This window comes from Sediminibacterium salmoneum NBRC 103935 (genome assembly GCF_000511175.1).
Lineage (GTDB): Bacteria > Bacteroidota > Bacteroidia > Chitinophagales > Chitinophagaceae > Sediminibacterium > Sediminibacterium salmoneum.
In genome coordinates this window covers 2,582,959-2,674,427 of sequence record NZ_KI866530.1, presented here as the reverse complement: position 1 = coordinate 2,674,427, position 91,469 = coordinate 2,582,959, and the positions used below count along the sequence as shown (strand labels likewise).

At 40.0% G+C, this 91,469-nt stretch carries 93 protein-coding genes and 2 pseudogenes; 49 read left to right on the top strand and 46 right to left on the bottom strand.

Features of this window, described 5'->3' with window-relative positions; genetic code table 11:
* Positions 1 to 1,315 (bottom strand): annotated as a pseudogene (locus P767_RS17010) (carboxypeptidase-like regulatory domain-containing protein); the annotation flags it as partial.
* A 308-nt stretch (positions 1,316 to 1,623) separates the two neighbouring features.
* Here P767_RS17010 and P767_RS0112460 point away from each other — a divergent pair.
* Complete coding sequence (locus tag P767_RS0112460) at positions 1,624 to 2,259, top strand: response regulator transcription factor (protein WP_081720433.1); 636 nt, start codon at positions 1,624 to 1,626, stop codon at positions 2,257 to 2,259.
* A 1-nt stretch (position 2,260) separates the two neighbouring features.
* Here the strand turns inward: P767_RS0112460 and P767_RS0112455 are convergent, their stop codons facing one another.
* Complete coding sequence (locus P767_RS0112455) at positions 2,261 to 3,007, bottom strand: LOG family protein (protein ID WP_037351813.1); 747 nt, start codon at positions 3,005 to 3,007, stop codon at positions 2,261 to 2,263.
* A 74-nt stretch (positions 3,008 to 3,081) separates the two neighbouring features.
* Between P767_RS0112455 and P767_RS0112450 the strand changes: the two genes are divergently transcribed.
* The 5 genes and pseudogenes from P767_RS0112450 to P767_RS18015 all read left to right on the top strand — a co-directional run bounded on the left by P767_RS0112450 (position 3,082) and on the right by P767_RS18015 (position 6,287).
* Entirely contained in the window at positions 3,082 to 4,422 is a 1,341-nt protein-coding gene (locus P767_RS0112450) for a hypothetical protein (RefSeq protein WP_026764781.1), read from the top strand.
* 6 nt (positions 4,423 to 4,428) lie between these two features.
* Entirely contained in the window at positions 4,429 to 5,196 is a 768-nt protein-coding gene (locus tag P767_RS0112445; RefSeq protein WP_026764780.1) for an exodeoxyribonuclease III, read from the top strand.
* A gap of 2 nt (positions 5,197 to 5,198) precedes the next feature.
* A complete protein-coding gene (locus tag P767_RS0112440; protein WP_026764779.1) occupies positions 5,199 to 5,504 on the top strand; it encodes a DUF4286 family protein in 306 nt (101 codons plus the stop codon).
* Positions 5,505 to 5,756: 252 nt separating this feature from the next.
* A pseudogene (locus tag P767_RS0112430) lies at positions 5,757 to 6,071 on the top strand (HU family DNA-binding protein); the annotation flags it as partial.
* A gap of 18 nt (positions 6,072 to 6,089) precedes the next feature.
* A complete protein-coding gene (locus tag P767_RS18015) occupies positions 6,090 to 6,287 on the top strand; it encodes a 30S ribosomal protein THX (RefSeq protein ID WP_316929616.1) in 198 nt (65 codons plus the stop codon).
* A 54-nt stretch (positions 6,288 to 6,341) separates the two neighbouring features.
* On the opposite strand, the gene P767_RS0112420 is transcribed toward P767_RS18015, so the two are convergent.
* On the bottom strand, positions 6,342 to 7,634 hold the full coding sequence (locus P767_RS0112420) for an aminotransferase class V-fold PLP-dependent enzyme (RefSeq protein ID WP_026764778.1): 1,293 nt from the start codon (positions 7,632 to 7,634) through the stop codon (positions 6,342 to 6,344).
* A 75-nt stretch (positions 7,635 to 7,709) separates the two neighbouring features.
* Here P767_RS0112420 and P767_RS0112415 point away from each other — a divergent pair, with 75 nt between their 5' ends.
* Entirely contained in the window at positions 7,710 to 7,955 is a 246-nt protein-coding gene (locus P767_RS0112415) for a hypothetical protein (RefSeq protein WP_051417417.1), read from the top strand.
* On the opposite strand, the gene P767_RS0112410 is transcribed toward P767_RS0112415, so the two are convergent.
* Genes P767_RS0112410 through P767_RS17750 form a run of 3 tightly spaced genes read right to left on the bottom strand, consistent with a single transcriptional unit; the run spans position 7,956 to position 10,969 of the window.
* Entirely contained in the window at positions 7,956 to 9,236 is a 1,281-nt protein-coding gene (locus P767_RS0112410) for a TlpA family protein disulfide reductase (RefSeq protein WP_026764776.1), read from the bottom strand.
* Between the two features lie 51 nt (positions 9,237 to 9,287).
* The gene (locus P767_RS0112405) at positions 9,288 to 10,028 is read right to left on the bottom strand and encodes an FkbM family methyltransferase (RefSeq protein WP_026764775.1); all 741 of its coding nucleotides are present in this window, start codon (positions 10,026 to 10,028) and stop codon (positions 9,288 to 9,290) included.
* Between the two features lie 29 nt (positions 10,029 to 10,057).
* Positions 10,058 to 10,969 (bottom strand): glycosyltransferase, encoded by a 912-nt coding sequence (locus tag P767_RS17750; protein ID WP_051417343.1) that lies wholly within the window; start codon positions 10,967 to 10,969, stop codon positions 10,058 to 10,060.
* Positions 10,970 to 11,033: 64 nt separating this feature from the next.
* On the opposite strand from P767_RS17750, the gene P767_RS17000 reads away from it, so the two are divergent.
* Positions 11,034 to 11,972 (top strand): glycosyltransferase family 2 protein, encoded by a 939-nt coding sequence (locus P767_RS17000; RefSeq protein ID WP_051417342.1) that lies wholly within the window; start codon positions 11,034 to 11,036, stop codon positions 11,970 to 11,972.
* Here P767_RS17000 and P767_RS0112390 read toward each other — a convergent pair.
* The gene (locus P767_RS0112390) at positions 11,969 to 13,033 is read right to left on the bottom strand and encodes a glycosyltransferase family 4 protein (protein ID WP_026764774.1); all 1,065 of its coding nucleotides are present in this window, start codon (positions 13,031 to 13,033) and stop codon (positions 11,969 to 11,971) included. The two genes, P767_RS17000 and P767_RS0112390, sit on opposite strands and share 4 nt — an antisense overlap.
* Before the next feature lie 6 nt (positions 13,034 to 13,039).
* The gene (gene meaB, locus P767_RS0112385; protein ID WP_026764773.1) at positions 13,040 to 13,951 is read right to left on the bottom strand and encodes a methylmalonyl Co-A mutase-associated GTPase MeaB; all 912 of its coding nucleotides are present in this window, start codon (positions 13,949 to 13,951) and stop codon (positions 13,040 to 13,042) included.
* 34 nt (positions 13,952 to 13,985) lie between these two features.
* Between meaB and P767_RS0112380 the strand changes: the two genes are divergently transcribed.
* Entirely contained in the window at positions 13,986 to 15,146 is a 1,161-nt protein-coding gene (locus P767_RS0112380) for an O-antigen ligase family protein (protein ID WP_026764772.1), read from the top strand.
* Positions 15,147 to 15,195: 49 nt separating this feature from the next.
* Here P767_RS0112380 and P767_RS0112375 read toward each other — a convergent pair whose 3' ends face one another.
* From P767_RS0112375 to P767_RS0112360, 4 genes are all read right to left on the bottom strand, one after another.
* Complete coding sequence (locus P767_RS0112375) at positions 15,196 to 15,753, bottom strand: hypothetical protein (RefSeq protein WP_026764771.1); 558 nt, start codon at positions 15,751 to 15,753, stop codon at positions 15,196 to 15,198.
* Between the two features lie 26 nt (positions 15,754 to 15,779).
* The gene (locus tag P767_RS0112370; RefSeq protein WP_026764770.1) at positions 15,780 to 17,450 is read right to left on the bottom strand and encodes a SusD/RagB family nutrient-binding outer membrane lipoprotein; all 1,671 of its coding nucleotides are present in this window, start codon (positions 17,448 to 17,450) and stop codon (positions 15,780 to 15,782) included.
* A gap of 19 nt (positions 17,451 to 17,469) precedes the next feature.
* Positions 17,470 to 20,703, bottom strand: a complete 3,234-nt coding sequence (locus tag P767_RS0112365; protein WP_026764769.1) for a SusC/RagA family TonB-linked outer membrane protein — start codon at positions 20,701 to 20,703, stop codon at positions 17,470 to 17,472.
* A gap of 164 nt (positions 20,704 to 20,867) precedes the next feature.
* Positions 20,868 to 21,740: a glycosyltransferase family protein gene (locus tag P767_RS0112360; protein WP_026764768.1), complete on the bottom strand. Its 873-nt coding sequence runs from the start codon at positions 21,738 to 21,740 to the stop codon at positions 20,868 to 20,870.
* Positions 21,741 to 21,797: 57 nt separating this feature from the next.
* On the opposite strand from P767_RS0112360, the gene P767_RS0112355 reads away from it, so the two are divergent.
* The 11 genes from P767_RS0112355 (at position 21,798) to P767_RS0112300 (ending at position 33,246) form a co-directional block, all read left to right on the top strand.
* Positions 21,798 to 22,415, top strand: coding sequence for an LON peptidase substrate-binding domain-containing protein (locus P767_RS0112355; RefSeq protein WP_026764767.1), 618 nt, complete (start codon positions 21,798 to 21,800; stop codon positions 22,413 to 22,415).
* Positions 22,416 to 22,439: 24 nt separating this feature from the next.
* On the top strand, positions 22,440 to 23,168 hold the full coding sequence (locus P767_RS0112350; protein ID WP_051417341.1) for a type III pantothenate kinase: 729 nt from the start codon (positions 22,440 to 22,442) through the stop codon (positions 23,166 to 23,168).
* Entirely contained in the window at positions 23,149 to 24,516 is a 1,368-nt protein-coding gene (locus P767_RS0112345; protein WP_157611524.1) for a hypothetical protein, read from the top strand. The genes P767_RS0112350 and P767_RS0112345 overlap by 20 nt, the downstream gene beginning before the upstream one ends.
* Positions 24,509 to 25,096, top strand: coding sequence for an LPS export ABC transporter periplasmic protein LptC (lptC, locus tag P767_RS0112340; RefSeq protein WP_026764764.1), 588 nt, complete (start codon positions 24,509 to 24,511; stop codon positions 25,094 to 25,096). Before P767_RS0112345 ends, lptC begins: the two co-directional genes overlap by 8 nt.
* Before the next feature lie 10 nt (positions 25,097 to 25,106).
* Entirely contained in the window at positions 25,107 to 26,096 is a 990-nt protein-coding gene (locus tag P767_RS0112335; RefSeq protein WP_026764763.1) for a potassium channel beta subunit family protein, read from the top strand.
* A gap of 64 nt (positions 26,097 to 26,160) precedes the next feature.
* Positions 26,161 to 27,507: an RNA polymerase sigma factor gene (locus P767_RS19245; protein ID WP_051417340.1), complete on the top strand. Its 1,347-nt coding sequence runs from the start codon at positions 26,161 to 26,163 to the stop codon at positions 27,505 to 27,507.
* Positions 27,508 to 27,530: 23 nt separating this feature from the next.
* Positions 27,531 to 28,985, top strand: a complete 1,455-nt coding sequence (locus P767_RS0112320; RefSeq protein ID WP_026764761.1) for a DUF4097 family beta strand repeat-containing protein — start codon at positions 27,531 to 27,533, stop codon at positions 28,983 to 28,985.
* A gap of 107 nt (positions 28,986 to 29,092) precedes the next feature.
* Entirely contained in the window at positions 29,093 to 30,352 is a 1,260-nt protein-coding gene (locus tag P767_RS0112315) for a hemolysin family protein (RefSeq protein ID WP_026764760.1), read from the top strand.
* Position 30,353: 1 nt separating this feature from the next.
* Positions 30,354 to 31,208: a twin-arginine translocase subunit TatC gene (tatC, locus tag P767_RS0112310; protein ID WP_026764759.1), complete on the top strand. Its 855-nt coding sequence runs from the start codon at positions 30,354 to 30,356 to the stop codon at positions 31,206 to 31,208.
* Between the two features lie 23 nt (positions 31,209 to 31,231).
* Entirely contained in the window at positions 31,232 to 31,687 is a 456-nt protein-coding gene (gene rpiB, locus P767_RS0112305; RefSeq protein ID WP_026764758.1) for a ribose 5-phosphate isomerase B, read from the top strand.
* 11 nt (positions 31,688 to 31,698) lie between these two features.
* A complete protein-coding gene (locus tag P767_RS0112300) occupies positions 31,699 to 33,246 on the top strand; it encodes a M28 family peptidase (protein WP_026764757.1) in 1,548 nt (515 codons plus the stop codon).
* Between the two features lie 114 nt (positions 33,247 to 33,360).
* Here the strand turns inward: P767_RS0112300 and P767_RS0112295 are convergent, their stop codons facing one another.
* The 3 genes from P767_RS0112295 to P767_RS0112285 form a co-directional block, all read right to left on the bottom strand.
* Positions 33,361 to 34,785, bottom strand: a complete 1,425-nt coding sequence (locus tag P767_RS0112295; protein WP_026764756.1) for a SusD/RagB family nutrient-binding outer membrane lipoprotein — start codon at positions 34,783 to 34,785, stop codon at positions 33,361 to 33,363.
* Positions 34,786 to 34,818: 33 nt separating this feature from the next.
* Positions 34,819 to 38,031: a SusC/RagA family TonB-linked outer membrane protein gene (locus P767_RS0112290; RefSeq protein ID WP_026764755.1), complete on the bottom strand. Its 3,213-nt coding sequence runs from the start codon at positions 38,029 to 38,031 to the stop codon at positions 34,819 to 34,821.
* 260 nt (positions 38,032 to 38,291) lie between these two features.
* A complete protein-coding gene (locus P767_RS0112285) occupies positions 38,292 to 39,266 on the bottom strand; it encodes a deoxyhypusine synthase family protein (RefSeq protein ID WP_026764754.1) in 975 nt (324 codons plus the stop codon).
* A gap of 102 nt (positions 39,267 to 39,368) precedes the next feature.
* Here P767_RS0112285 and P767_RS0112280 point away from each other — a divergent pair, with 102 nt between their 5' ends.
* From P767_RS0112280 to P767_RS0112220, 13 genes are all read left to right on the top strand, one after another.
* Positions 39,369 to 40,130 (top strand): class I SAM-dependent methyltransferase, encoded by a 762-nt coding sequence (locus P767_RS0112280; protein WP_026764753.1) that lies wholly within the window; start codon positions 39,369 to 39,371, stop codon positions 40,128 to 40,130.
* A complete protein-coding gene (locus P767_RS16990; protein ID WP_051417339.1) occupies positions 40,131 to 41,336 on the top strand; it encodes a glycosyltransferase family 87 protein in 1,206 nt (401 codons plus the stop codon).
* Positions 41,333 to 42,265, top strand: a complete 933-nt coding sequence (locus P767_RS0112270) for a glycosyltransferase family 2 protein (RefSeq protein WP_026764752.1) — start codon at positions 41,333 to 41,335, stop codon at positions 42,263 to 42,265. Before P767_RS16990 ends, P767_RS0112270 begins: the two co-directional genes overlap by 4 nt.
* Positions 42,258 to 43,028, top strand: coding sequence for a polysaccharide deacetylase family protein (locus tag P767_RS0112265; protein WP_026764751.1), 771 nt, complete (start codon positions 42,258 to 42,260; stop codon positions 43,026 to 43,028). Before P767_RS0112270 ends, P767_RS0112265 begins: the two co-directional genes overlap by 8 nt.
* A gap of 110 nt (positions 43,029 to 43,138) precedes the next feature.
* Positions 43,139 to 43,399, top strand: a complete 261-nt coding sequence (locus P767_RS0112260; protein WP_026764750.1) for an autorepressor SdpR family transcription factor — start codon at positions 43,139 to 43,141, stop codon at positions 43,397 to 43,399.
* 5 nt (positions 43,400 to 43,404) lie between these two features.
* Positions 43,405 to 44,067, top strand: a complete 663-nt coding sequence (locus tag P767_RS0112255; protein ID WP_026764749.1) for an SdpI family protein — start codon at positions 43,405 to 43,407, stop codon at positions 44,065 to 44,067.
* On the top strand, positions 44,057 to 45,487 hold the full coding sequence (locus P767_RS0112250; protein ID WP_026764748.1) for an alpha/beta hydrolase family protein: 1,431 nt from the start codon (positions 44,057 to 44,059) through the stop codon (positions 45,485 to 45,487). Before P767_RS0112255 ends, P767_RS0112250 begins: the two co-directional genes overlap by 11 nt.
* The gene (locus P767_RS0112245) at positions 45,484 to 46,077 is read left to right on the top strand and encodes an acyl carrier protein phosphodiesterase (protein WP_026764747.1); all 594 of its coding nucleotides are present in this window, start codon (positions 45,484 to 45,486) and stop codon (positions 46,075 to 46,077) included. The genes P767_RS0112250 and P767_RS0112245 overlap by 4 nt, the downstream gene beginning before the upstream one ends.
* A 29-nt stretch (positions 46,078 to 46,106) precedes the next feature.
* Complete coding sequence (locus P767_RS0112240) at positions 46,107 to 46,679, top strand: DUF2911 domain-containing protein (protein ID WP_051417338.1); 573 nt, start codon at positions 46,107 to 46,109, stop codon at positions 46,677 to 46,679.
* Between the two features lie 4 nt (positions 46,680 to 46,683).
* Positions 46,684 to 47,823, top strand: a complete 1,140-nt coding sequence (locus tag P767_RS0112235; protein ID WP_026764745.1) for a cystathionine gamma-synthase — start codon at positions 46,684 to 46,686, stop codon at positions 47,821 to 47,823.
* A complete protein-coding gene (locus tag P767_RS0112230; protein ID WP_026764744.1) occupies positions 47,824 to 48,879 on the top strand; it encodes a serine hydrolase domain-containing protein in 1,056 nt (351 codons plus the stop codon).
* 4 nt (positions 48,880 to 48,883) lie between these two features.
* Complete coding sequence (locus P767_RS0112225; protein WP_026764743.1) at positions 48,884 to 49,657, top strand: TIGR02757 family protein; 774 nt, start codon at positions 48,884 to 48,886, stop codon at positions 49,655 to 49,657.
* An 8-nt stretch (positions 49,658 to 49,665) separates the two neighbouring features.
* Positions 49,666 to 49,950 (top strand): hypothetical protein, encoded by a 285-nt coding sequence (locus P767_RS0112220; protein ID WP_026764742.1) that lies wholly within the window; start codon positions 49,666 to 49,668, stop codon positions 49,948 to 49,950.
* Between the two features lie 39 nt (positions 49,951 to 49,989).
* Here P767_RS0112220 and P767_RS0112215 read toward each other — a convergent pair whose 3' ends face one another.
* Positions 49,990 to 52,560, bottom strand: a complete 2,571-nt coding sequence (locus tag P767_RS0112215) for a glycoside hydrolase family 9 protein (protein ID WP_026764741.1) — start codon at positions 52,558 to 52,560, stop codon at positions 49,990 to 49,992.
* Positions 52,561 to 52,634: 74 nt separating this feature from the next.
* Between P767_RS0112215 and P767_RS0112210 the strand changes: the two genes are divergently transcribed.
* Positions 52,635 to 53,642 (top strand): fumarylacetoacetate hydrolase family protein, encoded by a 1,008-nt coding sequence (locus tag P767_RS0112210; RefSeq protein WP_026764740.1) that lies wholly within the window; start codon positions 52,635 to 52,637, stop codon positions 53,640 to 53,642.
* Between the two features lie 9 nt (positions 53,643 to 53,651).
* Positions 53,652 to 54,542, top strand: coding sequence for a flavin reductase family protein (locus tag P767_RS0112205; protein ID WP_026764739.1), 891 nt, complete (start codon positions 53,652 to 53,654; stop codon positions 54,540 to 54,542).
* 3 nt (positions 54,543 to 54,545) lie between these two features.
* Here P767_RS0112205 and P767_RS0112200 read toward each other — a convergent pair whose 3' ends face one another.
* Entirely contained in the window at positions 54,546 to 55,244 is a 699-nt protein-coding gene (locus P767_RS0112200) for an SDR family oxidoreductase (RefSeq protein ID WP_026764738.1), read from the bottom strand.
* A gap of 25 nt (positions 55,245 to 55,269) precedes the next feature.
* Between P767_RS0112200 and P767_RS0112195 the strand changes: the two genes are divergently transcribed.
* The gene (locus P767_RS0112195) at positions 55,270 to 55,965 is read left to right on the top strand and encodes a YjjG family noncanonical pyrimidine nucleotidase (RefSeq protein WP_026764737.1); all 696 of its coding nucleotides are present in this window, start codon (positions 55,270 to 55,272) and stop codon (positions 55,963 to 55,965) included.
* Positions 55,966 to 56,062: 97 nt separating this feature from the next.
* Here the strand turns inward: P767_RS0112195 and P767_RS0112190 are convergent, their stop codons facing one another.
* The 5 genes from P767_RS0112190 to P767_RS17740 form a co-directional block, all read right to left on the bottom strand.
* Positions 56,063 to 56,269, bottom strand: coding sequence for a hypothetical protein (locus P767_RS0112190; protein ID WP_026764736.1), 207 nt, complete (start codon positions 56,267 to 56,269; stop codon positions 56,063 to 56,065).
* 85 nt (positions 56,270 to 56,354) lie between these two features.
* The gene (locus tag P767_RS0112185) at positions 56,355 to 57,011 is read right to left on the bottom strand and encodes a phosphatidylserine decarboxylase family protein (protein ID WP_026764735.1); all 657 of its coding nucleotides are present in this window, start codon (positions 57,009 to 57,011) and stop codon (positions 56,355 to 56,357) included.
* A 47-nt stretch (positions 57,012 to 57,058) separates the two neighbouring features.
* On the bottom strand, positions 57,059 to 57,919 hold the full coding sequence (locus P767_RS0112180; RefSeq protein WP_026764734.1) for a phosphatidate cytidylyltransferase: 861 nt from the start codon (positions 57,917 to 57,919) through the stop codon (positions 57,059 to 57,061).
* Between the two features lie 27 nt (positions 57,920 to 57,946).
* Complete coding sequence (locus P767_RS0112175) at positions 57,947 to 58,153, bottom strand: putative signal transducing protein (protein WP_037351802.1); 207 nt, start codon at positions 58,151 to 58,153, stop codon at positions 57,947 to 57,949.
* On the bottom strand, positions 58,137 to 59,066 hold the full coding sequence (locus tag P767_RS17740) for a CPBP family intramembrane glutamic endopeptidase (RefSeq protein WP_157611518.1): 930 nt from the start codon (positions 59,064 to 59,066) through the stop codon (positions 58,137 to 58,139). Before P767_RS17740 ends, P767_RS0112175 begins: the two co-directional genes overlap by 17 nt.
* 81 nt (positions 59,067 to 59,147) lie before the next feature.
* Here P767_RS17740 and dusB point away from each other — a divergent pair, with 81 nt between their 5' ends.
* On the top strand, positions 59,148 to 60,188 hold the full coding sequence (dusB, locus tag P767_RS0112165) for a tRNA dihydrouridine synthase DusB (protein ID WP_026764731.1): 1,041 nt from the start codon (positions 59,148 to 59,150) through the stop codon (positions 60,186 to 60,188).
* Here dusB and P767_RS16980 read toward each other — a convergent pair.
* Entirely contained in the window at positions 60,153 to 60,824 is a 672-nt protein-coding gene (locus P767_RS16980; RefSeq protein WP_245586887.1) for a glutathione peroxidase, read from the bottom strand. The two genes, dusB and P767_RS16980, sit on opposite strands and share 36 nt — an antisense overlap.
* Positions 60,825 to 60,855: 31 nt before the next feature.
* Positions 60,856 to 62,232 (bottom strand): aldehyde dehydrogenase, encoded by a 1,377-nt coding sequence (locus P767_RS0112155; RefSeq protein ID WP_026764730.1) that lies wholly within the window; start codon positions 62,230 to 62,232, stop codon positions 60,856 to 60,858.
* 124 nt (positions 62,233 to 62,356) lie between these two features.
* Between P767_RS0112155 and P767_RS0112150 the strand changes: the two genes are divergently transcribed.
* Positions 62,357 to 63,814: a Gfo/Idh/MocA family protein gene (locus tag P767_RS0112150; protein ID WP_026764729.1), complete on the top strand. Its 1,458-nt coding sequence runs from the start codon at positions 62,357 to 62,359 to the stop codon at positions 63,812 to 63,814.
* An 87-nt stretch (positions 63,815 to 63,901) separates the two neighbouring features.
* Here P767_RS0112150 and P767_RS0112145 read toward each other — a convergent pair whose 3' ends face one another.
* From P767_RS0112145 to P767_RS0112130, 4 genes are all read right to left on the bottom strand, one after another.
* Positions 63,902 to 64,771 (bottom strand): TIM barrel protein, encoded by an 870-nt coding sequence (locus tag P767_RS0112145; RefSeq protein WP_037351798.1) that lies wholly within the window; start codon positions 64,769 to 64,771, stop codon positions 63,902 to 63,904.
* Between the two features lie 82 nt (positions 64,772 to 64,853).
* Entirely contained in the window at positions 64,854 to 65,399 is a 546-nt protein-coding gene (locus P767_RS0112140) for a gluconate 2-dehydrogenase subunit 3 family protein (protein ID WP_316929607.1), read from the bottom strand.
* Positions 65,400 to 65,420: 21 nt separating this feature from the next.
* Positions 65,421 to 67,100, bottom strand: coding sequence for a GMC oxidoreductase (locus P767_RS0112135; protein ID WP_026764726.1), 1,680 nt, complete (start codon positions 67,098 to 67,100; stop codon positions 65,421 to 65,423).
* Positions 67,101 to 67,138: 38 nt separating this feature from the next.
* On the bottom strand, positions 67,139 to 67,903 hold the full coding sequence (locus P767_RS0112130; RefSeq protein ID WP_245586886.1) for a hydroxypyruvate isomerase family protein: 765 nt from the start codon (positions 67,901 to 67,903) through the stop codon (positions 67,139 to 67,141).
* A 306-nt stretch (positions 67,904 to 68,209) separates the two neighbouring features.
* Between P767_RS0112130 and P767_RS0112125 the strand changes: the two genes are divergently transcribed.
* The 7 genes from P767_RS0112125 to P767_RS0112095 all read left to right on the top strand — a co-directional run bounded on the left by P767_RS0112125 (position 68,210) and on the right by P767_RS0112095 (position 73,761).
* Positions 68,210 to 69,376, top strand: a complete 1,167-nt coding sequence (locus tag P767_RS0112125; RefSeq protein WP_026764724.1) for a Gfo/Idh/MocA family protein — start codon at positions 68,210 to 68,212, stop codon at positions 69,374 to 69,376.
* 3 nt (positions 69,377 to 69,379) lie between these two features.
* Positions 69,380 to 70,435 carry a sugar phosphate isomerase/epimerase family protein gene (locus tag P767_RS0112120; protein ID WP_026764723.1) on the top strand — a complete coding sequence of 352 codons (1,056 nt, stop codon included), beginning with the start codon at positions 69,380 to 69,382 and terminating at the stop codon, positions 70,433 to 70,435.
* Between the two features lie 50 nt (positions 70,436 to 70,485).
* Positions 70,486 to 70,875, top strand: a complete 390-nt coding sequence (locus P767_RS0112115; protein WP_026764722.1) for a c-type cytochrome — start codon at positions 70,486 to 70,488, stop codon at positions 70,873 to 70,875.
* A 5-nt stretch (positions 70,876 to 70,880) separates the two neighbouring features.
* Positions 70,881 to 71,639 carry a 3-keto-disaccharide hydrolase gene (locus P767_RS16975; protein WP_084799938.1) on the top strand — a complete coding sequence of 253 codons (759 nt, stop codon included), beginning with the start codon at positions 70,881 to 70,883 and terminating at the stop codon, positions 71,637 to 71,639.
* Entirely contained in the window at positions 71,639 to 72,085 is a 447-nt protein-coding gene (locus P767_RS0112105) for a nucleoside deaminase (RefSeq protein ID WP_026764721.1), read from the top strand. Before P767_RS16975 ends, P767_RS0112105 begins: the two co-directional genes overlap by 1 nt.
* Before the next feature lie 406 nt (positions 72,086 to 72,491).
* Positions 72,492 to 73,097: a superoxide dismutase gene (locus tag P767_RS0112100; RefSeq protein ID WP_026764720.1), complete on the top strand. Its 606-nt coding sequence runs from the start codon at positions 72,492 to 72,494 to the stop codon at positions 73,095 to 73,097.
* Positions 73,098 to 73,164: 67 nt separating this feature from the next.
* Positions 73,165 to 73,761: a hypothetical protein gene (locus P767_RS0112095; RefSeq protein ID WP_026764719.1), complete on the top strand. Its 597-nt coding sequence runs from the start codon at positions 73,165 to 73,167 to the stop codon at positions 73,759 to 73,761.
* Between the two features lie 2 nt (positions 73,762 to 73,763).
* Here the strand turns inward: P767_RS0112095 and yidD are convergent, their stop codons facing one another.
* The 18 genes from yidD to P767_RS0112015 form a co-directional block, all read right to left on the bottom strand.
* Positions 73,764 to 74,045 (bottom strand): membrane protein insertion efficiency factor YidD, encoded by a 282-nt coding sequence (gene yidD / locus P767_RS0112090; protein WP_084799936.1) that lies wholly within the window; start codon positions 74,043 to 74,045, stop codon positions 73,764 to 73,766.
* Entirely contained in the window at positions 74,038 to 74,442 is a 405-nt protein-coding gene (locus P767_RS0112085; protein WP_026764717.1) for a ribonuclease P protein component, read from the bottom strand. The genes yidD and P767_RS0112085 overlap by 8 nt, the downstream gene beginning before the upstream one ends.
* Before the next feature lie 102 nt (positions 74,443 to 74,544).
* On the bottom strand, positions 74,545 to 74,700 hold the full coding sequence (gene rpmH / locus P767_RS18000; RefSeq protein ID WP_071840084.1) for a 50S ribosomal protein L34: 156 nt from the start codon (positions 74,698 to 74,700) through the stop codon (positions 74,545 to 74,547).
* A 99-nt stretch (positions 74,701 to 74,799) separates the two neighbouring features.
* The gene (gene murI / locus P767_RS0112080) at positions 74,800 to 75,630 is read right to left on the bottom strand and encodes a glutamate racemase (protein ID WP_026764716.1); all 831 of its coding nucleotides are present in this window, start codon (positions 75,628 to 75,630) and stop codon (positions 74,800 to 74,802) included.
* Between the two features lie 79 nt (positions 75,631 to 75,709).
* Positions 75,710 to 76,324: an OmpH/Skp family outer membrane protein gene (locus P767_RS0112075; protein ID WP_026764715.1), complete on the bottom strand. Its 615-nt coding sequence runs from the start codon at positions 76,322 to 76,324 to the stop codon at positions 75,710 to 75,712.
* Between the two features lie 32 nt (positions 76,325 to 76,356).
* Positions 76,357 to 76,875 (bottom strand): OmpH/Skp family outer membrane protein, encoded by a 519-nt coding sequence (locus P767_RS0112070; protein ID WP_026764714.1) that lies wholly within the window; start codon positions 76,873 to 76,875, stop codon positions 76,357 to 76,359.
* 16 nt (positions 76,876 to 76,891) lie between these two features.
* On the bottom strand, positions 76,892 to 79,627 hold the full coding sequence (locus P767_RS0112065; RefSeq protein ID WP_026764713.1) for a BamA/OMP85 family outer membrane protein: 2,736 nt from the start codon (positions 79,625 to 79,627) through the stop codon (positions 76,892 to 76,894).
* Positions 79,628 to 79,740: 113 nt separating this feature from the next.
* Positions 79,741 to 79,986: an undecaprenyl diphosphate synthase family protein gene (locus P767_RS19010; protein WP_262506404.1), complete on the bottom strand. Its 246-nt coding sequence runs from the start codon at positions 79,984 to 79,986 to the stop codon at positions 79,741 to 79,743.
* 11 nt (positions 79,987 to 79,997) lie between these two features.
* Positions 79,998 to 80,510, bottom strand: a complete 513-nt coding sequence (gene uppS, locus P767_RS19005) for a polyprenyl diphosphate synthase (protein WP_262506403.1) — start codon at positions 80,508 to 80,510, stop codon at positions 79,998 to 80,000.
* A 76-nt stretch (positions 80,511 to 80,586) separates the two neighbouring features.
* Entirely contained in the window at positions 80,587 to 81,435 is an 849-nt protein-coding gene (gene porG, locus P767_RS0112055; RefSeq protein WP_245586885.1) for a type IX secretion system protein PorG, read from the bottom strand.
* 59 nt (positions 81,436 to 81,494) lie between these two features.
* On the bottom strand, positions 81,495 to 82,373 hold the full coding sequence (locus P767_RS0112050) for an NAD kinase (protein WP_026764711.1): 879 nt from the start codon (positions 82,371 to 82,373) through the stop codon (positions 81,495 to 81,497).
* Positions 82,374 to 82,390: 17 nt separating this feature from the next.
* A complete protein-coding gene (locus P767_RS0112045; protein ID WP_026764710.1) occupies positions 82,391 to 83,050 on the bottom strand; it encodes a CBS domain-containing protein in 660 nt (219 codons plus the stop codon).
* 41 nt (positions 83,051 to 83,091) lie between these two features.
* On the bottom strand, positions 83,092 to 83,853 hold the full coding sequence (locus tag P767_RS0112040) for an alpha/beta fold hydrolase (RefSeq protein ID WP_026764709.1): 762 nt from the start codon (positions 83,851 to 83,853) through the stop codon (positions 83,092 to 83,094).
* Between the two features lie 60 nt (positions 83,854 to 83,913).
* A complete protein-coding gene (locus tag P767_RS0112035; protein ID WP_026764708.1) occupies positions 83,914 to 84,450 on the bottom strand; it encodes a CvpA family protein in 537 nt (178 codons plus the stop codon).
* A 5-nt stretch (positions 84,451 to 84,455) separates the two neighbouring features.
* Positions 84,456 to 84,908 (bottom strand): GatB/YqeY domain-containing protein, encoded by a 453-nt coding sequence (locus P767_RS0112030; protein ID WP_026764707.1) that lies wholly within the window; start codon positions 84,906 to 84,908, stop codon positions 84,456 to 84,458.
* 2 nt (positions 84,909 to 84,910) lie between these two features.
* Positions 84,911 to 85,255 (bottom strand): gliding motility protein GldC, encoded by a 345-nt coding sequence (gene gldC / locus P767_RS0112025; protein WP_026764706.1) that lies wholly within the window; start codon positions 85,253 to 85,255, stop codon positions 84,911 to 84,913.
* A gap of 29 nt (positions 85,256 to 85,284) precedes the next feature.
* The gene (locus P767_RS0112020) at positions 85,285 to 86,418 is read right to left on the bottom strand and encodes a glycosyltransferase family 4 protein (RefSeq protein ID WP_026764705.1); all 1,134 of its coding nucleotides are present in this window, start codon (positions 86,416 to 86,418) and stop codon (positions 85,285 to 85,287) included.
* Between the two features lie 2 nt (positions 86,419 to 86,420).
* Entirely contained in the window at positions 86,421 to 87,044 is a 624-nt protein-coding gene (locus tag P767_RS0112015; protein ID WP_026764704.1) for a DUF502 domain-containing protein, read from the bottom strand.
* 169 nt (positions 87,045 to 87,213) lie between these two features.
* On the opposite strand from P767_RS0112015, the gene P767_RS0112010 reads away from it, so the two are divergent.
* The 4 genes from P767_RS0112010 to P767_RS18910 form a co-directional block, all read left to right on the top strand.
* The gene (locus tag P767_RS0112010; protein ID WP_026764703.1) at positions 87,214 to 87,819 is read left to right on the top strand and encodes a TetR/AcrR family transcriptional regulator; all 606 of its coding nucleotides are present in this window, start codon (positions 87,214 to 87,216) and stop codon (positions 87,817 to 87,819) included.
* A gap of 1 nt (position 87,820) precedes the next feature.
* Positions 87,821 to 89,221, top strand: a complete 1,401-nt coding sequence (locus P767_RS0112005; RefSeq protein ID WP_026764702.1) for a TolC family protein — start codon at positions 87,821 to 87,823, stop codon at positions 89,219 to 89,221.
* 19 nt (positions 89,222 to 89,240) lie between these two features.
* Positions 89,241 to 90,446, top strand: a complete 1,206-nt coding sequence (locus P767_RS0112000) for an efflux RND transporter periplasmic adaptor subunit (protein WP_026764701.1) — start codon at positions 89,241 to 89,243, stop codon at positions 90,444 to 90,446.
* Between the two features lie 12 nt (positions 90,447 to 90,458).
* Positions 90,459 to 91,469, top strand: a 1,011-nt coding sequence (locus tag P767_RS18910; RefSeq protein ID WP_037352755.1) for an efflux RND transporter permease subunit, incomplete at its 3' end; no start/stop codon positions are given.

Genomic DNA, 91,469 nt, shown 5'->3' with positions numbered 1-91,469 from the left:
AACCATTTGAGGTAATAATAGTATCCGATATGAACTTTGAATTAAGGGTTTGATTGAAAGTTGATGAATTTTGATCAGTCCATTGATTCCCCATATATATTGATAAAGAATGATTACCAGATTTACTTTTCATTCTTGCTCCTATATTAATATTATTATTGGTTTTGACAAGTGCTAACTGATTTTTAATTCTATACTCATTTATAGTGTCATTACTGTAAAAAAGTGTTTTAGTTTTTTCATTCGTATAACCATCTTCGTGTGATACAAAATATTGTGCATAAAATGATGTAATCTTTGTAGGTGCATGATTAAAATTAATACCCCCACCAATTGACTCTGTTTCGGCAGTTACTCCACCACCAAAAGAAATATTATTAAAAGTGTAGGAGTTTCTATCCCCATTAACACTCATTTTGTATTGACTTCTATTAAAAGCTCCTAATGCTCGCATCTCTGAACTATTAAATACACCTCTATTAAGATTGTTTTTATAGCCTATTAATGTAAGTTGAACTGTATCGCGCAAAAAATTGACTGCACCAGCAAGTTCATATCGATTATCCGTTCCGCCCGAAGAAGACACTTTGCCAAAAGTACTTTTCTTGACATTTTGCTTTAGTTTCAGATTAATAATCTTATTGTAATCAGTATTTTTTTGGGTAGCATCTAATTGCTCTTTATCGTCATAAACTTGAACATTGGCCACAATTGCACTTGGTAAAATTTGTGTGGCTGCTTTATAATTGTCATTAAAGAAACTTTTTCCATCTACATATATTCTTGAAACTGGTCTGCCGTTATAGGTAATATTGCCGTCCCGATCTACCTGCATTCCTGGCAGTTTTTTAAAAAGGTCTTCTACCAATGCGTTAGGTAATGTTTTAAAGGCAGTTGCATTAAATTCAATAGTATCCTTTTTTACAATAATGGGTGGTCGCTCTGATTTTACAATTACTTCATCTAATGATTTTGATGTAGGCTTTAACAAAATGGTACCAATAGGGTAATTAGTAGAAGCAGTTAATCGCACTTCTCTTCGGTCTACCTCATACCCTTCAAAAGTGGTAACAATTTTTAAGGTTTGATTGATTGGTATATTCCTAATTTCAAAACCGCCCTTATCATCACATAACTTAAAGGAAACAATACTTGAATCCGATAACTTAAAAACGGAAACAGTCGCCAAACTCAATCCCTTTTTTGTAACACTGTCTTTTACAAAACCATTTAGTACGCCAATATTTGGTTGTTGAGCATATGTTTGACCAAAAATTAAAATAACTAAACAAACAGAAAAAGCTTTGATACCCATAAGTAATTGAAAATCTTTGTATTAAATCGAAAAAAGGCACTATAGCTTTTCTTTGATATTTTAAATATCTTACAAAATAATTATATATTCAAAAATAACCGGGGGGTATTTTTACCCCTCGACAAGAACCAAAAGCTATTTTCAAATAGCAAAAAACAACTAGAATGTATATCATACCCCCCCCCATATAAAGTAAATTTAACATACTATTTTTTATTTATATTTCACTTTACTCTATCTTCATACCCCCAATTGTTTCACTATATGCTGACGTAACAAAACATGACATGAAGAAACAAAAAAGATAAATGAATAAAATAATGATGTGTGATGACCATGTTATGGTCATGGATACAATTGGGGATTTATTGAGAAAAGAGAATTTTGAAGTTATTGCTACTACATTATCAGGTGAAGCTTGTATCAAAGCCATTGATAGTGGACTAATTCCAGATGTATTAATTCTGGACATCAACATGCCAGAAATGCCGGGCTATAAAGTGGCACAACATTTTAAGAAACATTATCCAAATGTTAAGATATTGGTCTTTTCAATGATAACAGATGAAAATGCTGTTAAAGCAATGATTCGCATTGGAGTGAATGGTTTTGCCTTTAAAAACCTAACTGCTAGCGAACTTGCCGAAATTATTCGCAAAATTATAAGCGGTCAAGAATACTATCCACCTGAATTTATTTTTAGCACTGAAGAAATAGCATCCATCAAGCAACAAAAATTTCCCTGGGCTGAACAATTAACGAAAAAGGAAATTCAAGCTGCACAGTTACTCGCTAATGATTTATCAAGAAAACAAGTGGCATCTGATATGGGCATTTCCGCCTCTTCCATTAATAAAAAATTGGAGCGCATCTTTAAAAAAACCAACCAGAATACTACTATTGGTATTATTCGCTTTTTAAGAAAAGTGGGTATAATTAAATAACCTATCGTTTCTCAAAAAACCACCACAAACGCTTGCGGGGTTTTACTTTGTAATTCTTGCGAACATAGGTACTGATATGGTGACCTGCTTCGTGAACATCATCGGTTAGTAAAACCAGTTTCAAATCTTCTTTTGAAATAGTGCCTTGCTCTGCCATATAGGCACAATAGTCCATCAAGGGCTGGTAATACTCCTTTCCAAATAGAACCATGGGGAAATCATTGATGGTTTTAGTTTGAATCAGGGTAAGGGCTTCAAAGTATTCATCCATGGTGCCAAAGCCACCAGGCATGCATACAAATGCATAGGAGTATTTTACCAACATTACTTTACGTACAAAAAAGTATTTCAAAGTGATAGACTTGTGTACATAGGGATTTTCATGTTGTTCAAACGGAAGTTTGATATTAATCCCAACCGACTGCCCACCGTTTTCAAATGCTCCTCTGTTGGCAGCTTCCATAATGCCCGGACCTCCCCCGGTTATGGTGGTAAATCCCAGTTCGGCAATATGTTTCCCAATATCCTGAGCAGCTTTATAATAAGGATGATCTTCTTTGAAACGGGCACTTCCAAAAACAGTTACACAAGGACCCAGAAAATGTAGGAATCGAAAAGACTTGATAAACTCTGAAAATACGTCCCAGGCAAAGCGCAATTCATTGATCCTGGGTTTGGGTCCATCTAAATAAACGGGTTGTTCCGCCGGAATAATTCTCTTCAAGGCCTCACGCTTACTCTCCTTCATTTTTATTACATTTAAATTCCATTCAAATTAATACTTTCTGTTAAGTCTAGCCCGATATTTGTAACAACCTGATTATGATTAAATCTATTTTTAGCATTTTGCTAACCTCTTGCTCCCTCTTATCGCTTCAGGCACAAACCATGGCAAAGCCAGGCAACTTTCATTGCATTTCTATTGAAGGCCCCATGATGCAATATTGGAAAAACCCTGTTGTATTGCAGCAATTTAAAGAAGCACTGAATCAGCAATTAGGAACACATAAGAACTTGAGTCTGGCTAATCTGGATTTCGAATTTACCCAATTAAACAATTTCAGGGATTTCAATAGTCAACAAAACACCACAGTTACTGCCCCTGTGGTAAATTTTAAAATGGCGGAATATTCTGCCAAAGTGTTCTGGAACCAAATCAACAACAATCAACCCCTTGACTCAAATCTGTTTTCTATTCAATCTGTGGTGATGATGGAACTGAGCATACAACAGCCCGCTCCTGCACCCACTTACACCAAAAGTTTAGAAGTATATATCAAAAGAGCCAAAGCCAATGGCATTGGTGTTCCTTTTGGAAACCTGCATTTCAGTGCCAAAGGGTTCGCGGAGTTAATGAAGAAATCAGTTGAAATTCTGTTGGACAGCAGCATTGAAACAGAGCAGATTGAAATCAAAGCTTCCCCGCCTTTCATGGGAGATAATTTCATTATCGGCGCCATTGCCAATGCTCCAAAAATCAATATAGAAAGCAAAAATTTGTTTAGCAAATACCAGTTAAAAGGACAATCTGAACTGTTACGCTGGGATGAACAGCGTTTTCTGGAAATTATTCTTAAAGGAAAAAACAGAACCCAGTTATCAGCGGATATGGCCAAGGCGGTTGAGAATTCAGTTAGAGAACATGGCAATGAAATTCATGTATTCTTGTTACAGGATGCCAGAAATATTATACTGAATAAAAATTATCAGTTAATTATTCCTGCCCGTGTATCATCCAATAATGCCATTGCTTCATCAGGAATGCCCCAGGTTGAACCGCTGGAGGGCTACAACAATTATTTGTTGAATGAAAAAGATACCATAGCCAAATTCAGTATCCTGATTGATAAAAAAGATTTTACCAAAAAGCTTTATCCGCATATTGCCACCAATGGTATTGACAGTAGTTCTGCAGTAGTAATTAGCGACAAGGAAACAGAAATGACTTATACCAGTAAGTATTCCATCACAGGAACTTTCCGTAACCAGCCCTTTGGAATTGAAATAGGACAGTATTTCAGAGAAGTCTATTTAAATAATGAGCGAATCTTAATTATCAGCGGAACACAAGAACCAGAAAAAATGGTCGTGCTGAATCCGAGTATTCCCAGCGATTTACTGAATGAGCTAATTTTGCTGGGCTTTAATCGTTTCTTTCAATAATACCATATGCGCATTATTTCATACAATGTGAATGGCATCAGAGCTGCCATCAAAAAAGGATTTTTAGAATGGATTCAGACCAATCCTGCCGATATTCTCTGTTTACAGGAAACCAAGGCTAATCAGGAAGATATTGATACTGAAGCATTTGAAAAAGCAGGCTATCATAGCTACTGCTTTTCTGCCCAGAAAAAAGGATACAGTGGCGTGATGATTATGAGCAGGAAAAAACCAGATGCAGTGCATTATGGGAGCAATATGGAGCAGAGTGATTTTGAGGGCAGAGTCATTCGTGCAGACTATGGAGACATTACTGTAATCAATGCCTATTATCCCTCTGGCACCAGTGGCGATGAAAGACAGGACTATAAATATGTATGGTTGAATGAGTTTCAGGAATTTCTGAACACATTAAAAAAGGAAAGACCCAAACTAATAGTGGTTGGCGATTACAATATTGCGCACGAAGCCATTGATATTCACGATCCAAAAGGAAACAAAAAGTCTTCCGGATTCTTGCCTGAAGAAAGAGAATGGATGACGCAATTTTTAGCCAGTGGCTGGATCGACAGTTTCAGGCATTTGCATCCGGAAACAACAGGAGCCTACAGTTGGTGGAGTCAGCGTTTCCCTTCCGTTCGTTTAAACAACAAAGGCTGGAGAATCGATTATATCTGCGTAACCAAAGCACTGGAGAAACAAATTAAAAGTGCTGCGATTTATCCGGACGTAAAGCACAGTGATCATTGTCCTATTTATGCTGAAATAAAATAACCATGTATATATATAATGTAACCACCAAAGTTGCCCACGAAATTCATACCGACTGGTTTCACTGGATGAAACAGGAACATATTCCTGCTGTGATGCAAACCGGATGTTTTACCAACTTTCAGTTTGTGCGTTTATTGGAAACAGATGAAGAAGACGGAATCACCTACGCAGTGCAGTATCAGGCAGCAGCCAAGGCGGATTACAACCGCTACATTGAATTGCATGCTCCTGCGCTGCGCAACGAGTCTATACAGAAATGGGGCAATCAAATGATTGCTTTTAGAACATTAATGCAGGTTGTGAATTGAGTGTGGATAGTTTTTGAAAACAAATTTGGAATTTGAAAATCTTCCTTATATTCCCTTGAAAGCCTTGCAGGGATTGAATTACAGAAGAAAAATCCTGAAATCCTTTACTGGCAAGGGTTTCATAGAATAGAGGTGTTGTTTTTACACGATAATCAAGAAACAGAATTTCGCTCCAAGCCTTTATTTATAAGGGTTTTGAGCCGAAAAAATTAAAAAAGAAAAAAGAATAAAAATTTTGTTGGTAATGAAAAGCCAATAAATTTGTCCCGTTATCAAAAATTATTAAAAATCACATCTATGAACAAAGCTGAATTAATTGCGCACCTAGCTGATGATGCAGGTATTACCAAAACACAAGCAAACGCTGCATTGGATTCTTTTATTGATGCAGTTACAAAAACCTTAAAGAAAGGTGATAAAGTAACCCTAGTAGGTTTCGGTACTTTCTCTGTATCTAAGCGTGCTGCACGTACTGGTCGTAACCCTCAAACTGGTGAGACTATCAAGATTAAGGCTAAGAAAGTTGCTCGCTTTAAAGCTGGTAAAGAATTAAGCGGTAAGTTATAATTCTGACCCAAAAAAAGAATTGAACCCCGCTTTCGCGGGGTTTTTCTATTTTTACACTTTATTAAACAACTTATTCAAATTATTACCATGGGTAGAGGTGACAAAAAAACAGCAAAAGGAAAACGTTTCCAAGGGTCTTTCGGTAAGTCCAGACCAGCTAATCCTGCAACAGCTAAGAAAGCAGCCGCTAAAAAAGCAGCTACAAAAGCTTCTTAATCAAATTCAATAGCAAGTGGATCACTTCCTTTATTGAGGTTGCTGATCCACTTATTATTTTACCCCCGCCGCTATTTGCTGGATGGCTTTGACCAAAGTATCCAAATCGGATAAGCGGGTATACACATGGGGCGTAATTCTAACACAACTGATATTTTCCCAGACGATTCCTACCGTATGTATTTTATACTGATTGTACAATTGCTGATCCAATTGTGCAGGGGTCAATCCTTTTACACTTACCCCGCAAATAGCGCAAGAATAAGCTGATTGTAATGAAGTATGCAGCTGCACGCCCGGAATATCTTTCACCCTGCTGGCCCAGTAATTTTTTAAATAGCGAATGCGTTCTTCTTTTCTTTTTGCTCCGATGGCATTGTGAAAAGCCAATGCCTCTCCTATTCCCTGTTCAATGGGAAAGCTTCTGGTACCAAGGGTTTCAAACTTTCTGATATCAGGGCTTTGTGGCTTATCGTTACAAACCAATGGCCACACTTTAGAAATTTTTTCTTTTTTAATCCAAAGCATTCCGGAACCAATGGGTGCACTTAAAAACTTGTGCAAACTGGTTCCAAAATAATCGCACTCCAAGTCGGGAATTGCGAAGTCTAATAAGCCAAAAGAGTGTGCTCCATCTACAATCACTTCCAATCCACGCTGATGCGCCATCTGACAAATCTTTTTAACCGGCAATATCTGTCCAACCCAGTTAACAATATGGGTTACATGCAATATTTTGGTTTTAGGCGTAATGGCTTTTTCAAAAGCTTTCACAATGGCATCATCGTCTTCAATGGGAAAATCAAAACTGATTTGCTTGTACACAATACCATCTCTTAAAGCCCTTTGACGCCAGGCCTGTATCATATTGGGATAATCCTGCTTGGTACCAATAACTTCATCACCCCTTTGTAAGTCCAGACCAAAAATGACACTGTTCAGCGCTTCCGTTGCATTGCGGTTTACCGCAATCTCATCCGGTGAACAACCGGCCAGCAATGCTAGATTTCTTCTTAATGGCTCTCTTCCCTGGTCTAAAATCCGCCACATGAAATAAGAAGGGCCCTGGTTAGAAAGTTGATTGTAGCGCTCTACTGCCTGCTGCACCACTATCGGAGAAGGACTCACGCCCCCATTATTCAGGTTGATAAAATTGGCAGGGACTGAATAGGCCTGTTGAATGATCTGCCAGTAATCTTCATCTGAGGCCGCTACAAAGGGATCTGCAGAGGTTTGGGCATTGGCAGCCGAAAATTGGGCCGCCTGCAATTGATTAAAAATGCCATATCCGGCAAAAACTCCTGCTAATGCACCTGCTTTTTTAATGAAATTCCTTCTGGGCTCCATGATTCAATTTTAACGCTTAAGTTAAACAATATCATGGTAAAACGGTTATATCTTTGTGCTTTAAATCTAATGGGTATGAAGAAGAAAGGGCTTTACTTGTTTTTGGTGATATTCTTGGTATTGGCTGCACAGTCATTGAATGCCCAATGTTCTATCTGTACCAAAACCGCTTCTCAATTAGGAGAAGGTCCTGCCAAAGCCCTGAACTCTGCCATTGTTTACCTGGCATTTGCTCCTATCGCTATTATTGGTTTCATTGGTTTCCGCTGGTGGAAAAAAGAGCAGACTATTATTGCAGCCGAAGAAGGTCGCAATTCATAATCATTCCAGCGTTTTAATCAGTAACGCTTCCAATTCGTTGGCTTTGGGATCAATGGCTACAATTTTTCCCTGCTGGTCTACTACCACCATCATTCCAACTCCATTGTTGATACCGTATTTATTCCAGACATTTAATTTATCATCTATATCAAACAGGTTTTGCCATACATAATTTTCAATGGCAATACGATTTTTTACCGCAGCTAAACTTTGAAACTCTCTTGCAATACCTACAATTACAAATCCTTTATTTTTAAATCTTTCATAAAGAGGTTTTACCAATCGCATTTTAGCAATACAAGGGCCGCACCAGGAACCCCAAAAATCAATCAATGTTATTTTACCAGTTATTGCTTTTGACAATTGCATAGTGTCTCCATTCAATGTAAAAGCTTTTACATCTAGAAATGGATTTCCAACAGCAACTTTCTGAAGCCCATTTAGTTGCTGTTCAATTGACTTTGTATAAACATGTACTGGAAATTGTTTTTTATAAACTGGAAATAATTCTCTGATATACTGGGCAACAATCCGATTGTCTTTTGCAATTCTCATTACATCAGTCCAAAGTGAATAGTAGCTAGAAAGAGAAATATGCTGAGTTAAGTATTGGTATTTCCAATGATACTCTTCCCGCATTAATGAATCAAAAGGGTTCACATATAGCTGCTTTGCTAAATCGGTATAGCGTGCCCCTGTTTTTTCCATTTCATCGCTTTTTTGATACAGCGGAACTCTTCCATCCTGGTCATCAGGCTTTAGCTGACGTAAGTCTTTAAAAATTTGCTGATAGGCCGCTGTTTCAAACGCATTTATACGAATTAGTGAATCTCTAGTTTGATATAAATTATTTTTTGCTGCTTGGAACTTACGTTGATTGTCCGACCTGAATGTTACATAACTTTTATTCAATATTCCGCCTTCAACCCGATTGTTAAGCCAATCTTTCTGCGGGTATAATTCGAATGAAACCCTTCCCAAATAAGGGAAAAAGTGAATGGGGCTCCAACTTCCCTTTTCTAATTCATCCTGAAAAATCAATTCGAAAGCCTCAGTTTCAGTAAAGGGAAGCTGATAAGTAAATGCACCGTTTTTAACAGGGATTTTAATTGGATTTTCTAAAAATGCACGTAAATCCTGTGTAGATTTTCGAATGTAGATAGTATCGCTTGTTCTGTTTTTTACTACTCCTTGTAGAATACAAACAGAATGGTTCTTTTGTGCAATCACAACCTGACCATATAGGAAAATGGTACACAGCAGAATACAATAATTACGCATTTCTGATTGAATTTATTATGGAGTTTTATTACTTCAATAAATTTACAAAAGCTAAACCAAATCCTGGTTGATAAACACCAGGTTCTCATCAGAAAAAGAAAAAGAGAAATTGTATTTACTGATAGCAGCAAAAACAGATTTGGAACAGCCTTTCTTCATTTGATCGTGCAACTCCAGATAAATGACTTTCGTCTTTGGCAACCAATATTCATAATTGGCTTCAAACACTTCTTTCTCCGAACCTTCAATATCAATTTTCAGTAAATCAATGGTATCCCAGTTTTCGCCTCGCATAATGGTTTCCACCGATTCTGCCGGAATGGCTTCGGGGTTGTCCGGACTGGTTTCGGTAAGCATAAAAGAACTACTTGGACCATCGGGATTTGTAATCAACAAGTAAACATCTTTGTTCCACAAGCCCATGCAATTGGCTTTGATATTCGGATGACCCGCAATGTTTTTCAGCAAGGCCTGAAAATTATCCCTGCTGGGTTCTACCGCAACAATTTTACTATTGGGGTATCGGTGCGAAAAGTATACAGCAGCCAATCCAATATTGGCTCCGGCATCAATGATTCTTTCGGGTGTAAATGGCAAATCCACATTGTACTGATCATCTAAAAAAACCTGTTTAAACGTGTACTTATCCGTTGTCTTGCTTCTTAAATGAAAAGTAGTATTGTATCGGGAAGAAGTAAAAGAGCCGTATTTCTTAAACAACAAGTGTACATAAAACTTTAGTCCGTCAACAGGGCCAAATGCTTTGATCAATGGTTTAAACCTGGATGCCATACATGATGCAATTGAAAACCGAAAATAACCTAATCCCACCTAAAACAAAACAAAAAGCTCACTTTAAAGGCCGAGATAACAGGGATTCTCCTGACTTTGTAAAAAAATAGTTTACGGTGATGGCGCAACAAGAAACAAAACAAGCGCAGATTCCATTTATGATCCAAAGAGTGTTGCCATAGTTGATGAAACTGCTGAAAAAACGCCCTGTTAGCCTCGCTTAAAGATGGAATTTGTGCAAATGCTTCCAAATGATGGCTCAGCATTTCCCTGTAGCGCCTGCGATGTTCCCGCTCCGACAAAGCCGTTTGTATGGTAATATTCTGATCGTGCATTCGCTGATAGACACCTATAAATGGCAGGAACTGAATACCACCCGATAGCGTTGCATTGATGGCCAACCACCAGTCGTAGTATACTTTTTCAGGGAATGGCAACACAGATTTTACAAAACTTGTTTTGGCAATACTGGCATGCCCGCTTACGGTATTGAACATGGCAAATAGTTCGGGGTCTTTGCCTTCGATTCTTCTGTTCTTTTTATTGGGCTGAGGATTGTTGGGTAGCGTAGTAGAAAACCTTACAGAATCACAATAGATAAGTGCGGTGTCTGGCTGAAGCGTGTTCATCATTTTACTGATTTTCTCCGGCTCCCAGATATCATCCTGGTCTGCAATGGCAATGTATTCGCCACTCGCCATGCGAATGCCTTTTTCAAAATTGGCATTGTAGCCTATGTTTTTCTCATTGCAATGGAGCTGGATTCTTGTATCCAACGCGCTTAAGTCTTGCAACAATGCATACGTGTTATCACTAGAAGCGTCGTCCAGAATAATGATCTCATGCAACGGGTAAGTTTGTGCCAGAATAGACTGCACCTGTGCTGCTACATAAGCAGCTCCCTGATAAGTACACATCACTACCGACACCGATGCCTGCATATTTGTTGGCTTTAACGCTAAGTTGTAAATATAATATTTAATTTAGTCGCCACAGATTCTTCACATGCATACGAAACAAGACTCGTTTCCGCTTATTTCAATTGTAGTAGCCACGTATAATGGAGCAAAATTTCTTGCAACCCAGTTAGACTCTGTATTGGCACAGGATTACCCGAATCTGGAAATTATTATCAGTGATGATAACAGCAAGGATGAAACCTTCGCCATACTGGAGAAATATCAACAACAATTTCCTGCCATTCGGATTATCCGAAGCGAACAAAATCAGGGCTATATTAAAAACTTTGAGCAGGGCTGTAAACAGGCAAAAGGAATATTCGTTGCACTTTGTGATCAGGACGATCGCTGGCATCCGGAGAAAATCAGCAAACTCTATGCAGCCATCGAAGACAAAGCATTGGTGTATGCCGACTCTGTGCTTTGCAATGAAAATATGGAACCCATCGGTGTCAACATTTCGGACCGCGTTACCTGCAAAGACTTCAGCAGCCCATTGGAACAAGCGATTTTCTGCAGAATCTATGGTCATGCCATGCTGATCAGAAATGATTTTCTTCAACAGATTTTTCCTTTCCCTTCCATCATTCCACACGATTGGTGGATTTCGTATACGGCTACATTGCATGGTGGAATCCGATACATCCCTGAAGCTTTGGCCTGGTATCGTCAGCACAGCAACAATGTGTTTGGTGCGGTTGGTGGAAAGAGAAATAAAACACAAAAATCCCAGGTAGTGCAACAAGAAAAAAGATTTGCCATTGAACGCATGCAATTGTTTTATGCGCAATGCCCGGAGAATAGAACAAAAGAAAAACAGGTACTAAAATCCTTACTGGAGACCTATCAGGGTTCTGGCATTTTCAATGGCATTCGCAGAATGATTATCTTCTTCCAGTACAACGATCTATTGCTGGCATCCAAGAAAAGATCCAAAATCAGAAAATGGCTTTTCTGTTGTAAGATTTTGGTAAAATTTGTTTAAAGCAAACTTTTGTACAAGTTCCAATACGCTGCCGCGGCTGCTTCCCAGCTGAATAGGGCTGCACGTTTTTTTACTTCTTCACTTCGATGATGCGTAGCAAAATCAGCCATGCCTGCCGCAAAATCTGCCTGCATTTGTGCCGGACTAAAGTCTTTGAAAATATAAGCAGCATCTCCACCTATTTCTGGTAGCGAAGTAGCGTCTGAAATAAAAACAGGTTTGCCAAAATGCATGGCTTCCACCAGCGGCAGTCCAAATCCCTCCGACAAAGAAGGAAATACAAAAGCTTCGCAATGGGCATAATACCATTGCTTGTCATTATCAGAAACGGGTCCGGTAAAAATCAATCTATCGGCCACCCCCAGCGCTTCTGCACTTTGTTGAATTTTTCTCAAGTAATCGGGTTGCTGGGTAATGCCTGCAATTACCAATTGATAAGAATTGTTCAACAGCAATGCAGGCAAAACATGAAAATTCTTTTTAAGCGCAATGGTACCAATCGAGAAAATAAAAGGCGCAGTGGGTTGATACGCTGGTTTAGCGATGCGTTCCGTGTTTGATATAGTGCAGCCGTTGTAAATGATTTGATATGGTTTATCCTTTATATCAATATGCGCCTGCACATCTTTGGCAGTGTATTCCGAAATAAAAACCAATGCAGCACTGGCATCTACTTTTCTTTGCAGCTCCTTTAACCAGGCATTTCGCTTTGCCTGAGATTTTCGTTCATCATGATAATAATTTAAATCATGAATGGTGAAGACAATTGGTTTTTTACAATGAAAAGGGAAATAGGCGCTGTCCTGACTGGTGGTATGCCATACATCAATAGATGCGTCATTTGGCTGCCATAGTTTGTGCCAGAAACGTATGGGCTTTATAGTTGTCCCTTCTGGAAATTCATTTGAACAGGAAGCAGGCAAGAGAAACTGCATTGCTGCCTGATGGCTTGAAGCACTCGCCAGTAAAGCATCTCCCAGTTGTTTACAGAAATAGTACAAACCCGTATGCGGATATTTCATCCGCTCTGCATCAAATAAAATAGTAGTGGGTTTATTCATGCCGCATCAGGCATTGCCTGTATTTGAAAAATCATGAACAAATGCAAACAGATTAAACTGCTCTGTTTGGGCCTTCTCCTGCAGTTGCTGATAAATCTTCTTTTTATCGTAGGGCTTCATGCGGTTCTTCGCAATCAACTGATAAACCCTTTCAGTAAGCAACCATATTTTTCTTTCTGTTAGCGAAATATGTTGCTGGTGCTGCGCAATGGCTAGTACCAATGCTTCAATTCCCTCTTTTTGTGAAGCCACTGTTTTAATGACTTCAATGGTTTTATCCTGTTGATAAGCAGGTGCCATCATCAATCGAAGATTCCGCGCAAATGCATCGGCATCCGGGCGATCACTTTTATTCACCACAAACACATCCGCAATTTCCATGAGTCCTGCTTTCATGGTTTGTACTTCATCACCTGCTTCGGGTACCACCACCACAACCGTTGTATCTGCCAGTCCTGCAATTTCAATTTCGCTTTGTCCAACCCCTACGGTTTCAATAATAATTTCATCGAATCCGCCGGCTTGCAGTATGGCAGTAATTTCTATGATATAAGGATGTAATCCGCCCAGAGAGCCGCGGGTAGCAAGGGATCGGATATATACACCGGGATGGTTGTACCAGTCGCTCATGCGGATTCTATCACCCAATAGTGCCCCCATATTAAAAGGAGAGGAAGGATCCACACATAGAACCGCTACTTTTTTACCCTGCGTTGTCCAGTAGCCAATCAAAGCATCGGTCAGGGTGCTCTTACCTGCACCAGGAGGTCCGGTAATGCCTGTTACAGGGGTATGACCATTAGGCAAGCTTTGTAAAAAAGCTTCGTGTCCGTCCACTTCATTTTCTACCAATGAAATGGCACGGGCGATTGCCTGAAAATTACCTGCCTTTATCCTTTCTAATAATTGATGCCACATATATGTTTACTGAGTGTAAATTTATGCTATTGCCATGCAAGATATCAGAAAAAATATCCCTCTTCTGTTGATGATCATCAGCCTCTCAGGACTTTATTTTAGTCGTGCCATCTTATCTATTGCTACAGGTCTGTGGTTGGTGTATGGCATTATTGAGTGGATCAGGCAAAAAGAAAATTTATACAAACAGCCTTTGGCAATCTGGGCAATTGCATTCCCCTTGCTATGCCTATTAGGTTCCTGGCAAAACAACTGGTCGCATCCACAGAACCAACAAATCTTACTGACTGCCCTGGCTTATCCTGCCTGGGCCTTGGGTTTACTGGCCATCAAAAATCCCAATCAATGGAAGCGGTTACAATTCTCATGGGTTATTGCAGCCATTATTGGTTTATGCTACCCGCTCATTGCATTTGTTGGCGATATTCAGGGAAATATTCAGGCTTTGGGATCCGGAAAAGCCCTGCCAGTTTTCATGGATACAGACCATGTTCGCTTTGGCATATTACTGGTGAGTGCAGTTGCGGTGAATTGGGTTTTACTAAAAGATAATCCCACTAACACGTGGCTGAAAATATCCTTACTCTTTTTAATAGCAGGCATCTTGTTTACAGCTATCCGTACTGCCTGGGCCTTGTTGTTCATCTTTTTTCTGGGATGGGTGTTTTTTGAAACAAAGAAGAAATTGGTCGCGATATATTTCTGCATAGCAATTGGTGCAATTACCTATCAGATTCCGACGGTGAAAAATAAAATTCATTATACACTCTACGATTTTCAGCAATACAACCAGAAAGGGTATGACCCAAACTATTCTGACGGCGTTAGAAGAGCAATCAATCAGGTTAGCTGGAAAGCAATACAGGAAAAGGGTTTCAGCAATATGGGCTGGGGCAGTATTCCGGAACGTTTACAGGAAGAATTCAAAGCAACTACACAAGGAAGTGAAACCAATTTTGGATGGCCCTTTAATCAATGGCTATTTTGGTGGATGGGTACGGGTTTTGGAGGCATGCTTTTATTCAGTCTCTGGTTCTGCTATCCAATACTATTTGCCCTGCGGAATAAAAATACCACCATTGCTATCTGGACCTTGGCCATTGCAGCTTCCTGTTTGGTAGAATGTACCATCAATTATCAATATGGGGTGTTGCTACATATTTTCCCGTTATTGATATGCTTACATAAAAAATAGCGACTCCAAATTATGAAGCCGCTATTTAATCGGTAAATTAAAGTTTTACTTACTTAAAGAAGTAACGAACATATTCTCCAAATCCGATTGTACTCATACCGGATATACCAGATCCGGCACCAAATACACCTGAAGGAAATGCTTCGTATTTCTTGGTTCCAACATAAATGTCTACACCAAAGTCATACGCCTGATTGGTTGCAACAGGCGCTCCAAATAAAGTTTCAAGTTCAGCTGCAGTTACAGAAAATGTAGCTGGTAATGAAGTTATATTGGTTTTAAATACTTTAACATTTGTATTGTTTGCTACACCATTAATTGCAGTCATTGAATTCTTTCTTACTGAAATATCAATTTTCGTTGGAAGCGGCGTTCCAGGAAAAAAGGCAGAAGCAATAAACTTACCTTGGAATGTAGGAACAGATGCCAAAGGAATCTGAGCTGTAAATACATTATTAGGACCTGTTTCAAAATTGACACTGATAGCTGGTACATCTTCAATGCCAATTCTTTTAGGTATAGGTCCATCGTCTTTGGAGCAACTAGTCAGTAATGCAATGCTCCCGAAAAAGAACGCTGATAGTATAAATATTTTATTGATTTTCATAATCTAATTTTTATTGAATGGAAAGATTAAAGTTGCCAGAATACTTTAAATGATTCAGGTACTTTCTGTGGTGGAGCATTACTATTTAATTGAAGTTCATTCAAATTGAAAGGCAAAGACCACGGATACTTTCTGTCGTTTGATACAGGAATAGATGGGCCGTTCGGAGGCGTTACACTTGAAACATTACCTTCAGGTGCAGGCGCAAATAAAACAGGATAGCCGGTTCTTCTGTAATCTGTATAACTATCAACCGGGTTTTCAATACGATTGATCCACTTTTCAGTCATGATGTACTCCAGTTTTTTATCATTACTGGCTAAATCAAACTGTGCTAGAACTGCTGTTTTATAGGTAGCTGTTGCAGGCAATGTAGCTATTGCAGGAACAGTTTGAGCAGCACCTGCAGAACCTGGTTTAACATGGTTAATAATAATATGGTCAACCTGATTAAAAGACTCATCCAATGCTTTGCTAAATGCAGCTCTTGCATTACCGGTAACTTGTCCGGTTTGAATTAATTCTGCTTCTAAATACAAGCGATCCGCATAAGTAATAAACTGGTGTGGTAAAGCACCTGTACCCGCATTTTGAGGTCCGATAGAATTCACCGACTGACCAAGTCCCTGATCGTAACGGCCACCAGCAGGATAAATTCCTAATAAAGAATAGGTTTGGCTATTAGAACCATCTCTGCAAGGTCCTGTAGAACCAAACACGATTGTAATAAATCCACCATCACGGTACTCTGTACAGTTTTCCGGTACACCATTAGAACCGCCGATTGGAGTTTTCTGATTATAGATATAGTAAGGAATTCTTGGGTCAGCCACGCCAGTCAGGATATTTGGATTAACTCCCTTCATGATTTCATACAACCATGGGCTAAATAACTGACCACCACGCTGAGTAGCATTGTAATCTCCAAAAGCAGGGTGTCTGTCATCAGTTGCTCCAATTGGACCGTAAGGCATCATGAAGCTTTCTGCCTGTGAGTTAATTAAACTTGTTGGATTAGCTAATAATGCCTGTACCTGGGTTTTAACATCCTGAACCAGTCTAACCTGAGTGTACAATTTTAGCTTTATGGTATTGGCTGCTTTTTTCCAATTGGTTATATTTCCTTTGTAAATGTAATCGTCAGCAGAGGGGCCTACGTTAGCTACAGGATTGTCAAGGTCTGCAATTGCTTCATTTAACAAATCAAATAGCTTAGGATAAATGGTTGCACCTTTATCAAATTTAGGCTGAGTTATGCCCGCTTCAAACCTATCAAACTCGGAAAAAGGAACATCCCCGTAAACATCTACCAAAATACTAAAAGCATACGCTTTTAAGACTTTTGCAATACCAACATACTTGTACTTTTTCTCTTCTGTACCTCTTGCGATAATTACATTAAGATTGGCTATTGCTGAATACAATCCATCCCATCCCTGGGCACCAGCACCATATCTGTCAGCGCCAACTCTCCCAGTTTGCTGATGGACATACACTGCCATGGTATTGCCCATACCGGAACCTAGAGCAAGGTTATTAGAGATATTACGTTCAGCAGCACTTAGCACCATCGACAGTTGAACAGAAGAAGGTGTAGGGCTATTCGGGTTCTTATTTACATCTAAGAATTTCTTACAGCCAGTTCCCGCAATGGTTGTAGCTGCAATTAAGATGTATATGAAATAATTTCTTCTCATAATTTTAAATTTACTGATGTTAGAAAGTTACGTTTAAGTTAAGACCAAATCGTCTTGTACTTGGGGCTCCACCTGTTTCAACACCCTGTGCTCCGGTTGAAACAACAGAGTTGATTTCCGGATCGAAATTGGTGTATTTAGGAATATTGGGCGCCCAGAACCATAGATTACGACCAGTTAAAGAAAAAGTAACATTGGTTAAATTTAATTTTTTCACAAGGCTTGGAGGCAAAGTGTAAGACAATGCAATCTCTCTTAAGCGGTATACAGTTGCATCAAATACTGCATACTCAAATGCACCATTGGTTGCAAAACTTCCTCCTGTTCCTGCAGTAAAAAATAAATCGTTTGTGGTTACTTTGGTCTGATTAGGAACTGTTTTACCACCTACCAGAAGCGGAACAAAGCGGTTTAATCCATCCGCACCTGTAACAGGGGTAGGATTTCCGTAAATACCTGTAATTACTCTGTTCTTTTCTCTGTCTTCAACGTCTCTTGTAACACCTCTACCTAACATACTACTAATGGATTCAGAGTAGAAGGATCCTCCTTTTGTAAAATCAAATAACACATTTAACTGAAATCCTTTATAAGAGAAACTATTCGTCATACCCATTTTGTATTTAGGAGTAGGATCTCCAACCATACCAGGATTAGGGTCAACTAAAGGCATACCGGAAACGGTACTGATTAACAATTGACCATCTGTAGATCTGGCAGAATAGTTTCCTCTTAAATATCCATAAGGCATTCCCGCTTCAATCCAGTTAAAACCACCTAACTGTGCACGAGTTAATCCTGCAGCAAGTCTTTCAACCGTATTTCTGTTTTTGGTGAAAATCACCCTTGTTTCCCAAACGAAGCTTTTTGTAATAACTGGCTTAACATCTAAACCAATTTCAATACCTGTATTACGTATAGCTCCCAAATTGGTAAAGAATGAACTGTACCCGCTGGTTTGAGGCAAACTGATTGCATAAATAAGATTGGTAGATCTTTTATCGTACCAGGTTACTTCTAAACCAAGTCTTTGCTTAAAGAAACGAACATCAGAGCCTATTTCAAGTTCTTTTGTGAACTCTGGAGTAAGCCTTGGATCGAAGTTAGAGCCGCCTCTTGTTGCCAATGGCTGACCAAGGAAGCCTAGTGCATTCAGACCAAAAATGGGCTCTCCGTTATGCGGCGCAGCATCATTACCCACTTTCGCATAACCAATACGTAATTTACCATAATCAAACCAGTTGTTCTTTAGCTTAAATGCTTCAGACCAAACTAATGAACCAGAAACTCCAGGATAAAAATACTTGGCATTTTGATATGGAAGAGTTGAAGTAAGATCGGCACGACCTGTTAAGTTTAAGTAGGCATATCCCTTGTAACCAAATGACGCATCAGCAAACACACCCACCAAACGTCTGGTTGATCTGTTGTCTCCGCTAAATGTTTGACGACGTGTGTTGGTTAAATTGAATAAATTAGGAACCACAAAATCAACCCCGTAAACCTGCTGTGCTCTTGAAGTTCTTTCGTTTACTTCTGTACCAATATTGAAATCAAGCGTAACATTGTCAACTAGCTTAGGATTGTTATAAACCAAGACAAGTTTACCTTGTATTTCCTGTTGTCTGTTAACTACCTCTGTTAAAGTTCCCAATAAGTTATCTGCACTACCCAAAGAAGATTTATTAATTATCTGATCTCTGTATAAAGCATAACTATTTACCCCTGCGTTGAAATCAAGTTTAAGTCGGTTACTGAATTTATAACTCGCTCTTAAATTGGCAACAATTCTGTCGTCAATTGAAGTAATCACGTTGTTTTTTGCTCCCCAAACAGGATTGGTGTACTGTCCGTCATTGAAACCAATCTGACGTCCATTTCTGTCTTCAGAAGGGAATCCAACAATATCCCAGTTTCTTGCCATAGTGTAAGTACGACCCCACTGAGAAATAAAGCTCTGTGCCTGTCCGATAAACCCACCAATTTGTTTTGTTCGTGCATAAGATATATTGGCACCAATGGTTAAATTACCAACGGAAGTTTGTCCACCAACACTAATATTGTTTTTGGTGTAGCTAGAATTAGTAATATATCCTTTTTGATCAACTCTGGAAAGAGTAACATTGAACAAAGTATTACCCTCGCCGCCACTTAATCCTATTGAGTTCTCTACTAAGTTTCCGGTATTGAACAAATTTTTAACGTTATTAGGATAGGCTTTGTAAGCAATCTGACCATTTGGAAATAATTCAGGGTAAGAAGCATACATAGTGGCCCATGTAGTAGCAGGAATGGAATCAACACCTGAAGCAGATGTTCTGATAGGAATACCACTTGCGTTGTAAACTACTCCTCTTCCAAATTTGGCTCCCCATGAACCATTTGAAGATTGCGTTCTGAAGTTAGCACCTGCTCCGTACAAATTTTGAAATTCAGGAAGACCAGATACATTTTCAATGCTATAACCTGCTCTGTAAGTTACATTTAATGATTTAGCACCTTTTTTAGGAGCTCCGGATTTTGTGGTAATTAACAAAACCCCGTTAGCAGCTCTGGATCCGTAAAGGGATGCAGCTGCGGCCCCTTTTAATATATTCATAGATTCAATATCGTTGGGGTCTAAGTTTCCTAAACCAGACCCGTAAGTACCCCCCCCTGAAAAAGGACTGGTGGTGTTTACAAGAGGATTACTGTAAGGAATACCATCCACAACAATTAAAGGTTCTCCGCCATTAAAGGAAGAAACCCCTCTGATTTGAATACCAGCAGCTGCCCCTGGAGCACCCTGTCCAGCTCTGATATCAACCCCGGGAACTTTACCGGCAAGGCCGTTCAAGATATTGGGCTCGGATTTCTGTAATAAAGTAGTAGGGTTAACTGTTGATACAGCGTATCCTAATGCTTTCTCTGAACGTTTAATACCCATGGCGGTTACAACTACTTCGGATAAAGCAGATTCTGAACTTTCAAGAGAAATGTTCAAGGTGGTATTTGATCCTACCACAATTTCTTTGTTAATAAAGTTCAAACTAGACACTACTAGTACATCTCCTTTTGACGCAGTAATTTTAAAATTACCCTGAGCGTCAGCAGATGCACCGCTCGATTTTTTCCCTTTAATTACGATGGAAGCAGAGGGAATTGCCGCACCTTTCCCATCAGTAATTTTGCCCGAGATGGTTACATTCTGGGCTGTTGCTACAATGGTAAAACATACCATGGATAGCAAAAAAATAGACAAGAATTTTGTCATGTACTTGTGTTTTAAAATTGCCATGAAATAATGTTCACTCTCCAATATATTAAGGAATTGTTAAAAACCTCGTTTTTTTATAACAAAAAATTAAAAAAAGAAAAAAATATTCCTGAAACCTAAGTTTTAATTAAAAAGGGGCTTGCTTAAAGGTGGGAACTGACTTAACCAAGGATTCGGAAATTCTTGAATTCAAATAACCGGATTCCGGTGGCTTTTTCAAACTGGTATAAAAGTTTGTCTTTGAGACTGAATTTCTTCCGGGTGGGATCAAAGCTGACTTTCCAGTTAGCCCTTGCAACTCTTTCCTTCATCACGCAGGGATGCGTGCCCGAAAAAGGAACCAGGGAATCGAATTGACTGTAATCAAAAAAATCCGGCTGCTCCATCATAGATTGTAGCGCTTCATCCGGATGCCAGAGCTTACTGAACTCTTTCTGTTTCTTCATCATCTGAACAGGAGACTTTACCCAGCCATAGTGATATACATAGGCATCAATGGGCTTCACTTTAATTTTATTTCCCTGCTTTCTGAATCCTTGTGCGTCTTTATATGCCTGAATAGACTTGTCGTTTCTGATAACCCTTACTTCATTTCTGTACCAGGTTCTGCTATCGCCAACATAATCGTATGTGCCATAAAAATGCAGGTATTTGAAGAGCAGCCCTTCCACTCGCTGATCATCCTTATAAGCTTCACAGGCTGCCCTGATGGCTGCATGGTATTGCTCGTGCACCACTTCATCTCCCTGTATATAAAAAGCCCAGTCGAACTCGGCGGGTATCAGTTGCAGGGCTTTATTCGTCTCCACCGCCAGTACCGATCCCCCCGACCTTAACTGGGGGTCCCATTCGGAATGATGAATTTTTATTTTAGGGCTTTGTATGGATTCAATTAACTCAATGGTACCATCTGTACAATCTCCAATCAATACATACATTTCATCTACTACTGGCAAAATAGATTCTATGGCTTCCACAATTGGATAATCATTTAACACGGCATTTTTAATAATTGTGAAGCCCGCAATTTTCATTTTAGCTAAATTGTGCCGTAAAGAACTGAAATATTTTGCAGGGGCAAGCCTAAGTGTATGATAAATTTTATTCCGATTTTCCCGCTGGAATTAGTTGTGTATCCTGGTGAAGAGTTAAATCTACACATATTTGAACCCAGATATAAAGAGCTGATTACTGAATGTTTTGCCGAAGCTAAGCCTTTTGGCATTCCAACTGTTCTTGGCGACACAGTGGCTGAAACAGGCACGATGGTTGAGATTACAGAGATTGTGCAAGTATATGAAGATGGCAGAATGGATATTAAAACCAAGGGCACCAAAGTGTTTAAGGTATTGGAAATGATAGAAAAAATTCCGGATAAACTTTACAATGGTGCCATTGTAAGCTATCCAAACAATGATACCATGGCAAGGCCTTTTCTTTCTTTTAAAATTATGGATTCGGTTTACATACTACATCGCTTATTGAATGTTACCAAAAAGTTTCAGCAGAAAGTGGCAGAAATGTTAAGCTACGATATGGCTCATCATGCAGGGCTTTCACTCAAAGAAGAATATGAATTGCTTTGTTTACTGCAAGAAGATCAGCGACTGGAATTTTTAAGAAGACACCTGGAAAAAGTAATACCGGTAATAGAAGGTATGGAGCAACTAAAAGAAAGAATTGCCATTAACGGATCATTTAAAAAATAACGGGTTATAACCTTAACTAATACCATGGGCATATCAATTTGTTTAGATTTTGGTAATACCAGACAAAAAGCAGGGGTATTCAAAGGCCGTGAATTTTTAAAAGAAATCAATTTGCCGGATACCTCTCTGAATAGCATTGAGGCTTTGCTGAAAGAATGGAGTCCGGAAAAGATTATTCTTTCTTCTGTAATTAACCATGACCCGGCTATTGAAACCTTTATGGCGGAAAAAACAATATTTCACCGCCTGAACCATACCAGCCTACTACCCTTAACCACACCGGTGGGCAAACCTGAAACCATTGGTGCCGACCGGCTCGCGCTGGTAGCAGCCGCAGTAGATTTGTTCCCCAACAGCCATAACCTGGTGATTGGCCTGGGCACTTGCATAACTTATAATTTCATCAATAACCAGCATGAGTTTCTGGGTGGGAGTATTTCTCCGGGGATGAATATGCGATTCAGGGCCATGCACGAGCAAACCGCCCTGCTGCCCTATATTAAGGCCGAATCGCTCTTTCCGCTGATTGGCTACGATACAAAGACCAACCTGCTTAGCGGGGTTATCTGGGGCATGTCTAAGGAAATTGATGGAATAATTGACGAATATGCCCTAAAATACAGCAACTTTAACGTGCTATTAACCGGGGGGGATATGCCTTTTTTTGTACCGCACCTAAAAAACAGGATATTTGCCGACCCAAACCTAATTTTTAAAGGCTTATATGCAATCAGTGAGTTCAACAACAGGTAGGCTGGCTCTTGTGGTTAGTTTCCTTTTTTTATACGCAATCCAAACATCTGCTCAGGTTAATTCACCGTTTTCCCGATATGGATTGGGCAATTTAGTAGGTTCCCAGCACGCCATCAGTCGAGCGATGGGAGGCATTTCAGCAGCTTATGCCGATGGCAACAGCTACAATGTTGGGCAATCCGTAAACTTCAACAACCCTGCTACCTATGGCGCCAATTACATGGTAACCTATGATTTAGGGCTGTCACTTGACTCTAGAAAACTAACAAGTCAGAATCCAAACGGAACATTCAGTTCTATTTATCTGATTCCAAGTTATTTATCGGTAGGTATTCCTGTTAACAAGGCGAAAGGGTTAGGGATAGCTTTTGGATTAAGACCCTTAACAAGGGTTAACTATGGAGTAGAATCCAGAGCCAGAGCGGCCGGAGACAGCGTAGGCTCTATTTATCAGGGTACGGGCGGAACCTATCAGGCTTTTGTTGGCCTGGGAAAAAAATGGAAAAATTTCAGTGCAGGATTCAACACAGGTTATACTTTCGGAAGACAGGAATTAAGCACTACCAAAACTTTCTATAACGACACTTTGCAATATTTTGAATCCAGAACAGCCATTCAAAACAACTTTGGCAAAATGTTTTTACAGGCTGGAATTCAATATGAATTTACCCTTTCCAAAAAGGAAAATGCAGCAGATAAATCATCCAGAAACCTCTTAATGAGAATTGGAGCAACTGCCAGTCTTCAACAAAACATGAATGCAACCCAAAGACAGAATAAACAAACTTTTGTATTGAGTGCAGCAGGGGGGTTAATTGAAGTGGACAGTATTGCCAAACAAGACAATATTAAGGGTACTATTGTTATGCCTGCTACCTACGAAGCCGGATTCATGTTTGTAAAAACCTTAAGTAATTCAAGAGGTAATTTTCAATTGTGGTCTGCCGGTATGGAATTTACCACCACCCAATGGACCAAATACAGATCGTATGGACAGTCCGATATGCTGAACAATAGCTGGGCCTTGAAGTTTGGTGGTCAAATTAGCCCCAATATAGAAGGGTCTACCAATTATTTAAGCAATGTAAACTATAGATTCGGATTCCAGTTTGGACAAGACTATATTAATGCAGATGGAAATGGATTAAAACATAGTTCATTTACGCTCGGTGCAGGCTTCCCTATCAGAAAATGGAGAAACTATGAAACACAGTACACCGTGGTTCAGGCTGCATTACAGTTTGGAAAAAGAGGTAGTTCTGTAAATAACGTTACAGAAAGTTACACCCAGCTTACATTAGGATTTAGCTTAAGTGATGTTTGGTTTATTAAACGCAGATATGACTAATCGTTCTACAATATTTACATTAGCAGCCTTTTTAACAGGCTGCTTTTTTATGCTCGCTTGCGAGAACGATGTAAATGAAGTAAAGCAGCTCGGCAAAAAAAATCCGGGAATTGAAGAAGGAAAAAATATTACCAGCTTCCTGAGTATGGGGGGCAAAATGAAAGCCAAATTAACAGCTCCTCTTTTATTACGCTACCAGGGCGACAGTGCTTTAAAATCTGAATTTCCTAAAACCCTTTTCGTTGAATTTTATAACGACAGCACCAAATTAGAAAGCACCCTTAGTGCCAAATATGGTCGCTATCTGGAAAACGAAAATAAAATTTACCTGCGCGACAGTGTAGTGATTATCCGAATCAACGGTGACACATTGGAAACATCTGAGTTATACTGGGATCAGACCCTCGGACGTTTTCATACCGACAAGCCCGTTACCACCAGTCAGCGTAATCCGCGCCAGAAACTGTATGCCCGCAAAGGCTTCAGTTCTAATCAAACCTTAACAGATATTACTTACTTCGATTTAGATATGGGATCCTTCTTAATTTTGCCCGATAGCAGTTCTAATCAAAAACAATAAAATCATTTGTATGGATTACAGAAGAATGGGAAGAACCGGACTTCAGTTAAGTGTACTAAGTTTCGGTAGCTGGGTATCTTTTCATAAGCAGATTAATGATAACAGTGCAGATGAATTAATGGGAATTGCTTATGACCATGGTGTAAACTTTTTTGACAATGCAGAAGTGTATGCACTGGGTGAAAGTGAGAAAATGATGGGACGGGTTTTAAAAGCAAAAAACTGGGACCGTACTTCCTATACCCTTTCTTCTAAAGCTTTTTTTGGCTGGAGAGGCAAAGAGAACAAGCCCAACCAAACCGGCTTGAGCAGAAAGCATCTTACAGAAGCCTGTAATGAAGCCCTGCAAAGACTTCAGACCGATTACCTCGATTTATATTTCTGTCACAGACCCGATAAGAATACGCCAATTGAAGAAGTGGTTCTTACCATGAATACCCTGATTCAGCAAGGAAAAATTTTATACTGGGGTACCAGTGAATGGAGTGGCGTTGAATTAATGGAAGCCAATCGGGTTGCCCGCGATTATCGCTTAATTGGGCCTGCCATGGAGCAACCTCAGTACAATTTATTTGAAAGAGAGAAATTAGAAAAAGACTATCTGGAAGTCTTTAAAAATGTAGGCCTGGGCACTACCATCTGGAGCCCGTTGGCATCCGGATTACTAACCGGCAAATACAATAACGGCATTCCGGAAGGAAGCAGACTGGCCATTGAAGGCTTTGACTGGCTGAAGGAACGCCTGATTATGGAAGAAAAAATTGAAAAAGTAAAACAATTGCAGGAACTGGCCAATGAGCTGGGTTGCAGCCTTCCTGCCTTAAGCATTGCCTGGTGTATTAAAAACCCGAATGTAACAACGGCTATTTTAGGTGCAACCAGAAAAGAACAACTGCTGGATAACTTAACCGCCTTAAAAGCTGTTGAATTACTTAACACGGAAGTTTTACAGAAAATAGAGTCCATTATGCAGAACAAACCTGTTTTAGCAGAATATTAAGCAGGATTTTTTACCAACCCTTTCCAACTTTTCATCAAATACTACTCTTACTCATGAAAACTGCTTGGAACAGGTAATAGACATACAAAAAGCTGCTGTAAAAAAGGCTTGCACCGGAGATGCAAAAGCCCAGGCTTGGTTATACGAGCAATACAGCAAAGCCATGTTTAATATCTGTACCAGAATGACGGGTAACTCCTCAGACGCAGAAGACGTACTACAAGACTGTTTTGTAATTGCATTTAAAAACCTGCATCAGCTGAAAGTAGCTGAGCAGTTTGGAGGATGGCTAAAAAGAATTGTAGTAAACGAATGCATTCGTTTTTGTAAAAAAATATTCATTGGGAAACCTGGGACAACGAGAAGCAGGGGGACCTGGTGGAAGAAGAGACTGAATGGTGGAAGACCATTGATTTCAAAATCATTCACCGGACCATTAAAGAATTGCCCGAAGGATGCAGACAGGTTTTTTCGCTGTATGTATTCGAAGACTATTCGCACAAACAAATTGCGGAAAGCATGGGTATTTCAGAATCTACCAGCAAAAGTCAGTACCAGCGGGCCAGGACATTATTGCAACAAAGAATTCAAAAACAAATTCAGATACATGGATGAGTTTAAAAAATATCTGCAGGAAAACCGAACTGCTCTGGACCTGGACGAACCAGGACCCCAGAGTTGGGAGAAAGTGCAGGCCAAATTAAATCAGGAGAAGCAACCCGCTGCTAAAGTGGTGACCATTAAAAAATATTTTCAGTGGTCGGTGGCAGCCTGTGTATTTGTACTCGCGGGTATAGGTCTATGGTCTTTGCTTGAGACAAAACCAGAAACGCTTCAGCAGCAGGTTCTTAGGGCACCAAATGAAAATGAAACGGTAGGGGTTGAAAATGAATCAGCAAATCCTGCTAATAATGCAACAGAAACCAATACCATAATACAAAATGAGGCCGAAGAAAAAGTATTGAATAGTGCAGGTAGCATGTCAAATATAGCCGCAAACAAAAATACCAGGCCTTATAAAACCAACATCAACCCACAAACCAACAGTAGCGCTCAAGGTTTGTCAAAAGATGTTCTTACTTCTTTGGCCAGTGTAGAAAGTGGATTCACTCAGGTCATTAATTTGCAAAGAGGTAAAATCAGCACCACGCCCATGTATGCAGAATCAGCCGCTTACTTCAATGAATTTAAAATGCAGATTCAGCAGATTGAAGCCGATGAAAAACAATTAAAAAAAGAAATCAGCAAAAAAGGACTCACTGCCAATCAGCTTGATCAACTGATTGACCTGTATCAATATAAATTAACCGTTCTGAAACAGCTGCAGCTGGAAATGAACAAAACCAACAATCGTTTCAAACAAAACCGCGGACCTGTAGATTCCACCCGCGCTTACTTTATCAATATTTAAATTTTTGATTTTAAATCAGTATTATGAAAAATAGAATTCAACAATCCCTTCTTTTTGCCGCCTGCATGCTAAGCTTTGCTTCAGTATCTGCACAACAGAGTACTGCCGAAAAACAGGCAGAAAAGGAAAAGCAGAAAGCCGAAAAAGAAATGCAAAAGGCTGAAAAAGAAATTAAGGCAGCCAATATTGAAGTGCGCAAATCTGTAAAAGAAAGTATGGCAAAAGCACTGGAGCCTATTGTAGTTGAAGGTTTCCCAATCAATGGCCCACGTGCAATTACAGTTACCGGATTTCCAGGAGATCGTTTTTTTAATGAGTCTTATGGTTTCAAAGATTTAAAGGATGTAAAATCCAAAGAAATCAGTCAGGAAATCAGTGTTGCTAAATCTGCTGAAATTTTCATTGACAACACTTCCAGGAATCTGCAAATTAAAACCTGGGACCAGCCAAAAGTAAAAGTGGTTACCACTGTATATTTTGAAGGGGAAGGTAAATTAAGCGATGAAGAATGGTTTGAGAAAATGAACCTTTCCTTAAAAACAGTAGGAAATATGGTTCGTGTTAAATCGGGAACCATTTCAGGCGGAAGCTATACCATCAATGGAAATACTTTTGGATGGAGCGGCAATCCTGCTGTAGCAGTATTCAACGACAAAGGTGAAAATATTGGCAGCAAATCGAACATAAAAAGAGTAGTGACCATTTATTTGCCTTCATCAGCCAAACTGGATGTAGATACCAAATACGCAGACTTGCAGATTACAGGCAATGCGGGAACAACCACTATTAGTATCACCAATGGAAATGTAGAAGCCGAAAGTTTCACCAAACTATTCCTTCGTTCCAAATACTCGAATGTAAATATTGAAAACGCAGGAGTAGCAGAAATTGAATTCATGAACGGCCGTTTCAGTGCACGTAGTATTGCCGATGCAGACCTGGATACCAAATATGCAACGGTTGAAATTGGTAGCACCAAAAAAGCCGTATTCAGAAGTACCAATGACGAATATGAAATTGATGAAGCCGACGAACTAAGAGGAAGAAAGAACTACGGAAATCTTAGGGTGACTCAGCTGAATGGTTCGCTAGAAATGGATGGCACCAATGCAGATGTAAAAATCAGAAATGTAGGATCTAATCTGAGTCTGATTAAAATTGACAATAAATATGCCGATATACGCATTCCGGTACGGAATGTAAAAAACTATACGGTGAATTTCAACGGCGCTTACAGCACTGTTTATGGCAACTTTGAGAAAGAGCCTGTAGTTATTGAAGAGCCTAAAAAAACAGCCCCGGAAAAAAAGGAAAAAGAAACCGACGCATTGGCCAGACAATTAATTGAAATCAACCGTTCTGTAACCCGGTTTGCACAGGCAAGCGGCAATGAATCGCGTTTCACCGCTAAAGTTGGGGAAGGCAAGGGGCTTAAAATTGAGATGAATTGTCAGAATTGCACCGTAGACTTTAAATAAAAGAACTATATAAACTTTACAGCGCCGATTCTCATGTGTTAAATCGGTCACGTACCCCGTTTCTACGGGGTACTTTGTTTGGGTATATCCCTTAACTTTGGCTTATTATGGCGCATGTCTATACCATTCTTAGTATAGTGGGTACTTTGTTGTTCATTGGCTTCTTTGCCGGTTACGAAATTGCATTCGTTACCGCCAACAGGCTAAGCATTGAGCTTAAGAAAAAGCAGGGTAAAAGAAGTGGCATCATTCTGGCGCAATTCATTGAATCTCCTGCAAGATTTATTGGTACTTGTTTAATTGGCGTTAATCTGTTTCTGGTAATTTATGGTTTGCTTTTCGATGAACTGCTAAAAGCAGGGATCTGGATGCCGTTAAAGATTGAAAATGATTTTTTAAAACTGGCATTTGATACCCTGGTTTCCACTTTGGTGGTTTTGGTAATCGGTAAATTTTTACCCAAAGCCATTTTCAGAGCCAAGAGCGACAGCCTGCTATTCGTGTTTGCTCCAGTCGCTAACTTTTTTCACAACTTATTTTTACCCCTGACCAATCTCTTCGTTAATATTTCTCAATGGATATTAAAGTACTTATTTAACGTTAGGGTTAAAGATAAAAACGAAGCATTTACTAAAATAGACCTGGAACATTTTTTTCAGCAGACCAAAGACCAGGACGATGAAAACCAGGAACTGAATACGGAACTTTTTGAAAATGCCTTGAGTTTACCAACCGTAAAAATCAGACAATGCCTGGTTCCCAGAACTGAAATTGTAGCATTGGAAGTAAACGACAGTCTTGCAGAAGCAAGAGCATTGTTTATACAGACCAAGCTCAGCAAATTACTGGTGTACGAAAACAGCATCGACAATATCGTAGGATATATTCATCAGTTAGATTTGTTTAACAGGCCTGAAAACATCAAAGCCATGCTGCATCCAATTGTAGCGGTTCCGGAAAGCATGAGCGCCACAGACCTGATTAATAAGTTCACCAAAGAAAGAAAAAGCATTGCCTGGGTGGTAGATGAATTTGGTGGCACTTCAGGAATTGTTACCATGGAAGATTTACTGGAAGAAATTTTCGGAGAAATTCAGGACGAATACGATACAGAAGAATTTGTTGAAAAGCAACTGGCCGAAGATGAATTTATTTTCAGTGGCAGACTGGAACTGGATTACCTAAATGAAAAATACAACCTGGATTTTCCTACCAGTGATTCAGAAACACTGAGTGGCTATATTATCAGCGAACACGAAACCATTCCCAAACAAAAAGAAACCATTATCATCAATAATTTCAAGTTTGATATTCTAACTGTATCTGAAAGAAGAATTGAAATGGTAAAGATGAAAGTACTTCAATAACATGGCACTATTTAATAGAAAAGCGGCGGAAGATCAGGAAGAAATGTCTTTTATAGACCATCTGGAAGAATTAAGAGGGCATATTATTCGCTCCATTGTTTCTATATTGGTTATGGCAGTGGTGATTTTTATTTATCGCAACTGGATTTTCGATAATATCATTGTAGGCCCTATCAACAAAGACTTTGTAAGTTATAAAGCACTTTGCGATTTTAGTCATTGGCTGCGAATTGGCGATGCGCTTTGTATGCCCCCCGTAGAAGTAACCATGCAGAGTACCACATTCGGAGGACAATTCTTAAGTACTATCAGTATGGCGATTGTAGGAGGAATCATCATGGCTTTCCCTTATATTTTCTGGGAATTCTGGCGTTTTGTAAAGCCAGCCTTAAAAGATAAAGAAGTGAAGAATACCCGCTTTATTATTTTCTGGGTTTCTTTCTTTTTCTTTTGCGGAGCCGCTTTTGGATATTTTTTACTGGGACCTTTCACCTTCAACTTTTTAGCTGGTTTTCAATTAGGCACCGAAAATATGATTGTTACCCGTCCTACTTTTTCTGATTATCTAGACAACCTGACCAATATTATTTTAGGATGTGGATTGGCTTTTGAATTACCGGTGCTGGCGCATGTGTTAACACAGATTGGGATTGTTACACCAAGTTTCTTAAGAGCCACCCGTAAGTATGCTGTGGTAATCATCTTGATTGTAGCTGCTTTTATTACCCCAAGTCCAGACTGGATGAGTCAGTTGATTGTGTTTATCCCCTTATTCCTATTATATGAATTGAGTATACTGGTATCTGCCAAAGTATACAGAAAACTGGAAAAAGAAGAGGACAAGGAGTGGGATTAATTAGAAGAAGTAAAACCCTTAGTATGCCATATGTATTTGATGCTTCCAAACCCATCTCGATTGGAAGCGACCATGCCGGATTTGGTTATAAATCTGCACTGATATCCTGGTTAACCGAAAAAGGTTACAAAGTTACCGACCATGGAACTTTTTCATTGGATTCAGTGGATTATCCCGACTTTGCACATCCCACAGCGAGTGCGGTAGAAAAAGGAGAATCGGGTTTTGGCATCTTAATTTGCGGCAGTGCCAATGGTGTAGCCATCACCGCTAATAAACACCAGGGCATCAGAGCTGCCATATGCTGGCAGAATGATGTTGCAGAACTGTCCAGATTACATAATGATGCCAATGTAATTTGCATTCCTGCCAGATTTGTAGCACTCCCTTTGGCTGAACAAATGATTGAAGTATTTATGAATACTCCGTTTGAAGGTGGAAGACACGCAAATAGAGTAAATAAAATAAGCTGTAACTAAAATAAAAAGCCATGATGAAAAAAATCCTGTTCGGTGCAATGTTCCTGTCAAGCGGAATTGCATACGGGCAAAAAGAAGATGCATCTGCAAAATTTGCTGCATTAATTACCCCCGCTTCAATGAAGCAGAAACTTACCATTCTTGCAGGTCCGGAAATGGAAGGCAGAGAAACCGCTATGCCAGGCGAAAGAAAAGCGGCAGCCTATATTGAATCTGAATTCAGAAGAATGGGGCTAAAGCCAGGAAATGGTAATAGCTATCAGCAATACTTTAATGTTTACCAGGACGAACTGGCCAGTATTGAATTAAGAGTTAATGGAAAGTTATACAACTGGGACAAAGACTATATGATGTCTTTACAATCCATCGCCAACGGAGCTACCAGTTCTAAGGAATTGGTATTTGTGGGATACGGTCTTGTAGACAAAGCAGCTGGTTTAGATGATTATGCCGGTTTAGATGTAAAAGGTAAGATTGTAATGATGCTGGATGGTGCACCCGCCGGATACAAAGCACCGACTCCTGCTCCTGGTACCAGAACGCCAAGTCCAATTTCAGGTGCTGCCAAAGCTACAGCTGCCAGAACAGCTGGCGCAACAGGCATCATTTTAGTTTCCAAGGATTTCCCTCGTAAAAATCCAACCGCTACAAAAGGCAATATGTACATGAACAAGCCTACTGGTGCTCCATTTATGATGGTAACGGTTTCTGAAGAAATTGCTTCTGCTTTAGCCGGAAGAACGTCAAAATTGAGCAGTGACGCTTTGGCCAGCCTTAACAAAGGCAAGTACAGTGCTGAACTTAGCATTAATGCCGATAAAAAATCAATTGCATTGGAAACCAGCAATGTTATCGGAATTATTGAAGGTACCGACAAAAAAGACGAATATGTTTTCATGACTGGTCACCACGATCACCTTGGTAAAAGAGGCGATGTAATTTATTACGGAGCAGATGATGATGGTTCCGGTACAGTTGGTGTAATGCAAATGGCTGAAGCTTTTGCAGCGGCTGCTAAAAAAGGCAACAAGCCTCGCAGAACTTTGGTGTTCATGACCGTAAGCGGAGAAGAAAAAGGTCTTTGGGGATCACAATACTACTCAGACAATCCTATTTTCCCAATGGATAAAACCACCGTTGATTTAAATACCGATATGATTGGTCGTGTAGATACAGAGAGAAAAACAGCAGATACTTTAAACTATATCTATGTAATTGGTCATGATAAATTGAGCTCTGATTTAGCAAAGATTAATGAAAGTGTAAATGCAAAATACCTGAACATGACTTTGGATTACAAATACGATGATCCAAAAGACGTGAACAGAATTTATTACAGAAGCGACCATTACAACTTTGCACGCAAAGGAGTTCCTATTTTATTCTTCTATGATGGAATGTTGAAAGCAGAGTACCACCAGCCCGGTGATACCGTTGACAAAATCAACTTTGAATTAATGGAGAAAAGAGCGAAGCTGGTATTTCATACTGCTTGGGAAATGGCCAACAGAGATGAAATGCTAAAGCGTGATATCCCACTTACAATGCCAGCAAGATAATTCAAACAACAGGTTTACATACTGCGTTTGAAAGTCTTAAAATAAAAAGCCCCGGTCTCAGTTGAGCCGGGGCTTTTTGTTAGCAGCAATTCTTAAACATAAACTATCAAGAACTTATTTTACCAACCACATCAAACCATAGTTCTCATCTTTCCCTCCCAATGCAGTTACTGCAGCTGCATAGTTAACCGGATTTAAAGATGCTTCGGTTGGTGAATAACCTAAACGCATTGGAATTCCTCTTGAATCAACTGCATCTACTGCAGGAGTTAATACAGGGAAACCTGTTCTGCGCCAGTCTTTCCAGGCTTCATAGCTGGCCAAATAATTGTGCACCCACTTCTCAGTCATGATTTTCTTATGACCATCTACAGAAGTGTATGCAATTTCAGGTAGTGCCACATAGGTATCATACTTTGTCTGATTAAATACACCATACATTTCCCATGATGCTTTTATAGCAGCCTTATATTTAGCTTCTGCTTCAACATCACCACCGGCAACATAGCCTAGTTTAGCTGCTTCAGCCTGCATAAATAATACCTGAGCATAGTTGTGTAAAGTAAGAGGAGAATCCTGGCTTCTGAAAGCAGAACCAATTCTGCTGAAAGCAGCTGGAATATTTACCGCTACGTTTCTTCCATAAGGTAAACCCTTGATTACACCGCCTGCCAATGTTTCAGCAAAAACCGGCAATCTTGGATCTGCTTTAGGATCCATATAATCAGTCATAGTTTTACTGATAGCATAGTCGTTTCTGTTACTGATGGTATAGTTATTATACCAGGGATTATAGTTGTTGGGGTCTCCGGCAATATACTTAAAGTTGATGTTCTGAGCATTACTGGTGATAACACCAGCCGCAAGAGCAGCAGCATATTCTGTTTTGCCTTTTGCTATATCAGCTTTTGAAATTCTTAAAGCCATCACCATACGGGTAGTATTGGCAAAACGCTTCCATGCTGCCATATTACCGTTCAAAAGAATATCACCTACAACAGCTGCTTCTGATTCATTAATTTGGGCAACAGATTCAGTAAGCTCTTTAAACAATGCAGTATAAATATCCTGCTGCTTATCGTATTTAGGTGCATAATTTTTATCTCCTTGTAATGCTTCGCTATAAGGGATATCACCCCATATATCGGTCATTTGAAGGAAATAATACGCTTTCAAAATACGGGCAACCGCAATCTGGTTATTCTTGGAACCATTACCATTTGCAGAAGAAGAACCCGCATTGTTATAATTAATGATGGTTTGTAAATCATACAAAGGACCGGTATACCAGCCTGCAAAACTTGAGTTACGGTCACTGTATAAAGAAGAACCAGGATAAGGTCCTTCAGATATATGCTGCACATACATAGAACCTAATCTGGCACTCGTAACATAAGTGCTTAATGCCTGCTGTGCATTGGTTAAAAGCGCTTTGGTAGAAGCCGTTGTTAGCTGCGCCGGTGAAATATTCGTGTCGCCAAACTTGTTACAACTCTGTAACGTAGCCAGCAAACCAAAAAATATTAAAATCTTTTTCATAAAATGTCTTTTTGTTTTTACTGAATTCGTTTACTAAAATGAAGCCCTTAAGTTGAAACCAAATTGTCTGGTAGAAGATAGCTGACCACCTTCACGATAAAACGATTCCAATTCGGAAGGATCAACACCCCATTTCTTGGTTGTAGCCCAAATTAACCAGGCATTCTGAACCATGAATCCGATATTGGCAGACTTAACAAAAGGAACCGCTTTTAAAAGAGAAGCGGGAAGTGTGTAACCGAATCTGATTTCTCTTAATTTGATATAAGATGCATCTAACAATACGTTGCTTGCGTCTCTCTGACGAGCAGTATACCAGTAAGCTCTTGCAGAGATATAGCGGTTGTTTTCTTTTCCGGCTAATGCTCCATTAGCAAAAATGCCAGGAATTCTGATACCACCTGCTCCGGTATTACCTCCTGCAGTAGTATAAGCACCAGGATAATCTCTCCAATCATTGCCCTTGTCATTCTTACCAACTGTTTCCTGAGAAAGACCAGCACCTGTATTAAAGTTTCTGGTTTCAGAGTAGAATAATCCACCGCTTTGGAAGTCAATTCCGAAAGTAAGATCAAAAGACTTATACTTTAATGAGTTAAACATACCTCCGGTAAATTTCGGTAATACATTCCCGATTGGCACGTTAATATCATACAAAGGCTGACCTGTAGCATCAATTAAAGTTTGGCCAGTTGTAGGGTCTGTTCTCCATTTTCTTCCATAATACATACCCCATTCGCCACCTACTCTGTGCTCTAAACGAGTATCATAACGGTTGGTTGCATATAGGTAAGTATTGATGCCTGGAGCCAGTTCCTTAATGCTGTTCTGATTCTTAGCCCAGTTAAGGGTAACATCCCAACTAAAGTTTCTGGTTTCAATTGGCTTACCGCTAAGGGTAATTTCAATACCCTTACTTTGAATGTTTCCTGCATTAATTTGAGCAGTAGAGAAACCGCTGGCAGGTGTTACATCAATACCTAAGATCTGATCGGTATTGTTGTTCTGGTAGTAAGTAACATCTAAACCAATTTTCTTGAATAAACGCAATTCAACCCCAAACTCATAGGCCTTGGTAAGAGCAGGACGAATGCCACCACCTTTAAACTGATTGCCAATGGTTGCAGAAGGATTGGTTCCATAGAAAGATCCGTTTCCGATGGCAAGATTAAGCGCGTGTGCACCTAAGTCTGAACCAACACTGGCATAAGAAGCTCTAAGTTTACCATAAGTTAGCCAGCTAGATTTCAACAATTCTGTGAAGATGAAACTGGTACTTAAAGATGGGTATAAATAAGAATTGCTTTGTGAAGGCAATGCAGAAGACCAGTCATTACGTAATGTTCCTTCTACAAACAACATATCTCTCCAACCCACAGACGCTTTACCTAAAACAGAGTTCACTGTTTTCTTTTCATAAGAACGGCTAACACTTGGTCTGGAAATAGAAGCAGCAATATCAAAGTAATTAGGAGAACTTAATCCACCCTGTGTACCCATAGACAAGGCGCTATAGCTATTCTTACGAACGTTACCACCCACCATCGCATCTACAGAAAAATCTCCGAATTTATTTTTGTACATGATATTGGTTTCGTAGTTCATTTCAGAATAACGATCCTGTGAAATATCAAAGTAATCCAGGGTTAAAGCACCCGTTGGCATTCTGCCTGTATTTTCATTATTGTAAGTATTTGCTCTTACATAAGACATGATGTTCAGGTGTTTGTTGATTTTAATATTCATACCAACATTACCAATCAATCTGTTCTGAGCCTGTGTTGAAAACGCTTCATTAGCCATGAAATACGGATTATCCCAGTATTGAGGTCTTCCGTATACTTTAATATCTGCACTTGCATTAGGATCTCCAATGTTCCAGGAGTTCAGACTACCATCCGGCTCTCTGTAGTTTACCATACGCTTCATATCAATCTGACGCTGAAACCACTGGTTAAAATTCTGTGTGATATTTAAACCATCTAAACGATATCCTTCTGCAGGCTTACCTTTTGTACTATTGGTAGTATAGGTAAGATCGGTAGAGATGGTGATATACTTACCAATGTCAAATGAACCATTCAAAGCCAGCTGATGCTGATCTCTGTTTGCATTCGGAATCATTAAGCTTCTGTTCTGATTGGCATAAGTCATTCTGAAATTATATCCTTCTCCACCAGAAGAGAATGAAATGGAATTGTTTTTGTTTACACCGGTTTTAAAGAAATCTCTTACGTTATTAGGTTGAGCAACCAATGGTGTTAGCTGACCAAACTCAGCACCAGGATACCAACTCCAGTATGCACGGTAATTGTCTCCGTTCATTTTAGGACCCCAGCTTTCATCGGCACCATACTCCAGCATTCTTTGACCATTGAATGCGGCCCAAGATGCAGGATGGATAGCAGGGTTGTACTTAAACAAATAAAATCCCTGTGCATCAAATGAAGTTCCGGCAGAAGTTAAAGAAGAGGAATAACCACCTGCATATTCATTTTGGTAAGGAGGCAATAAAGCCAGCTTCTCAAATGTTAAACCCAGGTTTACATCTACACTCGTGTATTTTTTACGAGAACCTTTTTTAGTAGTGATTACAACTGCTCCATTGGCAGCACGCTGACCATATAATGCAGTTGAAGCAGGCCCTTTCAACACTGAAACAGTTTCAATATTGTCCAGAATTACTGCTGATTGATTCGTAATAGTTCCATCTACCACAAAAATAGGCGCCTGTGGTCCAAGACCTGTAACGCCACGAATTAAGATATCGGCATTATCAAAAGAAGAACTGGGAGAACCAACCAACTGAACACCAGCTACTTTACCTGCTAATGAGGTACTGATATCCAGCGACTTGGCAACGGTTAAGTTTTCGCCCTTAACTTCCTGCACTGCATAACCCAGCGCTTTCTTTTCTCTTTTAACACCCAGCGCAGTTACAACAACTTCGCTTAAATTATCAACCGCTTCTTTCATTCTTACTGAAGAAGCTTTGTCGGCTGGTAATTCTACCATTCCAAAACCAGTGGCAGTAAACTGCAGCACGGCATTGGGAGATACAGAAATGGTAAAATTGCCTTCCCCATCAGCACTCACTGCGTTTTTAGTGCCTTTTTCTTTAACAGTGGCAGAAGGTACACCCACACCATTTGTGTCTGTAACCTTTCCCTTCACTGTTGTTTTTTGCGCATAGGTAGTATTCATAAAAAGAATAAAACCCAGCATTAACAACAAAATTTTTCTCATTTGTTTAGGTTTTTGTGATAGAATTTAGAATTTCAATGTACATAATTTCAATTAAATGTTAAAAAAATCTTAATAGTTTAAACATTGAAACGATTAGATTATACATTATACGGTGTTTATATAGCTTATAGCTATATAATTGAAGAAAAAGTGCAAAAAAAGCCCCGATTCAATGAATCGGGGCCACATATACGTATTTTAATCTATATAAATCTTAGTACAAGTTGCACTTATTTAACATGCACCAGGTAATGCCAATCTTACCAACCTAACAAATAAGCAAAAATTAACGGAGCAACAATGGTTGCATCACTTTCTACAATGAATTTAGGGGTATGTATGTCTAATTTACCCCAGGTGATTTTTTCATTAGGTACTGCACCCGAGTAAGAACCATAAGAAGTAGTTGAATCACTGATCTGACAGAAATAGCTCCAGAAAGGAACATCATGCCACTCCAGATCCTGGTACATCATAGGAACTACACAAATAGGGAAATCTCCGGCAATACCACCTCCAATCTGGAAGAAGCCAACACCCTTACCACCACTGTTCGCACGGTACCATTCTGTTAACCATACCATGTATTCAATACCACTTTTCATGGTAGAAGCTTTCAGTTCCTGCTTAATTACATAGGAAGCAAAAATATTTCCCATGGTACTGTCTTCCCAACCCGGAACTACAATTGGCAGGTTCTTTTCTGCTGCGGCCAACATCCAGCTGTTCTTTGGATCAATTTCATAATACTGCTGCAAATCGCCACTCAGCAACATTTTGTACATGAATTCATGCGGAAAATAGCGTTCTCCCGCATTGTCCGCATCTTTCCAAACCTTATAAATATGTTTTTGTAAACGACGGAAAGCTTCCTCTTCCGGAATACAGGTATCGGTTACACGGTTGTAATGGTTTTCCAGCAAATCCCACTCTTCCTGAGGACTTAAATCACGATAATTCGGTACACGCTTGTAATGGCTATGTGCAACCAGATTCATAATATCCTCTTCTAAATTGGCTCCTGTACAGCTAATGATGGCCACTTTATCCTGACGAATCATTTCGGCAAGACTAATACCCAACTCTGCAGTACTCATGGCACCTGCCAAACTCACCAACATTTTACCTCCTTCCAGTAAATGGGTTTCATATCCTTTAGCAGCATCCACCAATGCAGCAGCATTAAAGTGTCTGTAATGGTGTTCTATAAACTGAGAAACAGGTCCTTTGCTCATATTATTCATTTTTAAGAGGGCAAAAGTAAATTTTTTAACTGGTATGCCTCATCTAAATTGTTCTCAATTTTTCGTTACTTGCAGCTCCCCCTTTAATAAATCATGGACCAACAATACTTTAAAGAATATTATCATCTGGAAAGAGTAAACTGGTGGTTTACAGTAAGAAAAAAGATATTGAGGGAGCGAATCTGTAGCTTTTTGGGGAATCCGCGGGGAATTCAGTCACTCAATATAGGAGCCGCAACGGGTACCACATCAGAAATGCTGGAAGAATTTGGAACGGTTATGTCGGTAGAATACGATGAGACCTGTTGTAATTTTGCCAAAACCCTGCTGAAAAGCCCCATTATTCAGGGATCTATCACCGAACTACCCTTTGAAGATAATAGTTACGACCTGGTCTGTGCCTTTGATGTAATAGAACATGTAGAAGACCATCAAAAAGCAATAGAAGAAATGTGGAGAGTCTGTAAACCAGAGGGCCATCTCTTTATTACGGTACCGGCATATATGTTTTTATGGGGTGACCACGATATAATTAACCAGCACGTTAGAAGGTATACACGCACTGAATTACTAAAACTGATTCAATCACAAAAAGGAAAAGTGATTTACCATAGTTATTTTAATTCGCTTCTCTTTGCTCCGATTGCTGCATTCAGATTAATGGCGAATGCCATTCAGAAAATAAAAGGAAAGAAAAAAGAAATGGTAGAATCGGACCATACAGTATTTGGAACAGATGGCTTTTTCAATAAATTATTAGGAGGTGTTTTCTCCATTGATTATTACTTGCTTAAATTAGGATTTCGTTTTCCCGCAGGCGTATCCATTATGGTAATTTTTAAAAAAGAATCGTAAATGAATCATCTACCGAACATATTCTATAAAAAGTGGGAAACCAGGTGGGCAGGAGATATTTATCTGATATATGTAATCTGGTTTTTACTGGCAGCCATAGCCGTAACTGCAGAAATAAGCAGAGGTTTAACAGGCATTGACAACTACCTGATTTTTGAAGGCGTATTCAGACATGTAGTGCAGGAAAAATATCTTTTCAGCTATTACCCTGATGAATATGTATCCTTCAACAATTATGGTCCGGCGTTTTCGCTGGTGATAGCACCTTTTGCACTACTTCCCACTTATATAGGTTGTTTTCTTTGGGCAATAGCAAATGCAGCAGCTCTGTTTTATGCGTTGAAACTACTCCCTATTGAAGAGAAGCATAGAATTATTGTTTACTGGATTGTATTGATTGAAATGATGACATCTATTCACAGTGTCCAGTTCAATCCTATGTTCACTGCATTTTTTATTTTCTCTTATGTATTCACTATTCGGGGAAAAGACTGGTTGGCTACTTTATTTATAGCACTGGGTTTTCTAACCAAACTATATGGAATTGCAGGCCTTGCTTTTTTCTTCTTCTCAAGAAACAAGCTACAGTTTGTACTTTCCTTTATAGCATGGATGGCTATCATTGTGGTTGCACCTATTGTATATTCAAGTGCCGACTATATTATGCAGACCTACGAAGACTGGTACTATCAGATCATCCGACGTAATCAGCAAAATATAGATAACTCCAGAACTGCAGGCATGCAGGATATTTCTGTACCTGGCATGATCAGAAGAATCTTTCATTACTATGGCCCGATTGATCTTCCGATTATTGCCGTTGCAGGAACCCTATTTGGAATTCCTTTGTTAAAAAAACAAAATCAATTAAGTGCCACATTTGGATTGTCGTATCTGGCACTGGTATTGCTTTCTGTTGTAATTTTTAGTTCTGCTGCCGAAAGCCCCACTTTTGTAATTGCGGTAACGGGTGCCGCAATATGGTTTATACTTCAGGAAAAGCCCATCAGCAATTATGTAAAAATCCTATTGGCAATATTATTTATTTTAACCATTCTATCCCCGACTGACCTGATTCCCCCTTACATAAGAATTAATATTATACTTGCATATTCATTGAAAGCTTTACCTTGTTTTATCATCTGGTGCTGGTTAATTATCAGTTGCTGGAAAATTCATTTACCCAAATTCTCATCAGGACAATGAGTAGATTAGTCAGTTTTGTTATTCCGGCCTGCAACGAAGAAAAAAATATTCCTGTTATTATAAAGGAGATTGCTGCTGTAATGACAGACCTGCCTTATCACTATCACTTTTTGTTTGTGGATGACGGAAGCAGTGACCATACACTTTCTGTTTTACAAAAACTTTCTAAAGAAAATCAACAGGTTAAATACCTGAGTCTGTCCAGAAATTTTGGTCATCAGAATGCACTGAAAGCGGGTCTGGATCATGCCGAAGGAGAGGCGGTTATCATGATGGATGCGGACCTGCAACACCCGCCGGCTTTAATCCCCCTGTTACTGGAAAAATGGGAAGAAGGTACCGACATGGTTTACACCATCAGAAAAGAACAGGAAGATTTGTCTTTACTGAAAAGGAAAACTTCAGCACTTTTTTACGATGTAATTAATAATATGTCGGACATTGAATTGGAACAGGGTACCGCTGATTTCCGTTTAATGGATAAGAAAGTAGTAGAGGCATTCAGACAATTGAGAGAACACGAATTGTTTATCAGAGGGCTTGTAAAATGGATGGGATTCAGCCAGGCTGGAATTGCCTATATGCCCGCTGCCCGTTTTTCCGGCGCTTCCAAATACACCATTAAAAAAATGGTACGCTTTGCTCTGCAGGGAATTACTTCTTTCAGTACGAAGCCATTGTATATGGCAGCTTATCTGGGTTTTAGCTTTGCTTTTTTATCGGTCTTATATATACCCTATATCGTTTATAGCTTTTATCAGGGCCATACCGTTTCCGGCTGGGCTTCTATTGTTGCTGCCATTGCTTTTTTCGGGGGATTACAACTGATGATTCTTGGAATTATCGGCCTCTATCTGGGCAAGCTGTTTATGCAAAGCAAAAACAGGCCGCACTACTTTATAAAAGAAAGAAGTTGGGAGAATGAATAAAAAAGTTTTTCTGAGTTTTGATGTGGAAGAATTTGACATGCCACTGGAATACCAATATGCAATTTCAGTGGACGATCAGATGCAGGTAGGTATCAATGGGCTTGATGCCATTCAACCTGTTTTGGAAAGAGTGCCTTCGACCTTGTTTACGACAGCTAATTTTGCCAATCATTTTCCTGACCGCATCCGATTGCTTGCTGAAAAACATGAAATTGCCTCTCATACATTTTATCATACCGATTACGAAACAGCAGACTTATTAAAGTCAAGGCTGAGACTGGAAGAAATTACCGGGAAAAAAGTGACGGGCCTTCGAATGCCCCGCATGCGCCCGGTATTAATGAAGGATGTGCTGGCAGCAGGCTACCAGTATGACTCATCTATTAACCCAACCTGGTTGCCCGGCAGATACAATAACTTTCATTTGCCCAGAACCGCGTATAAGGAAGAAGATATTATGAGAATTCCGGCATCCGTTAGTCCGGGTATCCGCATACCCCTATTCTGGTTGAGTTTCAAGAATATGCCCTATACTGTATATAAGCAACTTTGCCTGCAGACCCTGGCAAAAGATGGGTATCTCTGCTTGTATTTTCATCCCTGGGAATTTACGCCAATTGAACCCTATGGTTTACCAGCCTATACCCGCCGCTGGTGTGGTCCTTTACTTATTGAAAGACTGATGCAGCTGGTGAAGGATTTATCTAAGGAGGCATCTTTTGACACGATGAATCAGTTTGGATTTCCCGTTTTGATGAAGTAGTTACTTAAAAAAGGATTTCCCATTTTACAGATTCAACTACAGTTTGATTTCTCACTGTAAAATTTGCAATTCTGAAATATTATTTAGACATTTGTCTAAATATCTAAAAGTTGAACATCATTTTTAAGGCATTGAATGATACTACCAGAAGGGAAATACTGGAACTATTGAAAGACAGGGATATGACTGCCGGAGAAATTGCCGATCAATTCAATATTTCCAAGCCCAGTATTTCGCACCATCTGGACCTGTTAAAACAAGCAGGGCTGGTGATAGCCAACAAAGACGGACAGTTTATTCATTATTCCATTAATACAACGGTAATGGATGAAATGCTGAAATGGATGCTACAGTTTAAACGAAAAAAATAAATCGTATGAAGACATTTAACTGGAAAGAATGGCTCATCATTTTAATCTGCATTGGCCTACCCATTGCTTACCTGGCAAGCATTTACGGGTCATTGCCCGATATTGTGCCCACCCATTTCAATCACAAGGGAGAAGTAGATGGCAGGGGTGAAAAATCAACCTTGCTTGTGATGACCCTATTCATGACAGGCATATCACTGTTTACCTATTTTCTGGTTAAATACGCCAATAAAATTGATCCAAAAAAATCGGGCCAGTCACCAGAGTTGTTGCAAAAAATCGCCTACATGTTGCTAGTGTTTCTAAGTGCCATTCAAATGGTAATTATTCATTCAACGCAAACCGGCAGCCTTGAGGGAAACAAATATTTAATGCCGTTAATCGGTTTGTTTTTTGCAGGACTAGGCAATTTCATGCACAGCATTAAACCCAACTACTTTATAGGCATGCGTTTGCCCTGGACACTGGAAGATCCTGAGAACTGGAGAAAAACACATCAGATTGGGAGCAAACTCTGGATGATAGGGGGAATTTCAATTGCTATAATTACACCTTTTTTTAATGGCACTTCAGGATTCACCATAGGCATGATTATATTGGCAGTCATTGTTATTTATCCCATGATTTATTCTTACCGATTCTATAAAAAACAACAACATGAGAAATAAATGGAGACTCTTCATTTTGGCCACTGTTCTCATTGCAAAGAATAGTATTGCACAGGATATTACGGGTATATGGAATGGTGGTTTAAGCATCAATGGAAATGCATTGCCCTTGGTCTTTACCATTACAAAATCGGGCACACAATTATCTTCCACTTTTGATAGCCCTGCACAAAATGCATTTGGCATTAACACTGGCGCTACAGAGCTGAAGAACGACAGTCTGGTCATTCGAATACCATTGATAAACGGGAGTTATACCGGCAAATGGAATGGAGCAGATAGTATTTACGGAACTTTTCAACAAGGAAATTTCAAAGCTCCGATGGTGCTTTTAAAATCAAAGGAGGGCAAAGCAAGCAAGCCAGAAATAAAAAGACCACAAACCCCTCAGCCACCTTTTGACTATTCTGTTGAAGAAGTAACTTATAGCAATCAGGAAGGTACAGTTCAGTTTGGAGCAACACTCACCCTTCCTAAAAACAAGAAAGACTTTCCTGCCGTAATACTCATCTCAGGTAGTGGTTCACAGGACAGAGACGGTTCTATGTTCAATCATAAAATTTACTGGGTATTGGCAGATCACTTAACCAAATCAGGAATTGGTGTTTTAAGAGTAGATGACAGAGGAATGGGAAAAACAAGTCTGGGGCCTAACCCAACCCAACTAACCAGTGAAGATTTTGCCAAAGATGTAGAAGCCGGACTTGCCTATTTACAAAGCAGAAAAGAAATTAATGCTAAAAAACTGGGATTGATCGGGCACAGCGAAGGTGGCATGATTGCTCCACTGGTTGCTGCCCGAAATAAAAACGTGGCATTCATTACATTACTGGCAGGACCAGGTGTAGCGGGTTACGAAATCTGGAACGGACAAATGCGACGTAACTTTATTAAACCTAACCTGAACCCGGAAGATTATAATATAGCCGCCGATTTGGTAAACAAAATGAATTCACCCTTCCGTTTCAGCACTTCAGCAGATACCATTAAGAAAAAAATGGAAGCTGTATATGCAGATTGGAAAGCAACAAATTCAACTATTGATGAAAACAAATTATTCCTGGCTACCGGAATCAATCCATACAAAACCCTGGTAAATCAATTTGCTTCGGGTCTTGTATGGTTACAATATTTTTTAAACTATGAACCTTTCGAGAATCTATCCAAAGTAAAATTGCCTGTTCTGGCCATCAATGGATCCTATGATATACAGGTATTGGCCAATGAAAATATCAATGGAATTGATAAGGCACTAAAAAAAGCCGGGAACAAACAATACGAAGTAAAAATAATTCCCTCATTAAACCACTTGTTTCAAACGGCCCAAAACCCTGAGCAATCCTACGAAAGCATAGCAGAAAGTTTTGCCCCGATTGCTTTAGAAAAAATTAGCAACTGGATATTAGCCCTGTACAAATGAATTATCTAGCACACGCCTACTTTTCCTTTGATCATCCCGAAATACTGACGGGAAATATGATCAGTGATTTCATTAAAGGCAAAAAACAATTTGATTATCCGGCAGGTATTCAAAAAGGGATACGTTTGCACCGGGCTATTGACTTGTATACAGATGATCATTTAATTACAAAGGAAATAAAGAAGTTTTTTTCTCCGGCTGTTCGTTTGTACGCCGGGGCTTTCACAGATATTGTTTACGATCATTTTCTGGCCATCCACCCAAATGAATTGAATGCAGAAAGCTGGATGGATTTTACTAAAAAAACCTATGGCTTACTAAATCAGCAGCGGAATTGGTTTCCTGAACCATTTTACAGCATGTTCCCTTTTATGGAACAACAGAACTGGTTGTTTAATTACCGCTATGAATGGGGCATAGAAAACAGTTTTAAAGGACTGGTGAGAAGGGCCACCTACCTGGAGCATTCCCAAGAGGCTTTTGAGTTATTCAAAAGAAATTATCTTCAGATGCAGGAACTGTCTGATTTTTTTCTGGCAGATGTTAAAAATTTTGCCATTGGTCAATTTGAAGACCTGATAGCAAAATAGCCAAGTATATTTGTAAAAATTATTACAATATGCGAATCGGACTCCTATTGGCATTTGTGTTTGCCTCTCTTGCTGTCTTTGCCCAGCAAAAACCAACAGAATTAGACAAGTCACCCATGGACATGAGTTATTGGCCCGACAATTACCCTTTGCTAAAAATGAGCGGGAAAGCCAAGAATCAACCCATTGCCAGGGTTATTTATGGCCGCCCCATGAAAAATGGAAGAACCATTTTCGGGGGTATCATAAAATACAATGAACTATGGAGACTGGGTGCCAATGAAGCCACCGAACTGGAAATATTCAGCCCGGTTAAAATGGCCAATAAAGTTTTACCAAAAGGTCGATACACATTATTTTGTGTACCAACAGAAAACAAATGGACTATTATTGTAAGTAAGGATAATTTTTGCTGGGGAAGTTTTACCTACGATACCAGAAAAGACATAGCAAGAGCTGAAATAAAACCAGAAACAACAGTGGAAATAGTAGAGACTTTCACCATCTATTTTAAAGATTCAGCAGACAAAGCCAGTCTGGTATTTCTCTGGGATAACCAGAAAGCAGAATTACCCCTAAGTTTAGTAAACGCAAAAAAATAATGATATGAAGATTGCTACCAAATACATCCACGCAGGCGCAGAACCTGATCCTTCTACCGGAGCCATTATGACTCCTATTTATCAAACTTCTACGTATGTTCAGGAAGCACCGGGTGTAAACAAGGGATTTGAATATGCAAGAAGCCAGAACCCAACCAGAAAAGCGCTGGAAGAAGCTTATGCTCAAATTGAAAATGGAAAATTTGGACTGGCATTTGGTAGTGGTGTTGCCGCCACCGATGCAGTAATGAAACTATTGTCACCCGGCGATGAAGTAATTGCTGCCAATGATATGTACGGCGGCACTTATCGTTTGTTTTCTAAAGTATACGAGCGATTTGGTATTGTATTTACTTATGTAGACACTACAGACATCAACAATATCAAGAATGCGGTTAGCAACAAAACCAAACTGATATGGATTGAAACACCAACCAATCCATTAATGAATATCACAGATATTGAAGGCACTGCTGCCATAGCAAAAGCCAATAATGTATTGCTTTGTGTAGACAATACTTTTGCTTCACCTTACTTGCAGAATCCGCTGGACATGGGTGCAGATATAGTGATGCATTCTGCTACAAAATACTTAGGTGGTCACAGCGATGTAATTCAGGGAGCATTAATGATGAACAGTGCAGAACTCAGAGAGCAATTGTATTTTATTCAGAAAAGCTGCGGAGCAGTTCCCGGCCCAATGGATTGCTTTTTGGTATTAAGAGGTATCAAGACCCTGCACTTACGCATGCAAAGACATTGCGAAAACGGAAGAACCATTGCTCATTGGTTAAGAATGCATCCGAAAGTAGGTAAAGTATACTGGTGTGGTTTTGAAGATCATCCCAACTATGCCATAGCCAGAAAACAAATGCGTGATTTTGGTGGCATGCTTTCCTTTGAATTAAAAGACGATAGCATAGAAGCAGCCAAAAAGGTTTTATCTTCTACTAAATTATTTTCTTTGGCTGAAAGCCTGGGAGGGGTAGAAAGTCTGATTAATCATCCGGCATCAATGACCCATGCTTCTATTCCCAGAGAAAAAAGAATTGCGAATGGATTAAGCGACACCTTAATCAGATTGAGCATTGGCGTGGAAGATGCGGATGATTTAATTCATGATTTAGATAATGCTTTGGCATAAATGAAAAGATTCAGGTGCATTTTGATTGGTCTGTTTTGCTTTGCAGAAGTAGTGCATGCACAGGACAATATTGCTTTGGCAATTCAGGCCAAAGTAGACAGTGTATTTAAATTAAATACAGTGCCGGGTATATATATTGCCAGTTCTATAAAAGGCCAGCGCCAATATTTTAGTGCAGGAGTAGCAGATAAACAAACCAACGAGCTTTTTACACCAACCACTCAATTCGAAATAGGAAGTATCAGCAAAACATTTACTGCCTTTTTACTTGAATCGGTATTGCAATCCCGTGGTATTTCCGATACCAGTTTAATGGTAGAATACTTACCCGATACTTTAAAAAATAATCCTTTTATTTTACCCATTCAATTGGTGCATTTAATGAACCACACATCTGGCTTACCCAGATTGCCTGAGAATATGGGTATTCCGAAAGATCGCTTACAACCTTATTCTAACTACAATCTTGAAAACCTTTATTTGTATTTGAGCAAGACAGATCCTAAAACATTTGGCAAAGTAGCTTACTCTAATTTAGGGGCAGGATTAGCAGGTGTGATTGCGCAAAATATCAGTGGCAAAAGCTATGAGAAATTATTAAACCAGTATATTAATCAACCCATTCAACTTAAACATACGGGTTTACAAGCAGCCAAAAAAATGCCCAAAGCAATTGGTTTTTTTGGTATTGAACCCGCAGCTTATTGGGACATGGGTATTTTAGCCGGCGCTGGTGGCATTAAATCAGACGCCACGGATTTGTTGCAATATCTTGAATTCATGGCCAGTCAAGCCTCCCACCCTGTGGTTAAATCTGTGCTAACCAAAACTGCCAGTGTAAATAACCAGATAGCCATTGCAAAAGGCTGGCACACGCTTGAACAATCTGGCAAAACGCTTTTGTATTGGCATAACGGCGGCACATATGGGTTCTCAACTTTTGCCGCATTTAATCCCAAAAACCAACAGTGTATTGTGATAGTTATTAATGCATTCAGCAAAAATGATATTGCAGACAAACTGGGCATTGAAATCATGACCCGCTTATTAAATTAGTGGAATGGAAGCCGCGGAGAAATTACAGGTCTTTTTCAACAGAAAAGTAAAAGAGTATAATCAGCTTGCGTTCATTGCCGCTGATCCCGTTTGCATTCCTCATTTATTCGCCAAAAAACAAGACATTGAAATAGCCGGATTTTTTGCAGCCATTTTTGCCTGGGGGAACAGAACTACCATTATTCAAAAAGCAAAAGAGCTGATGCAGCTGATGGAAATGCAGCCACATCAGTTTTGCCTTAATGCAGAACCTACCGAATTAAAAAAGCTGGAAAACTTTAAGCACCGCACTTTCAATGCAACCGACTTATTATACTGCATTGAATTTTTCAGGGAACACTATCAGCAATATGATTCACTTGAAAATGCATTCATGCCCGGAAATAAAGCACCCGATTCTGTGAAAGAGGCGCTCAGTTATTTTCATCACTACTTTTTCTCATTAGAAGACGCTCCTGTAAGAACCCGTAAACATATATCAACTCCCGAAAAAGGGTCTAGTTGTAAAAGGCTGAATATGTTTTTGAGATGGATGGTAAGAAAGGACAAACAAGGTGTAGACTTTGGCATCTGGAATCAGATAAAACCGCAACAACTCATTTGTCCAATTGATGTACATGTAGCCAGGGTTGCCAAAAGATTTCAGTTATTGGATCGCAAGCAAACAGACTGGCTGGCAGCAGAAGAGTTGACCAATTATTTACGAAAGCTGGATCCTAAAGATCCTGCCAAATACGACTTTGCACTATTTGGCCTGGGAGTCATTGAGAAATATTAAATTTAAATATGGCTGAACCCATTTTAGATATTGCAACCATTGAACAGCTAAACAAAGCAGATTTAATTAAGGCGATTGACTGGTTAATTACCAAGGATTTCGAAAAGCTGGTTTTTATTCTCTATCGCATTGATGTTAGCGAAGCAAAAATAAAATCCCTGTTAGATCAGGCCAACACTACTGACGCAGCACCCGTTATTGCAGAAGCTATATTGCAAAGACTGGCAGAGAAAAAAGCTTCCCGTGAAAAATTCAAACAAGATCCTTCTGCTTCCGACGAAGAAAAATGGTAACTCCAAGTGAAAGTAGCTTTTACTTTCATTTAATAGCCATCAATTGATTAACTCATCTATCCTTTTTATTGAATACCCCCTGCTTCGCAGCAAACGAATAATAGCAGACAATTCATTGTATAATTTTTCCTTTCGTCTTGGGTCTGTACCTACATGTAACAATAAAATATTGCCATTTAATTTTCCGGGTGTAGAGGTCAAATCTTTTAGCTTATTCATCAACGCTGCATTGGATTGATAGCTGCTGCCCAATTCCGGCCAGGTATAGTCTGCATTGGTATAAGTTCCCGGCGTAAAGCTGAACAAACGAAGTCCATTCCAATTGCACCAGCTGGCTACACTGTCATTCCACCATTCATAAGGAGGAATAAACAGCTTACGATCCCTTGTATCAATACCCAGGTCTTCCATGGCCTGAAAATTTTTCTTCAGGTCTGTATTGAAAGAATCGTAGCTAACTAATAACTGATTCCGATTTGTCCAATCATTGTACAACAAGTGATCATTGCTATGTGCACCCAGATAGTGATTGCTTTTCTGCAAGGCTTTTATACCTTTTGTAAAAGCAGGATTACGATAAAATCTTCCGGTGAAAAAGAAACCAGCTTTTACTTTTTCGCGGGCCAGTATCTGTTCAACCGTTGCTAATCCCTCCCCGTATTCATCTCCGGTAAAAACCAATGCTACTGAAGGTTCTGCCGGATTCAGCGATTTAACAACCGCACCCATTTGATAAACAGGAATAGAAGCAGGAGTTGCTGGTTTTGTATTGATATTACTCATGTTTGTACTACTGAGTGGTTTTCTATCGCCATTCGTTGACTTTAAAGCAGCAAGCCCTTCCTGCTCCTTGGCCGCGAGTAAATAAACCAAGCTGGCTGTTCCGTCCATGGTTGGTTCATTGGTACTGTAATCGCCGTAATCATCGTGATATACGGCCAGATCACTTTGGAATTCAGCATATTCATCCGGATCATTCAACTGAATGCCAATTAGGTTTTTATAGATGCTGGTATAAACCGGACCATCTACTAATCCTCCGTTAATAGGATAGTTTTTTATATGCGTAAAAGCAGAATGTGGATCTACAGGTATATCACCCCATTCAGGCAATCCGTATACCATGCTGGTACCCCAGGGATTGCAACCAAACAACCAATCGATATTGGCCTGTGCCAGTTCATCAAATTCTTTGCTACCGGTTAAGTTGCTATACCATAAGCATTGAATGGCAAATGAAACGGTTAAATTATTGCTACACCAGATAAAAGGAATTCCTCTGTAAAAAACATTTTGTTTTGCCTTGTTCCAAACGCCCTCTATTCCATTGCGATAAAACTGTATAATGGTATCTCTTCTTTTGTCTTTCAATTGTTTAGCCAGTTCATAATGTCCCAGATTTATGAATGGATACCATTGATAATGACTGGCAGTGTCTTTGCCCAACCAGGGTGTAACCGGTTCCTGTAAAGCATATTGAAAAGCTTTATCAGCTGCATTCTGATCTTTGGTAATCAGCATGGCAGAAGCAAGCTCCATATCATCTACCCAGTTGTCTTCTGCATAAATATAGGGCGAACGTACTGAAGCAGTTTGTGTAACCCCAGGCTTAATAAAAGCATATTCATAAGCTGATAAAGATTTGGATGCATATAAATCTGCTTGCGGTGTGCCTTTAAAAAGACCGGCAGCCAATGAAAAAGCAGCACTGAACTTGGCAGCAGTAGAACTGGTTCCCTTGGTATTATTTAAAAATTTACCTCGCTGTTGAGGTTCCCCATTAATAAAATAAACGGGGCGTTCAAATCCTCTTCCGTAATAAGCATCTTCTTTCGGGATGCGCATGCTCATATGGTCTCTGTCGTCTGCCAGTTGATTAAACATCCAGTCTTTGCGGGGATGCATTTTTACCAACCAGTCCAGTCCCCATTTGGCTTCATCCATAATGTCTGCTCGATTATTCTTCCCTTTTAGCCCGTTCCAGTCATACTGATCTGAAAATACATTTTTGAAATCCCGGTATGCTGCCAGTAAATGAAAAGTGGCATTGGCCGTGGTAGTACTATATTGTAAATAATCACTGGCATCGTGCCAACCACCACTGGCATCTATTTTAGTACTATCGGGTAATCCGGCGGCGGCTCCATACAAAGTATAGCCATCATGCGTATGACAACTGTCTTTCAGAAATGGATTATACCCACTGCGTTGCTGACGCATATACTGTAAACAAAAATCAGCTGTTCCGTTGTACACATGATCATCTATCCTGAACTCAGGAGACGTTGCTGCTCCTGCCTTGATATAAAATTTACCCTTCCCTTTAAACGCACTAAAATTGAGTCGGTAGCCCATTGCAAAGGGACCATAGGAACCAAAGCTTTTCCCTGTAGCAGCTTTATACACCACTTGCTTCGACCTTGCATTAATTAATTCAAAATAAGAAATGGGAGCCTGCTCCTTACTCACGAATACGGCCACTTTTGAACCTCCTGGCTGATAACCCAGCTGGTTAATCCGAATCCAGCTATTTTCTTTTGCAATAAGATCTCCGGCAAAAAAAACCAGAAGTAAAGTAAAAACTATGCGATTAAAATTCAAAATTTTCATGGCAACAATTATGCCTTAAAGATAAGTGCTTAGGCAGGCTTTTTAGCCTATTTTTGTATTCAAATTGAAAGTGCATGAAGCTTGTTTCTTATTTATCCAACGGACACGATCAACTGGCTTTTTTAGTAGATGGTTTGTTATTCGACTGTGATGCCATGCATCCGGAATTACCCAATAGCATGAATATGTTCCTGCATTACTGGGACGATATGTTTCCGATTGCACAGCAAACAGAAGCTGCCATTAAATCGGGGCGTTTAAGCAAAGACAGAGGCCTGCCTATTGAAGAAGCAATGCTGCTGGCACCGGTTCCCTTTCCTACTTCCTGCAGAGATGGTTATGCATTCAGACAACACGTTGCTGCTGCCAGAAGAAACAGAAAAGTAGACATGATTCCTGAATTTGATCAATACCCAATTTTTTATTTTACCAATCACCATAGCATTCAGGGTCCTGGTGATATCGTTTGTATGCCGGACCATTTTGAAAAACTCGATTTTGAACTGGAAGCAGCCATTGTAATTTGCAGAAATGGAAGAAATATAAGAGCAGAGCATGCCGACCAATATATTGGAGGTCTCATGATTATGAACGATATGAGTGCCAGAAGACTTCAGATGGAAGAAATGCTTTTGAATCTGGGACCTGCTAAGGGAAAGGATTTTTCAACAGTTATTGGACCTTGTCTGGTTACCCTGGACGAATTGGAACAATTTGAAATTCCAGCCAAGGAAGGTCATGTGGGTAAAAGCTGGAACCTCCCAATGAAATGCTGGGTGAATGGGGTGCAAGTAAGCGATGGAAATGTGGGCGATATGGATTGGACTTTCGCAGAAATTATTGAGCGTTGTTCTTATGGGGTAAATATTCAGGCAGGTGATGTAATTGGTAGCGGAACAGTGGGTACGGGCTGCTTTCTGGAATTGAATGGTACAGGAAAATTAAATGACCCCAACTATACCGAACAATGGTTGCAGCCGGGAGATACAGTGGAAATGGAAATAGAAGGATTGGGCAGACTAACCAATACAATTGTAAAAGACGAAGACGGTTTTTCTATTTTAGATAAAAAGAAAATATAAATCAAGGGTATGAAAATTGAATTGGCTGAGTTACCCATTATGCAAAGACAGGCCTGGTTGCAACATGCCATTGCCCCAAGACCTATTTGTTTTGCCAGTACCATCGACAGGCTAGGCAATGTAAATCTCAGCCCATTTAGTTTTTTCAATCTGTTTTCATCTAATCCGCCGATTGTAATTTTTTCGCCTGCAAGAAGAGGCAGAGACAATACCACTAAACATACCCTGGAAAATGTGCTGGAAGTTCCTGAATGTGTAATAAACATTGTAGACTATAGCATGGTGCAGCAGATGAGTTTATCTAGCTGCGAATATCCTAAAGGAACAGATGAATTTACCAAAGCAGGTTTTACCAAAGAAGCTGCAAGTAAAGTTGCTCCTCCTATGGTAAAAGAAGCCAAAATAAAACTGGAGTGTAAAATTAACGAAGTAAAAAGTTTGGGAGAAGAAGGTGGGGCAGGACAACTGGTGATTGCTGAAGTGCTTTGTATGCATATTGACGATAGCATTTTAAATGAAGCAGGCAATATGATTGATCAGACCAAACTGGAATTGGTTGCCCGTTTAGGTGGAGACTGGTATTGCAAAGTGAACACCGGCAATCTTTTTAAAGTAGCCAAACCCAATACTGCACTAGGCATTGGAATAGATGCTTTACCCGGCAGCATTAAGAACAGCAGTTTCTTAACCGGAAATCATTTAGGTCAGTTAGCCAATGTGCATGAGTTGCCAACCATTAACCCTGGATTTTCAGATGACCGTTTAAAAAACATCATTCAGTATTACGGTCTAACGCCCACTGAAATGGAACAGGAACTTCATAAATATGCAGCAGAATTACTGAATCAGGAAAAAGTGCAGGAGGCCTGGCAAATACTTCTTTCGGGCAGTATAGATTAAGGTTTACAAATCTCCCAACTGAGGACGCATTACTATGTCTTCTACAACAGCCATGGACGAAAGCTTTGACGTTGCATAAATCATTTCAGCAACATCATTCACTTCCATGATTCTTTTGGGATCAATATCAAATCCATCCCAGCTGGCACTCAGTGTAGCTCCCGGCATTACAGCGGTCACTTTGATGCCTTTGGGTTTTAGCTCCTCCCGAAGATTTTTGTTAAACCCTAATAAGGCAAATTTGGAAATACTATAGCTTCCGCCATTGGAATAAGCATGTAAAGAAGCAATAGAACAGATATTAAAAATATGGCCTGAACCTTTGTTAATCATCGAGGGCAAAAGCGCTCTTGTTAAATGATAGGCACTATACAAATTCGTCTCAATCATTTGCTCCAGAATGCCATCCGCTTCATCATGAATACTCCCTGGCACAAACTGACCTGCATTGTTTACCAAAACATCAGGTGAACCCTGTTCAAGACACCAGCTAGCAAATTCATGTACAGATTGTTTATCTGACATATCACTGGCTTTCCCTTTAATAATACTCCCGGGGAATTTTGTTTGCAGTTCGTTCACCGTATCGTACAAAGACTTCTCTCCTCTACTGCAGATAAGTATGGTATTGCCTTCTGCAGCAAATTTTTCTGCAATTGCTCTGCCTATTCCTTTGGAAGCTCCTGTTACAATGATATTCATCTGTTAAAGTTACTAACTTTACCGCATGCAATACCAGCACTTGTTTTTCGATCTAGACCATACCCTTTGGGATTTTGACACCAATTCAAAAGAAGCATTACAAGACCTTTACCGTATTCATCAGTTGAATGAAAAAGGCATTGCCGACTTTGATGTATTTTTTGAACGATACAGTTTTCACAACCATCTTTTATGGGAACGCTATGCCAAAGGCGTTATTAAACAGGATGAGCTAAGATGGAAAAGAATGTACCTGGCCATGCTCGATTTTAAACTGGCCAATGAAAAACTGGCCAGATCAATGGGCGTTGACTTTCTGGATATTCTCCCCAACAAAAACAAGGTATTTCCTTATACACATGAAATACTGGAATATTTAACTGGCAAGGGATATGTATTGCATCTTATTACCAACGGTTTCGAAAAAGTTCAGCAGCACAAATTAGTACAGAGTAATATGGATCATTTCTTTAATGAAATGATTACTTCTGAAGTGAGTAATAGCCTGAAACCCCATAAAGAAATATTTGATTTTGCGCTTAGCAAAACAGGGGCAGTTCCCAAACACAGCATCATGATTGGAGACAATTTAGATGCAGATATTCAGGGAGGGATTAATGCTGGCCTGGATACGGTATTCGTAAATCATCTCAATACTACACCGCATATTCAACCTACTTATACGGTATATCATTTACAGGAACTTGAGCAGATTTTCTAGTAATATGGAAATCCGTTTTGCGCGTATCTGAAATCATGAAAATAAAAAACCCGTACTGATATTATCAGGACGGGTACGTAACAATTGGGGGGATTGATTAAGCTTTCTTAGTTGCAGGTGCTGGTTTTTTAGCAGCATCTTTCTTGCAACAATCTTTCATTTCTTTGCCTTTCATATCGCATTTCATTTCTTTACCGTCTTTTGCACACTCTTTTCCTTTTGCACATTTTTTTCCATCACCGTGAGCCAATGCAACACCTGTGAAAAGGGTAGCAGAAATAGCGAATAAGAATAATTTTTTCATATGATTTGTTTTTAATTGATGTATTAAAAATACTGCTTTTGTTCAATTTTTCTGCAGAAAACTTGTTAATTTCTTAACCTATTGATTACCAGCTGGCAAGCACAGTAACACCGCCTTTTACCACCTGATTCAGGGAAACATCTACTTTGGTTCCTACTGGCAAAAGAACGTCTACCCTACTACCGAACTTAATAAAACCGTATTCTTCGCATTGCTTTGCAGTTTCACCTACAGCAGAATAATTGCATATTCTTTTAGCTAATGCACCTGCAATTTGTTTAAATAAAATTTCTCCGTGCTTGTTCTTAACAGCCACACTCCATCTTTCGTTTTCTGTGGAAGATTTTGGATGCCAGGCTACCAGGTATTTTCCCTTATGATATTGGTTATAGGTTACTTCACCACTCATGGGATAGCGATTAACATGCACATTCGCAGGGCTCATGAAAATACTTACCTGAATTCGCTTGTCTTTAAAATATTCTACATCTGTAATTTCTTCAATCACCACCACCTTGCCATCGGCTGGACAAATAATTTTATTGTCATCAATGGTATGAACCCTGTTAGGAATTCTGAAAAAAGAAATAATAAAAAGAAATAGCGCCAATGTTACTATAAAAACAATGGTTGCTACAGTTGGCAAACTGGCACTCAGGAAACCAAACGACAACAAATTGGTGCCTCCAAAAAGCAAGGCAGTGATGGCAATGGTTTTATATCCTTCCCGATGTATGGTCATATTGTCAATGAATTAATGTGCAAATGTAGGGTGCAGAGAACTTACTCTTAGAAAAAAAGAAATAAAACCAGCCAAACAGCAGGAATCGCTATCAGCAAAGAGTCGAATCGATCCAGAAAGCCTCCATGACCCGGCATAAAGCTTCCGCTGTCTTTAACACCAGCAGTCCTTTTGATTTTACTCTCCAGCAAATCGCCCAAAGTGCCTGCTATAGCAGATGTTAGCGAAACAGCTACCAGGGTTTTCAGCGGCAAGCCCCAGATATAATGGCCAGCCAGCGTAACCGCTATTACCGCCAGTACTGCTCCCCCATAAGTTCCTTCCTTGGTTTTTTTGGGACTGATAGGGCTTAAAGGTGTTTTTCCAATGATTGAACCCACCAGATAAGCCATGGTATCATTGATCCAGATGGAAGCAATAATAATCATTGGTAATACCCAGTGCGGACCCTCAAAAAACTGAATACTATGATCGTATAAATCAATCATCATGGCACAGGGGATGGTAATATATAATAAACCGAATGCCGAATATAAACTTACCGGATAACCCAGTCTGGTTCTGTAGAAAAATATGGTGATCAAGACTACAATTATCAGCACATACACAACAACAGAAGCCCAATACCAGAGCGGCAAAGCCTGATATAGCTTGCCTTTACCCGCTATCACCAGCATTACCCAGAAACTTCCGATAATATTCTGAAACTTATAAATCATTGGGGCCCCGGCATATGTGGCGTTTATCTTCCCCTGTAACCGATGCAATTCTACCAGGCAACCTACCATGATAACCCCAAACAAGCCTAAGAAACTCCATTGGTTATAAAAAAGACCACCACACATCACCAATACAAATACAACTGCAGTGAGGGCCCTGGTTTTTAAAGTCTGTAGGTTTAATGCCATAATAAAGCGAAGATAAGGATCGCGTGGTTATTGGCTGAATGTCTGCTGGATTAACTGTAAGGAGGTTTCCTTTAAGTGAAAGGGCACATAAATTTCAATCTCACCAAATACCGGATAACTGCTGTCCTGTTTGTTCAGTTGCTGCACAGGTATCTGATTTTCAGACAACATTCCGTACACTATACTGGCTTCTGCCAGGCTTTTGGTGGTAAACACTTTAGTCCACTGATTCATTCGCAACAAGGTTGGTTGGTTTGGGAAAAAATGCATTGGCTTCCTTTTTCAAAAAAAGAATAGCAGGCACAACAACGATTAATCCAATTAATCCATACCAGATGGGCATGGATTCTTCAATGGCTTCCTTGAGAGGTTTACCTGCTTTGGTGTACATGAATATTTGAATAACAACCACTGCATTATTTAAGAAGTGCATGAGAATCGCCAACCAAATATTTTTACTGTAATGATAAATCAAACCCAGCACAACACCTAATGCTACCCTGGGTAAAAAACCAAAATAGGAACCATGAATGGCACTGAAAACAATTGAGGCAATTAAAATACCCAGGAATGCATTTTTAGTTAATCCAACCAATATCCTTTGTAATCCTGAACGAAACAATACTTCTTCAAAAATGGCCGGGGCAACCGCAATTACCAATAATCCCAGTAATAAATCCCAGACATCTTTCATATTGGCCAGCGACAACATGGTTTTAATATAATCATCCTCCATCTGTCTGGCTTTGGCTAAGAAAGAGGCGGGCATAGGGATTATTTCATTGATTTCTGCCAGTGAACCGCTGATAAAAAGAGAACCGAAAGCAATGGCACCTGCAGCAGCCACTTGTTTAATTGTTAAATTACTATTGAAGCCCAGTTCCTTCATGGGTGATGGGTAGGCAATTCTGGCAACGGCCCAGGATGGAATAAAGAAAGCCAGAAAAGTGGCAAAAGCATTGGCAAAACGTGAAAACTGTACGTTTTCAGGTCTTAATAAGGCGTCTCCGGCCTGCATTAACGGCACTTCCAACACAAGAGAACTTAACCAGCTCAGGAGCAATCCGCTAAGTATTAAACTGACTCCTAAAAAACCCAACAACATGCCTAACTGGCTGGAATATGCAACAACTGGTCTCTGATTCATTAAAATGCGTAATAAGATTGTAAATTTGCCATTCCTTTTTTCATTCACCAACTAAATAATGATAAAAGGATCATCTGCAATATGGTAAAAATAGATCAAATAGAACTGCCCGATTTCCCTTTATTACTTGCACCCATGGAAGATGTTAGCGATCCTCCGTTCAGGGCGGTATGTAAAGACAATGGAGCCGACCTGATGTACACAGAGTTCATCAGCAGTGAGGGTTTAATCAGAGATGCCATCAAAAGCAGACAGAAGCTCGACATATTCGAATACGAACGACCGGTGGGCATTCAGATTTTTGGGGGAGACGAAGAAGCACTTTCTTTAAGTGCCAAAATAGTAGAAACGGTAAACCCTGATTTACTGGACATCAATTTTGGATGCCCGGTTAAAAAAGTGGCCTTGAGAGGAGCGGGTGCCGGTGTATTAAAAGATATTGATCTGATGGTTCGCTTAACAGAAGCCACGGTAAAAAGCACCAAGCTTCCTGTTACGGTAAAAACCAGACTGGGATGGGACGATCAGAGCAAGAATATTGAAGAAGTGGCAGAAAGATTGCAGGACGTGGGCATCAAGGCATTGGCCATTCACGGAAGAACAAGGGCGCAGATGTATAAGGGAGAAGCAGACTGGACTTTGATTGGAAAAGTAAAAAACAACCCCAGAATCAAAATCCCCATTTTTGGTAACGGCGATATCGACAGTCCTCAAAAAGCCAAACTATACAAAGAACGTTACGGTGTAGATGGTATTATGATTGGAAGGGCCGCTATTGGATATCCCTGGATATTCAGAGAAATAAAACATTATCTGGCCACTGGTGAAATTTTACCTGCTCCAACATTGTCAGAAAGAATTGAAGTATGTAAAAAACACTTACGCAAATCGGTTGAATGGAAGGGACCTAAAGTGGGCATCTTCGAAATGCGCAGACATTATACAAACTACCTCAAAGGCTTGCCTGGTATTAAAGATTACAGGGCCAGGTTGGTAACCTTAATGGAACCTGCCGAAATAGAAGGTGTATTAGACGAAGTAACCGCCAACTACACAGGATATGAGTTTGAGAGAACCCCTATTGAACTAATCGACTATCACCAGAAATGTCCCATTAACTAGTGACATGTTTTTGGGTGAAACCCATTGTGAATAGTAAGCCATCAGGATACCTGTTTCATCAATTAGATATTTGGAAAAGTTCCAGTCGGGTTCTTTATCGCACCAGCCATTTTTCGCAGGGTTAGTGAGCCATTGGTAAACCGGCAGTTGCCCGGCACCTTTAATTACCTGTCCTTTTTTCATAAGTTGAAAAGTAACTCCATAATTTATTTTACAGAAAGCAGCAATGTCTTCATCTGATTTTTTTTCCTGCTCTTTAAAATCATTTGCAGGAAATCCAAGAATCACCAGGCGATCGCCATACTTTTTGTGCAATGCTTCCAGTTCTTCATATTGTCCGGTGTAACCACAATCACTGGCTGTGTTAACCAGCAAAACCTTTTTGCCTCTTAATTCGCTGAAATGAAGCGTATCTCCGTTGTTTTTTATAGCAGACAATTCGTAGAAGGTTTCCCGGGGCTTAATGGCTTTTTCATTAACCAGCATCGTCTTACTAGACTTCCCGGCAAGCTTCCCAAAAAACATAATAATAGGGTAAGCTTTTTTCATGATTGATTGTCTCCAGGTCATATCGGGTTCTTTTATCAGAAAAGCTGCAACACCAAGTACTACAGCCAACAGAAATAGTTTTCTCATATACATTTTTGAAAGGTAAAATGTTCAGGGGTTAGCCAATTAACCACTTCAATAATTTCAGCTTGCCGGTGAAAGGAGGATATTTTAGTGCAGGATCGAACCAGGTAGGTGTTTTCATCACCGACTTTTTATGACTGAAAGTATCAAAGCTTTGTTTCCCGTGATAAGCACCTGTACCGCTGAAACCCCTGCCTCCAAAAGGAAGATTGGGATTGGTTAAATGCAGACTGGCTGTATTAACACAGGCACCTCCGGATGGAATAGCTTCTAACCATGCTTTTTCTTTTTCAGCGCTTCCGGTGAATACATAGAAGGCAAGTGGATTAGGATTTCTGTTAATGATCGCCTTGGCTTCTTCCAGTGTAGAGAAAGTAAGAATGGGTAATACGGGTCCAAAAATTTCGTCGCGCATAATATTGGAATCAACCGAAACGCCATCGAGCAAAGTGGGTTCAATATACAAATTGGCTTCATCGTATTTACCGCCATATACAATAGTGCCATCCGATAAATAAGAGACAATTCTGTTGAATTGTTTCTGGTTAATGATTCGGCCATATGCATCAGACTCTGCGGCATTGGATCCATAAAACTGAGGAATGTATTTTTTAAGTGCCTCAATTAATTGAACACGCTTTGATTCATGCACCAATACATAGTCAGGTGCCACACACATCTGACCCGCATTAGAGAACTTCGGCATGGCAATGCGCCTGGCAGCAACAGAAATATTGGCGTCAGCTTCCACAACACAGGGGCTTTTACCACCCAATTCCAGCGTAACAGGCACCAGATTTTCTGCAGCCATTTTATAAATTATTTTACCTACCGAAGTACTGCCCGTATAAAAAACATGATCAAATACAAACTGATTCATCATTGCAGGAATAACCGTAGCGCCATCTCCTTTTACATAAAGTACCTGCTCCGGAGGAAAAACAGCCTGAACAATTTTTTCCATTACGGCTTCTGTGGCAGGAGCAAACTCGCTGGGTTTCAGAACCACTGTATTACCAGCTGCAATGGCCCCCATCAAAGGAGTAAACAACAACTGGAAAGGATAATTCCAGGGACCAATCACCAGCACAACCCCCAGGGGCTCACGAAGTATGGAAGAACTGGAAGGAAGATTTAGCAAATTGGTTGTAACTGGTTCCGCTTCCATCCAGGAAGACAAATGTTTCAGCGTTTCCTTTAACTCAGTAAGAAAAAAACCATTCTCTGTAACCCAGGTTTCTTCCCGGCTTTTATGCAGGTCTTTAAAAAGCGCATCATAAATTTCTTCTTCAAATTCTTCCACTGCTTTTTTCAACAACAGTAACTGCTGTTTTCTAAAAGCATAAGGCCTGGTAGCACCAGATTCAAAAAACTTTTTCTGTTGCTGCAATTGTGCAATAAGGGCTTGCATTTGTAAAAAAATTTAGAAGAACAAGTTAGCACTTATTAAACTGGAAACAGCCTACATCCACGCATCAATTTTCATTCTCTTGTTTTGCAAATTTCAGTATATTCATACCTCACAATTGCTCAATATGAAAAAGAAAGAAAATCCAGAAAAACAATCAGCTCAACCCAATTCCAGGCGTTCCTTTCTAAGGAATGCAGGCCTTGCTGCCGCAGGGTTTTACATTGTACCCCGTCATGTGCTGGGACGAGGTTTTATTGCCCCCAGTGATAAACTCCAGATTGCAGGTATTGGTGCAGGCGGAAAAGGAGAAAGCGATTTGTGGAGTTTCTACAATAGCGGAAAAGCAGACATCGCTTTTTTATGTGATGTAGACGACAGACAGTCTAAAAAGAGCAGAGAGCGTTATCCAAAAGCTAAGTACTACAAGGATTACCGCGAAATGCTCGATAAAGAACACAAATATATTGATGCGGTTTCAGTATCAACACCCGACCATATGCACGCCATTCAAGGGCTTGCAGCCATGCAATTGAAAAAGCATGTATATATTCAAAAGCCATTATCACATAATATTTCCGAAGCAAGAGAACTAACAGAAGCAGCTCACAAATACAAAGTAGTTACTCAGATGGGTAACCAGGGTGCCAGTGGGGATGGAGTAAGAAAACTAATTGACTGGTACAATGCTGGATTAATAGGCGACGTGCACACTATTTACTGTTACACAGACCGTCCGGTTTGGCCACAGGGTGTTGGTTGGCCTACCACCAAAGGAACCGTTCCTGAAGGTTTGGACTGGAACTTATGGCAAGGGGTTGCTCCGGCTAAAGATTATGTAGATGGTTTATTGCCATTTAACTGGAGAGGCTGGTGGGATTACGGTACCGGCGCATTGGGTGATATGGCTTGTCATATCATGGCACCTGCATTTGCTGTATTGGGATTGGGATATCCTGTGTCTGCAGAGTGTAGTGTGGCTACCCGTTACCTGCAACCATGGACCCGTGCTTATTATCCGGAAAGCTGCCCAACCGCTTCACATATAATCCTGACCTTTAAAGGACAAAACGGTAAACCCGATGTAAAACTTCATTGGATGGATGGTGGTATTCAACCCGCACGTCCGGAAGAATTGGGACCCAATGAAATGATGGGAGATGGTGGAAACGGAGCCATCTTTGAAGGAACCAAGGGAAAAATGATTTGCGGCACTTATGGTGCATTGCCTAACTTATTACCTACTTCTAAGAGCAAAGAATACGATAATGTTCCGCAAACCATCAAGCGTGTACCCAAAGGTGATAATGGTCACTATGCTGCATGGGTAGAAGCGGCTATTGCCGGATATGGTTCTGCTCAGGCAAAAGAACTCAGCTCTAACTTCGACATTGCCGGACCTTTAACGGAGAGTGTACTGATGGGTAACCTGGCCATCAGAAGCTTTGATATTCAGAAGAAAGTTGGCGGTAGAGTATCTTATCCAGGCAGAAATATCAAATTGCTTTGGGATGGTCCGAATATGAAGATCACCAACTTCGACGAAGCCAATCAATTTGTAAGAAAGGAATACAGAACTTTCTAATCAGAGATAAATCCTAAAACATCGAATAAAACAAAACCCAGTGCAAAATCGGCACTGGGTTTTTTATTTTAAGAATCCTAAAGGACACTAAATAGAAAAATCCTTCATATAGGCTGCATTCTTCTCAGCACTTTCCAGCGGATTAGAACCCGTGAATGCTTCCTGTTCAACAATATGATGCTTCATGCCATATTTCTGCATTTGACCCAGGATTTTTTTGAAGTCAATATCGCCCTTACCAATCTGGCAAGACTCAATACCTTTGGCTGTTTTAGTCTGATCTTTTACATGACATAGTCTAAAGCGATTCGGATATTTTTTAGCCCAGGCAACCGGATCTTCATTGGCTGCTACTACCCAGTAAATATCCATTTCATAATCAACCAGGCCAGCATCGGTACCCTCCATCATAACCGTCTGAGGAACCAATCCATCTAATACTTTAAAGGAATAATCGTGGTTATGATAAGCAAAACGGATTCCGTTTTTCTTGCAGATTTCTCCGCACTTATTAAACTCGTCGTTAAAACGTTTAAAGTTGTCAATAGATTTCTGTGGTCCTTTGTAAGCACAAATCAGGTAATTAACACCCACTTCTGCTGCTTCAGCTGCTTTGCGTTCAAAGTCTACTGTATTGTTACAATGCGAAGAAACCAAAGTCATTCCCAGATCATCCATATATTTTTTGAACTCCGTATTTTTCCAGCCCCAGAAAAATCCTTTCGGGCCTTCAAAACTTTCAATCTGCTTATAACCATAAGAAGAAAGTTTGGCCAAAGTGCCTTTGGCATCTTTCATCATATCTTCTTTCACTGTCCATAATTGCAAGCCAAAAGCAGACAGTTTTTTGGCTTCTCCAAAACTGGAAAGAAAATTAGCTTTCCCGGCAAATGGCAAACTCAAACCGGCTGCTGCAAATCCCGCCGTTTTTAAAAAATCTCTTCTGTTGTTACTCATACTTTTTATTTGAAAGCGTGTATCAATTTAAATCAAATGCTGTGCCATGTTGCTTTACAGCCTTGGCACTTTACTTATACTACTAGGTAGCCCAGGCCTTATCGCCTTTTTTGTACTCAGTACATCCTTCAAATTTACCAGGCACTGCTACATAACGCAATACTTTGGTAGCACCCACTTCAGAAGTAAAGAAGCCCCATAGGGTAAGTTCTTTCATCATTCTGAAATAATGCGGAAGCTCTTCCGGTTTTTTCTTTTCCTGGAATGCTTTTGCTTCTGCATCCAATTCGGTTAGCATTTTGGTGCGCTCTTCTGCGGAAGCTTTCATAAAGCTAGTACCCTTTAACTTGGAAAGACCTTCCATGAAAACTTTTGCTTCTTCCGGCTTATAGCAATCTTTTACAATTACGGTCATGAACTCACCCACATTGGCTTCTTTGGCACCGGGGGTATCTGTTTTAGGAAGTATGGTTTCAGCAACTTCATTTAAAAATGCTATGTCTTCCGGCGTAAAAGCAACTGCATCACCAGCAGTAGATTTACAGCCAGACAAAAATGCCTGAGAGCCTAAAATGGTTCCGCCCAATAACAGCGCAACACTGGATAATGCTTCTCTTCTATTCATCATGGTATAATGCGTTTAATGAGTTTATAAATTTCCTTTTTTCAATTCGCTTACAGCAAAATCAACTGCGCGTGCTGTAAAAGCCATATAGGTTAATGATGGGTTTACACATGCTGCTGAAGTCATGAAAGAACCATCGGTAACAAATACATTGGGAGCATCCCAGATCTGATTGTATTTGTTTACTACCGAAGTTTTAGGATCAGCACCCATTCTGGCAGTACCCATTTCATGAATACCTCTTCCCAATACGCCATTTGCATCGTAACCACGTACATCTTTTACTCCTGCATTGGTTAACATTTCAATAGCGTCGGCCTGCATGTCCTTACGCATTTTAAGTTCGTTTTCTTTTAACTCAGCGTCTATTTTCAATACATTCAAGCCCCACTTGTCTTTTACTGTTTTATCAAGGGTTACAAAGTTTTTATGGTCAGGCAATACTTCACCAAAGCCCATAATACCCATTGACCAGCCACCTGGTTCAGAAATGGCTTCTTTGAATGCTGCGCCAATGGTAGCTTCTGCTACATTACTGCCCCATCCACCTCTGTTACCACTACCCTGATAGCCAAAGCCTCTCAGGTATTCACGTTTATCATTGCCAATATTCTGGTAACGTGGAATATAAATGCCATTGGCTCTTCTTCCGAACGTGTATTTGTCTTCGTAGCCCTCTACTTTTCCGCCGGCACCTACGCCAAGATGGTGGTCCATAATATTGTGACCCAATTCGCCACTGCTGCTTCCCAATCCGCCTTCCCAAACATCGGTTGCAGAATTCATCAGAATCCAGGCAGAGTTTAAAGTAGAAGCATTTAAGAAAACAATCTTAGACTTATAAACATAGGTCTTGTTGGTTTCCGCATCCAGCACTTCAACACCGGTTGCACGCTTGGTGTCCTTATCGTATAAAATCTTGGTTACGATGCTCCAGGGTCTTAAAGTAAGATTACCGGTTTTCATCGCCGCAGGCAAAGTAGAACTCTGTGTGCTGAAATAAGCACCAAAAGGACAACCCAGCCAGCATTTATTACGGAACTGACAGGAAGATCTTCCTTCATGCTCCTTGGTTAAGTTGGCAGTACGGCCAATAATCATGGCACGTTGTCCCTTATAATATTCCTGTAAACGTTTGGCTACATCTTTTTCAACGCAGGTCATTTCCATCGGAGGTAAAAACTGACCATCAGGTAATACAGACAAACCATCTCTGTTTCCGCTGATACCTGCAAAACGCTCAACATAATCGTACCAGGGTTCAATTTCCTTATATCGTACCGGCCAGTCAACCGCTATACCATCTTTTGCATTGGCTTCAAAATCCAGATCGCTCCAGCGATAGCTCTGACGTCCCCATAACAAAGAGCGTCCGCCTACATGATATCCCCTGAACCAGTCGTAACGCTTCACTTCCACGTAAGGGCTTTCCTTGTCGTTCACCCACATGCCATAAGTCTGTTCATTCAAAGGATAGTCGCGATCGAGCACAGGATTCTGCGCAATCATTTCCTGGGTTTTTCTTCCGTGGTGCGGATAATCCCAGGCTTCTTTATTAGCATTCACATAATCCTTTACGTGTTCAATGTTGCGACCTCTTTCGAGCATCAATACTTTTAAGCCTTTCTCTGTTAGCTCCTTTGCCGCCCAGCCGCCGCTGATGCCAGAGCCAATCACAATCGCGTCGAAATTTTGTTCAGCCATGTTAGATGTTTAAGCTTTGATGGTTTAAAAAATAGTTATTAAATATTACAGATTTCAATTGCTTTTTTCAATGAACCCAGTTTGTCCTTTGCAATAGGAATGAATTCCTGAGCCACATATCCTTTGAAGCCCGTTTCCACAATGGCTTTCATGATGGCAGGATAATACAATTCCTGTGACTCATCAATTTCATGACGACCAGGTACGCCAGCCGTATGGTAATGTCCAATATAAGCTGCATTGTTGCGGATGGTTCTGATAACATCTCCTTCATCTATCTGCATATGGTAGATATCGTAGAGTAATTTGAAATGCTCTGACCCTACCATTTTGCAAAGCTCCACTCCCCAGGCAGTTTTATCGCACATATAATCTTTGTGGTCTACTTTACTGTTCAGTAACTCCATGATAATGGTAACCCCTCTTTTCTCAGCAAGCGGCATAATTTTTTTCAAGCCTTCTGCAGCATTCTTTAATCCGGTTGCATCATCCATTCCATTACGGTTACCACTAAAACAAATCAGGTTTTTATACCCTGCATCTGCCACCAGGTTAATATGCTCTGTATAGTTTTTAATCAACGTTGCATGATACTGCGGGTCGTTCCATCCCTTTACCAGACTGATTTCTGCCCCATTACACATAGTAGAAACCATACCATGCTTTTTTAAAGTTGGCCAGTCTTTCGGACCCACTAAATCAATTCCGGTTATACCTAATTTTTTAGCTTCAATACATAATTCGTCTAAGGATAATCCATCGAAACACCAGCGACAAACCGAATGATTTATATTTCCTTTCATAGTAATTGAACCCGTTGCGCAGGACGCTAAAGTTGGAATAAGGGGAGCCGATGCAACAGCAACTGATCCCGTTATTATGTTTTTGATGGCAGACCGCCTATTGGAAGATTTTTTCATACAGCATTCAGAACCCTAATATAATTATTTGTTTGCAGTAAACTTCCATGAAATATATAAAATGTTCAAGAAGGTCTTTGATTCGGTGAACAAATAACAAGAATGATTCCTCTTTATTAAATGAATATAATCGGCGATTATGATTAAATTAGAGGCGCTTATCCAAACAATAAATTAAAAAATATACTTATGGCCAGAAAATTAAGAATGGGAATGATTGGCGGGGGCAAAGACGCTTTTATTGGAGCAATCCACCGTTTAGCTGCCAATATGGATGGACAAATAGAACTGGTATGTGGTGCATTGAGCATTAATCCAGCCATAGCACAGGAATCAGGGGAAATGTTGTTCCTGCCTCAGGATCGCATTTATATGACTTATGACGAAATGATTACGAAGGAAGCAGCTTTGCCTGCAGACAAGCGAATGGATTTTGTAACCATCGTTACACCCAACTTCGCCCACTTTGCACCAGCTATGATGGCATTGGAGCATGGTTTTCACGTTGTAATAGAAAAACCCATCACTTTTACGCTGGACGAGGCCAAGCAATTAAAAGCTAAAGTGGAAGAAACAGGATTAACACTATGCTTAACGCATACTTATTCAGGCTATCCAATGGTAAAACAGGCCAGGGCAATGGTTGCTGAAGGCGCTTTGGGTAAAATCAGAAAAGTATGGGTAGAATACCCTCAGGGATGGTTAAGCAAGCTGAGCGAAAGAGAAGGCAATGCACAGGCAGCCTGGAGAACCGATCCCAAAAAATCCGGAAAGAGCGGAAGTATGGGAGACATTGGCACCCACGCAGCGCATTTAGCTGAATATGTAACCGGTGCGCAGATTAGCAAAATTTGCGCTGACTTAAATACCAAGGTTGAAGGAAGAATGCTGGACGACGATGGATCTGTATTGTTGCATTTTAACAGCGGCGCATCGGGTGTTCTAATGGCATCTCAGGTAGCAGCAGGAGAAGAAAACGCACTAAAAATAAGAGTATACGGAGAAAAAGGAGGTTTGGAATGGGCACAGATGGAGCCCAATACCTTAATTGTAAAATGGCTGGAAGCACCGATGCAGATTTTACGTGCCGGAGCCAATTACACCGATCGCTTGTCTATCTTTGCCACCAGTAACTGCAGAACACCGGGCGGACATCCGGAAGGATACCTGGAAGCATTTGCCAATATCTACAAAAACTTTGCGGCAACCGTGCAGGCCAAAATTGAAGGACGTACCCCAACCAAAGAACAACTGGATTTTCCGGGCGTAGAAGATGGTATCAGAGGGATGGCATTTATTGACAATGTAGTAGCATCTGCCAACTCAGATGTAAAGTGGACCGAACATAAAATATAATTCATGACCAATATTAAAGGACCAGGTATTTTCCTGGCGCAGTTTATGGGCGACACAGCCCCGTTTAATTCATTGGCGTCTATCTGCCAGTGGGCAGCATCATTGGGTTTTAAAGGAGTGCAGATTCCTTCCTGGGATGCCCGTTGTATAGATTTACAAAAAGCAGCAGAAAGCAAAACCTATGCAGATGAAATCAGGGGGATTGTAGCTGCCGCAGGGTTAGAAATTACTGAGCTATCCACGCACTTGCAGGGACAACTGGTAGCAGTGAACCCTGCTTATGACGCACTTTTCGATGGTTTTGCACCCGAAGCTTTAAGAGGCAATCCCAAAGCCAGAACAGAATGGGCGGTGCAGCAATTAAAGTATGCAGCAAAAGCTTCTCAAAACCTGGGACTCAATGCGCACGCCACTTTCAGCGGTGCATTGTTGTGGCAAACCGTATATCCCTGGCCACAAAGACCAGCGGGATTGGTGGAAACAGGATTTACTGAGCTGGCTAAGAGATGGATGCCCATCTTAAATGAATTTGATGCTAATGGTGTTGACCTTTGCTATGAAATTCATCCTGGAGAAGATTTACATGATGGCGTTACTTATGAAATGTTTTTGGAAAAAGTAAATAACCATCCACGTGCCTGTTTACTCTACGATCCTTCTCACTTTGTATTGCAATGCCTGGACTACAAAGCCTATATAGACCATTACCATGAGCGTATTAAAATGTTCCATGTAAAAGATGCCGAGTTTAATCCAACAGGAAAACAGGGTGTTTATGGTGGTTATCAGGGTTGGGTTGAAAGAGCTGGCAGATTCAGATCGCTGGGAGACGGGCAGGTAGATTTCAAAACCATTTTCAGCAAACTGGCACAGTACAACTATACGGGCTGGGCGGTGATGGAATGGGAATGTGCATTGAAGCATCCTGAAACCGGTGCAGCAGAAGGCGCTCCGTTTATTCAGCAGCATATTATCCGTGTTACGGATAAAACATTTGATGATTTTGCCGGCACGGGTTCTGATGAAAATTTTAATAAAACAATCTTAGGTATCAACTAACTTTAACCACGCTACTAACAAGTAGCGTTTCATCATTAAAACGAACGATTATGAAAAAGTACTTAGTGCTATTTGCCATTACCGGATTAGTAGCTGCAGCCTGCGGCGGTAGTGAAGAGAAGAAAGAAGAAAAAGCAGCTGAACCAGCAGCAGCTCCTGTAGCAGACCTTAGCAGCAACCCTGACTACACAAAGGGATTGGAGCTGGTTGGCAAATCAGATTGCTTAACCTGTCATAAAGTGAACGATAAATTAATCGGGCCATCTTATAAGGAAGTAGCAAACAAATATGAAGCAACAGAAGAGAACATCAGTATGTTGGCTGGCAAAATCATCAAAGGTGGTAAAGGTGTTTGGGGAGAAGTTCCAATGACTCCGCATCCACAAATCAGCGAAGACGATGCAAAAGCTATGGTTAAATATGTTTTATTACTTAAGTAAGCCACATGAATCAATTAATTTGGGTTACTGCAATTGGAGCTGCTTTAATAACTGCTACCCTTAACAGAAAAAACCTTCCGCCTGCAACTGAAAACAAATCAACGGTTTCTTTGTCAGCCAGTCCCAATAACGCGAGAGCGAAATGGATTAAACTGTTTGATGGCAAAACAACTAATGGCTGGAAAACCTATGCTAAGGACAGCATTGGAAGCGCCTGGAAAGTAGAAGACGGCGTATTGTTCTTAGACTCGAAAGCCAAAAAGGAACAGAAACTGGGCGGAGGTGATATTATTCACGAAAAATCATTTGAAAATTTTCATCTTCGTCTGGAATGGAAAGTTTCTAAAAATGGCAACAGTGGTATTATTTTCTGGGCACAAAACGATCCGGCAAAATACAAAGCTGTTTGGCATACCGGACCTGAAATGCAGGTATTGGACAATGGCGGACATCCGGATGCAAAAATCAGAAAACACCGTGCCGGTGATTTATACGATTTAATTGAAGGACCAGACACAGTTGTAAAGCCAGTTGGTGAATGGAACAAGGCAGAGATTATTTCTAAAAACGGAACGCTGGAATTAAAACTGAATGGTGTTACAACCGTTAAAACCACATATGGAGACGAAGCATGGTTTAACTTAATTGCCAATAGCAAATTCAAAACCATGTCTGGATTCGGCAGAACTTTTAGCGGACATATTGCCTTGCAGGACCATGGAGACGATGTATGGTTCCGCAATATTGAAATCAAGGAATTATAATGCAAACCCTGAACCACGAGTACTTCATGCAACAGGCATTGAAAGAAGCCCAGCTGGCTTTTGATGCAGATGAAGTACCCGTGGGTGCAGTGGTGGTAATGAATAATCAAATTATTGCAAGAGCCCACAACCAGGTGGAGCTATTGAACGATTCAACTGCGCACGCAGAAATACTGGCCCTCACTTCTGCCTATAGTTCATTAGGCGCCAAATACTTACCAGAAGCCACTTTATACGTAACGGTAGAACCCTGCCTCATGTGCTGCGGCGCTATCTACTGGGGTAAATTAGGACGCATTGTTTACGGAGCCTCCGACGAAAAAAACGGTTACAAGCATCTCACAAAAGAACAGTGGCCCTTTCATCCCAAGACAGAATTAATCTCAGGCATATTAGAAGCCGACTGTGCATTCTTAATGCGTTCTTTTTTCAGAGCCAAGCGATAATTCGCTGTACATTGCTCAAATAAACACTTCGCGCGCGGCCGAGGATTGAATTCACGTAACGTGATATTTAATTATACATGCAATCCTCGAATGCTTGCTCAGAATTTATTCGAGAAATGATTGCATACGAGAGGTAGATTTATCTGTTTGAACTAAAAGAACTAAGTGAGCATTCGGCAATACTAGTATTGTCTGTCTTAAAATAAATAAGCGAGCATTCGAGAAATGCTAGTTTTCGGTGGTTTTGAAGTTAAAGTAATTGGCATTTCTCGGCCGCGAGCGTTTGATTTTAAGACAGACGCTTCATTTATGTCGAATTGCGAAAGAATTTATTGATTTAACAGCCATTTAAACCAATGCCGCGTAAATTTGTAATTCATACATACACATTTTAAACAGAAATATTATGTCATTTACACTAGCACCTTTACCCTATGCGCACGATGCGCTTGAACCACATATTGACACTACTACCATGCAAATTCACCATGGCAAGCACCACCAGGCTTATGTTGACAACTTAAACAAAGCCATCGCTGGTACACCCAACGAAGGAAAGTCTTTGGAAGAGTTGGTGCAAGCTGCTGGTAGCATCAGCCCTGCTGTCCGTAACAATGGTGGTGGTCACTGGAACCATACTTTCTTCTGGGAAAGCCTTGCACCCAATGCAGGTGGAACACCTTCAGGTGAATTAGCAGATGCCATTAATGCTGCTTTCGGTTCATTTGATGCGTTCAAAGAAAAATTTGCGAACGCTGGTATGACTCGTTTTGGAAGTGGCTGGGCCTGGTTAATTGTAAAAGACGGTAAACTGGAAGTAAGCTCTACGCCAAATCAGGACAACCCCTTAATGGATGTTGCTGAAGTAAAAGGAACGCCAATCTTAGGTGCGGATGTTTGGGAGCATGCCTACTATCTTAAATACCAGAACCGCAGAGCAGATTATTTAGCTGCTTTCTGGAATGTAGTTAACTGGAGCAAAGTAGCAGAGCGTTTTGCTGCAGCCAAGTAAATAAAATCTTGTATTTTCACATCACGCTGTAGGTTTCTGCAGCGTGATTTTTTTTAAATATAGTTGTATGAAAAACCTATTTGCCTTTTTTGTTTTAAGCAGTTTACTAATCGCCTGTGCCGGAAATGATAAAACCATTATCATTATGAGTAAAGGAGAAGCCTCAGTAGATTTAAATGCAGGAACCATTCAGGCAAAAGACGGGGCAGGTCATGAAGAAAAACTGGTAGCCGTAAACAAAGCCAATATCAGTTTTAAACTCAATACCCCGGCAGGTGAAGCTACTGTTGAGTTGAAGGAAAATGGTCTGTATGTAATCAACGTTAAGAATGACACCATCATCGGCAGTTATCAACCCTATACCAGTGCATCTCAGGCACAAAAAGTAATTACTCAGGAAAGCCTGTCTCAAAAAATTGATTCTCTGCAATTATTGAGTGAAGGAAAAAATGTAACAGTTGCCAACAGGAATTACTTCATTTTACCGAACCAGTCAACATTTATTACCAGCAATCCACTGGCTCAGGTAGTAGGACCTTATCACCAGATGCGTTCCGCAGAAAAAGTTGATGGGAAAGATCCGGAAATCTATCGCTTCTATAGTATCAAGGAAATCAGAGAGATGATCACTAAACTCAGAGCGTTAACGGTTGCGCCTGAATAAATTTAAGGAACCGGATCCCAGCCAGAACCACCGCCAGGCCTGCATTTGCTGAGTCGCTTGATAAGTAACCATCCACCTTTAAAGATCCCGTGCTTTTTTAATGCTTCTTCACCGTATTGAGAGCAAGTAGGTACAAATCTGCACTTGGGTCCCATTACAGGAGAAATAATGTACTGGTATACTTTAATAAAAGGAATCAATACATATCCAAGCAATCGGGTTACAGAAAATTGGCTTTGCCGGCTTTTCTCAGAAGTTATTGAGGGATTACAACTGCTACACATGGCTTGGGGTTTCATTGATTTTTCGAACCAATTTTTCCAGGACTTTTTCCATGGTTTCTTTTAGCGCGGCAAACTCAGGCAGCTCTTTACCGATATATAAAAAGAATACATTCAAAGACGGTGTCTTTTGTTCCATTGCAGCATAAAGCGGGTGCTTTTGTGTTCTGTATACTTCGCGCAACAATCGTTTAACCCTGTTTCGGTCATTGGCTTTCTTAAAAATCCTTGAACTCACACCTACACCGGCTTGAACATTGCCTGAATTAACTTCTTCCGACAAGGTGTAAAACACTTTAATCGGGAAAATACTAAACGACTTACCCCTGGCAAATAGCCCTTCCAAAGCTTTTCTGCTTTTTAATTTTTCGTTTTTGGAATAAGTGTTTTTGGTATCCATGCTTTACAAAACTAAAAAAGCTCCGTCACAAAGACGGAGCTCAATATGATTTGCCCAACAGGATTCATTTGATTCCTGCTTCCTCAGTGAGGATTGGAGGGATTACTTTAATCCTTTTTCGCTGGAAACGGTAAGTTTCTTGCGACCTTTCGCTCTGCGGCTTGCCAGTACTTTACGGCCATTAGCAGACTCCATACGTTTACGGAAACCGTGTACGGTTTTACGACGACGCTTGTGTGGTTGGAATGTACGTTTCATTGATGTCTTTTTTTACTAACCCTAAAATATGGTTTCATTTCAATGCTGCAGTCACCATACCGCCGCTTGTGAAAGGACGGCAAAATTAAGTAAAAAAGATTAATGACCCAATAGTATATGCTCCGATTTCAAGGATTTTCCGAAGAAAATAGCCCCTTTTTCATCAAAATCGGCAGTTGAATCGGTGGTACAGAACCTGATTTGCCCTTTTTTTGAGCATTGATCCTCCAGGGCAGGGTGCCTTTCCAGGTAATTTGCCAGACTTTGGGCTACAATTTCCCCCTGTGCAATCAACTGAATATGATCAGGAAGATTAGCGGAAATTTTAGGAATAAGAAGCGGATAATGGGTGCAAGCCAGTAAAATAGTGTCAATGGCCGGTGATTGTTGCAAAAGCTGACCCAGGCTTTCTTTTACAAAATAGTCTGCTCCTGATCCTTCATGCGCTCCATTCTCAATTAAGGGCACCCACATGGGGCAGGCCTGCTGATACACAGCCATTTCAGGAAAGAAATGGGCAATTTCCAGAATATAGCTTTCACTGATAACGGTTCCCTTGGTTGCCAGTACCCCCAGCTGGCCCGATTCCGAGAAACGACCAATCACTTCTGCGGTGGGTCTGATCACCCCGAGAACCCTTTTAGATGGCCCGTAACTGGATAAATCTTTTTGTTGAATGGTGCGCAATGCCTTGGCGGAAGCTGTATTACAGGCTAATATTACCAGTTCACAGCCTTGTTTAAAAAACCAGTCTACTGCTTCTAAAGTATATTGGTAAACAGTTTCAAAAGAACGGGTGCCATAGGGTGCTCTGGCGTTATCTCCTAAATAGAGATAATCGTATTGGGGAAGTGTGTTTACCAGTTCTTTTAAAATGGTCAAACCTCCGTATCCACTGTCAAAAACGCCAATCGGTGCTGATGGTTGCATGGTCTAAAGATAAAAACAAAAACCTCTCTGAAGTAAATCAGAGAGGCTATATCAATGCTTTAATTATAATCAGACAAGACTATCCTTTTCCTGCTGGCTTAGCCGCTGGTTTGGTTGGAGCCGGAGCACCGCTGCTTCCGGAAGCTGCTTTCCATGCGTCTTCAATTTCCTTTGGTAAAGGAAGCTTTAATTTCTGTGCTGCACGGATAGTAATATTATCCAATAAATTAGGTCTTACATAAGGAGAAATGGTTTCTGCTTTTAAAACCAATGTATACTTCTGTTCAGCAACTACTTCCTGAACGGCAGCATATAATTTTTGTCTGAATGGATCTACCAGTTCTTCGTATTTAGCTTGTTCCATTTGCTGAGAATATTCAGTCCAGTTAACCAATTTGTAACGGGCCTGTAGTAATTCTCTGGTTGCCATTTCTCTTGCTTTAGGAGGCATAGTTGCAGAATCTTTTTTGAAGATGCTGTCTCTGCGTTGGTAGTCAGCCAAAGTATATTTGTACTCTTCTTGCAAAGAGTCTATTCTGTAGCTATTTAAAAGGGTGTCAATTTTAGCAATACCAGGGAACAAAGAAAGAGCGGCTTGCTCATCAAAATAACCAATTTTAACCTGAGCGCTGGCGCTGTTAGAGAAAAGTGTAACCGCAGCGATTGCCACACACACAAAGAGAAATTTTTTCATTGTAATGAAATTTATTGTTTGTTTTTGATTAACTAGTTTCTTATGCCCAACTCTCTCAAAACCTCATCGGATTTATCCAGTTTGGGGTCGGCAAATATAACGGTAATTCCTTCACTTTTATCCAAGATAAAATCATAAACCCTTGCTACTGCTATTTTTTGAATGGCATTGTAGACTTTATCCTGTATAGGTTTAACTAATTTTTGACGTTCCTTGAACAAATCTCCTTCGTATCCGAAGCGCTTTTTCTGCAAATCGCGGATTTCCTTTTCTTTTACAAAAAGTTCATCTTCCCGTTTTTTCTTCAACTCCTCGGTTAGCATTACCTGCTCTGCTTCGTAGTTTTTATACATTTTGTCGAGGATTGCCTGCTTATCGTCAATTTCTTTCTGCCATTGTTCCCCTACCAGCTGCAGCTTTTTGTCTGCGTCTTTGTACTCCGGTATTTTACTCAGAATGTACTTGGTGTCAATAATGGCATAACGTTGTTGTGCGCTTACTACAGTAGTAAGCAATAAAAGCGTGGTAAAAGCAACTAGAATTTTTTTCATACCGATAATTTTATGGTTATTCAGGTTCAAATCCAAGCATAAAGGTAAAGCGTGCTGCATCCCTTAACTGATTGGTTCCATTAAACCTATCCAATCCTATGCCATAATCGAATCCGAGCAATCCAAACATAGGTAAAAAGAATCTCATACCTACACCCACAGAACGTCTTAGCTGGAATGGATTATAATCTTTAAAGGAATACCAGCCATTGGCTGCTTCAAAGAAAGCCAAACCAAAAATGGTACTGCTTGGGTTAAGGCTAAGCGGATACCTTAATTCCATCGTGTATTTATTAAAGATGGTAAAGTATTGGCTGGCTCTTTGCTGATCAGGGTTTACACGTGGATTAGAGTTATCATAAACCGGATAGCCTCTGTGTGCCACAATATCAAATCCTAATAAGGCAAACTGGTTGGTTAAACCCGCATCCCCTACCTGGAAACGTTCGAATGGAGAAATCTGTAACTTTTCGTTGAATCTGCCCACAAAACCAAACTTAGCAGCAAAACGCATTACGAATTGTTTGTTTCGGTCTTCTCCGTGTGGTTTACCCAATGGAACAAACCATTCCCCGTTAAAACGCCACTTATGGTATTCAATCCATTTGTATGGGTTATCTGCAGGATTAATACTGCTATTAATTAAAGAATACGGTGGAGTAATCTGTAAACTGGCCAGGAAGTTAGACCCTGTTTTAGGGAACATAGGCTGGTCTATAGAAGAACGCTGTAAAGCAATTCTGAAGTTCAGGTTGTTTACAATACCATTGTCAAAACCAGGTAAGTTGGTAGGGTCAATGGCATAGTTACTTAGTTTATATCGGGTATAGTTTAAACCCATCGACAAAGAGAAATAGTCATCTGGCCATTTTAACTGACGGGCAATACTTGCCGTTGCCCCTGTAGTAGAAATATATCGCTGACTTGCAATGGCAGGATCAAAACGACCGGTTAACGGGTCGAATGTCTGACCAAACTTGGTATTGAAAACGCTGACTGTTAATGCATTTCTTTTTTTACCACCTAACCAGGGCTCGGTGAAAGAGAAGTTATAAGAACGGAATGCACGACCATTACTCTGAACACGCAGACTCAACTTCTGACCATCTCCCATTGGCAATGGATCCCAGGCTGATTTCTTAAATAAATTCTTTGCAGAAAAGTTATTGAACGATACACCCAGGGTACCAGTCAATCCAATCAAACCACCCCATCCTGCACTCAATTCCAGCTGATCGCTTGATTTTTCTTCAACACTATAGTTGATGTCTACCGTTCCGTCTTCCTGATTAGGCACCGGATTAGGAGTAATTTTTTCCTGGTTAAAATAATTCAACTGAGCCAGTTCACGCACCGAACGAATTAATAGCTGACGGCTGAATTTTTCCCCGGGGATGGTTCTGATTTCTCTTCTGATTACATATTCTTTGGTACGGTCATTACCTGCAATACGAACATTCTTAATGGTTGCTTGCGGACCTTCAATAATGCGAATCTCAAAATCGATGGTATCGTTGTACACCGCTGTTTCAATGGGTTCTGTTCTGAAGAACAAATAACCATCATCCTGATACAATCCACTGATATCCATTCCATCCGGAGTAGAAGATTTACCCAGTCTCTTATTCAATACATCCAGGTTATAGATATCTCCTTTTTTAATTCCGAGGATTGTAGTTAAAATTGAATCAGAATATTTGGTGTTCCCTCTCCAGGAAATATTACCGAAGTAATATTTTCTTCCTTCGTTCATCTTAAGGTCGATGTTCAGATTGCCGTTACCAACACTATACACAGTATCTTTATCAATCACCGCGTCTCTATACCCCAAAGTGTTATAATATTCCAGCAAAGACTCTTTGTCTTCTAAATATTTCTTTTCGTCGAACTTTGCAGAACTGAATTTGATCCTCATGTATGGATCCATCACCCGCTTTGTTTTACTGAAAGTTAAATAGCCTTTTTCTTTCAGGTATTCTTCGAAAGTGTAGTTTTTAGGAACCACAATTCGGCCGCTATCCATAACAGGGAACAAAGTAAGTCTGGACCTTTCCTTTGACCCTTTAAGTTGTTTTTTCAATTTAACCTCATCAATGGTAATATCCCCGAAATTGATATTGTTGATTTTTACCTTTGGCCCCTTATCAATAAAGAAATCCAACGCAAGCGTGTTGGCAAAAGTACTATCCCTTCTTTCCGCAATTTTAACCTTGGTGTCTCTGTACCCCTTCTCACCATAAAACTTCTTGATTACTTCAGAAGCGGTGATTTTCATATTTTCAGTTACTACACGGTTAGGAACCAATCCGGTTTTGCCTCTTAATTCATCGGCCTGACCTTTTGGAATACCTTTAAAGAAGAAATTAGATAAACGGGGACGTTCCGTAACTGAAATTTCTATATCAATCTCTTTGCCTTCCAGCTTGGTTATATATATTTCAACATCACTAAAATAGTTCTGGCTCCAGAGTTTGGTAATAGCTTTGGAAAAATTATCGCCACCCGGAATGGTAACTTCATCCCCAATATTCAAGTTGGCTATAGAGATCAGCAGATTCTCATCAAAAAAACTGTTCCCTACTACTTTTACTGCTGCAATCCTGTACTTCTTGGGAGTTTTTTGGTTGAAAAGATTGATCAGATCTGCGTCAATAGAGCGGATGGTTGTATCAGAAGTTTGTTGTGCAAATGCAGGTTTAGTAAATAATAAAACAACTAAAGCGAACACCGATAATTTAAACACTTTATGCATCCCGTTTCTGTTTGTTCTGTTGGCGGTTGGTTATTTCCGCACACGCAGCAATTAATTTGGTTCTTTAAGCTGGGCAAATTACCCCGAATAATGAAAACTGTTTGTTAAATAAACTAAGCAATACTGGTCTCGGTTTGCACCTGATGGCCGGTTTTGCCAAATCTCCTTTCCCTGGATTGAAAATCTATAATGGCTTCATACAGGTTCTCTTTTCTGAAGTCTGGCCAGCGTGTATTGGTAAAATACAGTTCAGCATAGGCCAGCTGATACAATAAAAAGTTACTGATTCTATATTCACCACTGGTTCTGATCATCAGCTCAGGGTCTGGAAAGTTACTGGTTGCAAGGTAATGCTGCAAAGTTTCGGCGGTTATTTCTTTTGGATCGATAACCCCACTGGCAACATCCAGCCCGATATTTTTACGGCATTCACCAGTTCCCAGCGACTGCTATAACTCAATGCCATAATGAGATTCAGGCCTGTATTGCTTTCTGTCATTTGCAAAGCTTCCTGCAAAGCAGTCTTGGCAAACTCAGGCAATAAATCTGTATTTCCAATTACATGCAAACGAATATTATTCTTATTGAGCACCGGCACTTCTTTACGGATGGTATCTACCAGTAATGCCATTAATCCATCTACTTCCGGCTGAGGTCTGTCCCAGTTTTCCGTACTGAATGCATATAGGGTAAGATAGCCCACACCTAGCTCTGCTGCGCCTTCTACAATATCTCTAACGCTCTCTACCCCATGAAAATGACCATATAAACGGTCCTGTCCTTTTTCCTCCGCCCAACGACCATTTCCATCCATAATGATGGCAATATGTTTAGGTAAACGGTCTTTGTTAATTTGCGGCAAAAGGTCTTCCTTTTTAACCATGGGATTAATTTAGTGTGCAAAATTAACAAAATCAATGGTTTTTAAGGATTTAAATCCCTTAAAACTGCCTTATAGACTAATAAGTAGGGCAGCGGTAGTTGTGCAGGTTAAAGGAAATGCCCACTTTAATGGTTGCAAAAGCGTCGGCTTTGAGGCTATTTCCCCTTTGTCTTCCCTTAACACCAATGGAAGCGCCGGTTTCATAGCTTCTGTCCTGTAACAGGAATGCCGGGCTGGGAGACCCATCAGGAAGAGGCGAAAACGCATCCGGAGCATAGGTTTGGCCGCTTACATCGTCTAAAAAATCGGTATTGGTAAACCGGTAAATTAATTCAGCAAATACATTGGTCCGGGCATTCAAAGCATATTTTGCCCCAAAAGTAAAGGGGATGCTGATGGCCACCGGATTATAATACTGGCGGTCTAAATAAAGGGAAGATCCCTGACCCTCTGTGCCCAACAATCGTAAAAAATATTTTTGCCCACCCAGATAAGCATAGGGATCATAGGAAAAGGCCCCGATACCCAACCCTATATAGGGGGTAAAATTAAATCCCTCAAATCCAGGCTGGAAACGGAAAAAATTAAAATCCCCGGAAATACCCACTTCCCACACATTAGAATTAAAACTGAGGTTTCTGGATCTTTGTACATCATTATTACTGTATCGGTCCGAGTAACCCAGCAAAGCATATTCCCCAGATAAACGAACGCTGATATAATTATTGATTTGTTTTCTGTAGAAAAGCCCAAAAGCCGTTTTGGGTCGATTGAAACGGATTTCAGGATTCAGATCTCCGAAATAATGTCCCATTCCAACTCCAATACCAATTTCACCTGAATGCAAAAAGCTTTCCATTAACTGGGCTTTCGCCGAAATTCCGGCCGACAAAGAAAGGAGAATAATTAAAAGCTTTTTCAACATATGATCTATAGACTTCTATTGGTCTTGTAAAATAGCAACAAATTTCATTATCTAATTTGTTAATTTCTTTTATCAAGACCCCAGGTAAGCTTTGTTCGCAGCGTGGAGAGAAAAGTATTTTCGTTTAATCTTATTAAACTAATGTTAAATGATTCTTTTCGTACAGCCAGTTGAACCGATTTGGGCACCAGTTCTCTGCGTGCATCCATTGCCACAATAAACTCATCAGCCCTTCCCTCTACCTCAAAAGAAATAATATTATTGTCGGGTATAACAATGGAACGGACATTTAAATTATGCGGACAAATAGGGGTGATAACCAGGCTGGAAGAGTCTGGAAATAAAATAGGTCCATTGCAACTTAGGTTGTACCCTGTTGATCCGGTAGGGGTAGAAACAATTAATCCATCTGCCCAATAGGTATTTAAAAACTCCCCATTCATATAAGTGTGAATCTTAATCATGGGGGAAGTGTCTTTCTTGTGAATGGTAAATTCGTTCAGCGCAAAAGGGGCATCAGTAAACAATGGAACATTGGAGTCCAGATGTATCAGGGTACGTTTATCAATGATATACGTGTGATTCACTAAAGCATCTACTGCTGTAGACAATTCTTCTCTGCTGATACTCGCCAGAAAACCCAATCTTCCGAAATTAATACCCAGCACCGGAATATTTTTTTCTCTGATTAGTGTAATGGTATCAAGCATGGTTCCATCTCCCCCCAAACTAATTACACAGTCAATTGACTCATCCAGGTCTTCGTACCCGGAAAAATGCTGAACTTTACTACAAAGCTGTTGTGGAATATTAAACTGTTCAAATAAGGTATTAAAAAGCAATATTTCTGTATCATGCCTACTTAGTTCTTCCAATAAAATCAACAGCGGATTTTCTTGTTCTATATCTAAGCCACGACTATAAATGGCAACTTTCATGAATTGGATTTTAATAACTACATATTCAGGTACGACAGCAAGTGCTGGTAATTTTCTTTCAGCTCATTCGCATATTCTTCTTCCCCATAAAAATGTCTTACCACATAATCGTAGCGCTGAAACGTAGCTACTATATCAGAAACCTCAATCTTATTGATTTTAATGGTAATAACAACCAGCCCTGTCCCTGCTTCTGTATATGTATTTAATTGAGTAATATAGGCATCATTGGTTTCAACCAATCGGCTAAGCTCACCAAAAGAAAAGTTTCTCTTTTCTGTCTCCAGTACTATAACAGCCCCTTTTTCATCGTTTCCTAAAAAAGTAGACATCGACTTGAGAAATTCTTTGGTAAGTATAACTCCTTGTAATTCCATCTGTGCGTTTACAACGGGCAAGATAGAAAGCTCATGATTGGCAATCAGGTTTAAAGCTCCCAGTAAATTTTCCTCAGGTTGTATGGAAAGTTTCCTGAGTAATTCAGGACTGGATAAATGCATGTCTGCGTCCATTGCATCCAGCATATCTTCCTTAGCAACCAAACCCACAAATTTTTCCTCGCTTAAAACAGGTAAATGAAGCACATCGTAGTCATCCATTAGCTGCAAGGCAAAAGATGGCTTGTCCGAAATATTCAGCGAGGGGAAACTGGTATTTACAATTTGCGATACAACCATTGAAGTACAAATGTACAAAATGATTCAGGCAACACAGTGAATTATCCTTTGTGTTTACCTAAAAAGCCTTCCAGGATTACATTGAATTCAGCAGGCACTTCCATCATAGGTGCGTGTCCGCATTTATCAATAAAATGCAATTCACTATTGGGTATCAACTTGTTGAACTCTTTGCCCACAAACGGAGGGGTTATGGTATCGTTGTTGCCCCAGATTAAGCAAGTGGGTTGTTTAATTTGATTTAACTCTTCGCCCAGGTTGTTACGAATGGCGCTTTTAGCCAATGCTATAATTTTAATTACCTTAACCCTGCTATTGGTAATTTCAAAAACTTCGTCTACCAGTTCTTTGGTAGCCATGGCAGGGTCGTAAAAAGTTAATTCGGTTTTTTTTCTGATGTACTCGTAGTCTCCTCTTTTAGGATAACTATCTCCCATACCATTTTCAAAAAGCCCGCTGCTACCAGTAAGCGTTAATGTTTTAATTTTTTCGGGATGTTTCAAAACATGAACCAATGCCACATGTCCTCCCAATGAATTTCCCAACAAATGAATATTGGTGTAACCGCGGGTTTCTACAAATTTGTGAACGAATTTTTCCAAGCCACCAACACTGGTATGAAAAATATCTAAATCGAATAAGGGTAAAATAGGTACCACTACCCGATAGTTTTTTCTAAAATGTTCAATTAAATCTGCAAAATTGCTCATTGCACCAAACAGTCCGTGCAAGAGCAGCAAAGTCTCTCCTTCTCCTTCTTCTATAAACTTATACTTATCAATTTCTTTTAACTCGTAATTCATTGGCTTGATTTTCGTAAGGCCTAGCAATTGTTGCTAAAGTAATCAAAATAAAAGAGATTTTCAGCCCTTATTGGTATTTAATCCATCAAAAAAATCGGTCAAATCGCTAAATAAATCCTTAAAGAAAGGGATTACGCTTCCAAAGCCCTCAACTGCATACGGACCCCACAAATGTATATAGGGGTAGGTTTGGGAAGTTTGAATGGTTTCCTTGCTCAGCAGTTCCATTTTCTCTGTATAAAAAGTCAGTACGCTGAATACAGTTATATAAAGCAGGGAATAAATCAGGATACCACCTAATTTATTGGCCCAGCCCAACATGGACAATTCAAGCATCTGTTCAATAACAGTACTTAGCATCCTTACCCCAATAAATACCCCGGCCATAATCAGGATAAATGCCAGAAAGGGTAACCAGGATGAACCTACATTCACAGTGCTGCCAATCCATCCGGCAACCAGCGTACTACATTTCAAAGCTGCGGCCAGACCAATAAAAATGGCTATAAAAGAAAGTGCTGCCAAAACCAATCCTTGTTTAAATCCTTTAATGATTGCAAGAACCAGCAATGCCAGCACTACTATATCTAAAAACATAATGGTTATTTACTCAATAACGCTTTTACTGTTGCTGCAATTGCTTTGCCTTCTGCTTTACCGGCTAATTGCTTGGAAGCTACACCCATAACTTTACCTAAATCGGAGATGGCAGTTGCGCCTGTTTCTGCAATAATGGCTGCAATTGCCGCTTCCAGCTCTTCCTGACTTAACTGCTTCGGAAGAAACTTTTCAATAACTGCAATTTCCTCTAACTCTTTCTGTGCAAGGTCTGCACGGTTTTGTTGCTGATAAATTTCCAAAGAATCTTTTCTTTGTTTTACCAGTTTTAGCAACAACTTTTGCTCCTGCTCTTCATTAATCTGGCCATTGGCACCAGGTTCTGTTTTGGCTTTAATAATTTCGGCTTTGATAGCTCTTAATCCTCTTAATAATGCTTCATCTTTTGCTTTCATGGCGTCTTTCATTACGCCCATCACTTGTATTTCCAGACTCATAATTATTTGTTTTGATTGATTTGTGAATCACGAAACTTTTTATAAAAAGTTTTCGCATGTGCTTTCATGTCATCTACCAGTTCCTGCTGTTGAGTTGCCCTCATGAACGCATCGGCCATACCCATAAAAGTCTGGTAATAAAAATCGGCCATTTCATCTACCATCATGTCTTTGGTCCAAAGGTCTATGCGCATAGCAGATTTGTCTGCTCCGTCCCAGAAAGCCAGCATCATGGCTTTGGCATCCTGTTTAAGGTCTGCAGTACTATCAGAAGCCGACCAATTAATATGCTGAGGCACTTTATTCTCATCCAAACTCACATTAACGGTAATCGTTGATTGTTTCATATCGTTCAATTATTTAGAATGCCGCAAAACTAAGACGAAACTGCTTTGGTAGCGAGTATTTCCTGCCAAAACAGGTCGGCTGCTTTTTCCCAGCTGTACTGTTTTGCCCTTTCTAATCCTTTCTGTACCAATTTTTCACGAATCTGTTCGTTTTTGTACAGGGTTTGCATATGGGCGGCAATGGTATCGGGCTGATCCGCTTCCGCGTACAAAGCAGCATCTCCGCCCACTTCGGGCATACTGGAGTTATTGGCCGTAATTACAGGTACCCCAGATTGCATGGCTTCCAGAACCGGCAGTCCAAATCCCTCAAAATGAGAAACATATATAGCCGCATAGGACGATGCGGTTAATCGGGCCAGAATTTCATCTGTTACATAACCGGTTAACACCACATCGTTTCTGTATTTGTATGTTTTGAGTTTCTCAGTAAAGTCCTGGTATTGCCAGGCCAGCCTGCCTGCAAAAACCAGTTTCATATTGCTTTTATGCCATTTTTTAAACAAGGAAAATGCCTTGAGAATATTCAGCATATTTTTTCGCGGACTAATTCCCCCCACACAAATAAAGTATTCGTAACCGTCGGTATACGCTTCTTTCACCTGCTCTTTTTCTTCCCAGCTGATGGGCCTGAAACCAGCTCTGGCAGCGCCACTCACCACTTCAATAGATTTGGCTTTATTGGGATAGAATTGTAAAATATCCTGTTTGGAAAATTCAGAAACCGTGATGGTTCTTTTGGCCTTCTTTAGAAAAAAGGGAGTAAAAGTTTGATAAAAGAATCGCTGATGCCAGGCAATGGATTGGGGAACATGTTTAAAAGCCAGATCGTGAATAACCAATAGCTGTGGTATACCGGAAACTAAACTGCAAAAACCATAGGGTTGAATCCAGATATCTGCCTTGCATTTTTTTACCGCCAACGCTGCACTTACATTGTACCAATACAAAAATGCTGGCACATGGCGGGCTGCAGGGGCAATGGTTACCGACTTTACATTGGGGCCTGTTATCCATTCTTTTTGATGAGGCCTGTCGTAAACAAAAACAAAATCATGTTCCGGATGGTTGCGAACCAGCAGTTCAAAAACAGAAACCGCATACTGCCCGTAGCCCTCTAGATAATCATCCTGGAAAAAAATAGCATTTACTGCAATAATCATGGCTAGTCATTTACATCTGTAACTCCGCCGGAAACAGTAAATTTCATGGCATCTGCAGCACCAATATTGGGCAGGGGCTTCACCTTGTTTTTGGGTACAAAATAGGTTATGCCCGAAATAGCATAGGAATGAGGCACATAAACAGTTACATGGTCCTCTAATCCAAAATCGGCACTGGTTTCCTGGGTGATGAATCCAACTCTCCAGATATCTTCCCCGTCTACATTTACCAGAACCGGTTGATTGAATTTCTTTTTATTTCCTGCAAAGGCTTCCAGAAAATCTTTAACAGAGGAATAAATGAACTTGATACCAGGAGTTTTTTCCAGCACCGTATCTAATAATGCTACAATACGATTGATGGCAAATAAGGAGGAAAGCCAGCCTACCAGTAATACAACCCCAATTACTACCACAAATCCCAGACCCGGCATACGAATGATATTACCATTGGCATCTCTTCTTACTAAGTCCGGGGCCAGATTTTGAAGAAAACTAGGCAAAAGATTATCCACCACATTAAACAGACTGATGACTACCCAGAAAGTGATTCCTATTGGAGCCAATACAATCAATCCCTGGAAAAAGTACTGTAATAAGCGTTTTAAAATGGCTTTGAAAGTCATATATCCTGCAAGATAGGCTAAGAAACGGAGTTCGGTGAATCAATAAGGGTTGCCGGGTGTTGCCGCTCATCCTCTTCTATCGGGTGTTTAACAATAATTTAATAAAAAACTTAATGGAAACTTTGGTAACTAAAATAGTTTCCATAGTTTTGCGTCCGAATTTTTAACTATGGAGCAAAGAATTGTTGAAAAAGCCCAGGAACTCTTTTTCCGTTATGGATTAAAGAGTATCACCATGGACGATATCGCATCCAACTTGGGCGCCAGTAAAAAAACGCTTTACCAGTATTTTAAGGACAAGGATAGTCTTGTGGACGCTGTTGTGCAAAAGGAAATTGAGCAGGACATGCAGGAATGTGGTCGCATTGCTGTGAGTTGCGACAATGCTGTTCATGAAGTTTTCAGGGCATTCGATATGCTGCAGGAAATGCTAACCACTATGAACCCATCCATCATTTTTGAAATGCAGAAGTACCATCCGGAAGCATACAAGAAGATGAATGCACACAAGAACAAGTTTTTTGTAAACATTACCAAAGAAAACCTCATCAGAGGTATTGCAGAAGGCAACTACAGAGAAGATTTAAACATTGACATCCTTTCCAGATACAGAATCGAAAGTGTATTCCTCGGTTTTAATCCTGAAATTTTTATGCAGGGGAAGTTTACACTGGTTGAAGTGGAAATGGAATTGATGGAACATTTTTTATATGGTATTTGCACGCCAAAAGGGCAAAAATTAATTCACAAGTATAAAAAGCAAAGAGAAAAATAATATGTACAAGCGAATCAAAATGTTCAGCGTACTGAGTTTATTGATGTTAGCCGGTGCTTCAAATGCGCAAAAGACAAGCAGATACGAATTCAGTGTGCAACAAGCTGTGGCATTTGCACAGAAGAACAATGTGCAGGTAAAAAATGCCCTATTAGCCATTCAGGCTCAAATGCAGACAAACAGGGAAATAACAGCATCAGCCTTACCAACCATTTCCGGATCCGTTGCTGCGAATCACTTCCCCAATGTAGCAGTGCAAACAATTCCCAACTTTATTTCTCCGGCCACCTATCAGGTGCTGGTAAATGAGGGGGTGAAAGATGGTAATGGTAATCCTATTCAAATGCCCGGAGACTTTGGATTTATTGCTGCTCAGTTCGGAACAAAGTGGAATTCAACTGTGGGTGTTTCACTACAACAGTTGTTGTTCGACGGACAGGTATTTATTGGTTTACAGGCAAGAAAAGCATCCATTGATTTTCAGGAAGCAGCCGCTAAAGTAACCGAGGAAAATATCAAGACGAATATTTACAAAGTGTACTATCAGCTGGTAGTAAGCAAAACCCAGATTGAATTGCTGGATGCCAATATCAAGCGATTGCAAAAACTAGATTATGATGTGAAAGCATTATACAAAAATGGGTTTGCTGAAAGAATTGATATTGATAAAATTGAAGTTCAGCTGAACAATTTAAGTACAGAAAAAATAAAGGCAATGAATAGTATTGCCATGGGATACATTGGACTTAAGACCCTTATAGGTATGCCGGCTGCAGATACACTGGTTTTAACTGATACGCTCGATTACAACCAGATTAAAGATGACATTACGATGCAGGAGTATAACTACCAGGATCGCAAAGATTTTCAATACCTTACTTCTGCGAAGCAATTGAATAATTTCAATGTTAAAAGGTACGAGCTGAGCAAATTGCCTACAGTTGCACTGGGTGCTTCTTACAGTAAGCTGGCGCAAAGAAATCAGTTTAACTTTTTTGGAAAAGGAGATTGGTTTACCGCTTCCTCTATAGGATTAAACATTTCTGTTCCTATTTTCAGCGGATTTGCAAAAGATGCCAGAATTAAGAAAGCTAAAATTGAACTGGAACAAACCAGCAATCAATTGGAGAACCTTAAACTGAATATTGACCAGTCTGTGGAGCAGGCAAGATTAAAATACAAAACTGCCATTGCTACTTTGGATTTTCAGAAGAACAATATGTCTCTTGCAGAGAAAGTATACCAGCAAACCAAGAAAAAATACGAAGCAGGTACCGGATCTAATACAGAGATCAATGCAGCTGATGTTGACCTGAAAGCCGCACAAACCAATTATATCTCTGCTTTGTACGATGCCATTATAGCCAGAGTAGATTATTTAACCGCAACCGGAAAACTTTAAACATATTAAAACCATAACAATGAGAAAATCAATATTTATACTACCTGTTACCGCTGCCCTCCTGGTTATCAGCAGCTGTGGTAATAAAAACACAGAAGGTAACGATCTGGCTTCTAAAAAAGCAGCTCTTGAAAAACTGAAATCAGAACAGAACAAACTGGCAGATCAGATTACCACATTGCAAAACGAAATTAATCAGCTGGATACTGCATCTGCAGGAGCCACTTCCAAGTTAATTGATATCACACCTGTTGGCAAATCAACTTTTGTTCATTATATAGACTTGCAGGGAAATATTACATCTGATAATATTTCTTATGTGTCCCCCAGAATGGGCGGAGGACAAGTGAAAGCACTTTACGTAAAAAGAGGTGATCTGGTATCAAAGGGACAGCTGTTAATTAAACTGGATGATGCAGTTTTAAGACAGTCTGTTGTTGCAGCTCAGAAATCTATTGAAACCGTAAAAAGTCAATTGAGTTTTGCCAAGGACCTCTACAACAGACAAAGCAACCTATGGAAAGAGGGCATTGGAACAGAAGTGCAATTGATTTCAGCTAAAAACAATGTGCAGTCTTTAGAAAGACAACTGGCAGCTGCAGAAGAGCAGGTAAAAGTGACCGAAGAGCAGTTGCGCGCTACAAATATTGTTGCAGACGTTAATGGTGTAGTGGACGAATTGAATGTAAGAGTGGGGGAAATTTTTGTTGGACTAGCTGGTGTTACTCCGCAGATAAAGATTGTGAATACGCAAAACATGAAAGTGGTTACCCGCGTTCCGGAAAACTACAGCAATCGTATTAAAGCTGGATCAGTGAGCATTATCAGTTTGCCAGACCTGAATAAAGAAATCAAGGCAAATGTTTCAACTGCCAGCAGAAGTATTGATGCCAATACCAGAAGTTTTGATGTTGAAATAAAAATACCTTACGATGCCAATATCAGACCCAACCAATTGGCTCAGGTTAAGTTTCAGGATTATGAAGCTCCCAATGCCATTGCAATCAATGTAAATACCGTACAAACCGAAGAGAAAGGTAAATATGTTTATATAGCAGTGCAGGAAGGAAAGAAAATGGTAGCAAGAAAGAAAATGATCACTGTAGGTGAATTCTACGGCAGTCTGATTGAAGTGAAATCTGGTTTAAACGAAAATGATTTATTAATCACTGAAGGATACCAGAATATTTATGACGGACAGGCTGTAAAGGTTTTAAGAAAATAAAAAATACTAGATATGAATTTCATAGAAGGCGTTGCCAAAAAATTCAAAGAATTTAAACCTACCAGCTGGGCCATTGACAACCGGACGGCTGTTTATGTTATCACAATATTGATTTCATTGTATGGATTAAATAAGTTCACTACCCTTCCCAAAGAGCAGTTTCCTGATATTGTGGTACCTACCATTTCTATCACTACTGTTTATTTTGGTAACTCACCCAAAGACATCGAAAACCTGGTTACCCGACCCATTGAAAAACAATTAAAAGGGATCAGCGGTGCCAAAGTGAATAAAATTCAATCCACTTCACAACAGGATTACAGTTTGATTGTGGTGGAATTTGATACCGATATTAAACCTGAAATTGCCAAGATTAAAGTAAAAGACGCAGTAGACAAGGCACAGACCGACCTACCTAACGACTTAACTTCTTTGCCCAATGTGCAGGAGTTTTCCATCAGTGATCAGCCCATCATGTTTGTGAACCTCAGTGGGGATTTTGACGGAGTAAAGCTTAAACAATATGCTGATAAGCTACAGGATCGTTTTGAAGAACTGAAAGAAGTAAACCGGGCAGAAATTGTAGGTGCACCTGAAAGAGAAATTCAAATTAATATAGATCCTGCAAAACTGGCTGCAGCAAAATTAACTTTCAGAGACATTGAATCTGCCGTTAACCTAGAGAATAAGGATATCAGTGGTGGTTTGGTGGAAGTAGGAACCATGAAGCGCAATATCAAAATCAAAGGACAGTTCAAAACTGCCTATGATATGCAGCATATTCAGGTAAAAAATGTGAACGGAGCTCCTATTTATTTACAGGACGTTGCACAAATTATTGATACGGTTAAAGAAACTGAGAGCTATGCGCGCTTAGACGGAAAAAATGTAATTACCATCAATATTGTAAAAAGAGCGGGTGAAAACCTAATCAACACTGCCGATGGTATTAATAAAATTGTGGCTGAAATGCAGGAAAGCGAAGAGCTTCCAAAAAACCTGAAAGTAGTTATTACAGGAGAT

Coding starts and splice junctions, on each gene's coding strand:
- P767_RS16980 (WP_245586887.1), bottom strand. CDS start 60,824: ATGAGAAAACTATTTCTGTTGGCTGTAGTACTTGGTGTTGCAGCTTTT.
- P767_RS0112245 (WP_026764747.1), top strand. CDS start 45,484: ATGAATTATCTAGCACACGCCTACTTTTCCTTTGATCATCCCGAAATA.
- P767_RS0112045 (WP_026764710.1), bottom strand. CDS start 83,050: ATGGTTGTATCGCAAATTGTAAATACCAGTTTCCCCTCGCTGAATATT.
- P767_RS0112175 (WP_037351802.1), bottom strand. CDS start 58,153: ATGAATCAGTGGACTAAAGTGTTTACCACCAAAAGCCTGGCAGAAGCC.
- P767_RS0112220 (WP_026764742.1), top strand. CDS start 49,666: ATGGCTGAACCCATTTTAGATATTGCAACCATTGAACAGCTAAACAAA.
- P767_RS0112370 (WP_026764770.1), bottom strand. CDS start 17,450: ATGAGAAGAAATTATTTCATATACATCTTAATTGCAGCTACAACCATT.
- P767_RS0112290 (WP_026764755.1), bottom strand. CDS start 38,031: ATGAGAAAAATTTTGTTGTTAATGCTGGGTTTTATTCTTTTTATGAAT.
- P767_RS0112100 (WP_026764720.1), top strand. CDS start 72,492: ATGTCATTTACACTAGCACCTTTACCCTATGCGCACGATGCGCTTGAA.
- P767_RS0112010 (WP_026764703.1), top strand. CDS start 87,214: ATGGAGCAAAGAATTGTTGAAAAAGCCCAGGAACTCTTTTTCCGTTAT.
- murI (WP_026764716.1), bottom strand. CDS start 75,630: ATGCAACCATCAGCACCGATTGGCGTTTTTGACAGTGGATACGGAGGT.
- P767_RS16975 (WP_084799938.1), top strand. CDS start 70,881: ATGAATCAATTAATTTGGGTTACTGCAATTGGAGCTGCTTTAATAACT.
- P767_RS0112265 (WP_026764751.1), top strand. CDS start 42,258: ATGAATAAAAAAGTTTTTCTGAGTTTTGATGTGGAAGAATTTGACATG.
- P767_RS0112095 (WP_026764719.1), top strand. CDS start 73,165: ATGAAAAACCTATTTGCCTTTTTTGTTTTAAGCAGTTTACTAATCGCC.
- P767_RS0112075 (WP_026764715.1), bottom strand. CDS start 76,324: ATGAAAAAATTTCTCTTTGTGTGTGTGGCAATCGCTGCGGTTACACTT.
- P767_RS0112415 (WP_051417417.1), top strand. CDS start 7,710: ATGAAGAAGAAAGGGCTTTACTTGTTTTTGGTGATATTCTTGGTATTG.
- P767_RS0112215 (WP_026764741.1), bottom strand. CDS start 52,560: ATGAAAATTTTGAATTTTAATCGCATAGTTTTTACTTTACTTCTGGTT.
- P767_RS0112050 (WP_026764711.1), bottom strand. CDS start 82,373: ATGAAAGTTGCCATTTATAGTCGTGGCTTAGATATAGAACAAGAAAAT.
- P767_RS0112235 (WP_026764745.1), top strand. CDS start 46,684: ATGAAGATTGCTACCAAATACATCCACGCAGGCGCAGAACCTGATCCT.
- P767_RS0112070 (WP_026764714.1), bottom strand. CDS start 76,875: ATGAAAAAAATTCTAGTTGCTTTTACCACGCTTTTATTGCTTACTACT.
- P767_RS0112085 (WP_026764717.1), bottom strand. CDS start 74,442: ATGGATACCAAAAACACTTATTCCAAAAACGAAAAATTAAAAAGCAGA.
- P767_RS0112365 (WP_026764769.1), bottom strand. CDS start 20,703: ATGACAAAATTCTTGTCTATTTTTTTGCTATCCATGGTATGTTTTACC.
- P767_RS0112270 (WP_026764752.1), top strand. CDS start 41,333: ATGAGTAGATTAGTCAGTTTTGTTATTCCGGCCTGCAACGAAGAAAAA.
- P767_RS0112375 (WP_026764771.1), bottom strand. CDS start 15,753: ATGAAAATCAATAAAATATTTATACTATCAGCGTTCTTTTTCGGGAGC.
- P767_RS0112120 (WP_026764723.1), top strand. CDS start 69,380: ATGACCAATATTAAAGGACCAGGTATTTTCCTGGCGCAGTTTATGGGC.
- P767_RS0112225 (WP_026764743.1), top strand. CDS start 48,884: ATGGAAGCCGCGGAGAAATTACAGGTCTTTTTCAACAGAAAAGTAAAA.
- P767_RS0112040 (WP_026764709.1), bottom strand. CDS start 83,853: ATGAATTACGAGTTAAAAGAAATTGATAAGTATAAGTTTATAGAAGAA.
- P767_RS17740 (WP_157611518.1), bottom strand. CDS start 59,066: ATGAATCAGAGACCAGTTGTTGCATATTCCAGCCAGTTAGGCATGTTG.
- P767_RS17750 (WP_051417343.1), bottom strand. CDS start 10,969: ATGCAGGCATCGGTGTCGGTAGTGATGTGTACTTATCAGGGAGCTGCT.
- P767_RS0112180 (WP_026764734.1), bottom strand. CDS start 57,919: ATGGCATTAAACCTACAGACTTTAAAAACCAGGGCCCTCACTGCAGTT.
- uppS (WP_262506403.1), bottom strand. CDS start 80,510: ATGGTTAAAAAGGAAGACCTTTTGCCGCAAATTAACAAAGACCGTTTA.
- P767_RS0112300 (WP_026764757.1), top strand. CDS start 31,699: ATGATGAAAAAAATCCTGTTCGGTGCAATGTTCCTGTCAAGCGGAATT.
- P767_RS0112135 (WP_026764726.1), bottom strand. CDS start 67,100: ATGGCTGAACAAAATTTCGACGCGATTGTGATTGGCTCTGGCATCAGC.
- P767_RS0112145 (WP_037351798.1), bottom strand. CDS start 64,771: ATGAGTAACAACAGAAGAGATTTTTTAAAAACGGCGGGATTTGCAGCA.
- P767_RS0112065 (WP_026764713.1), bottom strand. CDS start 79,627: ATGCATAAAGTGTTTAAATTATCGGTGTTCGCTTTAGTTGTTTTATTA.
- dusB (WP_026764731.1), top strand. CDS start 59,148: ATGGTAAAAATAGATCAAATAGAACTGCCCGATTTCCCTTTATTACTT.
- P767_RS0112455 (WP_037351813.1), bottom strand. CDS start 3,007: ATGAAGGAGAGTAAGCGTGAGGCCTTGAAGAGAATTATTCCGGCGGAA.
- P767_RS0112380 (WP_026764772.1), top strand. CDS start 13,986: ATGCAAGATATCAGAAAAAATATCCCTCTTCTGTTGATGATCATCAGC.
- P767_RS0112155 (WP_026764730.1), bottom strand. CDS start 62,232: ATGCAAGCCCTTATTGCACAATTGCAGCAACAGAAAAAGTTTTTTGAA.
- P767_RS0112000 (WP_026764701.1), top strand. CDS start 89,241: ATGAGAAAATCAATATTTATACTACCTGTTACCGCTGCCCTCCTGGTT.
- P767_RS0112105 (WP_026764721.1), top strand. CDS start 71,639: ATGCAAACCCTGAACCACGAGTACTTCATGCAACAGGCATTGAAAGAA.
- lptC (WP_026764764.1), top strand. CDS start 24,509: ATGACTAATCGTTCTACAATATTTACATTAGCAGCCTTTTTAACAGGC.
- gldC (WP_026764706.1), bottom strand. CDS start 85,255: ATGAAACAATCAACGATTACCGTTAATGTGAGTTTGGATGAGAATAAA.
- P767_RS0112320 (WP_026764761.1), top strand. CDS start 27,531: ATGAAAAATAGAATTCAACAATCCCTTCTTTTTGCCGCCTGCATGCTA.
- P767_RS0112230 (WP_026764744.1), top strand. CDS start 47,824: ATGAAAAGATTCAGGTGCATTTTGATTGGTCTGTTTTGCTTTGCAGAA.
- P767_RS0112335 (WP_026764763.1), top strand. CDS start 25,107: ATGGATTACAGAAGAATGGGAAGAACCGGACTTCAGTTAAGTGTACTA.
- P767_RS0112355 (WP_026764767.1), top strand. CDS start 21,798: ATGATAAATTTTATTCCGATTTTCCCGCTGGAATTAGTTGTGTATCCT.
- P767_RS0112020 (WP_026764705.1), bottom strand. CDS start 86,418: ATGATTATTGCAGTAAATGCTATTTTTTTCCAGGATGATTATCTAGAG.
- P767_RS0112195 (WP_026764737.1), top strand. CDS start 55,270: ATGCAATACCAGCACTTGTTTTTCGATCTAGACCATACCCTTTGGGAT.
- P767_RS16990 (WP_051417339.1), top strand. CDS start 40,131: ATGAATCATCTACCGAACATATTCTATAAAAAGTGGGAAACCAGGTGG.
- P767_RS0112200 (WP_026764738.1), bottom strand. CDS start 55,244: ATGAATATCATTGTAACAGGAGCTTCCAAAGGAATAGGCAGAGCAATT.
- P767_RS0112405 (WP_026764775.1), bottom strand. CDS start 10,028: ATGGCATCCAGGTTTAAACCATTGATCAAAGCATTTGGCCCTGTTGAC.
- tatC (WP_026764759.1), top strand. CDS start 30,354: ATGGCACTATTTAATAGAAAAGCGGCGGAAGATCAGGAAGAAATGTCT.
- rpmH (WP_071840084.1), bottom strand. CDS start 74,700: ATGAAACGTACATTCCAACCACACAAGCGTCGTCGTAAAACCGTACAC.
- P767_RS0112005 (WP_026764702.1), top strand. CDS start 87,821: ATGTACAAGCGAATCAAAATGTTCAGCGTACTGAGTTTATTGATGTTA.
- P767_RS0112315 (WP_026764760.1), top strand. CDS start 29,093: ATGGCGCATGTCTATACCATTCTTAGTATAGTGGGTACTTTGTTGTTC.
- P767_RS0112250 (WP_026764748.1), top strand. CDS start 44,057: ATGAGAAATAAATGGAGACTCTTCATTTTGGCCACTGTTCTCATTGCA.
- P767_RS0112140 (WP_316929607.1), bottom strand. CDS start 65,399: ATGATGAATAGAAGAGAAGCATTATCCAGTGTTGCGCTGTTATTGGGC.
- P767_RS0112205 (WP_026764739.1), top strand. CDS start 53,652: ATGAAAATTGAATTGGCTGAGTTACCCATTATGCAAAGACAGGCCTGG.
- P767_RS0112255 (WP_026764749.1), top strand. CDS start 43,405: ATGAAGACATTTAACTGGAAAGAATGGCTCATCATTTTAATCTGCATT.
- P767_RS0112115 (WP_026764722.1), top strand. CDS start 70,486: ATGAAAAAGTACTTAGTGCTATTTGCCATTACCGGATTAGTAGCTGCA.
- yidD (WP_084799936.1), bottom strand. CDS start 74,045: ATGTGTAGCAGTTGTAATCCCTCAATAACTTCTGAGAAAAGCCGGCAA.
- P767_RS0112390 (WP_026764774.1), bottom strand. CDS start 13,033: ATGAATAAACCCACTACTATTTTATTTGATGCAGAGCGGATGAAATAT.
- P767_RS0112150 (WP_026764729.1), top strand. CDS start 62,357: ATGAAAAAGAAAGAAAATCCAGAAAAACAATCAGCTCAACCCAATTCC.
- P767_RS0112030 (WP_026764707.1), bottom strand. CDS start 84,908: ATGAGTCTGGAAATACAAGTGATGGGCGTAATGAAAGACGCCATGAAA.
- P767_RS0112240 (WP_051417338.1), top strand. CDS start 46,107: ATGCGAATCGGACTCCTATTGGCATTTGTGTTTGCCTCTCTTGCTGTC.
- P767_RS0112125 (WP_026764724.1), top strand. CDS start 68,210: ATGGCCAGAAAATTAAGAATGGGAATGATTGGCGGGGGCAAAGACGCT.
- P767_RS0112015 (WP_026764704.1), bottom strand. CDS start 87,044: ATGACTTTCAAAGCCATTTTAAAACGCTTATTACAGTACTTTTTCCAG.
- P767_RS0112360 (WP_026764768.1), bottom strand. CDS start 21,740: ATGAAAATTGCGGGCTTCACAATTATTAAAAATGCCGTGTTAAATGAT.
- P767_RS0112440 (WP_026764779.1), top strand. CDS start 5,199: ATGTATATATATAATGTAACCACCAAAGTTGCCCACGAAATTCATACC.
- P767_RS17000 (WP_051417342.1), top strand. CDS start 11,034: ATGCATACGAAACAAGACTCGTTTCCGCTTATTTCAATTGTAGTAGCC.
- P767_RS0112035 (WP_026764708.1), bottom strand. CDS start 84,450: ATGTTTTTAGATATAGTAGTGCTGGCATTGCTGGTTCTTGCAATCATT.
- P767_RS0112210 (WP_026764740.1), top strand. CDS start 52,635: ATGAAGCTTGTTTCTTATTTATCCAACGGACACGATCAACTGGCTTTT.
- P767_RS0112295 (WP_026764756.1), bottom strand. CDS start 34,785: ATGAAAAAGATTTTAATATTTTTTGGTTTGCTGGCTACGTTACAGAGT.
- P767_RS0112285 (WP_026764754.1), bottom strand. CDS start 39,266: ATGAGCAAAGGACCTGTTTCTCAGTTTATAGAACACCATTACAGACAC.
- P767_RS0112450 (WP_026764781.1), top strand. CDS start 3,082: ATGATTAAATCTATTTTTAGCATTTTGCTAACCTCTTGCTCCCTCTTA.
- P767_RS0112185 (WP_026764735.1), bottom strand. CDS start 57,011: ATGACCATACATCGGGAAGGATATAAAACCATTGCCATCACTGCCTTG.
- rpiB (WP_026764758.1), top strand. CDS start 31,232: ATGCCATATGTATTTGATGCTTCCAAACCCATCTCGATTGGAAGCGAC.
- P767_RS0112130 (WP_245586886.1), bottom strand. CDS start 67,903: ATGAAAGGAAATATAAATCATTCGGTTTGTCGCTGGTGTTTCGATGGA.
- P767_RS0112350 (WP_051417341.1), top strand. CDS start 22,440: ATGGGCATATCAATTTGTTTAGATTTTGGTAATACCAGACAAAAAGCA.
- meaB (WP_026764773.1), bottom strand. CDS start 13,951: ATGTGGCATCAATTATTAGAAAGGATAAAGGCAGGTAATTTTCAGGCA.
- porG (WP_245586885.1), bottom strand. CDS start 81,435: ATGTTGAAAAAGCTTTTAATTATTCTCCTTTCTTTGTCGGCCGGAATT.
- P767_RS0112410 (WP_026764776.1), bottom strand. CDS start 9,236: ATGCGTAATTATTGTATTCTGCTGTGTACCATTTTCCTATATGGTCAG.
- P767_RS0112190 (WP_026764736.1), bottom strand. CDS start 56,269: ATGAAAAAATTATTCTTATTCGCTATTTCTGCTACCCTTTTCACAGGT.
- P767_RS0112280 (WP_026764753.1), top strand. CDS start 39,369: ATGGACCAACAATACTTTAAAGAATATTATCATCTGGAAAGAGTAAAC.
- P767_RS0112460 (WP_081720433.1), top strand. CDS start 1,624: ATGAATAAAATAATGATGTGTGATGACCATGTTATGGTCATGGATACA.
- P767_RS0112445 (WP_026764780.1), top strand. CDS start 4,429: ATGCGCATTATTTCATACAATGTGAATGGCATCAGAGCTGCCATCAAA.
- P767_RS0112420 (WP_026764778.1), bottom strand. CDS start 7,634: ATGGAGCCCAGAAGGAATTTCATTAAAAAAGCAGGTGCATTAGCAGGA.